At 71.6% G+C, this 110396-nt stretch carries 108 protein-coding genes and 1 pseudogene (1 of these 109 cut by a window edge); 46 read left to right on the forward strand and 63 right to left on the reverse strand.

Annotation, left to right across the window (positions count from 1 at the left end; all coding sequences use genetic code 11):
- Positions 1 to 96 precede the first annotated feature (96 nt).
- From guaB to ACESM1_RS06715, 3 genes are all read right to left on the reverse strand, one after another.
- A complete protein-coding gene (gene guaB, locus ACESM1_RS06705; protein WP_372618917.1) occupies positions 97 to 1602 on the reverse strand; it encodes an IMP dehydrogenase in 1506 nt (501 codons plus the stop codon).
- Positions 1603 to 1721: 119 nt separating this feature from the next.
- The gene (locus ACESM1_RS06710; protein WP_372618918.1) at positions 1722 to 3425 is read right to left on the reverse strand and encodes a gamma-glutamyltransferase family protein; all 1704 of its coding nucleotides are present in this window, start codon (positions 3423 to 3425) and stop codon (positions 1722 to 1724) included.
- A 13-nt stretch (positions 3426 to 3438) separates the two neighbouring features.
- Entirely contained in the window at positions 3439 to 4425 is a 987-nt protein-coding gene (locus tag ACESM1_RS06715; protein ID WP_372618919.1) for a Bug family tripartite tricarboxylate transporter substrate binding protein, read from the reverse strand.
- A gap of 194 nt (positions 4426 to 4619) precedes the next feature.
- Between ACESM1_RS06715 and ACESM1_RS06720 the strand changes: the two genes are divergently transcribed.
- Complete coding sequence (locus tag ACESM1_RS06720; RefSeq protein WP_372618920.1) at positions 4620 to 5975, forward strand: hypothetical protein; 1356 nt, start codon at positions 4620 to 4622, stop codon at positions 5973 to 5975.
- A gap of 60 nt (positions 5976 to 6035) precedes the next feature.
- On the opposite strand, the gene ACESM1_RS06725 is transcribed toward ACESM1_RS06720, so the two are convergent.
- From ACESM1_RS06725 to bamA, 9 genes are all read right to left on the reverse strand, one after another.
- Entirely contained in the window at positions 6036 to 6914 is an 879-nt protein-coding gene (locus ACESM1_RS06725; protein ID WP_372618921.1) for a DUF697 domain-containing protein, read from the reverse strand.
- A gap of 68 nt (positions 6915 to 6982) precedes the next feature.
- Positions 6983 to 8389 carry a YcjX family protein gene (locus ACESM1_RS06730; protein WP_372618922.1) on the reverse strand — a complete coding sequence of 469 codons (1407 nt, stop codon included), beginning with the start codon at positions 8387 to 8389 and terminating at the stop codon, positions 6983 to 6985.
- Positions 8390 to 8430: 41 nt separating this feature from the next.
- The gene (gene gloA / locus ACESM1_RS06735) at positions 8431 to 8826 is read right to left on the reverse strand and encodes a lactoylglutathione lyase (protein ID WP_372618923.1); all 396 of its coding nucleotides are present in this window, start codon (positions 8824 to 8826) and stop codon (positions 8431 to 8433) included.
- Positions 8823 to 9728, reverse strand: coding sequence for an LpxI family protein (locus tag ACESM1_RS06740; protein ID WP_372618924.1), 906 nt, complete (start codon positions 9726 to 9728; stop codon positions 8823 to 8825). The genes gloA and ACESM1_RS06740 overlap by 4 nt, the downstream gene beginning before the upstream one ends.
- Positions 9709 to 10560, reverse strand: coding sequence for an acyl-ACP--UDP-N-acetylglucosamine O-acyltransferase (gene lpxA / locus ACESM1_RS06745; protein WP_372618925.1), 852 nt, complete (start codon positions 10558 to 10560; stop codon positions 9709 to 9711). Before lpxA ends, ACESM1_RS06740 begins: the two co-directional genes overlap by 20 nt.
- 8 nt (positions 10561 to 10568) lie before the next feature.
- The gene (gene fabZ, locus ACESM1_RS06750; RefSeq protein WP_372618926.1) at positions 10569 to 11054 is read right to left on the reverse strand and encodes a 3-hydroxyacyl-ACP dehydratase FabZ; all 486 of its coding nucleotides are present in this window, start codon (positions 11052 to 11054) and stop codon (positions 10569 to 10571) included.
- A 28-nt stretch (positions 11055 to 11082) separates the two neighbouring features.
- Positions 11083 to 12111: a UDP-3-O-(3-hydroxymyristoyl)glucosamine N-acyltransferase gene (gene lpxD / locus ACESM1_RS06755; RefSeq protein ID WP_372618927.1), complete on the reverse strand. Its 1029-nt coding sequence runs from the start codon at positions 12109 to 12111 to the stop codon at positions 11083 to 11085.
- Positions 12112 to 12125: 14 nt separating this feature from the next.
- The gene (locus tag ACESM1_RS06760; protein ID WP_372618928.1) at positions 12126 to 12875 is read right to left on the reverse strand and encodes an OmpH family outer membrane protein; all 750 of its coding nucleotides are present in this window, start codon (positions 12873 to 12875) and stop codon (positions 12126 to 12128) included.
- Positions 12876 to 12898: 23 nt separating this feature from the next.
- Complete coding sequence (bamA, locus tag ACESM1_RS06765; protein WP_372618929.1) at positions 12899 to 15229, reverse strand: outer membrane protein assembly factor BamA; 2331 nt, start codon at positions 15227 to 15229, stop codon at positions 12899 to 12901.
- A 304-nt stretch (positions 15230 to 15533) separates the two neighbouring features.
- On the opposite strand from bamA, the gene ACESM1_RS06770 reads away from it, so the two are divergent.
- On the forward strand, positions 15534 to 16754 hold the full coding sequence (locus ACESM1_RS06770) for an MFS transporter (RefSeq protein WP_372618930.1): 1221 nt from the start codon (positions 15534 to 15536) through the stop codon (positions 16752 to 16754).
- A 25-nt stretch (positions 16755 to 16779) separates the two neighbouring features.
- Here ACESM1_RS06770 and ACESM1_RS06775 read toward each other — a convergent pair whose 3' ends face one another.
- Both ACESM1_RS06775 and ACESM1_RS06780 read right to left on the reverse strand, forming a co-directional pair.
- Positions 16780 to 18402: an ABC-F family ATP-binding cassette domain-containing protein gene (locus ACESM1_RS06775; RefSeq protein ID WP_372618931.1), complete on the reverse strand. Its 1623-nt coding sequence runs from the start codon at positions 18400 to 18402 to the stop codon at positions 16780 to 16782.
- A gap of 34 nt (positions 18403 to 18436) precedes the next feature.
- On the reverse strand, positions 18437 to 19996 hold the full coding sequence (locus ACESM1_RS06780) for a tetratricopeptide repeat protein (protein WP_372618932.1): 1560 nt from the start codon (positions 19994 to 19996) through the stop codon (positions 18437 to 18439).
- 126 nt (positions 19997 to 20122) lie between these two features.
- On the opposite strand from ACESM1_RS06780, the gene ACESM1_RS06785 reads away from it, so the two are divergent.
- The 6 genes from ACESM1_RS06785 to soxA are packed head-to-tail and all read left to right on the forward strand — an operon-like array spanning position 20123 to position 24768.
- Positions 20123 to 20584, forward strand: coding sequence for a (2Fe-2S)-binding protein (locus ACESM1_RS06785; RefSeq protein ID WP_372618933.1), 462 nt, complete (start codon positions 20123 to 20125; stop codon positions 20582 to 20584).
- A gap of 14 nt (positions 20585 to 20598) precedes the next feature.
- Positions 20599 to 22782 (forward strand): xanthine dehydrogenase family protein molybdopterin-binding subunit, encoded by a 2184-nt coding sequence (locus ACESM1_RS06790; RefSeq protein WP_372618934.1) that lies wholly within the window; start codon positions 20599 to 20601, stop codon positions 22780 to 22782.
- Positions 22783 to 22802: 20 nt separating this feature from the next.
- Positions 22803 to 23243: a sulfur oxidation c-type cytochrome SoxX gene (gene soxX / locus ACESM1_RS06795; protein WP_372618935.1), complete on the forward strand. Its 441-nt coding sequence runs from the start codon at positions 22803 to 22805 to the stop codon at positions 23241 to 23243.
- Between the two features lie 37 nt (positions 23244 to 23280).
- Positions 23281 to 23697, forward strand: coding sequence for a thiosulfate oxidation carrier protein SoxY (locus tag ACESM1_RS06800; protein ID WP_372618936.1), 417 nt, complete (start codon positions 23281 to 23283; stop codon positions 23695 to 23697).
- A 4-nt stretch (positions 23698 to 23701) separates the two neighbouring features.
- Positions 23702 to 24025, forward strand: coding sequence for a thiosulfate oxidation carrier complex protein SoxZ (locus ACESM1_RS06805; RefSeq protein ID WP_372618937.1), 324 nt, complete (start codon positions 23702 to 23704; stop codon positions 24023 to 24025).
- On the forward strand, positions 24022 to 24768 hold the full coding sequence (gene soxA, locus ACESM1_RS06810) for a sulfur oxidation c-type cytochrome SoxA (RefSeq protein WP_372618938.1): 747 nt from the start codon (positions 24022 to 24024) through the stop codon (positions 24766 to 24768). Before ACESM1_RS06805 ends, soxA begins: the two co-directional genes overlap by 4 nt.
- Positions 24769 to 24771: 3 nt before the next feature.
- Here the strand turns inward: soxA and ACESM1_RS06815 are convergent, their stop codons facing one another.
- The 3 genes from ACESM1_RS06815 to ACESM1_RS06825 all read right to left on the reverse strand — a co-directional run bounded on the left by ACESM1_RS06815 (position 24772) and on the right by ACESM1_RS06825 (position 27327).
- Complete coding sequence (locus ACESM1_RS06815) at positions 24772 to 26049, reverse strand: FCSD flavin-binding domain-containing protein (protein ID WP_372618939.1); 1278 nt, start codon at positions 26047 to 26049, stop codon at positions 24772 to 24774.
- Between the two features lie 3 nt (positions 26050 to 26052).
- Entirely contained in the window at positions 26053 to 26346 is a 294-nt protein-coding gene (locus tag ACESM1_RS06820; protein ID WP_372618940.1) for a c-type cytochrome, read from the reverse strand.
- A gap of 72 nt (positions 26347 to 26418) precedes the next feature.
- Complete coding sequence (locus tag ACESM1_RS06825; RefSeq protein WP_372618941.1) at positions 26419 to 27327, reverse strand: hypothetical protein; 909 nt, start codon at positions 27325 to 27327, stop codon at positions 26419 to 26421.
- 133 nt (positions 27328 to 27460) lie between these two features.
- On the opposite strand from ACESM1_RS06825, the gene ACESM1_RS06830 reads away from it, so the two are divergent.
- Complete coding sequence (locus tag ACESM1_RS06830) at positions 27461 to 28771, forward strand: MmgE/PrpD family protein (RefSeq protein ID WP_372618942.1); 1311 nt, start codon at positions 27461 to 27463, stop codon at positions 28769 to 28771.
- A 2-nt stretch (positions 28772 to 28773) separates the two neighbouring features.
- On the opposite strand, the gene ACESM1_RS06835 is transcribed toward ACESM1_RS06830, so the two are convergent.
- The gene (locus ACESM1_RS06835) at positions 28774 to 30111 is read right to left on the reverse strand and encodes a dihydroorotase (protein WP_372618943.1); all 1338 of its coding nucleotides are present in this window, start codon (positions 30109 to 30111) and stop codon (positions 28774 to 28776) included.
- A gap of 90 nt (positions 30112 to 30201) precedes the next feature.
- Here ACESM1_RS06835 and ACESM1_RS06840 point away from each other — a divergent pair, with 90 nt between their 5' ends.
- The gene (locus ACESM1_RS06840; protein ID WP_372618944.1) at positions 30202 to 31158 is read left to right on the forward strand and encodes an ornithine cyclodeaminase family protein; all 957 of its coding nucleotides are present in this window, start codon (positions 30202 to 30204) and stop codon (positions 31156 to 31158) included.
- A gap of 68 nt (positions 31159 to 31226) precedes the next feature.
- Here ACESM1_RS06840 and ACESM1_RS06845 read toward each other — a convergent pair whose 3' ends face one another.
- Entirely contained in the window at positions 31227 to 32162 is a 936-nt protein-coding gene (locus ACESM1_RS06845; RefSeq protein ID WP_372618945.1) for a sulfotransferase domain-containing protein, read from the reverse strand.
- A gap of 158 nt (positions 32163 to 32320) precedes the next feature.
- Between ACESM1_RS06845 and ACESM1_RS06850 the strand changes: the two genes are divergently transcribed.
- From ACESM1_RS06850 to ACESM1_RS06870, 5 genes are all read left to right on the forward strand, one after another.
- A complete protein-coding gene (locus tag ACESM1_RS06850; protein ID WP_372618946.1) occupies positions 32321 to 33289 on the forward strand; it encodes a Bug family tripartite tricarboxylate transporter substrate binding protein in 969 nt (322 codons plus the stop codon).
- 2 nt (positions 33290 to 33291) lie between these two features.
- The gene (locus ACESM1_RS06855; RefSeq protein WP_372618947.1) at positions 33292 to 33465 is read left to right on the forward strand and encodes a hypothetical protein; all 174 of its coding nucleotides are present in this window, start codon (positions 33292 to 33294) and stop codon (positions 33463 to 33465) included.
- A gap of 61 nt (positions 33466 to 33526) precedes the next feature.
- Positions 33527 to 34081, forward strand: a complete 555-nt coding sequence (gene dcd, locus ACESM1_RS06860) for a dCTP deaminase (RefSeq protein WP_372618948.1) — start codon at positions 33527 to 33529, stop codon at positions 34079 to 34081.
- Between the two features lie 4 nt (positions 34082 to 34085).
- Positions 34086 to 35348, forward strand: a complete 1263-nt coding sequence (murA, locus tag ACESM1_RS06865; protein WP_372618949.1) for a UDP-N-acetylglucosamine 1-carboxyvinyltransferase — start codon at positions 34086 to 34088, stop codon at positions 35346 to 35348.
- Positions 35349 to 35466: 118 nt separating this feature from the next.
- Positions 35467 to 36597, forward strand: coding sequence for an endonuclease/exonuclease/phosphatase family protein (locus ACESM1_RS06870; protein WP_372618950.1), 1131 nt, complete (start codon positions 35467 to 35469; stop codon positions 36595 to 36597).
- Between the two features lie 12 nt (positions 36598 to 36609).
- Here ACESM1_RS06870 and ACESM1_RS06875 read toward each other — a convergent pair whose 3' ends face one another.
- Together ACESM1_RS06875 and ACESM1_RS06880 are read right to left on the reverse strand one after the other, a co-directional pair.
- Positions 36610 to 37407: a short-chain dehydrogenase/reductase gene (locus tag ACESM1_RS06875; RefSeq protein ID WP_372618951.1), complete on the reverse strand. Its 798-nt coding sequence runs from the start codon at positions 37405 to 37407 to the stop codon at positions 36610 to 36612.
- 392 nt (positions 37408 to 37799) lie between these two features.
- On the reverse strand, positions 37800 to 39341 hold the full coding sequence (locus tag ACESM1_RS06880) for an acetolactate synthase large subunit (protein ID WP_372618952.1): 1542 nt from the start codon (positions 39339 to 39341) through the stop codon (positions 37800 to 37802).
- 198 nt (positions 39342 to 39539) lie between these two features.
- On the opposite strand from ACESM1_RS06880, the gene ACESM1_RS06885 reads away from it, so the two are divergent.
- Positions 39540 to 41822: a fused MFS/spermidine synthase gene (locus tag ACESM1_RS06885; protein ID WP_372618953.1), complete on the forward strand. Its 2283-nt coding sequence runs from the start codon at positions 39540 to 39542 to the stop codon at positions 41820 to 41822.
- Positions 41823 to 41932: 110 nt separating this feature from the next.
- Positions 41933 to 42394, forward strand: a complete 462-nt coding sequence (locus tag ACESM1_RS06890) for a hypothetical protein (RefSeq protein ID WP_372618954.1) — start codon at positions 41933 to 41935, stop codon at positions 42392 to 42394.
- 126 nt (positions 42395 to 42520) lie between these two features.
- Here the strand turns inward: ACESM1_RS06890 and ACESM1_RS06895 are convergent, their stop codons facing one another.
- Positions 42521 to 43672 (reverse strand): helix-turn-helix transcriptional regulator, encoded by a 1152-nt coding sequence (locus tag ACESM1_RS06895; protein ID WP_372618955.1) that lies wholly within the window; start codon positions 43670 to 43672, stop codon positions 42521 to 42523.
- Between the two features lie 148 nt (positions 43673 to 43820).
- Between ACESM1_RS06895 and fdhD the strand changes: the two genes are divergently transcribed.
- Genes fdhD through ACESM1_RS06910 form a run of 3 tightly spaced genes read left to right on the forward strand, consistent with a single transcriptional unit; the run spans position 43821 to position 45497 of the window.
- Positions 43821 to 44723, forward strand: a complete 903-nt coding sequence (fdhD, locus tag ACESM1_RS06900; protein ID WP_411278361.1) for a formate dehydrogenase accessory sulfurtransferase FdhD — start codon at positions 43821 to 43823, stop codon at positions 44721 to 44723.
- Entirely contained in the window at positions 44713 to 45375 is a 663-nt protein-coding gene (gene mobA, locus ACESM1_RS06905) for a molybdenum cofactor guanylyltransferase MobA (protein ID WP_372618957.1), read from the forward strand. Before fdhD ends, mobA begins: the two co-directional genes overlap by 11 nt.
- Positions 45372 to 45497 (forward strand): hypothetical protein, encoded by a 126-nt coding sequence (locus tag ACESM1_RS06910; RefSeq protein WP_372618958.1) that lies wholly within the window; start codon positions 45372 to 45374, stop codon positions 45495 to 45497. Before mobA ends, ACESM1_RS06910 begins: the two co-directional genes overlap by 4 nt.
- 116 nt (positions 45498 to 45613) lie before the next feature.
- On the opposite strand, the gene glp is transcribed toward ACESM1_RS06910, so the two are convergent.
- The 12 genes from glp to ACESM1_RS06970 all read right to left on the reverse strand — a co-directional run bounded on the left by glp (position 45614) and on the right by ACESM1_RS06970 (position 56598).
- Complete coding sequence (gene glp, locus ACESM1_RS06915) at positions 45614 to 46885, reverse strand: gephyrin-like molybdotransferase Glp (protein ID WP_372618959.1); 1272 nt, start codon at positions 46883 to 46885, stop codon at positions 45614 to 45616.
- A 9-nt stretch (positions 46886 to 46894) separates the two neighbouring features.
- Complete coding sequence (gene mobB, locus ACESM1_RS06920) at positions 46895 to 47419, reverse strand: molybdopterin-guanine dinucleotide biosynthesis protein B (RefSeq protein ID WP_411278362.1); 525 nt, start codon at positions 47417 to 47419, stop codon at positions 46895 to 46897.
- 49 nt (positions 47420 to 47468) lie between these two features.
- Positions 47469 to 48503: a formate dehydrogenase subunit gamma gene (locus tag ACESM1_RS06925; protein WP_372618960.1), complete on the reverse strand. Its 1035-nt coding sequence runs from the start codon at positions 48501 to 48503 to the stop codon at positions 47469 to 47471.
- A gap of 56 nt (positions 48504 to 48559) precedes the next feature.
- Positions 48560 to 49156, reverse strand: a complete 597-nt coding sequence (fdh3B, locus tag ACESM1_RS06930) for a formate dehydrogenase FDH3 subunit beta (protein ID WP_372618961.1) — start codon at positions 49154 to 49156, stop codon at positions 48560 to 48562.
- Positions 49157 to 49171: 15 nt separating this feature from the next.
- Complete coding sequence (locus tag ACESM1_RS06935) at positions 49172 to 52093, reverse strand: formate dehydrogenase subunit alpha (protein WP_372618962.1); 2922 nt, start codon at positions 52091 to 52093, stop codon at positions 49172 to 49174.
- 19 nt (positions 52094 to 52112) lie between these two features.
- Positions 52113 to 52334, reverse strand: coding sequence for a twin-arginine translocation signal domain-containing protein (locus ACESM1_RS06940; RefSeq protein WP_372618963.1), 222 nt, complete (start codon positions 52332 to 52334; stop codon positions 52113 to 52115).
- A gap of 31 nt (positions 52335 to 52365) precedes the next feature.
- Positions 52366 to 52962 carry a molecular chaperone gene (locus ACESM1_RS06945; protein ID WP_372618964.1) on the reverse strand — a complete coding sequence of 199 codons (597 nt, stop codon included), beginning with the start codon at positions 52960 to 52962 and terminating at the stop codon, positions 52366 to 52368.
- A gap of 132 nt (positions 52963 to 53094) precedes the next feature.
- On the reverse strand, positions 53095 to 53721 hold the full coding sequence (locus tag ACESM1_RS06950; protein WP_372618965.1) for a DUF3306 domain-containing protein: 627 nt from the start codon (positions 53719 to 53721) through the stop codon (positions 53095 to 53097).
- Positions 53718 to 54227: a DUF3305 domain-containing protein gene (locus ACESM1_RS06955; RefSeq protein ID WP_372618966.1), complete on the reverse strand. Its 510-nt coding sequence runs from the start codon at positions 54225 to 54227 to the stop codon at positions 53718 to 53720. The genes ACESM1_RS06950 and ACESM1_RS06955 overlap by 4 nt, the downstream gene beginning before the upstream one ends.
- Positions 54224 to 55294 carry a DUF6352 family protein gene (locus ACESM1_RS06960; protein ID WP_372618967.1) on the reverse strand — a complete coding sequence of 357 codons (1071 nt, stop codon included), beginning with the start codon at positions 55292 to 55294 and terminating at the stop codon, positions 54224 to 54226. Before ACESM1_RS06960 ends, ACESM1_RS06955 begins: the two co-directional genes overlap by 4 nt.
- Before the next feature lie 6 nt (positions 55295 to 55300).
- The gene (locus ACESM1_RS06965) at positions 55301 to 55870 is read right to left on the reverse strand and encodes a DUF6505 family protein (RefSeq protein ID WP_372618968.1); all 570 of its coding nucleotides are present in this window, start codon (positions 55868 to 55870) and stop codon (positions 55301 to 55303) included.
- Entirely contained in the window at positions 55867 to 56598 is a 732-nt protein-coding gene (locus ACESM1_RS06970; protein ID WP_372618969.1) for a biotin/lipoate--protein ligase family protein, read from the reverse strand. The genes ACESM1_RS06965 and ACESM1_RS06970 overlap by 4 nt, the downstream gene beginning before the upstream one ends.
- 110 nt (positions 56599 to 56708) lie before the next feature.
- On the opposite strand from ACESM1_RS06970, the gene ACESM1_RS06975 reads away from it, so the two are divergent.
- Positions 56709 to 58751, forward strand: coding sequence for a 4Fe-4S dicluster domain-containing protein (locus ACESM1_RS06975; RefSeq protein ID WP_372618970.1), 2043 nt, complete (start codon positions 56709 to 56711; stop codon positions 58749 to 58751).
- 15 nt (positions 58752 to 58766) lie between these two features.
- Here ACESM1_RS06975 and ACESM1_RS06980 read toward each other — a convergent pair whose 3' ends face one another.
- From ACESM1_RS06980 to rpsD, 3 genes are all read right to left on the reverse strand, one after another.
- On the reverse strand, positions 58767 to 59522 hold the full coding sequence (locus tag ACESM1_RS06980) for a DUF3750 domain-containing protein (protein ID WP_372618971.1): 756 nt from the start codon (positions 59520 to 59522) through the stop codon (positions 58767 to 58769).
- A 97-nt stretch (positions 59523 to 59619) separates the two neighbouring features.
- Positions 59620 to 60093 (reverse strand): DUF2269 family protein, encoded by a 474-nt coding sequence (locus ACESM1_RS06985; RefSeq protein WP_372618972.1) that lies wholly within the window; start codon positions 60091 to 60093, stop codon positions 59620 to 59622.
- Positions 60094 to 60224: 131 nt separating this feature from the next.
- Complete coding sequence (gene rpsD / locus ACESM1_RS06990) at positions 60225 to 60842, reverse strand: 30S ribosomal protein S4 (protein WP_372618973.1); 618 nt, start codon at positions 60840 to 60842, stop codon at positions 60225 to 60227.
- A gap of 168 nt (positions 60843 to 61010) precedes the next feature.
- Between rpsD and ACESM1_RS06995 the strand changes: the two genes are divergently transcribed.
- Positions 61011 to 61256, forward strand: coding sequence for a hypothetical protein (locus tag ACESM1_RS06995; protein ID WP_372618974.1), 246 nt, complete (start codon positions 61011 to 61013; stop codon positions 61254 to 61256).
- Here ACESM1_RS06995 and ACESM1_RS07000 read toward each other — a convergent pair.
- The 6 genes from ACESM1_RS07000 to gltX all read right to left on the reverse strand — a co-directional run bounded on the left by ACESM1_RS07000 (position 61243) and on the right by gltX (position 67224).
- Positions 61243 to 62217 (reverse strand): Bug family tripartite tricarboxylate transporter substrate binding protein, encoded by a 975-nt coding sequence (locus ACESM1_RS07000; protein ID WP_372618975.1) that lies wholly within the window; start codon positions 62215 to 62217, stop codon positions 61243 to 61245. The two genes, ACESM1_RS06995 and ACESM1_RS07000, sit on opposite strands and share 14 nt — an antisense overlap.
- A gap of 2 nt (positions 62218 to 62219) precedes the next feature.
- Entirely contained in the window at positions 62220 to 63083 is an 864-nt protein-coding gene (locus ACESM1_RS07005; RefSeq protein ID WP_372618976.1) for an alpha/beta fold hydrolase, read from the reverse strand.
- The gene (locus ACESM1_RS07010; RefSeq protein WP_372618977.1) at positions 63080 to 63907 is read right to left on the reverse strand and encodes an RNA methyltransferase; all 828 of its coding nucleotides are present in this window, start codon (positions 63905 to 63907) and stop codon (positions 63080 to 63082) included. Before ACESM1_RS07010 ends, ACESM1_RS07005 begins: the two co-directional genes overlap by 4 nt.
- Positions 63908 to 63917: 10 nt before the next feature.
- On the reverse strand, positions 63918 to 64136 hold the full coding sequence (locus tag ACESM1_RS07015; RefSeq protein ID WP_372618978.1) for a DUF305 domain-containing protein: 219 nt from the start codon (positions 64134 to 64136) through the stop codon (positions 63918 to 63920).
- 254 nt (positions 64137 to 64390) lie between these two features.
- Entirely contained in the window at positions 64391 to 65884 is a 1494-nt protein-coding gene (gene cysS, locus ACESM1_RS07020) for a cysteine--tRNA ligase (protein WP_372618979.1), read from the reverse strand.
- A 5-nt stretch (positions 65885 to 65889) separates the two neighbouring features.
- A complete protein-coding gene (gene gltX, locus ACESM1_RS07025) occupies positions 65890 to 67224 on the reverse strand; it encodes a glutamate--tRNA ligase (protein WP_372618980.1) in 1335 nt (444 codons plus the stop codon).
- A 141-nt stretch (positions 67225 to 67365) separates the two neighbouring features.
- On the opposite strand from gltX, the gene ACESM1_RS07030 reads away from it, so the two are divergent.
- Positions 67366 to 67746, forward strand: a complete 381-nt coding sequence (locus ACESM1_RS07030) for a hypothetical protein (protein ID WP_372618981.1) — start codon at positions 67366 to 67368, stop codon at positions 67744 to 67746.
- A gap of 19 nt (positions 67747 to 67765) precedes the next feature.
- Here ACESM1_RS07030 and ACESM1_RS07035 read toward each other — a convergent pair whose 3' ends face one another.
- The 8 genes from ACESM1_RS07035 to glmU form a co-directional block, all read right to left on the reverse strand.
- Positions 67766 to 68170, reverse strand: coding sequence for a hypothetical protein (locus ACESM1_RS07035; RefSeq protein WP_372618982.1), 405 nt, complete (start codon positions 68168 to 68170; stop codon positions 67766 to 67768).
- On the reverse strand, positions 68167 to 69483 hold the full coding sequence (locus tag ACESM1_RS07040) for a nitrilase-related carbon-nitrogen hydrolase (protein WP_372618983.1): 1317 nt from the start codon (positions 69481 to 69483) through the stop codon (positions 68167 to 68169). Before ACESM1_RS07040 ends, ACESM1_RS07035 begins: the two co-directional genes overlap by 4 nt.
- A gap of 34 nt (positions 69484 to 69517) precedes the next feature.
- The gene (locus tag ACESM1_RS07045) at positions 69518 to 70432 is read right to left on the reverse strand and encodes a DMT family transporter (RefSeq protein WP_372619091.1); all 915 of its coding nucleotides are present in this window, start codon (positions 70430 to 70432) and stop codon (positions 69518 to 69520) included.
- On the reverse strand, positions 70411 to 71589 hold the full coding sequence (locus ACESM1_RS07050) for a nicotinate phosphoribosyltransferase (protein WP_372618984.1): 1179 nt from the start codon (positions 71587 to 71589) through the stop codon (positions 70411 to 70413). The genes ACESM1_RS07045 and ACESM1_RS07050 overlap by 22 nt, the downstream gene beginning before the upstream one ends.
- Positions 71586 to 72965 carry a class II 3-deoxy-7-phosphoheptulonate synthase gene (locus ACESM1_RS07055; RefSeq protein WP_372618985.1) on the reverse strand — a complete coding sequence of 460 codons (1380 nt, stop codon included), beginning with the start codon at positions 72963 to 72965 and terminating at the stop codon, positions 71586 to 71588. Before ACESM1_RS07055 ends, ACESM1_RS07050 begins: the two co-directional genes overlap by 4 nt.
- Positions 72966 to 73044: 79 nt before the next feature.
- On the reverse strand, positions 73045 to 74421 hold the full coding sequence (gene gorA / locus ACESM1_RS07060; RefSeq protein ID WP_372618986.1) for a glutathione-disulfide reductase: 1377 nt from the start codon (positions 74419 to 74421) through the stop codon (positions 73045 to 73047).
- 125 nt (positions 74422 to 74546) lie between these two features.
- Positions 74547 to 76025 carry an NAD-dependent succinate-semialdehyde dehydrogenase gene (locus tag ACESM1_RS07065; protein WP_372618987.1) on the reverse strand — a complete coding sequence of 493 codons (1479 nt, stop codon included), beginning with the start codon at positions 76023 to 76025 and terminating at the stop codon, positions 74547 to 74549.
- A gap of 53 nt (positions 76026 to 76078) precedes the next feature.
- Positions 76079 to 77389, reverse strand: coding sequence for a bifunctional UDP-N-acetylglucosamine diphosphorylase/glucosamine-1-phosphate N-acetyltransferase GlmU (glmU, locus tag ACESM1_RS07070; RefSeq protein ID WP_372618988.1), 1311 nt, complete (start codon positions 77387 to 77389; stop codon positions 76079 to 76081).
- Positions 77390 to 77470: 81 nt separating this feature from the next.
- On the opposite strand from glmU, the gene gph reads away from it, so the two are divergent.
- Entirely contained in the window at positions 77471 to 78133 is a 663-nt protein-coding gene (gene gph / locus ACESM1_RS07075) for a phosphoglycolate phosphatase (protein ID WP_372618989.1), read from the forward strand.
- Between the two features lie 126 nt (positions 78134 to 78259).
- Here gph and ACESM1_RS07080 read toward each other — a convergent pair whose 3' ends face one another.
- Positions 78260 to 78385, reverse strand: coding sequence for a hypothetical protein (locus ACESM1_RS07080; protein ID WP_372618990.1), 126 nt, complete (start codon positions 78383 to 78385; stop codon positions 78260 to 78262).
- Between the two features lie 382 nt (positions 78386 to 78767).
- Between ACESM1_RS07080 and ACESM1_RS07085 the strand changes: the two genes are divergently transcribed.
- Complete coding sequence (locus ACESM1_RS07085; protein WP_372618991.1) at positions 78768 to 79463, forward strand: CBS domain-containing protein; 696 nt, start codon at positions 78768 to 78770, stop codon at positions 79461 to 79463.
- A 40-nt stretch (positions 79464 to 79503) separates the two neighbouring features.
- Here the strand turns inward: ACESM1_RS07085 and ACESM1_RS07090 are convergent, their stop codons facing one another.
- Positions 79504 to 80280, reverse strand: coding sequence for a DUF2182 domain-containing protein (locus ACESM1_RS07090; RefSeq protein ID WP_372618992.1), 777 nt, complete (start codon positions 80278 to 80280; stop codon positions 79504 to 79506).
- Between the two features lie 62 nt (positions 80281 to 80342).
- Positions 80343 to 80981 (reverse strand): DUF1326 domain-containing protein, encoded by a 639-nt coding sequence (locus ACESM1_RS07095; protein WP_372618993.1) that lies wholly within the window; start codon positions 80979 to 80981, stop codon positions 80343 to 80345.
- A gap of 287 nt (positions 80982 to 81268) precedes the next feature.
- On the opposite strand from ACESM1_RS07095, the gene ACESM1_RS07100 reads away from it, so the two are divergent.
- The 12 genes and pseudogenes from ACESM1_RS07100 to ACESM1_RS07155 all read left to right on the forward strand — a co-directional run.
- Positions 81269 to 82225, forward strand: a complete 957-nt coding sequence (locus ACESM1_RS07100; protein ID WP_372618994.1) for a tripartite tricarboxylate transporter substrate binding protein — start codon at positions 81269 to 81271, stop codon at positions 82223 to 82225.
- 171 nt (positions 82226 to 82396) lie between these two features.
- Complete coding sequence (locus ACESM1_RS07105) at positions 82397 to 83140, forward strand: NRDE family protein (protein ID WP_372618995.1); 744 nt, start codon at positions 82397 to 82399, stop codon at positions 83138 to 83140.
- Positions 83137 to 83619 carry an anti-virulence regulator CigR family protein gene (locus ACESM1_RS07110; protein ID WP_372618996.1) on the forward strand — a complete coding sequence of 161 codons (483 nt, stop codon included), beginning with the start codon at positions 83137 to 83139 and terminating at the stop codon, positions 83617 to 83619. The genes ACESM1_RS07105 and ACESM1_RS07110 overlap by 4 nt, the downstream gene beginning before the upstream one ends.
- Positions 83620 to 83782: 163 nt before the next feature.
- Entirely contained in the window at positions 83783 to 84547 is a 765-nt protein-coding gene (purC, locus tag ACESM1_RS07115; RefSeq protein WP_372618997.1) for a phosphoribosylaminoimidazolesuccinocarboxamide synthase, read from the forward strand.
- Positions 84544 to 84783 carry a phosphoribosylformylglycinamidine synthase subunit PurS gene (gene purS, locus ACESM1_RS07120; protein ID WP_372618998.1) on the forward strand — a complete coding sequence of 80 codons (240 nt, stop codon included), beginning with the start codon at positions 84544 to 84546 and terminating at the stop codon, positions 84781 to 84783. The genes purC and purS overlap by 4 nt, the downstream gene beginning before the upstream one ends.
- Positions 84784 to 84787: 4 nt before the next feature.
- Positions 84788 to 85021 carry a hypothetical protein gene (locus ACESM1_RS07125; protein ID WP_372618999.1) on the forward strand — a complete coding sequence of 78 codons (234 nt, stop codon included), beginning with the start codon at positions 84788 to 84790 and terminating at the stop codon, positions 85019 to 85021.
- Between the two features lies 1 nt (position 85022).
- Entirely contained in the window at positions 85023 to 85718 is a 696-nt protein-coding gene (gene purQ, locus ACESM1_RS07130; protein WP_372619000.1) for a phosphoribosylformylglycinamidine synthase subunit PurQ, read from the forward strand.
- Between the two features lie 112 nt (positions 85719 to 85830).
- On the forward strand, positions 85831 to 86457 hold the full coding sequence (locus tag ACESM1_RS07135) for a hypothetical protein (protein WP_372619001.1): 627 nt from the start codon (positions 85831 to 85833) through the stop codon (positions 86455 to 86457).
- Positions 86458 to 86551: 94 nt separating this feature from the next.
- Positions 86552 to 88765 carry a phosphoribosylformylglycinamidine synthase subunit PurL gene (purL, locus tag ACESM1_RS07140; protein WP_372619002.1) on the forward strand — a complete coding sequence of 738 codons (2214 nt, stop codon included), beginning with the start codon at positions 86552 to 86554 and terminating at the stop codon, positions 88763 to 88765.
- Between the two features lie 16 nt (positions 88766 to 88781).
- The gene (locus ACESM1_RS07145) at positions 88782 to 89015 is read left to right on the forward strand and encodes a BolA family protein (RefSeq protein WP_372619003.1); all 234 of its coding nucleotides are present in this window, start codon (positions 88782 to 88784) and stop codon (positions 89013 to 89015) included.
- A gap of 34 nt (positions 89016 to 89049) precedes the next feature.
- Positions 89050 to 89388, forward strand: a complete 339-nt coding sequence (gene grxD / locus ACESM1_RS07150; protein ID WP_372619004.1) for a Grx4 family monothiol glutaredoxin — start codon at positions 89050 to 89052, stop codon at positions 89386 to 89388.
- A gap of 95 nt (positions 89389 to 89483) precedes the next feature.
- Positions 89484 to 90017: pseudogene (locus ACESM1_RS07155) on the forward strand (glycosyltransferase family 2 protein); the annotation flags it as partial.
- A gap of 429 nt (positions 90018 to 90446) precedes the next feature.
- Here ACESM1_RS07155 and ACESM1_RS07160 read toward each other — a convergent pair.
- Positions 90447 to 91424, reverse strand: coding sequence for a calcium-binding protein (locus ACESM1_RS07160; RefSeq protein WP_372619005.1), 978 nt, complete (start codon positions 91422 to 91424; stop codon positions 90447 to 90449).
- Positions 91425 to 91563: 139 nt separating this feature from the next.
- Between ACESM1_RS07160 and ACESM1_RS07165 the strand changes: the two genes are divergently transcribed.
- The 3 genes from ACESM1_RS07165 to ACESM1_RS07175 are packed head-to-tail and all read left to right on the forward strand — an operon-like array spanning position 91564 to position 93904.
- Positions 91564 to 92208 carry a CDP-alcohol phosphatidyltransferase family protein gene (locus ACESM1_RS07165; RefSeq protein ID WP_372619006.1) on the forward strand — a complete coding sequence of 215 codons (645 nt, stop codon included), beginning with the start codon at positions 91564 to 91566 and terminating at the stop codon, positions 92206 to 92208.
- On the forward strand, positions 92205 to 93179 hold the full coding sequence (locus ACESM1_RS07170; RefSeq protein WP_372619007.1) for a phosphatidate cytidylyltransferase: 975 nt from the start codon (positions 92205 to 92207) through the stop codon (positions 93177 to 93179). The genes ACESM1_RS07165 and ACESM1_RS07170 overlap by 4 nt, the downstream gene beginning before the upstream one ends.
- A complete protein-coding gene (locus ACESM1_RS07175; protein ID WP_372619008.1) occupies positions 93179 to 93904 on the forward strand; it encodes a lysophospholipid acyltransferase family protein in 726 nt (241 codons plus the stop codon). Before ACESM1_RS07170 ends, ACESM1_RS07175 begins: the two co-directional genes overlap by 1 nt.
- On the opposite strand, the gene ACESM1_RS07180 is transcribed toward ACESM1_RS07175, so the two are convergent.
- Positions 93876 to 94706 carry a sulfite exporter TauE/SafE family protein gene (locus tag ACESM1_RS07180; protein ID WP_372619009.1) on the reverse strand — a complete coding sequence of 277 codons (831 nt, stop codon included), beginning with the start codon at positions 94704 to 94706 and terminating at the stop codon, positions 93876 to 93878. The genes ACESM1_RS07175 and ACESM1_RS07180 overlap by 29 nt on opposite strands.
- Before the next feature lie 78 nt (positions 94707 to 94784).
- On the opposite strand from ACESM1_RS07180, the gene ACESM1_RS07185 reads away from it, so the two are divergent.
- From ACESM1_RS07185 to ACESM1_RS07200, 4 genes are all read left to right on the forward strand, one after another.
- Positions 94785 to 95549: a sulfite exporter TauE/SafE family protein gene (locus tag ACESM1_RS07185; protein ID WP_372619010.1), complete on the forward strand. Its 765-nt coding sequence runs from the start codon at positions 94785 to 94787 to the stop codon at positions 95547 to 95549.
- A 56-nt stretch (positions 95550 to 95605) separates the two neighbouring features.
- Positions 95606 to 96307 carry an aspartate/glutamate racemase family protein gene (locus ACESM1_RS07190; protein ID WP_372619011.1) on the forward strand — a complete coding sequence of 234 codons (702 nt, stop codon included), beginning with the start codon at positions 95606 to 95608 and terminating at the stop codon, positions 96305 to 96307.
- Positions 96308 to 96416: 109 nt separating this feature from the next.
- Positions 96417 to 96989: a DedA family protein gene (locus tag ACESM1_RS07195; protein WP_372619012.1), complete on the forward strand. Its 573-nt coding sequence runs from the start codon at positions 96417 to 96419 to the stop codon at positions 96987 to 96989.
- Between the two features lie 99 nt (positions 96990 to 97088).
- Entirely contained in the window at positions 97089 to 98642 is a 1554-nt protein-coding gene (locus ACESM1_RS07200; protein ID WP_372619013.1) for an ABC transporter substrate-binding protein, read from the forward strand.
- Positions 98643 to 98671: 29 nt separating this feature from the next.
- Here the strand turns inward: ACESM1_RS07200 and ACESM1_RS07205 are convergent, their stop codons facing one another.
- A complete protein-coding gene (locus tag ACESM1_RS07205; RefSeq protein ID WP_372619014.1) occupies positions 98672 to 99409 on the reverse strand; it encodes a response regulator in 738 nt (245 codons plus the stop codon).
- Between the two features lie 134 nt (positions 99410 to 99543).
- Between ACESM1_RS07205 and ACESM1_RS07210 the strand changes: the two genes are divergently transcribed.
- On the forward strand, positions 99544 to 102672 hold the full coding sequence (locus ACESM1_RS07210; RefSeq protein ID WP_372619015.1) for a PAS-domain containing protein: 3129 nt from the start codon (positions 99544 to 99546) through the stop codon (positions 102670 to 102672).
- Between the two features lie 29 nt (positions 102673 to 102701).
- Here ACESM1_RS07210 and ACESM1_RS07215 read toward each other — a convergent pair whose 3' ends face one another.
- From ACESM1_RS07215 to ACESM1_RS07240, 6 genes are all read right to left on the reverse strand, one after another.
- Entirely contained in the window at positions 102702 to 102941 is a 240-nt protein-coding gene (locus ACESM1_RS07215; RefSeq protein WP_372619016.1) for a hypothetical protein, read from the reverse strand.
- Positions 102942 to 103085: 144 nt separating this feature from the next.
- The gene (locus tag ACESM1_RS07220) at positions 103086 to 104162 is read right to left on the reverse strand and encodes a tartrate dehydrogenase (RefSeq protein ID WP_372619017.1); all 1077 of its coding nucleotides are present in this window, start codon (positions 104160 to 104162) and stop codon (positions 103086 to 103088) included.
- Positions 104163 to 104373: 211 nt separating this feature from the next.
- Positions 104374 to 107271 (reverse strand): PAS domain-containing protein, encoded by a 2898-nt coding sequence (locus ACESM1_RS07225; protein WP_372619018.1) that lies wholly within the window; start codon positions 107269 to 107271, stop codon positions 104374 to 104376.
- 413 nt (positions 107272 to 107684) lie between these two features.
- A complete protein-coding gene (locus ACESM1_RS07230) occupies positions 107685 to 108194 on the reverse strand; it encodes a thermonuclease family protein (protein ID WP_372619019.1) in 510 nt (169 codons plus the stop codon).
- Positions 108191 to 109048, reverse strand: a complete 858-nt coding sequence (locus ACESM1_RS07235; RefSeq protein WP_372619020.1) for a sulfite oxidase heme-binding subunit YedZ — start codon at positions 109046 to 109048, stop codon at positions 108191 to 108193. Before ACESM1_RS07235 ends, ACESM1_RS07230 begins: the two co-directional genes overlap by 4 nt.
- A gap of 35 nt (positions 109049 to 109083) precedes the next feature.
- Positions 109084 to 109995 (reverse strand): mitochondrial fission ELM1 family protein, encoded by a 912-nt coding sequence (locus tag ACESM1_RS07240; protein WP_372619021.1) that lies wholly within the window; start codon positions 109993 to 109995, stop codon positions 109084 to 109086.
- 159 nt (positions 109996 to 110154) lie between these two features.
- Here ACESM1_RS07240 and ACESM1_RS07245 point away from each other — a divergent pair, with 159 nt between their 5' ends.
- Positions 110155 to 110396: the beginning of an orotate phosphoribosyltransferase gene (locus tag ACESM1_RS07245; RefSeq protein ID WP_372619022.1), read on the forward strand. Its footprint extends 481 nt past the window's final position; only the first 242 of its 723 coding nucleotides appear in the window; the start codon lies at positions 110155 to 110157; the stop codon falls past the right edge of the window.

Raw genomic sequence — 110396 nt, forward strand, 5'->3', positions numbered from 1 at the left:
AGTGTGCTCAGGGCCACTCCGGTCGGCTGTTCATGAGCCGGCGATTCACGCCCCGGCGCACCCGCCTTCGGCGTGCGCACCCCGGGCGATCGCGGCCTACCCCTCCATGCGGTAGTTCGGTGCTTCGCGCGTGACTGCCACGTCGTGCACATGGCTCTCGCGCAGGCCGGCATTGGTGATGCGACGGAAGCGGGCGCCGCGCTGCATGTCGGCGATGGTGGCGCTGCCGGTGTAGCCCATGGCGGCGCGCAGGCCGCCGACCATCTGGTGGATGACGCCGCTGACCGGCCCCTTGTAGCCGACCCTGCCCTCGACGCCCTCGGGCACCAGCTTGAGCTTGTCGGCGACCTCGGCCTGGAAGTAGCGGTCGGCCGAGCCGCGCGCCATGGCGCCGAGCGAGCCCATGCCGCGATAGGATTTGTACGACCGCCCCTGGTAGAGGAACACCTCGCCAGGTGCCTCGTCCGTGCCGGCGAAGACGCTGCCCATCATGACGCAATCGGCGCCGGCGGCGATCGCCTTGGCGACGTCGCCCGAGGACCGCACGCCGCCATCGGCGATGCAGGGCACGCCGCGCTCGCGGCAGGCGGCAGCACTTTCCATCACGGCGGTGAGCTGCGGCACGCCGACGCCGGCGACGATGCGCGTGGTGCAGATGGAACCCGGCCCGATGCCGACCTTCACCGAATCGGCGCCCGCCTCGATCAGCGCCAGCGCGCCTTCCGGCGTGGCGACGTTGCCGGCGACCACCTGCACGGAATTGGACAGCTTCTTGATCAGCTCGATCGCGCGCAGCACGCCGCCCGAATGGCCGTGCGCGGTGTCCACCACCACGACGTCCACCTCCGCCTCCACGAGCAGCGTGGCGCGACGCAGCCCGTCCTCGCCGACCCCGGTGGCCGCCGCCACGCGCAGCCGTCCCATCGCATCCTTCACCGCGTTGGGGTTGGCCTGCGCCTTGTCCATGTCCTTCACGGTGATCAGCCCGATGCAGCGATAGGCATCGTCCACCACCAGCAGCTTCTCGATGCGGTGCTTGTGCAGCAGCGCGCGCGCCTGGGCCGGCGTGACGTCGCCCTTCGCCGTGACCAGGTTTTCCCGCGTCATCAGCTCGTAGACGCGCAGGTTCGGGTCGGTGGCGAAGCGCACGTCGCGGTTGGTGACGATGCCGACCAGCCGCCCGCTGTCGCGCTCCACCACCGGGATGCCGCTGATGCGATGGCTTTCCTGCAGCGCCCGCACATCGGCCAGCGTCTGGTCGGGATGGATGGTGAGCGGGTTCACCACCATGCCGCTCTCGAACTTCTTGACCCGCCGCACCTGCGCCGCCTGGTCCTCGGGCGAGAGGTTCTTGTGCACCACGCCGATGCCGCCGGCCTGTGCCATGGCGATGGCCATCGGCGCTTCGGTCACCGTGTCCATTGCGGCGGCGACGAGGGGGATGTGCAGCGCGATGTCGCGCGTCAGCCGGGTGCGGGTGTCGGTGTCGGCCGGCAGCACGGTGGAGTAGGCGGGCACCAGCAGCACGTCGTCGAAGGCAAAGGCTTCTTCGAAACGTCCCCGCACGGGGGCGACGTCGGCGGGGCTGTCGGGGGGAGCCATGGCGGGAACCTCGTACGGGGCGCGACCTTGGCGGCCCGCCCTACACCCGATGCGCCTGCGCCGTCCAGCGCGACGGCGCGACACTGCCATGACGGGTGGGCGGGGGAGGCCCCGCCAGCCTAGATGGCGATGGCGTAGGCCGGCCTGCGGGGGTCGGCGGCGGCGCTGATCAGGCCGCTCGCCGGGTCGGTCCGCACCAGTTCCACGCAGCCGGCAACCTCGGTCCAGTCGGGCCAATCGGCGATCAGGTGGCCGCGCGCGGCGAGGTCCTGCCGGACCGCTTCCGGGATGCGTCCTTCCAGCGAAAGCCGGCCCGGGAAATAATCGTGCGGCGCGGAGGAGGCGGGGAAGGCATAGGTCGCGACCCGCGGCGCCTCCACCGCCTCCTGCGGCGACATGCCGAAATGCAGCAGGTTCAACAGCACCTGGAGCATCGCCTGCGGCTGCACGTCGTTGCCGGGCGTGCCGAAGGGCATGACGCCGCCATCGGCCAGCTCCATCAGCGCCGGCATCGGCGTCAGGCGCGGCCGCTTGCCCGGCGCGTAGCCGGCCGGATGCGCCGGATCCACCCGGTTCTGGGAGCCGCGGCCGGAGACCATCAGCCCCGTTCCCGGCACCAGCGGCCCGGTCCAGGAGCCGTCGGAGGGCGTAGCCGAAACCGCATTGCCCCAGCGGTCCACCACGCAGACATAGGAGGTGCCGGCCTCGACCGGCGGCTCCTTCTCGCGCGAGGGCGCATCGGGAAAGCCCGCGCCTGCGCCGATCAGCCGCGCCGGCATGCCGGGATGCGCACGTGCCGGATCGATCGCCGCGACCCGGCGGGCGAGATGCGCGGGAGAGAGCATCTCCGCCATCGGCACCTCGACGAAATCGGGGTCGCCGACATGGTATTCGCGATCCGCGAAGGCGCCCTTCAGGCATTCCACGATCAGATGGAGGTAGTCCGGCGAGTTGTGCGCCAACCCGTCGAGGCCGGCCTTCTCCAACAGCAGCAGCGCCTCGGCGAGCGTCGGTCCCTGGCACCAGGGACCGCAGGTAACCAGGCGATGGCCGCGCCACTCCACGCTCAGCGCCGGCAGCACCGGCGAGCGGTAGGCGGCCAGGTCATCCATGGTCAGGTAGCCGCCCTCGCGCGCCTGGAAGGCGGCGATCTCGCGAGCGATGTCGCCGCGGTAGAAGGCATCGTGCGCTGCCTGCAGCCCGGCCTCGCGCCCCCTGGAAGCGGCGGCGCGTTCCTGCTCGATCATATGGCGGAGCGACCTCGCCAGGTCGGACTGCACGAAGCGCTGCCCGACCGCCGGCGGCTTGCCACCCGGCAGGAAGATCGCCGCGTTGTAGTCCCAGCGGCGGTAGCCGGCTTCGTTCTTGGCGATGTTGCGTGCCAGCACGTCGTAGACGGCGAAGCCCTCCTCCGCGAAGCGCATGGCGAACTGCGCCACATCCCCGAAGCCCATCGTGCCGTGGCGGCGGAGCGCGGTGATCCAGGCGTCGGGCGCCGCGGGGACCACGCTGCGCAGCACGCCCGGCGGCATCCTCCCACCATGCCTCTCGCGGAACAGGTCGCGGGGGATCGAGCGCGGCCAGGGGCCGAGCCCGGCGATGGTCTCCACCGTGCCGTCGGCAAGCCGGATGATGATCGGCGCCACGCCGGCCACGCTGACGATGTCCGGATGCAATACGCCGAGCGCGATGCCCGCGGCGGCGGCGGCATCCACCGCATTGCCGCCGCCCTCCAGCACCGAGAAGCCGGCGGCCGCGGCCAGGTAGTGGCCGGCGGAGACGGCGTGGCGCGTGCCGCTGATGGTCGGGCGGGTGGTGGGCATCGCGACGGCGTCCCTATTCCATCCGCGCGCCGGAACGGCGGACGACCTCGCGCCAGCGGCCGATCTCGGAGGCCATGTAGTCGCGGAACTCGGCCGCGGTGGAGCTGCGCGGCCGCATCCCCACATTCGACATGGTCTGCTTGAAGGCGTCGCTCTGCGTCACCTGGCGGATGCTCTCGCTGATGCGCTGGACGATCTCGGGCGGAATGCCGACCGGCCCGGCGAAGCCCAGCCAGCCGGCTGCCTCGTAGGTGGGATAGCCGACCTCGGCGAAGGTCGGCGCGTCCGGCAGCAGCGGGTCGCGGGTCTGCCCGGTGGTGGCCAGCGCGCGCAGCCTGCCGTTGCGGATGGAGGCCATCAGCGCGTTGATCGTGTTGAAGGTCATGTCCACCTGGCCGGCGAGCGTGTCGGTGACCGCCGGCGGGCTGCCGCGATAGGGCACGTGGACGATCTCCACGCCGCTGACCTGCCGGAACAGCTCGCCCGCCATGTGGGTGGAGGTGCCGCTGCCCGCCGAGGCCCAGGTGAGCTGCCCCGGCCGCGCCTTCGCCGCCGCCACCACGTCGGCCACGCTGCGGAAGGGGGAATCGACCCGTACGGCGAGCGCGCAGTCGTTCGAAGCGGCGAGGCCGAGCGGCGTGAAGGAGGTCAGCGGATCATAGGGCACGTTGGGCAGCAGCGCCGGCGCGATGGCGAGCGAGGAGGAGTTGACCGACCCGATCGTGTAGCCGTCGGGTGTGGCCTTGGCGATCAGGTCGGTGCCGATCGTCCCGCCGGCGCCGAAGCGGTTCTCCACCACCACCGTGTGGCCCCAGAGGTCGGAGAGGCCCTGCGCCACCACCCGGCTGACCACGTCGAGCCCGGCGCCGGCCGCCACCGGCACGATCATCCGCACCGGCCGGTTCGGGTAGTCGGTCTGCGCCCGCGCGGCGCGGGGCAGAACCAGCAGCGCCGCCGCGGCGGCAAGAAGCTGACGCCGACCTGTCTGGACGAATGGCATCGCGGCTACTCCTGCGTCTCGATGGCTGGATCCAATGATGCCGCCCGAACCACCGCTGCGGTCAAGCCGGGGAAGCGCACCCACGATGCGGGCGCGGAAGGCTCGCAGGGTGGAATGACGCCTTCGTGGCGGAGAGAAGGGCGGGCCTGTGCGTTGCGAGGACGATCCGCAACAATTCGGAGTCGTCCCACGCCATGGCTTCCGGCCTGAATATCCGCTTTCCGAACGACCTGCCCCGCCTGGAAGACGATGCGCGCGACTGGCTGAACGAGCTGGACCGTGACGGCCGCACCGACTTCGGCGAGGCCGGCGGCAGCCTCGCCTCGCTGGAGGACCGGTTGCGGCCGAGCCTGGAGGAAGCGCGCAGCTGGTTCGATGACCGGCTTGGCGAAGGGGAAGCCGCCGCGGACAGCACCGTGTTCCGCACGGACGCCATTGAGGCCTTGCTGGAGCGCAGCGGTCTCGCCGGGCTTGGCGGCGAGCTCGACATCCGCAACCTCGATGATCTTGCGCGGCTCGCCGATCGCCTGCCGCCCGAACTGGCCGGGCCGGACGCCACCGGCGAGGTGCCGACCGGCAGCGCCGAGGTCCCGCGGGGGCTGGCCGCGCTCGGCGCCAGCCTCGCCGCCGCACCGCGCATCATCGAGGCGCTGGGCCCCACCGCGCAGACCCTGACCACGCGCGGCGAGACCTACACCGTGGTGGAGACCTACCGCGATCCCGCCTCCGGCTTTTCCGCGCTGCGGCTGCATCGCGACGGTGGCGCCGAGGTCTTCGCGGTGGACGGCCTGCAGGTTGGCTCGCGCGCCGACGAGGTGACGGCGGCGACGCTGGGGCGCCTGCAGCTGCGCTCCGAGGCCTTCGCCGAGATGGTGGCCGACGCCGCCGCGGTCGGACTGAACGGCGACGGGCCGGCGCTCATCGTCGGGCCGAGCCTCGGCGGCGCCATCGCCCAGGCGGCCGCCTATGAGACGGCGGAGGCGCTGCTGGCCGCGCCGCAGGGCTTCGACACCGGCGCGGTGCAGCTGGTCACCGTGGACCCGCTCGGCGGCCGCGACGCGACGGAATGGCTGAACGGCGGCACGCTCGATCCCGCGGCGCTGGAGCTGATCACGGCGCTGAACCTGCGGACGGAGGGCGACATCGTCTCGCGCATCGGCAGCCATATCGGCGCGACGCTGACCCTGCCCGCGTTCGACGAGGACGGCAACCGCGTGGAGCTCGCAGCCGGCGAGGCACATGCGAACGTGGTCTCGCTGCTGCAGGCGCTGGGCGACGACGCGCCCTTCGCGGCCGGCACGCGCGGGGCGCCGGAGGAGATCTCCGGCTTCGCCCGCGCCTCGGAGCTGGCCTCGGAGGCGCTGATCGCGGGCTGGGACGAGGCCGGCACGCCGGAGGCCCCGCCGCAGGCGCTGCAGGTCCCGGGCGAGGCGCGGCTCTCCGACGACCGGACGGTCTGGACGCTGGACGCGGACAGCGACGGGCTGGTGGACTTCACCGTGCAGCTCGCCGGGCCGCTCGATCCGGCGCGCGACGACGTGGTGTTGTAGGACTTCCGCCGATCCGGTTCAGACCTCGGGGCCCGGCGGCCCTGCGGTCATCGGATCGGGTCAGCGCGGCGGCAGGATGCGGCAGGCGCGTGAGGCGGCGCGGGAGAGCATCAGCATCCGCCGCGCCGCCACCGCGCCCTTGCCGGTTTCCCCGGCGATCTTCTCGAACAGCGGGTTGGTGACGAGCGCGCGCGTGGCGGCGTCGATCGCCACATCCGCCGCGGCCACCGCGCCCGCTTCGAACACCGCGCGGCGGAGCAGCGAGAGCGTGCCCGCGAGCCCCGGGCGCAGGCCATGAATGGCGGCGACCTCGCGCACGAGGCGGAAGCCGCGCCAGGCGAAGAACACCGCATCCAGCGCCGGCGATGGCACCACCGCCGTCGCCGCGAAGGCCTGCGCCGCGGCGCTGCGCCCAGCCGAGTTGGCGGCGCGGTCGAGCTCGGCCAGCGGCCCGGCTTCCAGCAGCCCGGTGAGCGAATCGAGATCGTTGGCGCCGCGCAGCGCCGGGATGGTCGGCGCCGCGGCGGGTGTGCGCGCCGCCCAGGCCAGCGTCGCGGTGCGCGCCTCGACATAGTCGCCGCGCGCGAAGGCCGCGCGCGCGCGGTCCACCACGGTGAGCGTCCAGAGGCCGCGCAATTCGCGCAGGAAGGCCCAGGCGATCAGTCCGTAGCCGGCGACCGCGACGGCCAGCGTCAACCAGCCGAGCCAGGCCGCACGCTCGAACTGGTCCGTGACGAAATTGGCGACGTCCAGCACGGAGAGCCCGAGCAGCAGCACCGCCACCCCGGCGGCGCCCAGCGACAGCGCCGACCAGCGCCGCGCCGGGCGCGGCGGCACGACGGGCGCGACCTCCTGCTCCCAGCCGAAGTCGAGCCGCGCTGCCGGCAGGCTGTCTTCCTCCGCCAGGATGCGTGGCCCACGGGGTGGATCCTGGGGCATCCGATTCAGACCTCCGGTGCTTGCGGCCTCCGGCTGCCGCGCCCTGCGGCCATCGGATGCCTCGCCACTCACAGCAGATCCCCGATCAACGCTGCCAAGAGGGCATCCAGCCCCAGATGGGGAATGCCGGAGGCGCCGTCACCATCCAAGCGCGGTGGCTGGAAGACCGGCATCTCGAAGAAGGGGTGGTCCCAGTAGCCGGGCTCCGGCCGGCGCATCGGCACCTCGCCGGGATAGACCCGCGCGACGCGCCCGGTATCCAGCCGCAGGCCGCGCACCGCGGCGACCGGCCGCCCTTCCAGCACCGCCACGTCGTCTTCCGTGCAGCGGATGGCGGCGATGGCGTGGACGGAGGTGGCGGCATCCAGCGGCCCGGCCGGATCGCGCCCCACCAGGTCGCCGAGCAGGCCGAGCAGCGCATCCCGCGTGCGCGAAGGCACGTGGTCCGCCTTGGTGGCGGCGAAGCCGACGCGGCGCACCCCTTGTCCCGTCAGCAGGTCGAACAGGCCGAGCCCCCCGCGCAGGCTGGCGGCGACCGCGGCCAGCGCCTCGGCGGTGTCGTCGAAGGCCTCCTCCCCCGCATGCAGCGCGCCGAGCGCATCCACCAGCACCGCCTGGCGGTGGAAGCGGCGGAAGAACGGGTCGAAGAAGGTGGCGCGCTGGTCGTCCAGATAGGCCTCGTGCCGGCGCGCCAGCAGCGCGGCGAGGTCGCCGGTCTCGGCATGCGGCAGCGGGAAGAACCACAGCAGCGGGGCCTCGCCGCGGGGGCCGGGGTTCAGCGCGCGGCCGGGCTGGAGGAAGCGAAAGCCGAGCTTGTCGCGGCAACTGCGCAGCGCATCGCGGTAGAGGGCAAAGCCCTGCCGCGCCAGGGCCTCCTCGGCCGGCGCGGTGGCGGGCAGCGCATCCACGAAGGCGAGGAAGGCGCCCGCCGCCTCCGCCCGCCGGCCGCGCCGCAGCCGCGCCAGGGTGGCGCGCGACCAGTCGCCATAGGATTGGTCGAGCATCGGCAGGTCCAGCAGCCACTCGCCGGGATAGTCCAGCAGTTCCAGCGTGACCTGCCGCGGGCCGGCGAACAGCGCCCGCGCCTGGCCGAGCATGGAGCGCGGGTCGAGCTCCAGCGCGATCTCCAGCGTCGAGAGATCCTCGGTGCGTTCCGGCCAGCGCGGCGGATCGGCGGCCAGCGCGCGCAGATGCGCCGAGGCATCGAAGCGTGGCGTGGCCTGCACCTCGGCGGGCACGATCCGCGCCGCCCGCAGCCGCCCGCCGGCCGCCGCTTCCAGCGCCGGAAGCGTGCGCGCGCCGCGCCCGGCGGCGAGCAGGTTGGCGACCAGAGAGGTCAGGAACACCGTCTTGCCGGCGCGCGAGAGGCCGGTGACGGCCAGCCGCACCCGCTCGCGCCCGATCAGCGCCCGTCCGAGGTCGCCGGCGCCGGCGAGCGCATCCTCGATCGGGGAGAGGAGGTTGAAGCTGGGCAAGGCGGGAGGGTGGGGGGAGACCCCTTGCCTCGGAGCTGCGCCTAGGCCCGCTCGATCAGCTCGATCTTGTAGCCGTCGGGATCCTCGACGAAGGCGATGACGGTGGTGCCGAACTTCACCGGCCCTGCTTCGCGCGTCACCTTGCCGCCGCCGGCGCGCACCGCCTCGCAGGCCGCCTTCACGTCCGGCACGCCGACCGCGAGGTGGCCGAACGCATTGCCGTGCTCGTATTTCTCCACGCCGTAATTGTAGGTCAGCTCGATCTCGCCGCCATTGTCCTTGTTGCCCTCGCCATAGCCGAGGAAGGCCAGCGTGTATTTCCCATCGGGCACGTCGCGCCGGCGCAGTTCCTTCATGCCGAGCAGCTTCGTGTAGAAGGCCACGCTGCGGTCGAGGTCGCCGACCCGGATCATCGTGTGCAGGAACTTGCCGCTCATCGCTCGCTCTCCTTCGGGGGTAGGAAATCCGCGGGGCGGATCGCGACGAGGAAGAGCCCCGCCGCATCGGCCGCCGCCACCGTCTCGTCGCGGTCCACCACCAGCGTGCCGGCCAGCCCGGATGGCCCGCCGCGCGCCTGGATGGCAATGCCGGCCAGCCCCGCCGCGGCCGCGCCGCGCGCCGTCTCCGGCCCGATCACCGGCAGGTCGGCGCGGACATCCTGCCGCGGCTTGACCAGCTTCACCAGCACGCCGCCACCGCCCTCACGCCGCAAGCCGGCGCAGCGCGCCAGCAGCGCATCGGTTCCCTCGATCGCCTCCAGCCCAAGCACCAGCCCCTGCTGCACGACACAGCACTGGCCCACATCGGCCGCACCCAGCGCGCGGGCCACCAGCACCCCGCGGGCGATGTCGGCGCGGTCGTCCTCGGTCGGCCCGCGGCGCGTCAGCACGCCCTCCGGCACCAGCAGCGCCTCCAGCACTTCCTGCGCGCCGAGCGGGCGGAAGCCCTCCTCGCGGACCAGGCGCAGCACGGCGGAAAGCAACCCGTCATCGCCACCGAAGATGGCGCGGCGGCCGAGCTTCGCCACCAGCCGCATTCCCTCCGCGTCGAAGCGGAAGGCGAGCAGCGAGGGGCGGGTGACCCGCCCGGCCAGCACCAGGTGGCGCACCCGCTGGCCGCGCAGCAGCGCGATCATCCGCCCGACCTGGCCGAGCGGCACCACCTCATGGCGATAGGCTGCGAAGTCCTGTGGCCGCGCGAATCCCTCGACCAGGATGCAGAAGAGGGGCCGCCCCGCCTTGGCCGCCGCATCGGCGATCCGCAGCGGCATCAGCCCGCTGCCGGCGACAAGACCAAGCGGCTCGGCCGCCTGCGCCATCTCAGCCGTCCAGCTCGTCATCCTCGCCGAGGCGGCCGAAGGGGCAGAGGCCGTGCCGGCCGCGGTCGCGGGCGAAGTCCAGGACCTCGGCGACATGCGGGTTGCCGGGATGCGCGGCGGCCACGGCCGCCACATGCTCCTCCGGCCGGCCGCCGCGGTAGAGGTCGTGCACCGCACGCGCCACCGTCATCACCTGCTCCTTGCTCAGGCCGAGCCGGCGCCGCATGGCGATGGTGTTCAGCCCGTGCAGCTTGGCGCGGTAGCCCTTGACGCGGCCGAAGGGCAGCACGTTGCGCTCCACGCCCGACATGCCGGCCACCAGCGCCATGCGGCCGATGCGCACGAATTGCTGCACCGCCGCGCCACCCTGGATGAAGGCGAAGTCGCCGATCTCGACATGGCCGGCGAGCATGATGTTGTTCACCAGGATCACGCCGTCGCCGATGCGGCAGTCATGGCCGATATGGACGACGCACATGATCAGGCAGTCGCTGCCCACCCGCGTCCAGCCGTCGCCGCCGACGCTGCCGCGGTGGATGGTCGCGTGCTCGCGCACCTGGGTGCGGGCGCCGATCGCCACGCCGGTCGGCTGGCCCTTGTATTTCAGGTCCTGCGGCGGCAGCCCGATAGTGGCAAAGGGGAAGACCTTCACGCCCGCGCCGAGCCGTACGCGGCCATCCAGCACGACGTGGGCGAGGAGTTCCACGCCCTCCTCCAGCACGCAATCGGGGCCGACCACGCAGCCTGGCCCGATGCGGCAGCCGGCGGCGATGCTGGCCCCGGGTGCCACGAAGGCGGCCGGGGAGACGATCGCGTCGGGGGAGATTCCGGCGCGCAATGCGGCTTGGTCCAAGGGCTGCTCTACTTGTCCAGGATCATCGCGGCGTAGGTCGCTTCGGCCACCACCTTGCCGTCCACCTTCGCCTCCGCGGCGAACTTCCAGATGTTGCCGCGCTGCTTCTCCTTGCGGACATGCACGCGCATCTGGTCGCCAGGCACCACCGGCTTGCGGAACTTGGCGCCGTCGACCGTCATGAAATAGACCAGCTTGCCCTGCGCCGAGGGGCCGAGCGTCTCGACCACCAGCACCGCCGCGGTCTGCGCCATGCTCTCGATGATCAGCACGCCGGGGAAGACGGGGTGCGCCGGGAAATGGCCCTGGAAGAAGTTCTCGTTGATCGAGACGTTCTTGATGCCGACGGCGGAGACATCGGGGACGAGGTCCACGACGCGGTCCACCAGCAGGAAGGGGAAGCGGTGCGGGATCGCCTGCATGATGCGGGCGATGTCATAGGCATTGGCGCTGCCCGTCTGCGTCGCCTCGGCGCTGCCAGGGTTGGCGTCCATGATCCTCCCTTCCGTCCCCGGTCGCGTATCAGCCACGGCCCGGCTTCTGGCCGAGCCGGCGCAGCGCCGCCATGGCGCGCAGGGTGTCCTTGGCGGGCCAGGCCGGGCTGCCGACCACGTCGGTGCCGGCCGGCACGTCGTTCATGACGCCCGCCTGCGCCCCGACGCGGACGCGGTCGCCGATGCTGGCATGCCCGGTCAGGCCCGACTGGCCGCCCATCTGCACCCCATTGCCCAGCGTCGCGGAGCCCGCGATGCCCACTTGCGCCACGATCACGCAACCGCGGCCGGTACGCACGTTGTGGCCGATCTGCACCAGGTTGTCGAGGCGCGTGCCGGCGCCGAGCACGGTATCGCCCTGGCTGCCGCGATCGACGCAGGAATTGGCGCCGACCTCCACGAAATCCTCGAGGATGACCCGGCCGAGCTGCGGCACCGTCTCGAACCGGCCCTCGGGCGTCACGGCGAAGCCGAAGCCTTCCTGGCCGATGCGGGCGCCGGGATGCACCACCACGAAGCGCGCGGCGATGCAGTGGCTGAGCGAGGCATGCGCGCCGATCCGGCAGCCCTCGCCGAGCACCACGCCCTCTCCCACCACCGCATGCGGGCCGATGACACAGCCAGGGCCGATCTCGGCACCGGCACCGATCACCGCCAGCGGCCCGACCTCGCAGCCCTCGCCGAGGCGGGCGCCGGGATCCACCACGGCACTGGGGTGGATGCCCGGGCGCGGCGGTGGTGCGGGGTGCAGCCGGGCGGCGATGCGGGCGAAACCGAGATAGGGCTGCCCGGTAACGATCGCCGCCACGCCTGCCGGCAGGCGCTCGGCGAAATCGGCGGCCAGCACCACGGCGGCGGCCCGCGTGGCGGCAAGCTGCCCGGCATAGCGCCGGTTGTCGAGGAAGGAGATCTCCGCCCCCCCGGCCGCGTCGAGCGGGCCGACACCGGCGATGCGCGTGGCGGGGTCGCCGCCGCGCAACTCCCCGCCTGCAATGGCGGCGGCCTCGGCCAGCGTCAGCGGCGAGCCGGCGGGATGGAAGCGCGGATCCGCAGCCACCGGGCGCGGCCGCCTCAGTTCCGGCGCGGTGCGGGCTGGGCAGGTGCCTGACGGGCGGGCGACGCACCCTGGCCCGCGGGCGCCTGCTGCGTGGCGGCTGCCGGTGGCGCCTCGCCCTCCGCCGGCAGGGTGACGCTGCGCAGCACGCGGTTCATCTGCGCCGAGACCTCCGCGGTAATGTCGAACCCGGCCTCGTTGTAGATGATCAGCGGCCGCGGCAGCACCAGGTTGACGCCGCGGCTGGCGGCCACCTGGCGGATGACGGCGCCGAGCGCCTGCTCGATCTGCTGCAGGCCCTGCTGGGCGGCGGCGTCGATCGCGCGGTTGCGGTCGCGGAAGATGCGCTGGGCGTCGGTGATGCGCTCCTGCAGGTCGCGCTCACGGGCGCGCAACTGCTCGGGCGGCAGGGTCGCGCGCGCGCCTGCCAGCGACTGCTGTTCCTCGCGCCAGCGGGCCTGCTCGGCCTGGAGATCCTCGTTCAGCTTGGCGCGGCGACGCTCGATCTCCTGGCGCACCTGGCTGAAGGCGGCGGAGAGGCGCTGCACCTCCGGGATGTCCACGATGCCGATCACCGGTGCCGGCGGGCGCTGGCCCGCCTGCTGCTGCGCCTGCTGCGGACGTTGCGCCGGCCGTGCCGGCTGGCCCTGTGGCCGCTGCTGGCCCGGGACGAACCATTCCTGGCCCTGCTGCTGCGCGATGGCCGGCAGCGGAGCCAGCGGCGCGGCAAGGAGGAGAAGGCCCGGCAGGGAGTGGCGCAGACGCATCGCGGTGGTGTTCCCGAACAAGGTCAGAAGCGTGTCCCGAAGCCGAAGCGGAGGACCTGGGTCTCGTCGTAGGGTTCCTTCACCAAGGCCTGCGCGAGATCGATGTTGATCAGCCCGACCGGCGTCCGCCAGGAGATGCCGACGCCTGCGCCAACGCGGGGCGAGGCATCGTCCTGCACGCCCGGCCCGGTCAGCGGCGTGCCGGATAGCGAGCCGATATCCACGAAGGCGCGGCCGAGCAGGCCGATCTCCTGCGGCAGCGGTAGCGGGAAGCGGAACTCGGTGGTCTGTGTCCAGATGGTGCGCCCACCCAGCGGGTCGTTGGTGGCGCTGGCGGTGTCGCGCGGGCCGGCGCCGGCCAGGGCGAAGCCGCGCAGGTTGTCGCCACCGAGGAAGAAGCGGTCGATGATCCGTTCGTCGCGCCCGCCCCAGGGGTTGAGCCAGCCCACCCCGGCCTGCAGCACCAGCACGTAGTCGCGGTCGCCGAAGATGCGCTCCAGCGGGATGTAGCCGGCGACGTCGGCACGCAGGCGCAGATAGGCCACGTCGCCGCCGAGGCCCGCCACATCCGAGCCGAGCCGCAGGATGTAGCCCTGGCGCGGCTCGATCCGGCTGTCCCGGACGTCATAGGCGATGGTCTGGCCGAGCTGCGAGAGCAGCGTCTCGCCGGACTGCTCGCGGATGAAGCGGCTGGCCGTCGGCTCCACGTCGAAGACGTTTCGCTGGACCAGGCTGTAGGACCAGGACTGCCGCACCCGCTCGTTGAATTCGTAGCCGGCGCGCAGCACCGTGCCGTAGCGGCGCTCGCGATAGGAGGCGACGTTGATCAGGTCGCGCTGCAGGTAGAACAGGTCGAAGCCGGCCGAGAGGTTGCGGTCGAGGAAGGCCGGATCGGTTACCGAGAAGTCGATCTGGCTGCGCCGCTGCGCCAGCAGCGTCTGCAGCCTGGCGTCGATGCCGCTGCCGAGGAAGTTGCGCTCGCGGATCCCGAAATCGGCCAGCAGGCCCGCATCGGTCGAGAAGCCGCCGCCGAGCGAGACCTCGCCGGTCGGACGCTCGGTGATGCTGGTGTTGAGGATCACCCGGTCGGGACGCGAGCCGGGCACCACCTGCACGTCCACATTGCCGAAATAGCCGAGGTCGCGGATGCGCTGGCGCGAGCGGCGGACCTGCGCCGGGTTCAGCGGATCGCCTTCCGCCAGGCGGAACTCGCGCCGGATCACGCGATCGGCCGTGCGGGTGTTGCCGGTGATGTCGATGCGCTCGACATAGAGGCGGTTGCCTTCCGTCACCTCGAAGGTGACGTCCACGGTCTCCGCCTCGCGGTTGCGGGTGACGCGCGGGCGAACCTCCACGAAGGGCACACCGGCCAGCCCGACGCTGTCGGAGAGCGCCTCCACGGCGCGCTCCACCGCATCGCCGTCGTAGCGGTCGCCTTCCGAGAAGGGGACCTCCCGCCGCAGCGCCTCGGTGTCCACGCCGCGCAGGGTGGAGGTGATCTCCACATTGCCGATGCTGTAGCGCGGGCCCTCGTTGACGGTGAAGGTGACGAAGAAGCTGCTCTGGTCGGGGGCGAGCTCGGCGGTGGCGCCGGTCACCTGCACATCGGCAAAACCCTGGCGCAGGTAGAAGCGGCGCAGCAACTCGCGGTCGAAGGCCAGCCGCTCCGGGTCGTAGACGTCGGCGCTGGAGAGGAGATTGTACCAAGCCTGTTCGCGCGTGGCGATCACGTCGCGCAGGCGCGAATCGGAGAAGGCGGTGTTGCCGACGAAGTTGACCCGGCTGACCAATGCGGCCGGACCTTCGGCGATCTCGAACACCACGTCCACGCGGTTCTGGTCGAGCTCGATGACCTTCGGCTCCACCGTGGCGGCAAAGCGGCCGCGGCGGGCATAGAGATCAAGGATCCGCTGGCGGTCCGCCTGCGCCTGCTGCGGCGTGAACACCGCACGGGGGCGCAGCGTGACCTCGGCGGCGAGCACCTCGTCGCTGGCCTTGCTGTTGCCCTCGAAAGCCACGCGGTTGACGATCGGGTTCTCCTGGACCGCCACCCGAAGCACGTCGCCCTGGCGGGCGATCCGCACGTCGCGGAACAGTCCGGTGGCGAACAGGGTCCGCAGGCTGCGGTCCAGCCGGTCCGCGTTGAACGGGTCCCCGGGCTGGAGGAGCATGTAGGAGCGGATCGTATCCGCCTCGATCCGCTGGTTCCCGGTGACCTCGATCGCCCGCACCACCCCGGACTGAGCCGGCGCGGCGGCGGGCGCGCGTGGACGCTGCTGCGCCTCCGCCGGGAGGGTCAGGACGATCGGGACGAGCGCGCTCGCGGCGAGCAGCAGGAGCCGGGTGGCAGCCAAGGCGGACTTCCCTGGGGCGTGATGAGCGTTCATCTCCTAGCGGAAGCGACCCCGCCTCGCCACCCCGCCCCGGCTTCAAGCCGCGTTTCAGCGCGCTTCAGCCGCATCGGAGGGCTGCGACTCGGCGCCTCGCGGCCGGTGTCCGGTCCGCGACTCCGCGAACCGGGACCAGCCATGCGCCATCCGCGGCACCCGGCCGCCGCGCCGCCATCGCGCATCCGGCCGAAGCCGCTATCCTGTAATGCTGCCGCGGGCGGCGGGCGTCATGGGGGCACGCCCCGGCCGCGGCCGCCGAAAGGAAAGCATGCGCATCGGCCCGGCATCCGACCCGCGATGGAACACGCTGCTGCTCGCGCTCGGCGCGATGTCGCTGCAGCAGACCTTCGCCGCGCTCGGGCGGAACTTCCCCTATGTCATCGCGCCGGCGATCCTGGACGACCTGCGGCTCGATGCCGCCTGGGTCGGGGTCTATGTTGCGATCGCGGCCTTCGGTTCGTTGCTGTTCCAGCTGGGCTGCGGCAGCTTCATCGTGCGCTACGGCGCACTGCGCACCAGCCAGGCCGCGCTGGCGATGGTGGCGATTGGCCTGGCCGCGGCGGCCGGCGGCCCGCTGGTGCTCTTCGCCCTCTCGGCGCTGATCGGCGGCGGCGGCGCGGCGGTGTCCACGCCGGCAAGCTCGCACCTGCTCGGCCGCTATTCGCCGCCGCGCTACCTGCCGCTGATCTTCTCGATCAAGCAGACAGCGGTGCCGGCCGGCCTGCTGCTCGCCGGCGTGCTGGCGCCGCAGCTGACCGAATGGCTCGGCTGGCGCGGGGCGGTGCTGGCGACGGCGGCCGCCTGCCTCGGTTTCGCGGTCGCGCTGCAGCCGATGCGCCGGGAATTCGACTCCGACCGGGTGCCGAGCCGGAGCTTCCGCTTCTCCGATTTCCACCGCACCCTCGCCGCCGTGACGGCCACGCGCGAGCTGCGGCACCTGTCTTTCGCCTGCGCCGCCTTCAACGGCTTGCAGACCGTCTTCATCGCCTACTTCGTCACCTACCTGACGACGCTGGGCTACGGCCTGGCGGCGGCCGGGCTGCTGTTCTCGGCGGCCACGCTAATCGCCGTGCCGGGGCGCATCCTGTGGGGCTGGCTCGGCAGCGTCCGTTCGACGCCGCGGCAACTGCTCGGATGGCTCGCGCTGGGGATGGCCGCGAGTTCCACCCTGCTTGGCCTCTCCGGCGGGGACTGGCCGATCGCGATCACCGCCATCGCCGCGGTCGGGCTGAGCCTGACGGCGCTGTCCTGGCACGGCGTGCTGCTGGCCGAGGCGGCGCGGCTGGCGCCCGAAGGCATGCGCGGCAGCGCGACCGGCGGCGTGCTCTCCTTCGGCCAGGTGGGCGCGCTGGCCCTTCCGCTGGTCTATGGCGCGGTGCTCGGGCTGACCGGCAGCTATGGCATGGGCTTCGTGCTGTGCGGCCTGCCGGCGGTGGCGGTGGGCGTGACGCTGCTGCGCCGCGGCAAGCCGCCGGCCCCGTCCGTCTGAACCCGCTGTCCGGGCCTATGCGGCCTCAGCTCCGCAGCCCGGGCGCCTCCTGCCCGGTGCGCGCAACGTAGTCCGTGTAGCCGCCGTCGTACTGGTGAAGTCCCTCGGGCGTCAGCTCCAGCACGCGGTTGGACAGCGCCGCGAGGAAATGGCGGTCATGCGAGACGAACAGCATCGTTCCCTCGTATTGCGACAGGGCCGCGATCAGCATCTCCTTCGTCGCCATGTCCAGGTGGTTCGTGGGCTCGTCCAGCACCAGGAAGTTCGGCGGGTCGTAGAGCATCTTTGCCATCACCAGCCGCGCCTTCTCGCCGCCCGACAGCACGCGGCAGCTCTTCTCCACATCGTCGCCGGGGAAGCCGAAGCAGCCCGCCAGCGCGCGCAGCGAGCCCTGCCCCGCGCGGGGGAACGCATCCTCCAGCGCCTGGAACACGCTGCGCTCGCCGTCGAGCAGCTCCATCGCGTGCTGCGCGAAGTAGCCGAGCTTCACCCCGCCGCCGAGCGTCACCGTGCCCGCATCCGGCTGCGTGGAGCCGGTGACCAGCTTCAGCAGGGTGGACTTGCCCGCGCCGTTGATCCCCATCACGCAGCAGCGCTCCCGCCGGCGCACCAGCAGGTCGAGCCCGTCATAGATCACCTTGCTGCCGTAGCGCTTGTGCACGCCGCGCAGCTTCGCCACGTCCTCGCCCGAGCGCGGCGCGGGCAGGAACTCGAAGCTGACGGACTGCCGCCGCCGCGGCGGCTCCACGCGGTCGATCTTCTCGAGCTTCTTCACCCGGCTCTGCACCTGCGCCGCGTGGGAGGCGCGCGCCTTGAAGCGCTCGATGAAGTTGATCTCCTTGGCGAGCATCGCCTGCTGGCGCTCGAACTGCGCCTGCTGCTGCTTCTCGGCCAGCGCGCGCTGCTGTTCGTAGAATTCGTAGTCGCCCGAATAGGTAGTCAGCGCGCCGCCATCGATCTCGATCACCTTGCGCACGATGCGGTTCATGAAGGCGCGGTCGTGCGAGGTCATCAGCAGCGCGCCGTCGTAGCCGGTCAGGAAGCTCTCCAGCCAGATCAGGCTTTCCAGGTCGAGGTGGTTGCTCGGCTCGTCCAGCAGCATCACGTCCGGGCGCATCAGCAGGATGCGGGCCAGCGCCACGCGCATCTTCCAGCCGCCCGACAGTGCGCCGACATCGCCGTCCATCATCTCCTGCTCGAAGCCGAGGCCGGCCAGCACCTCGCGGGCGCTGCTCTCCAGCGCATAGCCGCCGAGGGCCTCGAAGCGCGCCTGCACCTCACCGAAGCGCTCGATGATGGCGTCGAGCTCGTCCGCCTGGTCGGGGTCCGCCATGGCGGCCTCCAGCGCCCGCAGCTCGGCCGCCACGGCGCTGACATCGCCGGCGCCGTCCATCACCTCGGCCACCGCGCTGCGGCCGGACATCTCGCCGACATCCTGGCTGAAGAAGCCGATGCTGACGCCGCGATCCACCAGCACCTGGCCCTCGTCGGGCGGTTCCTGCCCGGTGATCATGCGGAACAGCGTCGTCTTGCCGGCCCCGTTCGGACCGACCAGGCCGATCTTCTCGCCCCTCTGGAGCGCGGCGGAGGCCTCGATGAACAGGATCTGTCGGCCGTTCTGCTTGCCGATGTTGTGTAGGCGGATCATGCGTCTGGGGAGCTTGGGACTGTTGCGGCCGCGCTTATGGCACGCGACGCGCCGGCGACCGAGTGGGGGCGGCCTCGAGATAGATCGCCTCCAGCTCGCGGCAGAGTCGCGCAGGGTCGGCGGCGGGGCTGGCGGCAAGCAGCTGCCGCTGGCGGGCGCGGCGCTCGGCCAGAGCCTCCGGCGCGGCGGCGAGACGAACGGCGAGCGCCACGAGCGCCGCCTCGTCACTGGCCACGAACTCGCCGAAACCGGCCGCCATGAGGATGGAGCGGCTGGTCCGGCCGGCCCAGCGGTCGCCGATGGTGGTCAGCACCGGCACGCCCTGCCATAGCGCCTCCACCGTCGTGGTGCCGCCGTTGTACGGGAAGGTGTCGAGCGCGATGTCGATCTCGTCGTAGGTGCGCAGGAACTCGTCATGCGCCGCGCTGCCGAGCAGCGTGAGCCGGTCGGCGCCGATCCCGAGCGGGGCGAAGCGCGCGCGAAGCGCATCGCGGTTCGATGCGTGGTCGAGCGCGCGGTTGCGCAGCAGCAGGCGCGAACCCGGGCAGGCGCGCAGCACCGCCGACCAGGTGGCAAGCGTGCCGGGCGTCAGCTTGTAGGGCGAGTTGAGGCTGCCGAACGTGACATGCCGGTTCCGCAGGCAGGGCGGCGGCGCGACCGGCGGGGTCGGGTAGAACATGTCGAAGGCGAGATAGCTGTGGCTCACGCGGCGGACCGGTTCGGTGCAGAAGCGCTCCTCGCCGGGCGGGATGGCCCAGCGGTCGCCGATGAGCGCATCGAGATGCGGGAAGCCGGTGGTGCCATACATGCCGTTCCAGGCAATCTGCACCGGCGCCGCACGATGCAGCAGCAGCGGCAGCCGCGACGGGTGGCTGTAGCCGTTCAGGTCGACCAGGATGTCGATCCCGGCCTCCCGGATGTGGCCGGCGAGTGCGGCGTTGGAGACGCCGGTGACCTCCCAGATGCGATCCTCGGCGTGGTCGCGGTAGCCGGCCTCGCCGCTCGGCAGGGCGCCGTCCACGATCAGGTTGAGCTCGAAGCGGTCCCGGTCATGGGCGTTCAGCACGCCCATGTACATCTTCATCCAGTTCCGCTGCCCGAAGAAGGCGCCGTAATAGGCCAGTCGGACCTTGCCCTGCCGCGGCGGGGGCGCCGGTGGCCGGGCGGGAATGGCGGCGGCCTCGGCCTCCGCCCAGCGGCGGCGGATCGCCAGGATCGAGGCGTTGTCGAGCTCGGGATCGCCCGGCGCCATGATGGCGTGGTTGCGCAGCGCCGCCGTGCGGACCTCGGCGTCACCTTCGCGGATCGCCCGGTCGTTCTCGCGCATGGCCTCGGAGACCTCGCCGAGGGCGAACAAGGCGCGCGCCAGGTTCACCCGCAGCCAGGCATGTTCGGGCGCGAGCGAGAGCGCATGGCGGACCGCCGCGATCGCCTCGCCGTAATCGAACAGCGCCGCCGCCGCCTGGCCCAGGCCGGCCCAGGCCTCGAACCGCCCGGGGTCGCGCGCCAGGGCGGCGCGGAAGGCGGCGCCGGCCGCTTCGGGTTGCCCGGCATCGAGCAGGCGGCGCGCCTCGGCGAGGCTGGTTTCGGCCATGCGGTGATCCCTGTTCGGTGAGGGCGAAAAAGCGCAGGTGACAACCACCTTGCCGTGCATGTAATCCAACGCCCATGATCACCCGCCGATACGACGCGGAGCGGGACGGGCAGGAGACCGAAGGCTATGGTGAAGCTCAACGTCAACGGGAAGGTGGTGGAGGTTGATGCCACCCCGGACACGCCGCTGCTCTGGGCGCTGCGCGACCATGCCGGGCTGACGGGCACGAAATACGGCTGCGGCATCGCCGCCTGCGGCGCCTGCACGGTCCATATCGACGGGCAGGCCATCCGCTCCTGCATCACGCCGCTCTCGGCGCTCGACGACTCGCAGAAGATCGTGACGATCGAGGGCCTGTCGCCGGACGGCAACCACCCGGTCCAGGTCGCCTGGCGCGAGATGGACGTGCCGCAATGCGGCTTCTGCCAGTCCGGCATGATCATGGCCGCGGCCGCGCTGCTGGCGCAGACGCCGCGCCCGACCGACGAGGACATCAACGCGGCGATGACCAACATCTGCCGCTGCGGCACCTACAATCGCGTCCGCGCGGGCATCCACCAGGCCGCCCGCGGCGGCATCACCGGCTGAAGGAGGCGCGCATCATGGCTCCGCTCGACAATGTTGCGTCGTCCCGCCGCGGCCTGCTGAAGGGCGCCGCCGCCGGCGCCGTGCTGTTCGGCTTCCATCTGCCGCCGAAGGAGGCGCTCGGCCAGGCCGCGCCCAATGGACAGGTGCCGGAAGTCAATGCCTGGGTGGTGATCCACCCGGATGACCGCGTGGTGCTGCGCATGGCCCGCTCGGAGATGGGACAGGGCACGCGCACGGGCCTCGCGCAGATGATCGCCGAGGAGCTGCATTGCGACTGGTCGAAGGTCGGCACCGAATACGTCACCCCCGGCGAGAGCCTGCGCCGCAACCGGGTTTGGGGCGCGTTCCTGACCGCCGGCAGCCAGGGCATCCGGCAGAGCCAGGATTATGTCCGGAAGGGCGGCGCCGCCGCGCGCATCATGCTGATCCAGGCCGCCGCCAACCGCTGGGGCGTGCCGGCGGCGGAGTGCAGCGCGAAGGACAGCGTCGTCACGCACGGGCCATCCGGCCGCACGCTGCGCTACGGCGAGGTCGCGGCCGAGGCCGCGCGCCTGACGCCGCCGGTGGAGGTGCCGCTGAAGGACCCGCGCGAGTGGACGGTGATCGGCACCTCCAGGCCGCGGCTCGATACGGCGGACAAGACCACCGGCAAGCTGGTCTACGGCTCCGACCTGCGCATGCCGGGGATGCTGGTGGCGGTGCCGCGGCGCTGCCCGGTGTTCGGCGGCAAGGTGCGCTCCATCGATCGTGCCTCGGCCGCCGCGATGCCGGGCGTGCGGCATGTGCTGCAGGTCGGCGACGGCGCGGTGGCGGTGGTGGCCGACACCTTCTGGCAGGCCAAGACCGCGCTCGACGCGCTGAAGGTCGAGTGGGACGTGGGCGAGAACGGCAATGTCTCCTCGGCCACCATCGATGCGCGGCTGACCGAGGGGCTGGATGCGGCAGAAGCCTTCGTCGGCAACCAGAACGGCGATGCGCGCGCGGCGATCGCCGGCGCGGCGCGGAAGATCGAGGCGGTCTATTCCTACCCCTTCCTCAATCACGCCCCGATGGAGCCGATGAACGCGACGGTGGTCTGGACGCCGACGCGCTGCGACGTCTGGTGCCCGACGCAGAATGGCGAGGCCGCTCTGGCCGCCGCCGCGCAGGCCGCCGGCCTGCCGCAGACGGCGTGCGACATCCATCGCGTGGACCTCGGCGGCGGCTTCGGCCGGCGCACCACGCATGACTGGCTGATCGACGCCGTCATGATCGCGAAGCAGGTGCCGGGCGTGCCCATCAAGACGATGTGGACGCGCGAGGAGGACATGGTGCAGGGGCGCTACCACCCCGTCACCAAGGCCAAGCTCACCGCCGGCATCGACGCCAACGGCGAGATCACCGGCCTGCACATGCGCATCTCCGGCCAGTCCATCCTGGCCTATGTCTTCCCGAATGCGCTGCAGGCCGGACGCGATCCGGTGGTGTTCCAGGGGCTCAACCCGACCGGCAACGACAGCCGCATCGGCTACACCTTCCCGAACCTGCTGATCGACCATGCGATGCGCAACACGCATGTGCCGCCGCATTTCTGGCGCGGCGTGAACCACAACCAGAACGCCGTGTACCTCGAATGCTTCCTGGACGAGATCGCGCATGCGACGAACCAGGATCCGCTGGCGCTGCGCCGCAAGCTGATGGCGAACCACCCGAAGCACCTGGCGGTGCTGAACGCCGTGGCCGAGCGCATCGGCTGGGGCACCCCGCCGCCGGCCGGCGTGCATCGCGGCATCGCGCAGCAGATGGGCTTCGGCAGCTATGTCGCCGCCGCGGCCGAGGTTTCGGTGAACGACCGGGGCGAGTTGCGGATGCACCGCATCGTGGCGGCGACGGATTGCGGCCACGCCGTCAACCCGCGGCAGATCGAGATGCAGGTGGAGGGATCCTTCGTCTATGGCCTCTCCGCCCTGCTCTATGGCGAGTGCACGGTGAAGGACGGCGCGATCGAGCAGACCAACTTCGACACCTACAACGTGCTGCGCATGGACGAGATGCCGAAGGTGGAAACCATTGTCATGCCCTCCGGTGACTTCTGGGGCGGCGTGGGCGAGCCGACCATCATGGTCGCGGCGCCTGCGGTGCTGAACGCGATCTTCGCGGCGACGGGCAAGCGCATCCGCTCGGTGCCGCTGAAGAACCAGGATCTGCGTCGCGCCTAGACGCGCAGGGCCTTGGGCACTTGAGAGCGGGGCGTCTCGTCGCGCTGATCCTGCTCGCCGCCGCGCCGCCGGCGATGGGGAGGGTTGCCCCTTTCGTGGTGACGGGCGACGCCATCCCGGCGCCGCTCGACGGCATGGCGGGCGATGCGGCGCGCGGCGCGGCGGTGGTGAGGAACCGGGAGACGGCGAATTGCCTGATCTGCCATTCCATCCCCGATCCGCGCGAGCGCTTCATGGGCGATATCGGCCCGCCGCTTGCCGGCGTCGGCGCGCGGCTCACCCGCGGGCAGATCCGGCTGCGGCTGGTGGACCCGACGCTGGTCAACCCTGCCGCTGTGATGCCCGCCTATCACCGTGTGGCGGGGCTGGTGCGGGTGGATGAACGCTATCGCGGCCAGCCGGTGCTGACCGCGCAGGAGATCGAGGACGTGGTGGCGTATCTCGCCACGCTGAGGGACTGAGACCATGCGCCCGCTGCCCCGACGAACCATGCTCGCAATGCCCGTCGCGCTCGCCGCGACACGCGCCGGTGCACAATCCGCACCCGAGGAAAGCTTCGAGGCAGCGGAGCGCGCGATCCTCGCCGGCCGCACCCCGATCGCCGGCGGCATCGAGATCGACATGCCGCCGCTGTCGGAGAATGGCAACTCGGTGGACCTCTCCATCAGGGTGGAGAGCCCGATGACGACGGAGGACCACATCGCCGACATCCACATCCTGTCCGAACGGAACCCGTTCCCGCGCGTCGCGCGCTTCACCCTCTCGCCGCGCGCCGGACGGGCGGAGGTGGCGACCCGCATCCGGCTGGCCACCACGCAGACCATCCTGGTGCTGGCCGAGACAAGCAAGGGCCAGGTGTACCGCGCCGGGCGCGAGGTGATCGTCATCCTCGGCGCCTGCGTCGAGGGAGGCTGACGCGATGGCCGAGATCCTCGCCCGCATCACCCTGCCGGAGAGCGCGAAGCGCGGCGAGATCGTGCCGGTCCGCGTCATCGTGCGCCATCCGATGGAGCGCGCGGTGGACGCGCCGGGCCTGCGGCCGGTGCCGCGGAAGATCCTGCACACGCTGCGCGTCACCTATGCCGGCGCGGAGGTGTTCCGCATGGCAATGTCGCCCGGCATCGCCGCCAACCCCTATGTCGAGTTCACCACCATCGCCGTCGAAACCGGCGACCTGGTGTTCGAATGGGAAGAGGATGGCGGCGCCGTGTACCGGCGTGAGGCGCGCCTGGTGGTGACGTGAGCCTGCGCGCGGCGGCGCCGGCCCTGCTCGGCTGCGTCGTCGCGGCACTTGCCGGCGCGGGGGAAATCCGGCCGTCGCACGACTATCTCTCGCCGGAGTTGCGCGCGCAGCAGGCGGATCCCTCGCGCCATCCCGGCTGGCTGTGGGTGGATGAGGGCGAGGCGCTGTGGCGGCGGGGCGAGCGGAGCTGCCAGTCCTGCCATGGCGACATCGCCTCCATGGCCGGCGTCGCGACGCGGTATCCGGCGGTGGCAGCGGATGGCGCGCTGCTGAATCTCGAAGGCCGCATCGAGCGCTGCCGCACACAGCAACAGTCGCTTCCCGCCTTCGGCTACGAGAGCGACGCGTTGCTCTCACTGACTGCCGCCATCGCGCTGCGTTCGCGCGGCATGCCGATGTCTGTCGCGGTGGAAGGGCCGGCGGCGCCGTTCCTGGAGGAAGGCCGGCGCCTTTACGAGACGCGGCAGGGCCAGCTCAACATCGCCTGCACGCAGTGCCACGATGACAATGCCGGGCGGCGGCTGCGCGGCGACGTGATCTCCAACGGGCTCGGCACCGGCTATCCGGCGTACCGGCTGGAGTGGAACGCGGTGGGCTCGCTGCATCGGCGCCTGCGCGCGTGCCAGCTTGGCGTCCGGGCGACGCAGTTCGAGCTTGGCGCCCCGGAATACCTGGCGCTGGAACTGTTCCTGGCGGACCGTGCGCGCGGCCTGCCGGTGGAAGCGCCCGGCCTGCGTCGCTGAGCGCTACGAGAACATGTCCCGCGTGATGCTCTCGTACCAGGCGTCCGCATAGCGCGCTTCCAGCCGCCGCTGCTCCGGCAGGTCGCCGCGCGGCGAGGTGCCGCCGGCGTCGCGATCCTCCTCCACCGCGGTTCCGTCGGCGTTCGGGCGGAAGATGCCGACGATGGAGATGCCGTACTCGGCGCCGACATGCGAGTAGCAGGTGTTGAAATACACCGCCTCCGGCGGTGGTGCGCCACGCAACGCGGCAAGCGCGCTCGCCACCGCCTGCTTCGCGGTGCTGTTGGCGATGAAGCCCGATTTCGGCATCGGGCCGGGCTGGTTCGCATCGCCGATCACATGGATGCCGGGCGCCGTCCGTGCCTCGAAGGTGCGGTAGTCCACAGGCACCCAGCCGGTGCGGTCGGTGAGGCCCGCCTCGATCGCGATGGCGGCGGCGGATTGCGGCGGGATCACGTTGGCGACGTCCGCGCGGTGCCGGGTGCCGAGTTCCGTCTCCAGCATCCGGGTGCGAGCGTCCACCCGCACCACCCGCCCATCCACGTTGCCGGGCACCCATTCGATCATGCCGCCATAGAGCGCGCGCCAGGCGTCCTGGAACAGCGCCTGCTTGCTGAACCGCTCTTTCGCGTCCAGCGCCAGGATCTTGGCGCGCGGCTTATGGCGCTTGAGGTACTGCGCGATCATGCTGATGCGCTCGTAGGGCCCGGGCGGGCAGCGGAACGGGTTGGGCGGGATCGCCAGCGCCACCACGCCGCCATCCGGCATCGCCGCGATCTGGCGGCGCAGCAGCGTGATCTGCGCACCGTCGCCGGCGATCCAGGCATGCGGCATCGCCTCGGCCGCCGCTTCGTCGTAGCCGGCGATGGCGTTCCAGCGCAGCGCCACGCCGGGCGAGAGGATCAGCCGGTCATAGCCGAGCGTCGTGCCGCCGCCGAGGCGCACGCTGCGCGCCACCGGGTCGATGCCCACCGCGCGATCCTGCACAATCCGCACGCCACGCGCGGCCAGGCCCTCATAGCCATGGGTGATCGCGGCCATGTCGCGCAGCCCGCCGAGCACCAGGTTGCCGTAGGGGCAGGTGATGAAGCGCGGCTGCGGCTCGATCAGCGTGACGGCGACATCCGGCGCGCTCAGCCGCGCGAAGCGCGCCGCGGAGGCGCCACCGAAGCCGCCGCCAACCACCACCAGCCTCGCCTGCCCCTGGGCGCGGGACACCGCCGGCGCCCCGAGCAGCGCGGCGGCCGCGACGAGCGCGCTGCGGCGCGAATGCGCGACCATGGCTCAGCGCTGACCGGCGAAATGCGCGGCCATGGCGGCGAGTTCCGCCTCGCTGTAGCCGCGCGCGATGCGGTCCATGATGGTGGCCGGCCGCTCACCCGCCCGGAAGGCGTGCAGCAGCGCGCGCAACTCGCCGGCATCGCGCCCGGCGAGTGCGGGCACCGCACCTGCCCCGGCGCCCTCGGGCCCGTGGCAGCCGAGGCAGCCCTGTGCGGCGAGCGGCGCCGGACCGGCCGCGAGAACCTGCGGCGAGGCAAGCCCGAGCAGAACGGCGGCGAGCGGCAGGCGCAGCTTCATGGCGCATCCTCGTCAGCGTCGCGGAGGAGTCTACGTCAACACGCCGGGCATGTGCCAGCGCCACGCTCCGCCTCAGGCAAGGCAGCGCAGCGCTGCGACCTCGCGCTTCGCCAGCCGGATGAAGGTGCCCTCGTCGAAGCGGAAGCTGCCGATGAAGTGGAACATCTTCACGCCCTCGCGCGGGCCGCCGGTGTGGAAGCTGGTATAGGCCGGGAAGGGCAGCGTCACCGCGCCGGCCGTGTTGGCGACCGCGAAGTTGGAGGCGCATTGCTCGGTGCCCCAGACACGCCAGCGCTCGCGGCCCATCATCGCCTCCATGTCGCGGTGGAAGCCCTCGATGGCGCGGCGCGAGAAGCCACGCGGCGCGAAGCCGGCAAGCCCGGCGGAGCCGCGCACGTAGCGCAGCCCCTCCCACCCCGGCAGGCGGTCCAGCAGGCGCTCGGTCTGCGCGCCGACATGGTCGTCCTCGACGCTCCGGGCGAACGCCGCGGCCTCGCCGGCGCTGCAGATCTTCACGTAGTCGGCCATGGTGAAGGCGGTGCCGGTCTCCACGCAGCGGACCAGTTCGCCGATGTCCTCGCCGGTCGGCATCACGTCGCAGTCGATCTGCACCACGTATTCGCCGCGGTCGGTGCGGTCGAGGATGTGGAGCAGCCGTTCCCAGCAGCCGCCGCGCTGGCAGTCGCCGACATCGATCTCCTCGATGACCTGCAGCTCGATGCCTGGGAAGTGGCGGGTCAGCGATCCGGCCTGCTCGGGCGGTGCGTTGCGCGCGACGATGGCGACGATGTGCCCGGCGCTGCCGAGACGGCGGTAGAAGGCCTTCATCGCCACCAGGTACATCAGCGTGTCGCGCGCGCCGACCATGCTGACGATGGTGCAGCTTCCGGGCCGCACCGGCATCGGCGCCGTCCCGTGGATGCCCCGGATGGCGCTGTTGAACCGCCAGTAGCCCCATTTCTGCCTGGCATTCCAGAACATCAGATCCCCTTGGGCGCCGATCCGCCGGCCGCTGTTCCTGCCCGAGGCGGCCTGCCGCAAGCTTGCCGCCGCCCGCCTCCGCTGGCCAGTGCGCCGCGCTTGGCGCGCGCCCGTCGATGGATCATGACGGCGCATGACCGCGCAACCTGCCATCCTCGACGATGTGATCGCCTGGGCCTGGGACGGCCCGCCCGAGGGCAGCGCGGCGGCCGCGCAGGCGCGGCTGCTGCTGCTCGACAGCCTTGGCTGCGCCTTGGCCGGGCTGGCGCAGTCCCGCCCCGCCGGATTCGGCGGCGCGCTGGCCGGCTGGATGCCGGGGACGGTGCGGCTGCCTGGCGTCCCGGCCTCCCTCGCGCCCGGCGCCGCGGCGTCGCTGCTCGCCACCGCCATGTGCTGGGACGAGGCGAATGACGGGCTGGCCCGTGCGCATGGGCGGCCCGGGCTGCCCGTGGCGCCGCTGGCGCTGGTCTCGCTCGCCACCCGCTCGGCGCGCCTCGGGGAGGCGGTGGCGGCCTATGCGCTCGGCTATGAGGTGGCGGCGCGGGCGGGCGAGCTCTGGCGCATCAAGCCCGGGATGCATGTGGATGGCAGCTGGCATTGCCTCGGCGCGGCGGCGGCGGCGGCGAGGCTTGCGGGGATGGATCGGCCGGCGGCGGCGCGGGCGGTGCGGCTGGTGGCCTGCCAGGTGCCGTTCAGCCTCTACGCGCCGATCGCGGCGGGGATGGATGGGCGGAACCTCTACCCCGCCCAGGCGGTGCTGCTCGGCGTCGCCGCCGCCGCCGCTGCCGCCGCCGGGATGGATGCTCCGGCGGAGGGGCTGGAGCTCGGCCGGCGGATTGCGCTCGGCGCGACGGCACCTGGCAGCCGAGCGCCCGCCGGCGAATGGCTGCTGGCGGAGGGCTATGTGAAGCCCTTCGCCGGCGTGCGCCACGCCCATTACGGCGCCGCCGCCGCGCTGGCGCTGCGACCCGCGGTCGCCGCCCGGCTCGAAGCGGTGCGCGGCATCCGGCTGGAGACCTATGGCGAGGCGATCACCTACGCCGGCAACCGCGCGCCGGCGACCGCCATCAAGGCGCAGTTCAGCCTGTCCTGGGGCGTCGCCGCCGCGCTCGTGCAAGGTGATCTCGGCCCCGCCGCCTATGCCGCCGCCGCGCTTGCCGATCCGCTGCTGCGCCGGCTGGAGGCGATGGTCGAGCTGCACGAGGACCCGGCGATGACCACCGCCGGCCGCCGCGCCGCGCGCATCACGCTCGACATGGGCGGTGAGACGCTGACCCATGCGGTCGTGGGCGTCGCCGGCGATCCGGGCCGGCCGATGGCCGGCGAGGAAGTCCGCGCGAAGTTCCACCGCCTCGCCGGCCCGCTGCTCGGCGAGGCCGCCGCAAGCGTCGCCACGGCGATGCTCGAGGGCAACGCGCTGGCAACCCCGGCGCCGTTCGGCTGAAGCTACGCCCGCGACACCACCTGCCCGCGCGGCCGGCCAGGCACCGCGCCATCGCGCATCACGCAGGCGCCGCGCAGGAAGGTCGCCACCGGCCAGCCCACCACGACGCGCCCGGCGAAGGGCGTACGGCCGGCGCGGCTGAGCTGGTCTGCGTCGCGGATCTCCCCCCGCCGCGCCGGGTCCACCAGCACCAGGTCGGCATCCGCCCCCGGCTCCAGCCCGCCCTTGCGCGGCCAGAGGCCGAAGCGCCGCGCCGGCGCCGCGCTGCACAGCCGCACCAGCTCGCCCCAGCCGAGCCGCCCCTCCGCCACCGCGCCCAGCATCAGCGGCAGCATCGTCTGCACGCCGGGGAAGCCGCCGGGTGCGGCCCAGATGTCAGCGATGCCGGCCTGCTTTTCCGCGATGGCGTGCGGCGCGTGGTCGGTGGCCACCATGTCGAGCACGCCGCCCCGCGCCGCCTCCCACAAGGCAGCGCGATCGGCCTCGCCGCGCAGCGGCGGCAGGATCTTGGCGAAGGGGCCCTGGCGGCGGATCTCCGTCTCGTCGAGCAGCAGGTAATGCGGCGTGGTCTCGGCGGTGACGTCGAGGCCCCTCGCCCGCGCCGCCTGCACCAGCACGAGCGAGTCGCGGCAGCTGATCTGCCGCAGATGCACCGCCGCTCCGGTCACCGCCGCCGCGGCCAGCGCGCGCGCCGTGCCGGTCGCCTCGCTGAGCGGCGGGCGGGAGCGGTAGAAATCGAGCGGATCGCCGCCCGGCCTGCGGAGGCGCGCCTCGGCGGCGGCGATCACCGCGTCGTCGGCCGGGGTGACGCCCACCACGAGTCCGGCGGCGCGGGCGGCCAGCAGCACCTCGGCCAGCACCGCGCTGTCCTCCAGCAGCAGGGCGGGCGGCGCGTCGCCGAGGAACACCTCCAGCGAGACGGCGCCCGCCGCGGCCAGCGCCGCGACATGCTCGGGCGCGACCGCCAGCGCCTGCAGGCCGACATCCACATGCGCGCGTCCCGCGACGAGCGCGGCCTTGGCGCGGAGATCCTCCGCCGTCAGTGTCGGCGGCAGGTCGGTCGGCATGACCAGCGCGGTGGTCACGCCGCCGGCCGCCGCCGCCGCGCTGCCGCTAGCGAAATCCTCCTTGTGGGTCAGGCCGGGGTCGCGGAAGTGGACATGTGCATCCACCAGCCCGGGCAGCACCACCAGCCCCGTCGCATCCACCACCTCCGCCGCCGCCGGCCGCAGCCCGGGTGCGAGCCAGGCGACGACGCGCCCATTGGCGAGGCCGAGCCCCATCTCGCGCAGGCCCGCCTCGGTCGCGATGCGGCCGCCGAGCACCACCGTGTCGAACATGCGCCCTCCATATTCCCGCGGCCAGGCCCGCCTTGACGGCCCCGCGGTGCCCCAGGGTAATGGATCCATGGATGTGATCCGACCCCCGGCATGAAGCTTCTGTCGGAAGCCGAGCTGCGCCGCGTGCTGAGCCCGGCGCTGGCCGTGGCGAGCAGCGAGCGCGCCTTCATCGCCCTCTCCCGCGGCGAGATCGCGGTGCCGGTGCGCTCCGAGATTCTGCGCCCGGATGGCGAGGGCGTGGTCTTCGCCATGCCGGGCTACCTGCCGGGCCGGGTCTTCGGCGTGAAGGTGATCGCGACGCGCGGCGCGGCGAGCGCCGCGATGGTGCTGCTGTTCGACGCGGAAAGCCTGGCGCCGCTCGGCCTGCTCTCGGCGGATTTCCTCACGGACTGGCGCACCGCCGGCGGCATCGCGGCCGCGACCCGGCTGCTGGCGCGGCCGGAGGCCCGCCTGCACGTGGTGTTCGGCGCCGGGCGCCTCGCCGGTCCCTGCGCGCGGCTGGTCGCCACGGTGCGGCCCATCGCACGCACGCTGATCGTCGGGCGCGACCCCACGCGCGCCCGGGCGCTGGCGGCCGCGTTGCGGGCCGGGGGGCTGGACGCCGAAGCCGCCGCCGACCCCGGCGTGGTGGCGGAGGCCGACATCGTCACCACCGTCACCAGTGCGACGACACCGGTCTTCCCCGGCGCGGCGCTGCGGCCAGGGGCGCATGTGAACCTCGGCGGCGCCTTCCGGCCGGACACGCGCGAATCCGATGACGAGCTGGCGCGGCGCGGCCTGTTCTGGTGCGACAGCCGGGCCGCCTGCCTCGCCCGCGCCGGCGACCTGGTGATGCCGCTGGCGAGTGGCGTGCTCGACCCCGCGCGCATCCTCGGCGAGATCGGCGCGGCGCTGGCGGGCGACCTGCGCGGACGTGCGGATGCCGCCGAGATCACCGTCTTCAAGTCGCTCGGCAACGCCGCGCAGGATATCTGCCTGGCGGAAGACGCGCTCGCCCTGCCCGGCCTCGCCGCGCCGGAGTTCGATCCGCGCGGCGAGGCGGGCTGAGGCGGCCCGATGACTGCAGGGCCGTCAGGCCCGGAGGCCTGAAGCGGCCCGCCGACACGCAGGGCTGCTCAGGCCGCCCGCGCCAGCGCCAAGCCCGGCGCCGCATGGCCCTGCGCCAGCCAGCGGGCACACTCCTCGCCGAGCTTCGCATGGGCAATCTGCTCGTAGCGATGGTTGTCCTGCGCGGTCAGCACGTCGCGCCAGCGGCCATTGGTGCCCTTGTGCACGAAGGTGCCGGCGCCACCATCCCACAGTGCGCCGCCGAGCGGCACGCTCTTCGTGCCATGCGCCTTCATCCACTCGAAGCTGCAATGCCGCAGGATCGCCGGGAAGCGGGCCTCGTCGATGGGGATGTCGAGGAAGGCGGCGATGCGGCGGATCTGCCCGGGCAGGTCGGCCTTCAGCTCCGCGTAGTGGAGCAGCAGCATGTTCGGCAGGGCGCGGATCTCCCACCAGCTGCGGATGTTCTCCCAGAACGGCCAGAGCGGGTAGCCGTCGCCTTCCAGCCATTCCAGGAAATACTGCCGCACATCCGCCGACGGGCGTGGGCAGGCCGGGCCGACGCGGCCGGGCGTGTCGTTCAGCAGCTCGTAGAGCATGTCGTTGGCGTGGAAGAAGTGGTTGTGCAGGCTCCACGCCACGTCACGGCCGTCACGCGCGATGTAGATGTACTTCGCCTTCGGCGAGTAGACCAGCGCGTCCACCGGCAGGTGGGTCTTGATGAAACGGCGATGCGTCTGCGCCTCCACGGCCGGCAGCTTCACCTCGGCGGACGGGACGCGGAGATCGAGCCAGGGCGACATCTCCGCCACCTCCAGCTCCTCGGCGCCGCCGAAGATCAGCTGCGCGATGATCTGCTGCGTCCAGGTGGTGCCCGACTTCGCGTAGGTGCCGATGACGATGTCGTCGTCGCGGAACGCGAAGCGGTTCCAGATGGTGCTGTCCATGTGGTGGTTGTGGATCTCGCGCGTCTTGATCGGCCAGCCGGCCTCGTCGGTGTGCATGGCTTTCCTTCCCTCCGCCGCGGCCGCCATCGGTCGCCGGCGCGGCGAGTGGATAGACCCGGGAGATTGCGCCGCTATGTCGCTGCGGGTTTCGTGTGTGACGGCACCTGCCGTGCTATAGGCGGCCCTCCGTCCGGAACAACGAAGCGAGAAGACCGATGCTGCACCGCCGCACCCTGCTGACCCTGCCCGCCGCCGCAGCGCTCGCCACGCCCGGCCTCGCCCGCGCGCAGGGCGCCTGGCCGACGCGCCCGGTGCGGATGGTGGTGCCCTTCCCGCCCGGCGGCACCACCGACTTCATCGCCCGCCTGGTCGGCACCCGGCTCGGCACCGTGCTCGGCCAGACCTTCGTGATCGAGAACCGGGCCGGCGCCGGCGGCACCGTCGGCTCCGACCACGTTGCGAAGAGCCCGCCGGATGGCTACGCCTTCGTCGTCTCCAACATCGCCGCCCATGGCGTCGGGCCGAGCGTCTATCCGACCATGCCGTACGACAGCGTGCGGGACTTCACCCATGTCGCGCTGATGGCGGAGATCCCCTCGGTGCTGGCGGTGAACGTCAACAGCCCGATCCGCACGCTGGCCGATTTCATCGCCGCGGCGAAGGCGCGTCCCGGCCAGATCACCGTCGCCTCGCCGGGCAACGGCACCTCGAGCCACGCCAAGCAGGAAATCCTGAAGCGCTCGGCGGGGATCGACACCATCCACGTGCCCTATCGCGGCAGCGGCCCGATGATGAACGACGTCAGCGCCGGCCAAGTGGATGCGATGATCACCACGCTGGTCGAGGCCGGCCGCAACGAGCGTTTCCGCCTGCTCGCCGTCACCGCCGCGCAGCGTGTGCAGGGTTGGCCGAACGTGCCGACCTTCCCCGAGCTCGGCCATCCGGATCTCGTCGCCTCCACCTGGTTCGGCCTGTCGGGCCCCGCCGGCCTGCCGGAGCCGATCGTGACGAAGCTGAATGCCGAGGTGCTGGCCACCCTCGCCCATCCGGAGATCGCGCCGCGCCTAGTGGAGACCGGCTCCACCCCGCGCCGGATGAGCGCGGCCGAATACACCGCCTTCATCGCCAGCGAGGTGCAGCGCTGGGCGGAGGTGGTGCGGGCGGCCGGGATCCGGCTGGGGTAGCCATGGAGGAGAAGCCCGACCGCAAGCGCGATACCCCACCCCCGCCGCGGCCCGCCGAGGCCGCGCGCGCGGAGCGGGAGGCGCGGCTGGCGGCCGCGCTGCGCGCCAACCTGCGCAAGCGGAAGGCGCAGGCGCGCGCCAGGCAGGCACCAACCCGGAACGAGCCGAAGCCCTGATGGACGGCCCGGCCCCCTTCCGGTAACCCGCGGTCGCACGCGCTGCCCGAGGTTCCAAGCCATGCCCATCATGCCCGACCACTGGATCCGCCGCATGGCGACGGAGCACGGCATGATCGAGCCCTTCGTCGAGAACCAGCGGCGGGAGGGCGTGATCTCCTACGGCCTGTCCTCCTACGGCTACGACGCCAGGCTGGCCGACGAATTCAAGATCTTCACCAACGTGGACAACGCGCTGGTGGACCCGAAGGCGTTCAGCGACCAGAGCTTCGTCACCCGCAAGGGCGAGACCTGCATCATCCCGCCCAATTCCTTCCTGCTCTGCCACACGGTCGAGTATTTCCGCATCCCGCGCGACGTGCTGGTGATCTGCCTCGGCAAGTCCACCTATGCGCGCTGCGGCCTGATCGTGAACGTCACCCCGCTGGAGCCGGAATGGGAAGGCCAGGTGACCATCGAGATCAGCAACACCACGCCGCTGCCGGCCCGTATCTACGCCAATGAGGGCATCTGCCAGTTCCTGTTCCTGCAGGGTGCGGGCGAGCCGGAAGTGAGCTACGCCGACCGCAAGGGCAAGTACATGCGCCAGCGCGGCGTCGCGCTGCCGAAGCTCTGACGCCATGGACCGCATCGTCATCCGCGGCGGCCGGCCGCTCAACGGCACCATCCCGATCAGCGGCGCGAAAAACGCGGCGCTGCCGCTGATGACCGCCGCGCTGCTCTCCGACGGGCCGCTGGTGCTGGAGAACGCGCCGGACCTCGCCGACATCGCCACCATGCGCGCGCTGCTGGAACAGCACGGGCTTTCGGTGGAGCACGACAAGGCGACGCGGCGCCTGACGCTTTCGGGTGCCGCGACCAGCCTGGAGGCGCCCTACGACATCGTCCGCAAGATGCGCGCGAGCGTGCTGGTGATGGGGCCGCTCGTCGCCCGCTTCGGCGAGGCGCGGGTCAGCCTGCCCGGCGGCTGCGCCATCGGCACGCGGCCGGTGGACCTGCACATCAAGGGGCTGGAGCAGATGGGCGCTGTCTTCGACCTCGAAGGCGGCTACATGCATGCCAAGGCGCCGCCCGGCGGGCTGCGCGGCGCGCGCATCATCTTCCCGCAGGTGAGCGTCGGCGCCACCGAGAACCTGCTGATGGCCGCGACGCTGGCCGATGGCGTGACCGAGCTGGTGAATGCCGCGCAGGAGCCGGAGATCGGCGACCTGGCCATGTGCCTGATGCGCATGGGCGCGCGCATCGAGGGCATCGGCACCGCGAAACTCACCGTGGAGGGCGTGAAGCGCCTTGGCGGCGCGACGCATCCGGTGATCCCGGACCGCATCGAGGCCGGCACCTTCGCCTGCGCCGCGGCGATCACCGGCGGCAGCGTGAAGCTGGAAGGCGCGCGGCTGGTCGATCTCGGCGCGGTGGCACGCGTGCTGCGCGATGCCGGCGTGGACGTGGCGGAGCGGCATGACGGGCTGCAGGTGACGCGGCTCAACGGGTTGCACGGCACCGATGTGATGACCGAGCCCTTCCCCGGCTTCGCCACCGACATGCAGGCGCAGTTCATGGCGCTGATGTGCGTGGCCGATGGTGCCGCGATGATCACCGAGACGATCTTCGAGAACCGCTTCATGCACGTGCCGGAGCTGATGCGCATGGGCGCGCGCATCAAGTATCACGGCCAGAGCGCCATCGTGCGCGGCGTGCCGAAACTCTCGGGCGCGCCGGTGATGGCGACCGACCTGCGCGCTTCCGTCTCGCTGATCCTGGCGGGGCTGGCGGCGCAGGGCGAGACCATCGTCAACCGTGTCTACCACCTCGACCGCGGCTATGAGGCGGTGGAGCGGAAGCTGGCGGCTGTGGGCGCGCAGATCGAGAGAGTAGGCGGGTAGGCGCCCGGCCGGTCGGGGGGCAACCGCGCCCGGCATCGCGTGTTCCGTCCGTGCATGGTTCCGTGGGCAGTCGTCGTCCGCGGCGATGACGGAGGCGCGAATGGCCGGAGCGAACCCCATGAACCCTTGGCTGTACTGGGGCCGTATCGTGCTGTACGCGGCTGCAGCTGCGGGCGTCGTGGTCACGGTCCTGCCGGAGCTCGACACCAACGCGTGGTGGGTCAGGCTGCTCGACTTCCCGCGCATGCAGTTCCTGATCAGCCTGGCTGTACTGCTCGTCCTGCTACTCGCGCTGCCCGGGCGCTTCCGGGTTGGAAGCCTCGTCGCCTCGCTCGCGGCCCTGGTCTGCATGACCTGGCAGGCCGTCGTGCTGTTCCCCTATTCCTCCCTGGAGCGTCCGGAGATGCTGGCAGCCGCGCCGGGCTGCCCGGAGGCCAACCGTCTGCGGATCGTGGCCGTCAACGTGCAGATGACAAACGAGAACGCCGAGCGGCTCTTCGCCATGCTGCGGGAGGCCGATCCGCACCTGATCCTGCTGCAGGAGACCGATGCCTGGTGGGACGAGCGCCTGCAGGCATTGGAGGACCGCTGGCCGTACAGCGCCGAGCACATCACGCAGAACTACTTCGGGATGCACATCCTGTCGCAGTACCCGCTGATCGACTCCGAGGTGCATTTCCTGACGAACTCGCGCAACCCGTCCATCTTCACCAGCGTCGAACTGCCCGCCGGCCAGGCCATCCGCTTCTACGGCGTGCACCCGCGGCCGCCCCTGCCGGGACAGAGTTCGGCGGAGCGTGACGGCCAGTTGCTCGCCGCCGCCCTTGCGATCCGGCAGGACGCGGCGCCGTCGGTGATGGCGGGCGACTTCAACGCGGTGCCTTGGGAAGACGTCATGCAGCAGACGGAGCGCGTGGCGGGGCTCCTGGCACCGCGAATCGGCCGCGGCTGGGTGCCGACCTACCGTACCGATTCTGTGGTCGTGACCTGGCCGCTGGACCACATTCTCGCTGGCCCGCACTTCACGCTGCACGGGCTGGAAACGCTGCCGAATTTCGGCTCGGACCACTATCCGATCGCCGCAGGGTTCTGCTTCGCCCCGGAGGGCCCCAGCGTGCAGGCCGCGCGGCAGATCGAGCCAGGTGACATCGCTGCCGCGCGGCTGGCAGTCTCGGTGGCGCAGGGCGAGGCTGCGCAATCGCCGGAGCCGGCCGAGGGAAGCCAGACGCCGCAGCCCGGCCGGAGTTGACCCGCGCCCGGGTTAGCCGCGGAACATCGCCCCGCCATCCACGTCCACCACCGTGCCGTTCACGTAGCCGCCGCGCGGCGAGCAGAGGAAGGCGGCGAGGTCGGCGATCTCGCGCGGCTCGATGGCACGGCCGAAGGGCAGGCCGGTCAACGTCTCGGCCCAGCGTGCCTCGTCGCCGAACTGGGTCTTCGCGTTGGTGCGCGCCAGCGTCATCATGCGATCGGTGCGCGTCGCGGCGGGATTGATGCCGAACACGCGCACGCCACTTGCCACCGCCGCGCCGCCAAGCGCGGAGGTGAAGGCGATCAGCGCCGCATTCGCGGTGCAGCCGGCGATGTAGCCCATGCGCGGCGTGCGCCCGGCCATGCCGATGATGTTGCAGATCACGCCGGCCTTCCGCGCCTCCATCCCCGGCATGTAGAGCTGGCACATGTGGATGTAGCCGAGCAGCTTCAGGTCCCAGGCCTGCCGCCAGCGCGGCATCGGGATATCCATGAGCTTCCCGCCCGGGATGGCGCCGGCGTTGTTCACCAGGATGTCGGGCTCGGGATGCGCGGCGTGCAGGCGCTCCCGGCCCTCATCGGTGGCCAGGTCGGCGGCGAAGGTCTGCACGTTGACCTGCGCCTTGGCGCGCAGCCCATCCGCGGCGGCGGCAAGCTTCTCCGCATCACGCGAGACCAGGATCAGGTCGCAGCCGGCCTCGGCGAAGGATTCGGCGCAGGCAAGGCCGATGCCTTTCGACCCGCCGGTGATGAGGACGCGCTTGCCGGTCAGGGCGAAATCGAAAGCTGCCGATCTGAGCGGCGACACAGCCTGATCTTCCCGCATACCAGGCGACGCAGCCGTGCCAAACGCGCTGGCGGCAATCCGGCGTGCTTCGCGCATTACCGCTTCAGGATCGCCGATGTACTGCTGCCAGATTTGCTTCTCGAGCTGACCTCCAGCAGACAAACCCTTCCCCGGGTACTCAGGATCGATGGCCGCGAAGTTTGCGAGCTTCATCGCGACGCCGTTCGGATTTCTGAATCTGTCTCCAGTTCGAATGCCTGTAAGCTGGCCCAGGCGATTCAATAGTGCAGACAACTCGATGACATCAACATGCTCTGCCGGTGGCAGATGCCCGCGGTGCCGGACATAGAGCTCCAGCGCGAGTAGCAGTTCCTCCCGCGTCCATGCGGGGTTCGCCGGTGGCGAAGCCATGATCAGATCTCCAGCTCGATCAGGAACGGGCCGTCCCGGTCGAAGCTCTGCTGCATCAGGTCGCCGCAGCCCTCCAGCGTCGTGGTCTTCGCCGCCTCCACGCCCATGCCGTTCGCCAGCTTCACCCAGTCGAGGTCCGGGTTGCCGAGGTCCAGCATGTCCATCGCCGTGCGCCCCGGATTGGCGCCGACGCCCTGGTACTCGCCCAGCAGGATCGCGTATTTGCGGTTGGAGAGCACCACCGTCGTCACCGGCAGCTTCTCGCGCGCCTGCGTCCACAGCCCCTGCAGGGTGTACATCCCCGACCCGTCCGCCTGCAGGTTCACCACCCGCCTGCCGCCGGCGCCGATCGCCGCGCCGGTGGCCAGCGGGATGCCGCAGCCGATCGCGCCGCCGGTGATCTGCAACCAATCGTGTGGTGGAGCGCAATGCGTCTCCTTGAAGAAGCCGCGTCCGAAGGAGACCGATTCGTCGGCCACCACCGCGTCCTCCGGCATCAGCGCGGCAAGGGTGCGCGCCAAGCCTTCCGGCGTCGGCGCGCCGCGCGCGACCTCGGGCCGCGGGCCGGCATCCGGCAGCGCCACCGGCGGCGCGCCGAGCTCCTCCGCCAGCGCGGTCAGCGCCTGGATCGGGTCGGCCTCGTAGCGCGTCAGCAGCAGGATGTCGGCATCCTCCCGGTGATGGCGGGAGGGTTTGCCGGGATAGGCGAAGAAGCCGACGGGCGCCTTGCTGTTGACCAGGATGAGGGTGCGGTAGGGCTTCAGCGCCTCGATCGCCAGATCCGCCGGATACGGCACGCGCTCCAGCGGCAGGCGGCCGCGGCCGCGTTCGGTGCGGCCGTTCGACATCTCGGCGAGCACCTTGGCGCCCGTCGCCTGCGCGATGCGCCAGGCCAGCGCCTGCGCCTCCGCGGTCAGGGCCAGGCCGCCCAGCAGGATCAGCACGTCCTTCCGCTCGCGCAGCGCGCGGGCGGCGGTGTGGATCGCGTGCGGATCGGCCTGCGGCGCGGCGGGCACCGGCAGCGGCGCGGCGGGGCCACCCGGCGCCTCGTCCCAGCAGGTGTCGGACGGCAGGATGAGGGTGGCGATCTGCCCGGGCGAGGTGCGTGCCGCCTGCACCGCCACCGCGGCGTCGCGCGCCACATCCTCGGCGCGCTGCGCCGTGCGCGTCCAGGCCGAGACGCCGCGGGCCCAGCCCTCGGTGTCGGCGGTCAGCTGCGCATCCAGCGGCCGATGGTAGGTCGCCTGGTCGCCGACGCAGTTGACGATACCGGCCCGCGCGCGGCGGGCGTTGTGCAGGTTGGCGAGCCCGTTCGCCAGGCCCGGCCCGCAATGCAGCAGCGTCGCCGCCGGCTTGCGCGCCATGCGCCAGTAGCCATCGGCCATGCCGGTGACGACGTTCTCCTGCAGCCCGAGCACGCAGCGCATGCCGGGGATGCGGTCCAGCGCTGCGACGAAGTGCATCTCGCTGGTGCCAGGATTGGCGAAACACACATCCACGCCGGAGCCGAGCAGGGTGTGGACCAGACTTTCCGCGCCGTTCACGCGATCACTCCCGGAGGTCGAAGGGGCCCTGAAGCTGCGCGGCGACGCGATCCACCGCAAGGCCCCCCCTGGCCGGAACGAAGTCGCAAGCGTCCGGTCCCGCCCTTTACGCTGGGTCATCTGCCGGTAATCCTGCGCCCGAGGCAGGGCGGGCTGCTGCGCGAGCGGGCATGCGGGCCTGACAACGGGGGGATGGCCATGCCGCGGCTTGCCGTCGCGTTCTTCTGTTCGGGCTTCGCGGCCCTGCTGTGCCAGATCGTCTGGCAGCGCATGCTCGGCATCTTCGCCGGCTCCGACACCGTCTCCGCCGCGCTGGTGGTGGGCGCCTTCCTGGCCGGGCTCGGGCTCGGCTCCATCCTCGGCGCCAAGGTCGCGGACCGGCTGTCGCCGTATCGGGCGCTGGTGGGATTCGCGCTTGCCGAGGCGGGAGTCGCGGGTTTCGCGCTGGTCTCCAAGTTCTTCCTCTATGACTTCCTCGCCACCGACCTGGCCGGGGTGGTGGATGACCCGGTGGCAATCTTTGCCCTCTGCTTCGCCGGGCTGGTGCTGCCGACGACGCTGATGGGGGCCTCGCTGCCGCTGCTGGCGCGCGCCATCGCCACCAGCCTGGACACCGTGGCGGAGCGGATCGGCAGCCTCTACGGCCTGAACACGCTGGGCGCCGGGCTCGGGGCGCTGCTCGGCGGCTGGCTGCTGGTCGGCAATCTCGGCTTCGTCGGCGCGCTGGTGCTGGCCGCAGGCCTCGACCTGCTGGCGGCGGCACTCGCGCTGACCTTGCTGCCCTCGCTGCGCGGCACCGACGTGCCGAGGCCGGCCGCTGCCGCGCCCGCCGCCGCCTCCGGAGAGCCCTTCGGCAGCCTGAAGCTCTGGTGCCTCCTGGTTTTCCTCTCCGGCTATGTGATCGTCGCGCTGGAGATCGTCTGGGTGCGGCTGATGGGGCAGGTCGGGCAGTACCACGCCTACCTCTTCCCCACCGTGCTCGGCATCTTCCTGCTGGCCGACGGATTCGGCATGGCGGTGGCTGCTCGGATGGTGCGCCGGATGAAGGACCCGCGCCCCGCCTTCTTCATGACCCAGGCCGGCGGCTTCCTGCTCGGCGTGGTGCTGATCCTGGCCCTCTGGTGGGCGCTGCCGTACTGGCCGATCAGCGAGTTCGTCTCGGCCGACGTCCAGCGCCTGCGCGGCGACGGCCTGCTGACGACCGTGATCCTGACGCTGCTCGTGGTCGCCCCCCCCTCCTTCCTGATCGGCATGACCTTCCCCTTCGTGCAGCGGGCCGTGCAGCAGGATCTGGCGAGCGTCGGCGCGCGGGTCGGCTGGGTGCAGCTCGCGAACATCCTGGGCAATGCCGCGGGGTCGATCGGCACCGGGCTGGTCACCTTTCACCTGCTCGGCACGGCGGGCACGCTGCAGCTGCTGGCGGCGCTGTCGCTGCTGCTGATCCTGGGCTGGCTGTGGAAGGCCGGCTGGCGCCGCAAGCCGGAGCTGGCGCTCGCCGTCGGCTGCGGGCTGGCGCTCGTGGTGGTGCCGGGCAATGCGGCGCTGTGGTCGCGCCTGCACGCCGAGCAGCCCGGGCACCGCGTGGCGTGGGCCGAGGACCGTTCCGGTGTCGCCTTCTTCCGTGACGATTCGCCCGATCCGGACCAGCCGCACGGCCCATTCTTCATCCAGGGCTTCGCGCAGGGCACCATCCCCTTCCTGCCGATCCACCTGTTCCTCGGCGCCGTCGGCCCGCTGATCCACCCGATGCCGGAGCGTATCCTGGCGATCGGCATCGGCTCGGGCGGCACCCCTTGGGCGGCCGGGGTCTCCCCCGCCACGCGGGAGATCCGCGCCATCGAGCTGGTCGGGCCGGTGATCACCGCGCATGAGATGCTGGCGGAGCGGCACCCCGACGGCCCGATCGCCGAGATGTTCCGCAACCCGCGCTGGCAGCTGGAATACGGCGATGGCCGGCGCGCGCTCTCGACGGGCGAGGAGCGCTACGACGTGATCCAGGCGGATGCGATCCTGCCCGAGGGCTCGCATTCCGGCCTGCTCTATTCGCAGGAGTTCCTGCAGGCCGTGCGGCGCCGGCTGGCGCCCGGCGGGATCTACGTGCAATGGGGGCCGACGCAGCGTTCGGTGGAGACCTTCGCCGCCGTCTTCCCCCATGCGCTGCTGCTGCGGCCCGGTTCGGTGTTGATCGGCTCCGACCGGCCGATCCCGTATGATCCGGCGGCACTGGCGCGGCGCTTCGCGGATCCGGCGGTGGTTTCGCACCTGGCGCGCGGCAATCCCGGCTATCGCGACTACGCCGAGATGTTCGCGCGCAGGCCGCTGGCCTGGTGGCCCGAGACGCCGCGCGACGAGCCGCCGCTCACGGACGTCTTCCCGCGCGACGAGTTCTACCTGAACAACCCGGTGCAGAGCACGCAGGAGATGACCGGCCCCACCCACCCGGCGGCGCAAGCGGCGCGTGCGACGCCGGACCCACGGTAAGGCGGGATCGGGGCCTCGCTGCGCACACGGCCTGACGCCGCCGTGACCGCGGCAGTGGCGCACCTCACGCTCGCGCGATAAGCTTCCGGCGCGGAGCGTGGGAAGCGGGGATGTGGAAGGTCCTGGCGGGGGGCGTCATCTGCGGGATCGTCGGCGTGCTGGTGTTCCGGCAGGGCCTGACGACGGTGATGTTCCACCACTTCGACCTGCTGCAATGGCTGCTGCCCGCCGCGTTGCGGCCGGTCGCCACGGGGTATGTTCTCAGCCTGACGGGCCCGTTCGGGACGCCGCAGCTGATCCATCTGTGCTTCTGGGGCGCCGTCTGGGGCCTCGTGCTCGTCGGCCTGCTCCGGCTCGGCAACCTGCCGGACCTGTTGACGGGCTTCCTGCTGGGCGCCGTGGTCTGCACCTATGTGGGCTTCACGCTCGAGGTCGGCACGCGCGGCATGCCGTTCTGGACCGGCGGCTACATGCCGGCTTGGATCAGCGTGGCACTGATCAACGGCGCCTGGGGATGGGGCTCGGCCGGACTGATGCGCGCGGCCGGGTTGGTGGTGCGGCGGCGGCGATAGCCCGCGATCGCCCTGAGTGTGTACGCCGCAGGCGGGCACGCCAGGGCGTGAATCGCCGGCTCGAAAGGGCTAGACCCGAGTTGCCCGGACACAGCCCGGGCAACTCGGGTCTAGCCGTCGTCGGCGCTACCCCGGCAGTCGGGCGAGCAGCGCCGCGAGTTCGGCCTGGCGCCGGCACCCGGTCTTGCGGCGGATGGCAGCGAGCTGCGTCCGCACCGTCTCGCGCGAGACGCCGCGCCGTTTCGCATGCTGTTCCGCCGAATGGCCGGCCGCCAGCGCACCGGCCAGCGAGGCCTCGGCCGGGGTCAGGCCGAACAGTCGCGCCAGCAGCGCCGGAGCGGGCGCCGAGCGGCGCTCCCCATCGGTGACCAGCAGCATCGCGCCACGGAAGCCGGTCGGCACCTCCGCCGTCTCGATCCGCAGCACGGGCAGGGCACGCACCATCCAGGGCGTGCGGCCCGAGGGGCGAGGAAGCGCAAGGCTGCCCGCGCTCGGCAGCAGGCCGAGTTGCCCCGCCGCCGCCGCCAGCGCCGCCGTCAGCGCCCTTGCCAGCGCCAGCCGCGTGCCGGGATCGGGCACGTCCAGCCCCTCGGTGCCGAGGCGAAGCCCATCCTCCTGCGCTGCCATCCGGCGCAGCGCGGCGTTCGCGAAGGCAAGGCGCCGCGCCTCGTCCACCAGGGCGATCCCGTCCGGCAGCGCGTCCAGGCCGGCGCGCAGCGCGTATTGCGGCGCCTCCTCCGGCATGGCCAGACGAGACCCGGCGGCGAAGACGCGGCGGAGATGCGGGAACAAGGCGTCGAGCACGGCCCGCTCTGCCCGGCCGAAGGGCTGCTCCCGCTCGCGGCGGTGGAAGAACACCCCACCGATGCTGCTGCCTTCCTCCACCAGCGGCACGCCGAGCGCGTGGAAGGCCGCGTCGTTCGGACGGCCCCACTCGTTCCAGATCCGGCTGCGCCGCAGCGCCTCCGGCGGCACGACTGTCGAGATGTCATGCACGCCCGCCGGCAGGCGCATGCCCTTCTGCGCCCAGGGGTCGTGGCGCACCCAGTAGCGCCCGTATTCCTCCAGCCCGGCACCGGCGACGCCACCCTCGCCGGTCGAGACGCTGCCCACCGGACGACCGTCTCGATATCGCACTTTATGCACCGCGAAGGCCGAGGCACCGATCCGCCCCGCCACCGCGGACAGGGCCGGCAACAGGCTGGCGCCGTCCAGCATGGACTCGTAGAGACCGAGCGCGAGTTCCGAGATGTCCGGCTGCACAGGAGATCGTTTCAAAAACTATGTGCTATCGGTTGCATATCACCGTGCAAGGCCTACGCTGACAAGCCTGTGAGTTGAAAAAGAACTCCCGTTCTCACCCGCATGGGTGAGACGCTCCCGGCTTGCCCCTTGGCCTGCGGCGCACCACCCTTTGCGCATGGACATGCCCCTGCTCCGGGTCCAGCCGGATCCGACCGATCCCCGCCTGACCCGCCGTGTCACCGGACTCGACCACACCGGCGCGCCGCTGGAAACGTCGGTGACGGTGGAGCGCCCGCTGACCCTCTACCTCAACGGGCAGGAGATCGTGACGATGATGACGATCCTCGATCGCCCGGAGGACCTGGCCCTTGGCTACCTGCTGAACCAGGGGATGCTGCGGCGCGACGATGCGGTCGGCGCCGTGGACTACGACGAGGATCTCGGCGTCGTGGTGGTGCGCACCGAACGCCAGACCGATTTCGAGCAGAAGCTGAAGAAGAAGACGCTGACCTCCGGCTGCGCCCAGGGCACCGCCTTCGGCGACCTGATGGAGGATTTTTCCTCCGTCCGGCTGGCGCCGGATGCACAGTTGCGGACCAGCTGGCTCTACCGCCTGCTGCACCGGATCAACACGCTGCCGAGCCTCTATCTCGAGGCCGGGGCGATCCATGGCTGCGCGCTGTGCCGGGAGGACCAGCCGGTCGTCTACATGGAGGATGTCGGCCGCCACAATGCGGTGGACAAGATCGCCGGGTGGATGTTCCGCGAGGCGGAAGCGCCGGAAGACAAGATCTTCTACACCACCGGCCGGCTCACCTCGGAGATGGTGATCAAGACGGTGCGGATGGGCATCCCCATCCTGATCAGCCGCTCCGGCTTCACCGCCTGGGGGGTGGAACTGGCACGGGAAGCCAACCTGACCCTGGTCGGCCGCTGCAAGGGCAAGCGATTCGTGGCGCTGGCCGGCGAGCAGCGGATCGTCTTCGACGCCGACCCGGCCTATGTGCCCGAGGAGAGCGCGAAGCACTGGCGCAAGAACAGCGCCGAGGCCCAGAGCCAGGACGCAGGCGCCGATGCGCAGTGACACGCTGGCCGTCGTCCTGGCCGGTGGCCTGGCGCGGCGCATGGGTGGCGGCGACAAGCCGCTGCGGACCATCGGCGGCCGCCCGCTGCTGGACCATCTGCTCGACCGGCTACGCCCGCAGGTGCCGGCCATCATCCTGAACGCCAATGGCGATCCGGCGCGCTTCGCCGTCCACGGGCTTCCCGTGGTCCCGGACACGCTGCCCGACCATCCCGGCCCGCTCGCCGGCATCCTCGCCGCGCTGGACCATGCGGCGGCGGCGTATCCCGGCCTGCCCTGGGTGGCCTCCGTTACCGGCGATGCGCCCTTCATCCCGCCCGACCTGGTCGCCCGGCTGCATGCGGCGCGCGTGGCAGCCGATGCGCAACTCGCCTGCGCCCGCTCCGACGGACAGGCGCATCCGCCGATCGGCCTCTGGCCGGTGGCCCTGCGCGAGGAGCTGCGCGCTGCACTGCTCGCCGGCGAGCGCAAGATAGACCGCTGGACGGCGCGCTTCGGCTGTGCCCACGCCGATTGGCCGGCGGCGCCGTACGATCCCTTCTTCAACGCCAATGCGCCCGAGGACCTCGCCGAGGCGGAGCGCATCTTGCAGGCGGTTGGCGGCGAACCTACCAATGAAGCGCAACTGGTTCAGGGGAGGCAGCCAGCGTGAAATCCGTCCTGATCGGGTCTGCCGTCGCGATCATCATCGCGCTCGGCGCCTATGTCGTGCTCGACGGCAGCATCCAGCGCACGGCCGAGCAGCGCCACACCACCGAGGGCGTGCGCCTCTGATCCTGCGATGACGCTGCGCCGCATCCCGGTCGTGGATGCGGGCGCCGCTTCCAACAGCGGTCGCCCCCCCAAAGCGTCGAAGCCGGCGTGATGGGGCGCCGGTCCGTCGCGGCAGGTCAGAACACCGCCCGGAAGGGCAGCACCGGCACCCGGTCGCCAGGCGCCACCTGGGTGATCTCCTCGCCGAGTTCCGCGAAGGCATCCGACCGGGTCAGCGAGGTCAGTAGCCCTGCCCCTTCCCGCGGGTACTTCCGCGCCAGCGGCAGGTCGCCCCTGAAGGTCAGCGACACCCTCACATACTCCCGCCGCCCCGCCTTCTTGCGATAGGCGAAGTCGGCCGTTGCCGCGAAGCGCGGCAGCGTCTCGGCGTCGGCGCCGGCCAACCGCAGGACCAGCGGCCGCGCCAGGTGCAGGAAGGTGACCACCGCGGCCACCGGATTGCCCGGCAGACCCACCGCCGGCGTCCCGCCGCCGACCGCGTCGGCCTTGGCGCGGATCACCCCCATCGCTGCCGGCCGCCCCGGCTTGATCGCCAGCCGCCAGAAAACCAGCCGCCCGCCTTCCTCGATCGCCGCCTTCACATGATCGGCCTCGCCGGTCGAGACGCCGCCCGAGGTCAGCAGCAGGTCATGCGCGCCCGCCGCTTCCCGTAGCGCCTGCGCGGTGGCCTCGCGGTCATCCGGCAGGATGCCGAGATCCACCGCCTCCGCCGGCAGGCCGGCCAGCAGCGCCATCAGGGTGAAGCGGTTGGAATCATAGGTCTGCGCGGGCCCGAGTGCTGTGCCGGGCTCGGCCAACTCGTCGCCGGTGGAAAAGACGCCGACGCGCACCAGCCGCCGCACTGGCAGCTCGGTGATCCCGAGCGCGGCCGCAAGGCCGATATCGGGTGGCATCAGCCGCCGCCCGCTGGCGAGCGCCACGGCATGCTCGGCCAGGTCCTCGCCCGCAGGGCGGCAATTCGCGCCGTGCTTGAGGCCGGGCGGCAGGATGACTGCGCCGGCTTCCTCCCGCGTATCCTCCTGCATCATCACGGTATCGGCGCCCGCGGGCATCGCCGCGCCGGTGAAGATGCGCATTGCCGTGCCGGGCGCCACCGCCTCTGGCTGCGCGCCGGCCTGCAGCCGGCCGGCGATGGGCAGGCGCGTCTCGCCCTCAGGCGCCAGATCGACGTGACGGAAGGCGTAGCCGTCCACCGCCGCGTTGAAGAAGGGCGGCAGCGGCAGCGGCGCGCACAGATCCTCGGCCAGCACGCGGCCGAGGGCGGCGCGCAGCGTGACGCGCTCCGTGCCTTCCAGCACCGGCACGCGTTCGGCAATCAGCGCGGCCGCCTGCTCCACCGCGAGCAGCTTGCCGCCGAAGGCGAAGCAATCGTCGCTGAGCTGGGCCATGCGCTCCCCTTACCCGCGCGCCAGGAAGTCCTCCAGCGGCGCGGCATGCGCAAGCACCAGATCGGCGATCGCGGCGATGTCGTCCAGATGCGCATGCGGCAGCCGGTCGCCGGGCGGCGCGATGTCGGCGGCGATCGCGGCGATGTGGGGATCCTCCGGATGGATCCAGGGCTTGCCGTTGGCGCCGCGATGCACTTCGAGCTTGGGATGCGCGTCGCGCTTGAAGCCCTCGACGATCACCAGGTCAACAGGGTCGAGCCGGCGAAGCAACTCGGCGAGTTTCGGCTCCGGCGCGCCGCGCAACTCGCTCATCAGCGCCCAGCGATGCGCGCTGGCCACCAGCACCTGGCGCGCGCCGGCGGAGCGGTGGGCGTAGCTGTCCTTGCCCGGCTGGTCGATGTCGAAGGCATGGTGCGCGTGCTTGAGCGTGGAGACGCTGGCGCCGCGCGCCGCAAGCTCCGGGATCAGCCGCGTCATCAGCGTGGTCTTGCCGGCGCCGCTCCAGCCAGCCAATCCGATCAGGCGCACGTGCATTCCTGGTTCATGGTGTCCCCTCCCCCGCAAGCGGAGGAGGGAGAAGCGTTCAATCCGCGCCGGCCGCCTTCGCAGCCGCCGGACCGGCAACAGTCTCGCGCGCCTTCTTCATCTCGTCCTCGACCCAGAGCGAGTGATGCTCCTTGGCCCAGTTCACGTCCACCTGGCCGGAGCCCATGGCATCGAAGGCGCCCTCCATGCCGAGGGACCCGATGTAGATGTGGCCGATCATCGCCGCAATCATCAGCACCGAGACGACGCCGTGCACGATGTGCGCCAGCTGCTGCCCGGCGATGTCGGTCGCCCAGAAGGGGAAGATCAGAACATAGCCGGAGACGGCCACCAGCGTGCCGCCGATCACGGTGATCCAGAACACCAGCTTCTGCCCGCCGTTGAAACGCCCGGCTGGCGGATGCCCGCGGCCCAGCAGCCCGCCGCCCGCCGTGAACCAGGCGACATCCTTCCCGTTCGGAAGATTGTCCCTCACCCAGAGCAGGAACAGCAGCACCACGCCGAGCGTGAAGGGGAAGGACAGGTAGTTGTGCGCGTATTTCCCCCACAGCGTGACGGTGGCGAAGGCCTCCGGCCCCAGCAGCGGCAGCAGCAGGTAGCGGCCGAAGGTGAGATTGAGCCCCGACAGCGCCAGCACGATGAAGGAGGAAGCCGTCATCCAATGCGCCGTGCGCTCCAGCATGTTGAAGCGCTGGATGGTGCGGCCGGACTTGCCGGAGTCGATCCGGATGCGCCCGCGCGTGGCGTAGTAAAGCACCACGATGCCGAGCATGCCGAGCACCGCGATGCCGCCCACCCAGGCAAGGGTGATGTTGTGGAAGTCGCGCCAGTCGCGCCCGGCGGGCTGGATCAGGCTGGAGGCCTGCGCATCCGGTATGGAGCCGCGGCCGGCGATGCGCCCGCCGGTCAGCGCCCGCTGCAGCTCGAGCTCGTCGGCGCTCAGATTGGGCGCGACGGGGTTGGTGGGCGTCCCCACCACCGGTCCGCCGAGCTGCGCCAGGGCAGGGCCGGCGAGCGGCGCGCCAAGCAGCCCGAATGCCAGCGCCAGCGCGGGAAGGATGCGTGCGATCATCTGCGTGTTCCCCGAGGCTTCGCCGCGGGCTTTCGCCCGCCGCCGCCCGTAGTCGTTCAGACGCTGAGCGTCTCCCTGTAGGCGGTGCGCCAGCCCCAGGCGCCGGCGCCGTAGCCGCGCTTCTGCACCCGCTCCCGGTAGATGGTGGCGATCATCTCGCCATCGCCGGCCAGCAGCGCCTTGGTGGAGCACATCTCAGCGCAGATGGGCAGCTTGCCCTCCGCCAGCCGGTTGGCGCCGTACTGCACGTATTCCGCCGAGACATTGTCGGCCTGCGGCCCGCCGGCGCAGTAGGTGCACTTGTCCATCTTGCCGCGGCTGCCGAAATTGCCGACGCGCGGATACTGCGGCGCGCCGAAGGGGCAGGCGTAGAAGCAATAGCCGCACCCGATGCAGGTGTCCTTGTCGTGCAGCACCACCGCGTCCGCCGTGGTGTAGAAGCACGAGGTCGGGCACACCGCCGCGCAGGGCGCGTCGGTGCAGTGCATGCACGCCATGGAGATGCTGCGCTCGCCCGGCTTGCCGTCGTTGATGGTCACCACCCGGCGCCGGTTGATGCCCCAGGGCACCTCGTGCTCGTTCTTGCAGGCGGTGACGCAGGCGTTGCACTCGATGCAACGGTCGCTGTCGCACAGGAACTTCATGCGGGCCATGGTCTGCGCCCCCCCTTACGCCGCGCTGATCTGGCAGAGGGTGACCTTCGTTTCCTGCATGAAGGTCACCGGATCGTAGCCGTAGGTGGTGATCGCGTTCACGCTCTCGCCGAGCACGATCGGATCGGTTCCCTGCGGATACCTGGCTCGCTGGTCGGTTCCCATGAACCAGCCGGCGAAGTGGAAGGGCATGAAGGCGACGCCGGGCCCGACGCGCTCCGTCACCAGCGCCTTCACGCGGGCGCGGCTGTTGTTCTCCGGGCCACTCACCATCACCCACTGGCCGTCGCGGATGTTCCGCGCGGCGGCATCCGCCGGGTTGATCTCAACGAACATGTCCTGCTGCAACTCGGCGAGCCACTTGTTGGACCGCGTCTCCTCGCCGCCGCCCTCGTATTCCACCAGGCGGCCGGAGGTGAGGATGATCGGGAAGTTCGGCGCCACCTCGCGCGAGCGGTTCTGCACCGTCACGCCCAGATGCGGCAGGCGGAAGCCGCGGCGGTCCGGCAGCGTCGGGTACTGCGCCAGCAGGTCCACCCGCGGCGTGTAGATCGGCTCGCGGTGCACCGGCACCGGATCGGGCAGGTTCCATGCCACGGCGCGCGCCTTGCCGTTGCCGTAGGGCACGCAGCCATACTCCATCGCCACGCGCTGGATGCCGAAGGAGAGATCGGTGGCCCAGCTGAAAGTGCCGCCATTGCCCTCGATCCAGGCCTTCTCCTCGGCGGTCAGCTCGTCGTACCAGCCGAGACGCTTGAGCACCGCGGTGGTGAACTCCGGATAGCCGTCGCGGATCTCCGAGCCTTCCGACCAGCTGCCCTCGGCGAGCAGGGTCACGCCGTTGCGCTCCACCCCGAAGCGCGGGCGGAAGGTGCCGCCGCCGTCCTTCACATGCAGGTTGGTGTTGTAGAGGATGTGGCTGCCAGGATGCTTCCACTCCGGCTTGCCCCAGCACGGCCACGGCAGGCCGTAGAAGTCGCCCGCCACCGGCGTGCCCTCGCGGCCGCGCAGCGTCACCAGGTCGAACTTGTCCTGGTGCTCCATGTGCAGCTTCAACCGCTCCGGCGACTGCCCGGTGTAGCCGGTGCTGAGCGACCCACGGTTGATCTCCCGCAGGATGCTCTCCGCGGTCGGGGCGTCGTCCCTGATCTCGTACGGCTTGAACATCTCCTCGCGGAAGCGGACCGGCATGTTCCGGTTCTCCGCCGCGGCGTCGAGCGCGCCGGCAAGCCGGTACATCGCCTCGTAGTCGGTCTTGGATTCGAAGATCGGCGCGACGACCCGATGCCCCCACTGCAGCGAACGGTTGGAGGCGGTGCGGCTGCCGTCGCATTCGAACTGCGTGCAGATCGGCAGAAGGTAGGTGTTCTCCCGCCGGTCGGCGAGCACGGCGAAGGTGGTCGGGTGCGGGTCGGCGACGACCAGCAGGTCCAGCGCCTCCAGGCCCTTCACCGCTTCCGGCATGCGGGTGACGGTGTTGCCGCCATGGCCGAACACAACCATCGCCTTCAGCCGGTCGCGCTGCTGGATCTGGTCCTTCGGCAGCGTCACGGCGTCGAAGTAGCGCGTGGTCGGAATGCCCGGCGCACCCATCATCTGCTTGCTGTCGAAGCGTTCGACCATGCTGTCGTAGGAGACGCCCCACACCCGCGACCAGTGCCGCCAGGCGCCCTCCTCCAGGCCGTAATAGGCAGGCAGGGTGCCGACATCGAGGCCGAAATCCGTCGCGCCCTGCACGTTGCAATGGCCGCGGAAGATGTTCGCGCCGGTGCCGTCGGCGCCGACATTGCCGGTGGCCAGCAGCAGGATCGAGAAGGCGCGGACATTCGCCGTGCCCACCGTCTTCTGCGTCGCGCCCATGCACCAGATCAGCGTCGCCGGCTTCTCCTTCGCGAAGGCCTCGGCGACGGCCCGCAGCTGCGCGCCCGGCACGCCGGTGACGCGCTCCACCTCCGCCGGCGTCCACTTCGCCACCTCGGCGCGGATCTCGTCCATGCCGTAGACCCGCTGGCGGATGAACTCCTTGTCCTCCCAGCCATTGGCGAAGATGTGGTGCAGCATCCCCCAGATGACCGGGATGTCGGTGCCCGGCCGGATCCGCACGTACTCGGTCGCATGCGCCGCAGTGCGGGTGTAGCGCGGGTCGATGACGATCATCTTCGCCCGGTTGCGCTCCTTGCCCGAAAGCAGGTGCTGCAGGCTGACCGGATGCGCCTCCGCCGGGTTGCCCCCCATGATGATCATGGTCTTGGAGTTGCGGATGTCGTTGTAGGAGTTCGTCATCGCGCCGTAGCCCCAGGTGTTCGCAACACCTGCAACCGTCGTCGAGTGACAGATGCGCGCCTGGTGGTCCACGTTGTTCGTGCCCCAGAAGGCGGCGAACTTCCGGTAGAGATACGAGCCTTCGTTCGAGAACTTCGCGCTGCCCAGCCAGAACACGCTGTCCGGCCCGCTCTCGGCGCGCACCGCCATCAGCTTGTCGGCGATCTCGTTCAGCGCCACGTCCCAGGACACGCGCTGCCACTGCCCGCCGACCATCTTCATCGGATACTTCAGGCGACGATCGCCATGCACCAGCTCGCGCACCGCCGCGCCCTTGGCGCAATGCGTACCGCGGTTGATCGGCGATTCCCAGGTCGGCTCCTGGCCGACCCAGACGCCGTTCTGCACCTCCGCGGTGACGGTGCAGCCCACCGAGCAATGGGTGCAGATGTTCTTGATCCGCTGCACCGGCTGGGCGTGGTTGATCACCCCCGTCGCCGCGCCTGCGGCCCGCGCGCGGGAGGGCGCGACGGCCCCGAGCGCCGCGAGCCCGGCCCCGGCGAAGCCCGCCTGGCGGAGGAAGCTGCGGCGGTCCAGGCCGCCGGAGGACAGCCCCTGATACGAGGCCGCCAGCCGCTGCCTCGCAGCCCTGCCTTCGGAGCGCTTGATCAGCATCTGCGCTGTCTCCCGGTGCCTATTCGTAGCCGTTGGTGCGGTAGAAGGCCTGCACATGCGCGCTGTCGGCCTTGTAGCGGGCGGCGATGCGGGTGCCTTCGTTCTCCTTGCGGGCCTCGGCGGCCGGCACGCTGTCGGCACGCTGGGCAAGGGCGGGCGCTGCCGCCACCGCCGCGGTGCCCAGGCCGAGCGCCTTCAGGAACCCGCGGCGCACCGCCTTCTCCTCCCCGGTCGCACTCATCGCTCAGCACTCCCCATGATTCGCATCGTGTTCAGCCCGGCAGATCCGCTGCCGCGGCCTCGATCTCCATGGCGGTGCGGCCGAGCCGCCCCACCGCGCGGTAGAAGGTGGCAGCCTCCGCCGCTTCGAGGTCCGCGAAGAGGCGCGCCGCCCAGGGACGGATGTGGCGTGTGAAGAACGGCGCGGCCTCCGCGGGATCGGCCGCGAAGGCACCGGCGATCAGGCCGGCATAGGTTTCGCAGAGGAACGCGATGTGGTCCTCCGGCTCGGCCACGCCCTCCGCGCGCTCGATCCCGAGTCGGGCGAGGTCGCCGCGTAGCTCGGCCAGCGGCCGCTCGTGCAGGAAGCCGGTCAGGTAGTAGGAGGCGAAGGGCAGCAGCTCGCCGCGGCCAACACCGATGAAGAGGTTGAAATACTCGCGATCCGCCGCCTCCGGCGTGGTGGCCGCCGCCGCTGCGCCGAGCGCGGCATAGGCTTCGCCCAGCTCGCCCGCGCCACCACGCAGCAGCTTCAGCCGCGCCAGCAGCGGCGCGTCCGGCGCCCCGCCCATGAGACGCCCGAGAAGCGCGAACAGCCGCGCGCGCTCAGCGTCCATCGGGTCGTTGGAATGCGTTTCCGTACCTGTCATCCCGGCATCGATCCGAACCAGCCGTCGCACTCCCCGCGCGATGGCGGCGGCCCGTATACTACATCACCGCACAACCAACCCCAGCCATCGGCTTTTCGCAAGAGGCTTGACGGACGCGGCGAGCAAGCCGGGTCACACGGGCAGAGCGCCGCCATGTCGGCGTGGGGCCGGAACTGGGTGGGCTTCCACGGCCGGCGGGTCGGCCGCTGCGAGCACATGCGGCGGCTCCGGCAGCGGCAGGTCCGGCGGCACCGGCTCGGTGGTGTCCGGCGCCGGATCGGGCGCGGCTTCCACCGGCTCGTCGCGCTGCCCGATCGCCTGGGCGAGCAGCTCCTTCACGTCCCCCGCGAGCGCATCGGCGAAGCCCAAGGGCAGGCCGCCCGGCGCGTTGAAATCCCACTGGTACTCGACCGGCCCAATGTAGTCGCGGATCGCCGGATCCAGGCTCCACATCCGCCGCAGCGCGGCATCGCGCAGCAGCGGCGGCACGCCCGGGCGCAGGAACAGCGAGAAATCGCTCTCCGCGGTCAGGTCATCGATGGCCGGCAGGCTGGCGAGGTCGATTTCGGGCAGGTTCGGGATCGGGCAGGCCGCGCGGGAGACCTGCCGCTCCGCCGGAGGATGGGCAGCGGCGAGCGGGTCCGGCCCGTCCGGCTGCGCGCCCTCGGCCTGCTCGGGTGGCAGTACCGGCTCCTCCGCCGCGCCGCGCTTGCGGCGGGACCAGCGGGAGAGGAAGCCTTCCGCGTCCTCGGCCGTCATTCGCCCTCCCCCCGGCCCGGGCCGCGGCGCGCCAGCGCCTCGGGGTCGGCGCGGTCGCGGCGGCGCTTGTGGAACTCGCGCTCCTTGTGGTGGCGCGCGACGAAGGCTGCGGTCTCGGCACGCAGGCCGGACGGCATGGGCAGGGCTTCCAGCAGGTCGTCGCCGGCATCGGCATAGAGATGCGCCTCGCCCGGATCCACCGTGACGGCCTGAAGCACGAAGCCCGCGGCGGTCTCGGCGCGGCGCAGCGCCACCCAGACCAGCGGCTGCCCGGCTTCGAGGTTGTGCTTGTAGTTGGAGGTGTCGGTCGGGTGCAGCGCGACCTCCGCCGTGCCGGCGAAGAACAGGGCGCGTCCCGCCTCCTCGCGCAGCAGGGTCCAGGGCGGGGCGGGCGGCGCCTGTTCCAGCACCTCCACCACGCGCCAGACATGCTCGGCCCATCGGGTAACACCTGGCCGGCGCTCGGCGAGCACGCCGACGGGGATCAGGACCGACTCCGGATTCACGCCGCGGCCTCCCGCGGCAGCAGCGGCAGCCCGGCAACCAGGTTCTGCGGCTTCATGCGCAGCTTCTGCGCCGCGTCCATCGCGATGGCGAGGTACACCGGCTTCCCCGCCACCTTCGGCAACACGCGCGCGCCATCGGCGAACTCCAGCACGCCGAGCCAGAGGATGCGCGCCAGACGCTCCTGCCTGACCTTCCTGCCGTGCCACAGATCGTTGGCGATCGCCGTCGCCTCGGCATCCAGGCCGACATGCCAGGTCCAGTTGTGGTCCTCGATCACCGGCACGGGCCGGATCGCCACCGTCTCGCCGAACAGATGGGCGATGAGCCGCTCCAGCGCGCGGGCGATGCCGTGCTGACCCTCCCGTCCTTCGGCGATGTCGAGCGCGAAGTCATGCGCATCGGAGCGTGCGAAATAGGCGGGCGCATTGGCCTCGTTCAGCACGTCGATCTCGATCTCGCGCGGCGGCGCGCCGGCTTCGACCAGCAGCTGGCCGAGCGGGCCGAAATCGCCGGAGGCAGCCTTCATCTCCAGCACCTCCTCATCCGCCAGCAGGGTGGAGCCCTGGTGGATGCCGGCGCGCTGCGGGCGGAACAGGCACTCGGCGGCGCGCAGCACGAAGGGATTTTCCTCTGTTTCCATCGCCGATCTCACCACGAGATGGGTCAGCATCTGCAGGAAGATCGGCGGGATGCCGGCGACGCCCTCGCGATAGAGCGCCAGCCAGGCGGCCTCCAGGCTCGGTTGCGCCGCGACGCGGTCGCGGAAGGTGAGGAAGACCTGCCAGTTCTCCCGCGCATCCGGATCGGCCAGGGCGGCCAGCTCGGCGGGCGGCACGGTGCGCATCGTCTCTTCCAGCAGCGCGGCGTGCAGCGCGCGCTCGGCGTCGCAAGCTTCCTCGGGCGGCACCAGCTCGGGCCGGGCGCAGAAGGCGCGCCAGAGGTCGGGCGTGCCATGGATGCGCCCCGCCTCGTCGCGGTCGCAGAGATGGTGCCCGCTGGCCACCCAGAAATCGCCGGGCACCAGGCCCGGGGGCGGCGCGGGAGGGTGGTGATGCGGAACCTGCATGCGCGCCTACCTGCCCCCCAAACGCGTCAGGTCGGGGGTCTCGACGACTTCCTCCTCACCCTCCACCACCGCGATCCCGAAGACCGGGAGAGCATTGAAGCTGGTGTGCGGCGTGTCGCGCAGGTGCAGGGTGCGGAAGCGCTCGCGCAGTTCGCCCGCCTCCCCGCTGCGGGTCAGCGCCAGGACCGTGCCGGTCGGGTGATCGCAGAGGCTTTCGGCAAAGGCGATCTCCTCCTCCGCCGCAGCGCGCGCGGCCGCCTCGTCCGGCGCGCCGTGGCGGGTGCGGAGATGCGCAGCCAAAGCGGCCAGCGCCGCCTCGCGCTGTTCCGCCGTCGCCTCCGCAACCTCGACCAGGGTGGACCAGCCGAAGCTGGACAGGCCGAGGAAGCCGCCGCGGAAGGCCTGGCGGCGCTTGCCGGGCATGGTGGCCGGGTCCTCCTCCCAGAACTCGAAGCCGCCGGGCACCGCCCACTCGCCGGGTTCGGCGGCACAGTCGAAGATCAGCGTATCGGAGAGATCGAGCCTGAGGGTGCGCGGCAACTTCACGCCGGAAGCGGGGAGCGTGTGCGTGCTCATCCGCGCAGCGCCTCGACCAGCCCGAGGCGCTGGCGCACGCCCGCGCGTTCCAGCACCAGGTCGCCGCTCGCGGGATCCAGGCCGCGCCTGAAGCCTTCGCTGCCCGCCTCGTTTTCCAGCCGGGCGAGGAAGCGTTCGGCCAGCCGCCGGAAGCCGCCCGTCGGCCCGCCGTGCTGCCATTCCGCCAGCCCGGCCATCAGATGGCGCGCCCAGGCGGCGGTGAGCTCGGCGGCCGAGACCTCCTCCGCATCCCAGCCTTCCTCGGTCAGCGCGGTCTGGTCCACGCCGTGGCCGGGATCCCAGCCCCGCGGAAAGCCGACCCGGGCCTCGACGCCGACTACGATCCAGTCCGGCACCGCATCTTCCGCGCAATCCTCGGGCCAGGTGATCCGCGCCTCCCCGACCTGCCCGCCATTGACCAGCACCGCCGCGGGCCAGCGGAAGGTCAGCGGCACCTCGGGCGGGCCGAAGGCGGCGAGAGCATCGGCCAGCGCCGAGGCGGCGGCGAACAGTGCCGGGCGGGCGACGGCGAGCGGCTGCTCCGGCTCCAGCACCACTGCGGCCTCGATCCGCGCGGCGGAGCGTACCCAGGCCAGCGTCCCCGCCCCGTGCTGCGGCGCAAGAGCGACGGCACGCGTCATCGCGTCGCCCGCCTCGCGCAGCGGCACGACGGGGGTGAAGACCGATGGCAGTTCCGGCAGGCCGGTGGCGGACAGGCTCGGTGACACGACCCGACAAAATCCTCCCGATCCCTCGCAAGCGGGCGCGCCGGCGGATATATGCCCCCGCAATCCCTGAGCCTAGGGGTCGGGGAAGTTTCGGGGACGCCGGGGCCGGGATGCGCACCACCACCTTCGTCTGCAGCTGCGAGGACACCATGCCGCTCGACGGCCGCGCCATCGCGCGCGGCTGCGCCACGGCGCCGGGGTCGGAGCTGCGCAGCGCCGAGCAGCTCTGCCAGGCCCAGCTCGACCGCTTCCTTGCCGCGCTGGCCGAGGGCGGGGCGGTCACCGTGGCCTGCACCGCCCAGGCCCCGCTGTTCCGGCAGGAGGCGGAGGCCGCCGGCTTCGCCGCCCCCCTCAGCTTCGTCAACATCCGCGAGACCGCCGGCTGGTCCGACGAGGCGAAAGCCGCCGGCCCGAAGATGGCGGCGCTGATCGCCGCGGCCGAGGTGCCGATGCCGGCGACCCCGCTGGTGCCGCTGGCGAGCCAGGGCGTGACGCTGGTGCTCGGCCGCGACGCCGTGGCGCTGGAGGCGGCGCGGAAGCTCGCCGCGACGCTCGACATCACCGTGCTGCTGACCGGGGCGGAGGAGGTGCCGCCGCTGCGCACGACCGAATTCCCCGTCGCCCGCGGTCGCGCCCGCGGTGCCACGGGCTGGCTCGGCAATTTCGAGGTGGTGGTGGATGGCTATGCGATGCCCCGCCCCTCCTCGCGCGCCGCCTATGCATGGGGGCCGGCGAAGGACGGCGCGAAGAGCCGTTGCGACGTGATCCTGGACCTCACCGGCGGCGCGGCGCTGTTCCCGACGCGTGAGCTGCGGCAGGGCTACCTGCGCGCCGACCCGGCGGACGCTGCCGCGGTGGAGCGCGCCATTGCGGCGTCACGCGAACTGGTCGGCGAATTCGACAAGCCGCGCTTCGTGACCTTCGACGCCGCGCTCTGCGCCCATTCGCGCAACCGCAGGACCGGCTGCACGCGCTGTCTCGATCTCTGCCCGACCGGTGCGATCACGCCGGGGAAGGATGCCGTCCAGATCTCCGCCGAGATCTGCGCCGGCTGCGGCGCCTGCGCGGCGGTCTGCCCGACAGGCGCGGCCAGCTACGCGCTGCCGACCGCGGAGGCGATGCTGAAGCGGCTGCGCACGCTGCTGCTCACCTATCGCGAGGCGGGTGGGGAGGCGCCGCTGCTGCTGGTTCATGACGAGCACGGCGAGGCCATGATCGAGGCGCTGTCCCGCCAGGGCGAGGGCCTGCCCGCCCGCGTGCTGCCGCTGCGCGTCAACGAGGTGTCGTCGCTCGATCTCGGCCTGCTGCTGAGCGCCTTCGCCTGGGGCGCCGCGCAGGTCCGGCTCCTGCTGAAGGGCCGGCGCGCGCATGGCACGGAGGGCGTGTTCCGGAACCTCGACTACGTGCGGCATGTGCTGGACGGCCTCGGCGTGCCCGACCACGGCGCGCCGCGCGCCGCCGCTATCGAGACCGACGATCCCTTCTCCCTCGGCGAGGCGCTGCGTGCGGTACCGCGCCGCGGCCTGCCCTTCCCGCCCTCCACGCATCTGGCACTCGGTGCCTCGCGGGAGATCCTGCGCCAGGCCGCGCGCGCGCTGGCCGAGGGCGCCGGCAAGCGTGGCGGCGAGATCGCGATGCCGGCGCTGGCGCCGTTCGGCGAGGCGCGGGTGGAGGTCGGCGGCTGCACGCTCTGCGTCGCCTGCACCAGCGTCTGCCCGACCGGCGCCTTCAGCGCCAACCCGGAGACGCCGCAGCTGCGGTTCCTGGAGGATGCCTGCGTGCAATGCGGCCTCTGCGCCGTGACCTGCCCGGAGAAGGTCATCACCCTGGTCCCGCGGCTGAACCTCGCGCCGGATGCCGCGCAGATCCGGGTGGTGAAGGAGGAGGAGCCGTTCTGCTGCGAGCGCTGCGCCAGGCCCTTCGGCGTGAAGAGCCAGATCGAGGCGGTGATGCGGAAGCTCACCGGCGTGAAGCACTGGATGTTCGCCGATCCCGCGCGCCTGCGCGTGCTGCGCCTCTGCGAGGCGTGCCGCGTGTTCGAAGCGACGGAAAGCGCACTCGACCCCTATGTCGGCCCGGCCCGGCCCGTGGCGAAGACCACCGAGGACTGGCTGCGCGAGGCAGAGCGGGCGAAGCGGGTGAAAGAAGACTAGGTCCGGCGCTGGCCGTCAGGCCGGATCCGCGCTTGGCAGGCCCAGGCGGCCGAGCCCCGGCAGCTTGATCGCGGGCCGGCGAATGTCGAAGCCGGCGACGGCGCCGAGGATGTTGACCTCGATCCCCTCGACCCAGCCGATCGTCAGGCCGGCATAGCCACCGAGCGTGAGGCGCAGGCCGGAGCCGGAGGCCGTGCGGCGGATCCAGCGGCCGTCGTACGGGAAATCCTTGCCGATCGCGGTGGGCGGCAAGGTGACCTCGACCTCCGGCACGGCGTCCAGCACGGCAGCGACGAAGGTGTTCGAGTTCGGCCCCGGCCAGGCGCGGTAGTGGCCACGCTCGCGCCAGGTATAGGCCTCGATGGCCGCCTGCATGCGCGGGATCAGGGCCGCGGCAGCTTCGTCATCCGCGGCGAAGATCACCTCCGGATGGCGCCCGAACCAGCGGCCATCGGGCTCGAAGCCGTTGACGCGGATCGGCGCGCCCCAGGCGGTGTAGTCGTAGCGGGTGTAGGCGGTCGCGCCCTCGGGCTTCAGGACGATCCAGCTGTGGACGGCGAAGATGCCGCGCCAGCGAACCGTGGGCGCCGCAAAGACCCTGACCACCGCGGCCCGGTGCTCGGCGGCCGGCGGCAGGTGGCCGACGCTGGAGCGATCCGCACTCCACCAGTCCCGGCCGATACCGGTGTATTGGTGCAGCACGGCGGAGAGGCTGAGTGGGAACAGATAGAGCAGCGTGAACAGGAACAGCGGCAGGTTGGGGCGCATCATGGGTCTGCGGGATGTTTGTTCCCGGCGCGATCTCCGCAACCCGGATTCGGCTTCAAGCGCCACAGGCCTGACGCGAGGGCCTCGGCGCTCCGGCCACTCACCATCCCTTGCGGACCATCATCCAACTCGCCGCGACCAGGGGGATGGTGGCGACCAGGCCCCACAGGATCCATAGCCGGCCGAGGCGCCAGTAGGCGTCCGGGATCGGCGCGCCCCTGGCGAAGGCACGCGCCATTCGCGCCTGCCGGACCTGGATCGGCACCAGGAGGAACAGCCAGATCAGCCCGGCGATGACGAACATGATCTCGGACCAGACGATCCAGTCATCGCGCAGCACATCCATGCCGGCGACCCAGGCGGCGCCATAGCCGCCGACCACGAGCAGGACGATGCCCCAGAAGGTGAAGAACCAGTCGGTGATGGTCACCAGCCGCTGGGCGAAGGCGATGACCACCGGGTCCCGCGTTCCGTCGGCATAGAGCTTCCAGATCGAGGTCACGGTGACGTTGCCGACGAGCAGAACGACGCCGAGGATATGGAGCAGCTTCAGCGCGTCGTAGGTCATCGGCATCGCTGCGCCGTGCCTCCCTTTTCACCACCCGACAGGCGTTGGGGGAGGATGCGAGAGGGATACCGTGAGGGGGGTGGCTCGCCCGCCCGAGTGTTCGGGAGGAGAGAGTGTTCCCCTCTCCTCCGTCAACCTCAGCGCGAGTAGAACTCGACCACCAGGTTCGGCTCCATCTGCACGGGATAGGGCACGTCGGAAAGCTTGGGCGCACGCAGCATGCGGCCGCGCATGGCGCGGTGGTCCACCTCGATATACTCGGGGACGTCGCGCTCGCCGGACTGCGCGGCATCGAGCAGCGCCGTCATCTGCTTCGACTTCTCCTTCACCTCGATAACGTCGGTGTCCTTGACGAGGTAGGAGGGGATGTTCAGACGCTTGCCGTTCACCGTGACATGGCCGTGGTTGACGAACTGCCGCGCCGCGAAGGGTGTGACCGCCAGCTTCATGCGGTACACGACGGTGTCCAACCGGCGCTCCAGCAGCTCGATCAGATTCTCGGAGGTGTCGCCCTTCCGGCGGACGGCTTCCTCGTAATACTTGCGGAACTGCTTCTCGCCGATGTTGCCGTAGTAGCCCTTGAGCTTCTGCTTGGCCATCAGCTGCACGCCGAAGTCGGTCGGCTTCTGCTTGCGGCGCTGGCCGTGCTGGCCGGGGCCGTATTCGCGCTTGGCGACGGGGGACTTGGCACGGCCCCAAAGGTTCACGCCAAGGCGGCGATTGATCTTGTACTTGGATTCAGCGCGCTTGGTCATGCGGCTCTCTGCCGGGCCTCTCGGCCTCGGTCCTTCTTCGATGGGCGCTGAAGCACCCTGGTTGTCCCGGTAGTCCCGAAGGCCCTGGGGCCGAAGGGCGGGCGCAAGGGATCACCCCTTGTCCGCGTTCCCGGAAGGAGGTGGGGCTATAGGCGGCCGGGCGGCGACTTGTCAAACCGCGATCCGCTCGCCTACTGCCGCGCCATGATCACGCGCGAAGAGATCCTTGTCCTCGGCCTGACGGCCGGGGTCGTCGGAAGCCTGGTCGGCGGACTGATGCTCGGCATCGGGCTCGGCCTGGTGATCGGCGGGCAGCATCTGGGCTGGCTGCTGGTGCTGCCCGCCGCGCCGGTTGCGGGGATGCTCGGCTACCTGCTCGCGCGCAAGCTGGCGAAGCGCCTCACTCCACCCTGATCCCGGCGGTCGCGATCAGGCGGCGCTTGTACTCGAAGTCCTCGCGCAGGAAGGCGGCCGTCGCCTCCGGCGTGCGGACATGCACGGTGTAGCCCGAGGTCAGCAGGTGGCGGTCGCGCACGCTCGGCTGCTGCATCGCCGCGGCCAGCGCCGCGTGCAGCTGCGAAAGCAGCTCGGGCGGCGTCCCGGCGGGGGCGAAGGCGCCGAACCAGGTGCGCGGGTCGATCTCGGGGTAGCCGGCCTCGATCAGAGTCGGCACCTGCGTCAGCGCCTCGAAGCGCGTCGGCTTGCCGACCGCGAGCGCCTTCAGCGTCCCGGCTTCGATGTGCCTGGCGCCGGAGGCGATGCCGGCCAGCGTCATCTGCACCTCGCCTGCCAAGGTCGCCATCACCGCCGGCGTCAGGCCGCGATAGGGCACATGCACCATCTCGATCTTCTCGCGCGCCATCAGCGCGGCGAAGGCGAGGTGCGGCTGGCTGGCATTGCCGTAGGAGCCGAAGTTGAACCGCCCCGGCGCGGCGCGCGCCGCCGCCACCAGCTCCGCCAGCGTTCCGGCGCCGACCGAGGGATGCACCAGCACCATCTGGTGCACATCCACCAGGTGGCTGAGCGGTGCCAGGTCACGCATCGGGTCGTGGGGCATGCCGCGGATCAGGTGCGGGTTGGAGGTGATGGAGTTGTCCGCGGTGATCAGCAGCGTGTGTCCATCCGGTGCCGCCTTCGCCACGATGTCCACGCCCGGCACGGTGGAGCCACCAGGCCGGTTGTCCACCACCACCGGCTGGCCCCACGCGGCCTGCAGCCGGTCGGCCAGTGCGCGCGCCAGCGCATCGAGCCCGCCGCCCGGCGGGAACGGCACGACGATGCGCACCTGGCGCGTCGGGAAGGCGCTGCCCTGCGCCCGCGCGATGGCGGGCATGACGAGGGCGGCGGCAAGCAGCGAACGGCGGGCGAGGCGCATGGTCAGCTCCGGAAGAAATGCGACCGCAGCAATTCCACGGTTTGCGCCGGCGCTTCAAGCTCCGGCAGGTGGCCGACGCCGGCCGGCGAGGCGAAGCGCGCGCCCGGAATGGCCTCGGCGATCACGCGGCCGACCGTCTCCGGCGGGTTCACCTGGTCGTCGGCGCCGGTGATGGCGAGCGTCGGGCAGGAGATGTGCGGCGCGAAATCCGTCACGACATCCACCCCGTCGGTGCAGCGCGCCGCCTGCATCAGCCCGCGCGGATGCGTCGCCGCGACGACATGGCGCACCATCGCCAGCACTTCGGGCGATGCATCGGGCGAGACCAGCTTTTCGGAGCGCGTGCGCGCCAGCGCGACGCCGCCCTGCGCGACGGAAGCCTCGCGCATCGCCAGCATCTGCGCGCGCCCTTCCGTGCCCTTCCAGCGCTGGCCGCGCGAGGTGCCCATCAGTGCCAGCCTGGCAACGCGCGCCGGATGCCGTGCCGCCATGCAGGCGCCGAGCATCGAGCCGAAGGACGAGCCGGCGATGCAGACCTTCCCCTCCACGCCGAGCGCATCGAGCAATGCGAGTGCGGCCGCGACATAATCCTCGGGCGCCGGCGCCTCACTGCGGAAATTGTCGGAGAGGAAATAGCCCGGCGCATTCCACGCGATCACCCGCGCCTGCTGCGACAGCGCCGCCAGCGTGAAGCGCCACCCCATGGAATTGGCGCCGATGCCGTGCAGGCAGAAAACCGTCTGCGTCCCCTCCCCCGCTTCCATGTAGGACATGCGCGGGCCTTCCAGGCCGAGCGCGGCGGCATCCACCTCCACGAAGCGGGGATCGGGCAGCGGCGGAACCGGCGTGCCATCCGGATGGATCATGTCTTGTCCTCCCAGGGCGGATCGGGCGTGTCGCCGGCGAAGCGGCCGCGCACCATGCGGCCGCGCGCGAGTTCCGTCACCACGCCATGCAGCGTGCGCAATTCCTGTTCGGTGACTTCGCCGCGCTCGAACCAGTGGCGCAGGTTGCGCACCATGCCCGGGCGCTTCGGCGGGTTGTGCAGGAAGCCGGCCGCGTCGAGCTCGGCGATGAGCCGATCGAGGAAGTTCTCGAGCTCCGCCTTCGTCGCAATGCGCGTCTCGTGCGTCTGCAGCTGGCGCGGCGGCGTGCGCTCCGCCTGCATCCACCATTCATAGGCGAGGATCATCACCGCCTGGGCGAGGTTGAGCGAGTTGTGCTGCGGGTTCAGCGGGTAGCGCACCAGCGTGTCGCAATGCGCCAGGTCGTCGGCTTCGAGCCCCGCGCGCTCCGGGCCGAACAGCACGGCCAGGCGCAGGCCGCGGCCGTTGATCTCGCGGAAATCCTCCGCGGCGGCACGCGCGTCGCGCATCGGGATCACTACATGACGCGGGCGCGGGCAGGTGCCGAAGACGCGGTGGCAATCGGCGACCGCGGTGCGGATATCGGGAAAGAGCTGCGCCTGATCGAGGATCGCATCGGCGCCGGAGGCCGCAGCATAGGCGTTGGGCTGCGGCCAGCCATCGCGCGGTGCGACGATGCGCAGATGGAACAGGCCGCCATTGGCCATGGCGCGCGCCGCGGTGCCGATGTTCGCCGCCATCTGCGGGCGGACCAGCACGACGATGGGTGATTCGCCGGGCGGTGGCGTGAGCGGCGCGCCCCCTTCCCCACGGCCGCCGGTCATGGAACTGGCGTCATTGCGACGCGGTGCGGGCGAGGAAGGCGCGAAGCTGCGCGATCTCGGCCTCCTGCGTGCGGATGACGTCCTCGGCGAGCTTCCTGATCTCCGCATCGCGGCCGTGGCGCAGCGCAACGTGCACCATGTCGATGGCGCCCTGGTGGTGCGGGATCATCGCGGCGGCAAAGTCGCGATCGGCATCGCCGGTGAACTGCACGGCCATCTCGCGATGCATGCGCTCATTAATCGCGCGGTATTCGCGCGTGCTGGCGGGTTCGGCCGCGGCGGCCGGGGCGTGGTGGCCGGCATGCTAGGCGGAAGCGGGCACGGCGACGGTCAGGGCGAGCAGGGCGGCGAGGGCGAGGCGGGTCATGACGGATTCTCCGGAGGATGGGCCGGAGCTTGTGTGAAAGCTTCCCATGGAGGGAAGGCAAGCGGCCAGGTGCCCGTCCCGCTCCCTCCCCCGCAATGCGGGGGGAGGGAGTTCGGTCACGCCCGCCGCCATGTCGTCCCCTGTGGTCCGTCCTCCAGCAGGATGCCCTGGTCCGCAAGCTCCTTGCGGATGCGGTCGGCCTCGGCCCAGTTCTTCGCCTTCCGGGCGGCGAGGCGGGCGGCGATGGCGGACTGTATTGCAGCCTCGGCTTCCGCATCGGCTTCGTGCACGCCATCCGAACGCGCGACGAACATACGCGCGGGCTGGCCAGTAACAGCAACGTATCCCGTCCCTGCCTCAAGCCGATATCCAGGCTTCCCCTGCAGCCAGCTGTTCGGGTCATACCTGAGCACACCCAGCATGTCCGCGGCTGCCAGGATTCTGCCCTTCAAATGGGGCAGTGCGTCTACATCCTGCACCTCTAGCGCCTTGTTCGCGCCCGACACCAGATAGTGCAGCGACGCCAGCGCCAGCGGCGTGTTGAGGTCGTCCGCCAGCGCCTGCTCGAAGGGCGGCTGCTCGACCGCATGCGGCTCGTCGCCGCGCTCCGCCGCCACATCCGCCATCTTCGACAGCGCACGATAGAAGCGATCCAGCTCCTTTCGCGCTTCCTGCAACCCCGCCTCGGTGTAGTCCAGCGCCTGCCGGTAATGCGTCTTCAGCAGCAGCAGCCGAAACGCCTCACCCGCCCAGGGCCCGAGCGCCAGGATATCCTGCACGGTGCGGAAATTGCCGAGCGACTTCGACATCTTCTCGCCGTCCACGAGCAGCATGCCGTTGTGCATCCAGTAGCGCGCGAAGTGCGAACCGGGAAACGCGCAGACGCTCTGCGCCACCTCGTTCTCGTGGTGCGGGAACAGCAGGTCCTGCCCGCCGCCATGGATGTCGAACTCCTCGCCGAGATGCTTCCACGACATCGCGCTGCATTCGATGTGCCAGCCGGGCCGGCCGCGGCCCCAGGGGCTGTCCCAGCCGGGCTGCTCGGCCGTGCTCGGCTTCCACAGCACGAAGTCGCCGGGATCGCGCTTGTACGGCGCAACCTCCACCCGCGCGCCGGCGAGCAACTCGTCCGGCGAGCGGCCGGAGAGCCTGCCGTACTCGGCGAAGGACGAAACGGCGAACAGCACATGCCCCTGCGCCTCATAGGCATGGCCGTTGGCGATCAGCCGCTCGATCAGCGCGACCATTTCAGGAATCGTGGCGGTCGCGCGCGGCTCGACATCCGGCGGCAGCACGCCGAGCGCCGCCATGTCGCGATGGAAATCCGCGGTGGTCCGCGCGGTCAGCGCCTCGATCCCCTCGCCGCTTTCGCGTGCGCGGTCGATGATCTTGTCCTCGACATCGGTGATGTTGCGCGCATAGGTGACGCGCGGATACAGCCGGCGCAGCAGCCGCACCAGCACGTCGAACACCACGTTCGGCCGCGCATTGCCGAGATGCGCCAGGTCATAGACCGTCGGGCCGCAGACATAGATCCGCACATGGTCGGGATCGAGCGGGACGAAACGCTCCTTGCGGCGCGTCGCGCTGTTGTGGATATGCAGGTCCATGTCGTTCAGCCGGTTGCCGCCTGGCGCAGGCGCCGCAAGGCCCGCGCGCGGCCGATCAGGGGAAGGAATGTCTTGAGGTCCGGCCCGTGCTCCTCGCCGGTCAGGGCGCGGCGCAACGGCATGTAGAGCGCCTTGCCCTTTCGACCGGTGGCACTCGCCACGCTGGCCGTCCAGGCCGGCCAGGTGGCCTCGTCCCACGGCTCCTCGGGCAGGGCTTCCGCGGCGATGCGCAGCAGCTCGGCATCGGCGGGATCGCCGATCGGCACGATCTCGCCCGCCACCACGTCCCACCAGTCCCGCGCCTCGCGGAACAGGTCGAGGTTGCCGCGGATCGCGTTCCAGAAGGGCTCCGTCGCGCCATCCGGCAGGCGGTCCCGCACGGCGTCGAAGGCCAGGCCGTGCAGCCATTTCCGGTTCAGCGCGAGCAGCTGCCTCATGTCGAAGCGCGCCGCGCTCTTCGAGACCTTTCCCAGGTCGTAGGAGGCGGCGAGCTCCGCCGGCATCCCGGGGACCGGATCGGCGCTCGATCCGAGCGCGGCGAGGTAGCCGGCCAGCGCCGCCGGCTCCACGCCGTCGCGGCGCAGCTGGCGCAGGCCGACGCTGCCGGTGCGCTTCGAGAGCGGGCCGCCATCGGCATCGGTCAGCAGCGGCAGGTGCGCGAAGCGCATCTTCCGTGGATCGCCGCCCAGCGCGCCGAGAATGTCGAGCTGGATGCCGGTGTTGGTGACATGATCCTCGCCGCGGACGATGTCCGTGATCCCGGTCTCAAGGTCGTCCACCACCGAGGTGAAGGTGTAGAGGAAGCTGCCATCGGCGCGGATCAGCACCGGGTCCGACAAGCTGGTGAGCTTCACCGAACGGCGCCCCAGCACGCCATCCTGCCACTCCGCCGCAACGCCCGAGAGCAGGAAGCGCCAGTGCGGCTGCTTGCCGTTGGCCAGGGCGCGGTCGAGCTGCTCCTTCGTCATCCTCAGCGCCGCGCGGTCGTAGAGCGGCGGCTTGCCCTGGCGGGTGCGCTGCTCGCGCTTGAAGGCGAGTTCCTCCTCGGTCTCCAGGCAGGGGTAGAGGCGGCCGGCTGCCTTCAACGTCTCGGCAGCCGCGGCGTAGCGGTCCAGCCGGTCGGACTGCGCGATGCGCTCGTCCCAGTCGAGGCCGAGCCAGCGCAGGTCCTCCTCGATGGCCTGGGCGTATTCGGGCTTGGATCGCTCGGTGTCGGTGTCGTCCAGGCGCAGCAGGAAGCGCCCGCCCCGGTGCCGGGCCAGGCACCAGTTGGCGAGGGCGATGCGGGCATTGCCGACATGCAGCAGCCCGGTGGGCGAGGGCGCGAAACGAACCTTCATCGCCGCCACAGGAACGCCAGAAGCCCGGCGAAGGCAAGGCGCCCGGTGGGGGGCGCGGCAGGGGGCGGCCATCATCTCGGCGCAATCCCGCCGTTCGATGCGTATATGGAATCGGGTCGGAACCCGAAGGAGCAGGCCAGGATGAGGACCACCGCACTCCGCACGCTGCTGGTGGCCGGCACGGTGCTGGCCGGCGCGCTCGCGGCGCCGGCGGCCGAGGCCGGCGGGCGCGACCGCGGCCACGGCTGGGGCCACGGACATCACCGCCACTGGGCGCCGCCGCCCCCGCGCGTCTACCACCATCACCACCGCGGCTGGAATGGCGCCCCGCTGCTGGGGGCGATCATCGGGCTTGGCGCGGGCGTAGCCATCGGCTCGGCGCTCGCGGCGCCGCCACCGCCGCCCGTCTACGACGCGCCCCCGCCGCCGGTCTATTACCAGCCGCCGCCGGTGGTCTATCAGCCGCCGCCCGTGATGTACCAGCCGGGCATGGGATACGCGCCGGCAAAATCGGTGTGGTGAGGCGCGGGAGGAGGGGAGGCTATTCCTCCTCCTCTTCGTCGTCCTCCTCGCGCCGCGGGTCGAGGACGCGCCAGTTGCGTTCCTCGGGATCGGGGGCGCGGGCCTCGGCGAAGGCATGCAGTTCGGTGGCGCTCTTCCAGGCGTCGTCGCCGGCGCCGACGACCTCGGCGTCCTCGCCATAGGCGAACCAGGCTTCCAGGACCGCTTCGGCGCCCATGCCGCGGGCGCGGCAGCGGTCCAGGCTGTCGCGCACATAGCGGCGGGCGAAGGCGTTGGCGTGGGCGATGCTGCGGAAGCCGCGCACCACCTCCACCGGCTCCGAGCCATTGGCGCCCGAGAGGTCCAGGATGCGCACCGCCAGCCCGGAAGGCGCCGAAAGCGCCTCCGAGAAGATCGGGTCCTGCCCGTCGTCGCTGCCGCTCATCGCTCGGGGTCCGTCATGCCTGGGGTGGAAGGGAAATGCTCGATCAACGGCCCCGGCACCACCATGCCCGCAGGGCCGCGCGCGCCGGCCGGGCGCCCAGCGTTGCGCCAACGGGCGAGCGCGACAGCCGTTGCAGCGTCGAGGCCGGCGAGCGGGGCATGGCCCTCCGCCAGCGCGTCGCCGACCGGCAATGCACCGAGGCGCCGGGACAGGCTGGCCAGCGCCAATCGCCGGACCTCGGCAACGGGCGCCACGGCCTCGGGGCCGAGCATCGCGGCAAAGCCCGCCAGCGCCGGCGCGAGCGGCGTCATGTCGCAGCCGATGCCGAGCAGGCTGGCGCAGGCCTCGGCCGCCGCGATCCGCGCCGCCGGCCAATCCGGCGCCGGCAGCACCACCGCGCGGACATGCCGGGGGCCCAGCGCATCCACCGCCAGCGCGGCGGCGAGCGCCTCGCCAAGCCCGCCCGACAGCGGGACCAGCGCGGCCGAAAGTCCGCGCCCGGCCACCGCATCGGCAAGGCCGAGCATCATCGCCCGCCAGCGCGCCTCCAGCGGATCGAGCGGCGGGGCAAGTAGCTGGGCCAGGCAGGACAGGCCCTCCGCGTCGCGTGCCCATTCGGTGACGTGCAACTCAGATTCGAACTGCGGCAGTTGCGCCGCCAGGCCGCGATCGGGGTTCAGCACGAAGCCGCCGCCATCGAACACCGCCTCCCCCTGCCCGCCCACGCGGTTGCAGTAGGCGAAGCCGAGCCCCGTCTCCACCACCCGCGCGACCGCCAGGTCCACCCGCCTAGCCGCGGCGCCGGGCACGAAGGGTGCGGCGTCCACCGCGACCAGCAGTTCGGCCCCGGTCTCCGACAGCGTCTCGGCCACCGCCGGCCCATGCCAGTCGGCGCCGATCATCAAGCCGAGCCGCACCCCGCGGATATTGACCGGCCCGGGTGCGGGGCCAGGATCGAACGGCTCGCCGCGCGCCACCTCATGCCGGGCGCGGTGGGCCGCGATGCGGCCGGCATCGAGCAGGAAGACGGCGTCGTGACGCTTTCCCTGCTCCACGCGGGGGGCGCCAACCAGCAACGCCGGGCCGCCCTCGGCGGTGGTGGCGGCCAAGGCCGCCACCGCTTCCTGCGCCGCCGTGTCGAAGCCCGCATCGCCCGCGGCCTGGCCGGCCAGCGAGAGCGCCGGCGTCACGACGATGTCCGCGCCGAGGGCAGCCGCCTCCGCCCACGCCGCACGCAGCCGCGCAGCATTGCCGACGAGGTCGCCGGGGCGCGCGTTGAACTGGGCAAGCGCGATGTGCAGGCGTTCCGTCATGGCGCGCGCAAGCTGCTTCGGCGGTCGCCCGCGGTCAACGCGCCGCCCGGCCGAGGACGCCGAGGATCATCCCCACGGAGACCAGCGCCACGCCCGCGATCCCCACCGCCCCCAGCGCCTCGCCGAGCAGCGGCCAGGCGAGCAGCGCGCCCATCGCCGGCGTCAGGGAGGTGACGGTGGTGGTGCGCGTCGGTCCGATCGCGGCGACAGCGCGGGTGAACAGGAAGGCCGAAAGCACCGTCGCCATGGTCCCCTGGAAGAGGGAATGAAAGGCGATGACGCCGGCCGGCACGGCGTCGAGGTTGCTCGGCAGGAAGGCCCACCAGACCGGCAGGTAGAGTGGCGCGGGGATCAGCGCCATGGCGATGGTCGCGTCCATCGCCGGGATGCGCCAGCGCCGCGCCAGCACGGCGTAGCTCGACCAGGAGAGGGCAGCGCAAAGGAACAGCAGGTCGCCCCGCCATGCACCGGGATGGCTGCCGAAGGTGTCGAGTGCCAGAAGGGCGATGCCGAAGGCGACCACCCCGAGCGAGAGCAGTCGGCGCCGCGTCCAGGCCTCGTGCAGCAGCGGAACGGCCAGCGCGGCGGTCATGAAGGGCAGCATGCCCGGCATCAGCACGCCGCCATGAGCCGCCGGGGCGAAGGCGAAGCCGTTGAAGGCGAACATCGGGAAGCCGAAGCTCGCGAAGGCGCCGATCGCCGCCACCTGGCGCAGCTTCAGCCGCGGCAGGCCGAAGATCGCCACCAGCGGCAGCGCGACCAGGAAGGAGCAGGTGAAGCGCAGCGCGCCCATGTCCCAGGGCGTCAGCGCCTGCTGCGCCGAGAGGCGGGAGAACACCAGGAAGCCGGTCCAGACGAACAGCACCGCGACGGCGCAGGCGTAGCCCAGCCTGCGCTCCCGCGCGGCGTCCGGGGCGGCGGGCTGGCTCAGCTGCCCGCGCCGCGCCAGCGCCCGCCGTTGCGGCGCAGCAGGAACTCGCGGCCGACCTTCACGCGCTGCTGGCCATCATACTCGACGATGTCGGCGGTGGCGTAGGTCTCGTACCACGCATCGGGGATGAAGCTGCCGGTGCCGACCACGTCGATCGGCGCCTTCGCCTCCGCCATCACGCCGCATTTGCGCACGCCGAAGCCGGAGGAGGCGACGATGCGCACCTTGGGGAAGCCCGCCTCGTCCAGCACCTCGCGCATGCGCCAGATGGCGGCGGCGGACACGCCGGTGCCGACCAGGTGGCGCAACTCCGATTCCGAGCGGTAGCGGCGCACCGCCTGCGGCGCGTGGCGTTCCAGCACGGCGTAGGACTCCGCCGGGTCGAGCCCTTCCAGGAAGCGCCCGCCATGGGTGTCGAGCCGCAGCGCCAGCCGCCCGGCCGCGGCGAGATCGGGGAACCGGCGGCAGACCTCCAGCCCATCCGTCACCTCGCGGCCGAAATAGTCGGTCAGTACGGTCAGGTCGGCGTCCGGGAAGGTCTCGTGGAACATCTCGGCGGCGCGGACAGTGGAGCCGGCATAGCCGATCAGCGCATGCGGCATGGTGCCGCGACCTTTCCCCGGGCCGAACCAGTGGGCGGTGGCGTCATTGGCGTTGCCGATGAAGCCCTTGGCGCCTTCCCGCCGCGCCGCCGCGCTGCCGACCGAGGCGGCGTAGGCCATCATCTCCTGCATCTCGGCGCCGGCGCAGTGCCGCGCCTCCATGGCGAGGAAGGGCACGCCCGGCAGCTCGCAGCACATCTGGTAGGCGTTGTGCGCGGCAACGCAGGCCGCACCGAGCTTCTGCAGCACGATGGTCTCGAGATCCACCAGTTGCACGAAGCGGCCGGAGAGATAGAGGATGGGGTCGCCGGCGCCGACCCAGGCGCCTTCCTCATGCATCAGCTCGATGTCGAAGGCGGTGCCGCGTGTCTCCGCCACGCGCCGCAGCCAGTCCACGGCGAGGCGGGGCGCGGAGATGACCGGCCGGCGGAGGAACACCGCGTAGGTCACGCGGCAGTCGCCGAAGCGCGCCACGATCGCCTTGGTGCGGTTGAAGTAGCTGTCGGTGCGGGCGGCGATGGATGCGTCGTCCACCGCCTCCGCACGGCGGCCCGCCGTGGCGGGATCGCTCACTGTGCCGCCTGGGCCGGCACGACGCTGCCCGGCCGGCGCGCCTTCAGCTCCTCCGCGATCAGGAAGGCGAGTTCCAGAGACTGCTCGGCGTTCAGCCGCGGGTCGCAGAAGGTCGCGTAGTTGCCGGCCAGGTCGGCCTCCGTCAGGCGATGCGCGCCACCGAGGCATTCGGTCACGTTCTGCCCCGTCATCTCGACATGCACGCCGCCGGGGATGGTGCCCTCTGCCGCATGGCAGTCGAAGAAGCCGCGCACCTCCTGCAGGATCGCGTCGAAGCTGCGGGTCTTGTAGGCGCCGGCCTTCACGCCGTTGCCGTGCATCGGATCGCACAGCCAGACCACGTTGCGTCCCGCCTTCTTCACCGCGCGCAACAGGGCGGGAAGCTTCGCCTCGACCTTGTCCGCACCCATGCGGGAGATCAGCGTCAGCCGCCCCTTCTCGTTGGCGGGATTGAGGATCTCCGTCAGGCGCACCAGCTCGTCCGGCTCCATGCTCGGCCCGACCTTCATGCCGATCGGGTTGGCGACGCCGCGCATGAACTCGACATGCGCGCCATCCGGCTGGCGGGTGCGGTCGCCGATCCAGAGGAAATGCGCCGAACACGCATACCACTTGCCCGGATGCGTCGAGGGCTGGCGGGTCATCGCTTCCTCGAAGGGAAGCAGCAGGGATTCGTGGGAGGTGTAGAATTCCGTCTCCCGCACCTGCGGCAGGTCGGACATGCCACACGCGCCCATGAAGCGCAGCGTCTCGTCGATGCGCTGGGCCAGGTCCTCGTATCGGCCAGCCAGCGGGCTGCGCTTGGCGAAGTCGAGGTTCCAGCGATGCACCTCGTGCAGGTCCGCGTAGCCACCCGTCGAGAAGGCGCGCAGCAGGTTCAGCGTGGCGGCCGATTGCAGATAGGCGAACTCCATCCGGCCGGGATCGGGGATCCGCGCCTCGGCGGTGAAGTCGGGGCCGTTGATGATGTCGCCGCGGTAGGAGGGCAGCGTGGTGCCCTCCATCGTCTCGGTGTCGCTGCTGCGCGGCTTGGCGAACTGGCCCGCCATGCGGCCGAGCTTCACCACCGGCAGCGAGGCGCCGAAGGTGAGGACGACCGCCATCTGCAGCAGGACGCGGAAGGTGTCGCGGATGGTGTCGGCGTGGAATTCGGCGAAGCTCTCCGCGCAATCGCCGCCCTGCAGCACGAATGTGCTGCCGTCCCCGGCCTGAGCGAGCTTCGCCTTCAGCCGGTCCGCCTCACCTGCAAAAACCAGCGGTGGAAATCGGCCGACCTTCTCTTCCATGGCCCGCAGGCGGGCCTGGTCAGGATAATCGGGGACCTGGCGGATCGGCATGGCCCGCCAGGAAGCCGGACTCCACGCGCGCGATGGCATCGTTTCCTCGTCGCTCCACTCCAAGTGGGGCACCATAGCGGCCGCGGCGGTTTCGGCAAACCGCCCCGAAGTCGTAGGCCTATTCGGCCGCCGCCTGCACCCCCGCCTCCCGCGCGCGGGTCCGCAGGGTGACGAACTCCTCGGCGGCGGTGGGGTGGATGCCGATGGTACGGTCGAAATCCTGCTTGGTGGCGCCCATCGTTACCGCGATGCCGATGCCCTGCATGATCTCCGCCGCATCCTCGCCCAGCATATGGGCGCCGAGGATCTTCTGGCTCGCCTGGTCCACCACCAGCTTCATCACGGTCTTCCGCCCCTCGCGCTTGCTGATGGTGTGGCGCATCGGGGTGAAGCGGGTGAGGTAGATGTCCACCGGCCCGCGCGCCGCGGCATCGGCCTCGCTGAGGCCGACCGTGCCGATCGGCGGCGAGGTGAAGACGGCCGAGGGCACATTCTCGTAGCTGGCCCTGCGCGGGCGGTTGCCGAACAGCGTGTCGGCCAGCGCATGCCCGACGGCCGTGGCCATGGGCGTGAGGTTCACCCGATCGATCACGTCGCCGATGGCGTAGATGTGCGGCTGGCTGGTGGCGTGCTCGTCATCCACCACGATGGCGCCGTTGGCCGCAGTCTTCACGCCGGCGGCTTCCAGGCCAAGCCCCTTGGTGTAGGGCAGGCGGCCGGTGCAGAAGAACACCGCATCCACCTCCCGGACGAAGTTGGTCGAGAGGCCGAGCAGCAACTCGTCGTCGGCGCGGGTGATGCGGGTGGGCGAGACGTCGGAGTTCAGCCGGATCCCCTGCGCGGTCAGCGCCTCGGCCAGCGCGGCCCGGATATCGTCGTCGAAGCCCCGCAGCGGCAGGGAGGCGCGATAGACCAGGTCAACCTCCGCGCCCAGGCCGCGCAGCAGGCAGGCGAACTCCACCGCGATGTAGCCGGAGCCGAGCACCGCAACGCGCTTCGGCAGCGCGCCCAGGGTGAACAGGTCGTCGGAGATCAGGCCGAGCCCGGCGCCCGGGATGTCGAGCCGCTGCGGCTGGCCGCCGGTGGCGATGACGATCTTTTCCGCCGTGACACGCTTGCCGCCGACCTCGACGGTGTGCGCGTCGAGGAGGGTGGCGCGGGCGTCGAAGGTGGTGGCGCCGGCGCCCTTCAGCAGCTTGTCGTAGATGGCGGAGAGGCGTGCGACTTCCGTGTCACGGGCGGCGGCGAGCTTCCGCCAGTCATGGCCGTTGTTCGTGATGTCCCAGCCGAAGGCGGCGGCGTCCTCGGCCCACATGCCGTATTCGGCGGCGTTGACCATGATCTTCTTCGGCACGCAGCCGACATTGACGCAGGTGCCGCCCCAGAAGCGTTCCTCGGCCACGCCGACGCGCGCGCCGTGCGAGGCCGCGATGCGCGCGCAACGCACGCCGGCGGAGCCGCCGCCGATGACGAAGAGGTCGAAGTCGTAGCTCATCCTGGCCTCTCTGTTCGGCGGGCCTGCGGCCCCTACCCCAACCCTCTCCCGCTACGCGGGAGAGGGAATGCGCCGTCAAACCCTCACCCGCAATGCGGGGCAGGGTGGCTGCGCCGCGCGACGTCTCAGTTCCCGATCCCGCCCAGGGCCAGATACTTGATCTCGAGATAGTCCTCGATCCCGTACTTGCTGCCCTCGCGCCCGAGGCCGCTTTCCTTGACGCCGCCGAAGGGTGCGACCTCGGTCGAGATGATGCCCTCGTTGATGCCGATGATGCCGCTCTCCAGCGCCTCGGCCACGCGGAAGATGCGGCCGATGTCGCGGGCGTAGAAATAGGCGGCAAGGCCGAACTCGCTGTCATTGGCCATCGCCACCGCCTCCTCCTCGGTCTTGAAGCGGATGAGGGGCGCAACGGGGCCGAAGGTCTCCTCGCGGAAGACCAGCGCCGACTTCGGGACATTCACCAGCACCGTCGGCTCGAAGAAATTGCCGCCCTGCGCGTGGCGCTTGCCGCCGGTCAGCACCGCGCCGCCCTTCGAGACGGCATCGGCGATGTGCTCCTCCACCTTCGCCACCGCGTCGGCGTTGATCAGCGGGCCCTGCGTGACGCCGGGCTCCATGCCGTTGCCGACCTTCAGTGCCTCGACCGCGGACTTCAGCTTACCCGCGAAGGCGTCGTACACGCCGTCCTGCACGAAGATGCGGTTGGCGCAGACGCAGGTCTGGCCGGTATTGCGGTACTTGCTCGCCATCGCGCCCTGCACGGCGGCATCCAGGTCCGCGTCGTCGAAGACGATGAAGGGTGCATTGCCGCCGAGTTCCATCGAGGTCTTCTTGATCGTCGTCGCGCATTGCGCCAGCAGCTTGCGACCGACCTCGGTGGAGCCGGTGAAGGAGAACTTCCGGACGTGCGGGTTGGAGGTGAGCTCGCCGCCCGTCTCGCCGCTCGGCCCGGTGATGATGTTGCACACGCCCGCCGGCATGCCCGCACGCTCCGCCAGCACGCCGATCGCCAGCGCGCTGAACGGTGTCTGGGAGGCCGGGCGGATCACGCCGGTGCAGCCCGCGGCCCAGCCGGGACCGGCCTTGCGGGTGATCATCGCGGCGGGGAAGTTCCAGGGCGTGATGGCGGCGAAGACGCCGATCGGCTCCTTCAGCACCAGGATGCGGCGGCCCTTGGCGTTCTGCGGGATGGTGTCGCCATAGACGCGCTTCCCTTCCTCGGCGAACCACTCGATGAAGCTGGCGGCATAGGCGATCTCGCCCTTGCTCTCGGCGAGCGGCTTGCCCTGCTCGGCGGTCATGATGGCGGCGAGGTCGTCGGTGTTCGCCAGCATCAGGTCGTTGAGCCTGCGCAGGATCGCCGCGCGCTCCTTGGCGAGCATCGCGCGCCAGCCGGCGAAGGCGGCCTGCGCCGCCTCGATGGCGCGGCGCGTCTCGGCGGCGGACATGGCGGGGACGTTGCCGATCACCTCGCCCGTGGCGGGGTTGCGCACCGGGGTGGTCTTCCCGCTTTCGGCCTGCACCCAGCTCCCGCCGATCAGGTTGGCCTGCCGGAACAGATCGGGATCCTTGAGGGGCAGCTTCGCGGTCACGTCGAGCATGGCGGCTTTCCTTCCCTTCGGTCGCCGGAAGATAGGACGGCGGCCCGCCCCTGTCAGCCGCGCCCCTTCTTCCCCTTGAACCCCCGCCCCGCCTTGTTGACCTGCCGCCCCCGCGCCACCGCCAGGGCATCGGCGGGCACATCCTCCGTGATCACGCTGCCGGCACCGACCAGCGCCCGCGCGCCCACCGACACGGGGGCAACCAGCGCGGTATCCGAGCCGATGAAGGCGCCCTCCCCGATCACCGTGCGGTGCTTGTTCACGCCGTCGTAATTGCAGGTGATGGTGCCCGCGCCGATGTTCGCGCCCGCGCCGATGTCGGCATCGCCGAGATAGCTGAGGTGGTTGGCCTTCGCCCCCTCCCCCAGCACCGCCGCCTTCAGTTCCACGAAATTGCCGACATGCGCGCCGCGCTCGACCACCGTGCCGGGGCGAAGCCGCGCGAAGGGGCCGATGATCGCGCCGCGCTTCACCACGCAGCCTTCGAGATGGCTGAAGGCGCGGATCTCGACGCCGTCCTCCACCGCGACGCCAGGCCCGAACACCACGTTGGGGCCGACCGTCACGTCCTGCCCGAGCGCGGTATCGTGGCTGAACACCACGCTCTCCGGCTGGATCAGCGTCGCCCCGCCTTCCATCGCCGCTCGGCGCAGGCGGCGCTGCATCTCGGCCTCGGCCTCGGCGAGCTCCACGCGGGAGTTGATGCCGCGCAGCTCCGCCTCCGGCGCCTCCACCGCGGCCACCCGCACGCCCTCCGCGACGGCGAATGCGACGATGTCGGTCAGGTAGTATTCGCGCTTGGCATTGTCGTTCCTCACCAGGCGCAGCCAACGGAACAGGTCGGCCGCCCTCGCGCAGACCACGCCGGCATTGCACAGCGTGACGGCGCGCTCGGCCTCCGTCGCGTCCGCCCATTCCACGACACGGGTCACGCCGCCCGAGCCATCGGTCAGCACACGGCCATATTTCGCCGGATCGGCGGGCCGCATCGCCAGCAGCGCCAGCCCCGCGCCATCCCGCGCCGCCCGCAGGCGCCGCATCGTCTCGGCGGTGATCAACGCGTTGTCGGCATAGAGCACGGCCGCATCGCCCGCGAAGCCTTCCAGCAGCGGCGCCGCCTGCAGCGCGGCGTGCCCCGTGCCGAGGCGCTCCGCCTGCACCACCGTGGGGTGCGGCGCGGCGGCGCGTTCCAGCGCCGGCATGTCCGGCCCTACCACCACCACGGCGCGGTCGAACACCTCCCCGGCCGCGGCCAGCAGCTGGTTCAGCATCGGCCGCCCGGCGAGCGGGTGCAGCGCCTTGGGAAGCGCCGAGCGCATGCGCGTGCCGAGCCCGGCGGCGAGGAGAATGGCGGCGGCGGTCATGGCCTCCGCGTAACGCCACGCGCGATCTCCGGCAAGCGCGCTCTCTTGCCCGCCCGGCCCGCCCGGCCTATCCGCGCCGACATGACAAGACTGGCCGTATTCGACCTCGACGGGACGCTGGTGGACAGCGCCCCCGACCTGCACGCCGCGCTGGACCGCCTGATGGCCGGCCGCCAGCTGCCCGGCTTCGGCCGCGCCGAGGTGGTCGGCATGATCGGCGATGGGGCGAGGGTGCTGGTGGAACGCGCGCTGGCCGCCCGGGGCCAACCCTTCGACCAGGCCGCGCTAGACGCCTTCCTGGCGGATTACACCGCGAATGCCGCCGTCGAGACGCGGCCCTTCCCCGGCGTGGCGGAGGCACTGGACCAGTTGCAGCAGGCCGGCTGGCGGCTCGCCGTCTGCACCAACAAGCCGGCCGGGGCCGCGCGCGGGTTGCTCGGCGCGCTCGGCCTGCTGGAGCGGCTGGCGGCCCTCGGCGGCGGCGACAGCTTCCCGGTGCGCAAGCCGCACCCTGGCCACCTGCTGGCGACCATCGCCGCGGCGGGCGGGGTGCCGGCGACCTCGGTGATGGTCGGCGATCACCGCAACGACGTGGAGGCCGCGCGCGGCGCAGGCATTCCCTGCGTCTTCGTCGGCTGGGGCTATGGCCCGCTGGCGATGGCCGATGGCGCGGCAATCGCCACCTGGCCGGCCTCGCTGCCGGCGGAGCTCGACGCGGCGCTTGCCAACGACCGCACCCGCTGAGCTTCGGCCAGGGTATGCAGTCCTGGGGTGTCCTGGCGTGCCCCCCTTGTGAGCGGGAGCGCCTCTGCCCGCACTTGGGCACAGCGTAGCGCTACACCGCGGGAATAATCATCTGGCGGACCGGCCTCATCCAATGGCGCCACCCGCCAGGGCATGGCCGACGCCGCCGCGGATGTGCTCGGCAAGCACCTCCCGCGCTGTCGCGGCACTGCGCGGCAACGCGCTCTCGCGCAGCGCCGGGTGCTCGCGCATTGCGATGTCGCCGCGGAAACCGAGTGCCAGGTTCGCAGATAGCGGTCGAACACCGCTGATCAGCGCGATCCGCTGAGCGCGGTCAGGCTCGCGGCGCTAACGCGGCGCGCCGGGTCATGCCGTGACGCGAGGCCAGAAGATGAGCCCCGCCCGCGACGCCTTCTCGTCTGGGCTCGCCGGCGCGCCGAGAGCGTGCTGGCCCCGCTTGCTGGTGGCATGCTCATCGCCTGCGCCGTGCAGATTTTCATGCGATCGATGATGAATGGCCCGCTGGGCTGGACGACCGAAGTTCTGTGGTTCGCAGGGTGCTCGCTCTGCCATCCAGGCTTGTTGATCGCACTGCTTCCCGCAATGCTGCGTTGAGCGCGGGGAGGACCAGGTGATGGCGGCTCTGCGTGCGCGCGACGTGATGACGACGGGGGGAGTCACGGTGGCTCCGGAGACGCCCGTGGCGGCGGTGGCCCGGATGTTCGCCGACCGCGGCCTGTCGGCCGCCACGGTGACGGACGCCAGCGGAACTCTGCTCGGCATCGTCACTGAATCCGACCTGATACGTCGGCTGGCGGACGAGGACGACCAGCCATCCGGCTGGCTCGCGCGCCTGTTCGACGGTCCGTTCTCCAGGGCCGAGCGATACGCTCGCAGTCACGGCGTCTACGCGAGCGAGCTGATGACGACGCCGGTGGTCACCGTCGGTCCGGAAGAAGGCGTCGCTCACGTCGCCCGACTGATGGAGGAACACCACATCCGCCGCATTCCCGTGGCCGAGGACGGGCGCCTGCTCGGCCTCATCAGCCGATCCGACCTTGTGCGGGCGCTGGTGGCGCAGCAGCCAACGCCGGCCGGCGAGCTTTCCGACGACGAGATCCATCGCGGCGTGATTGCCGCGATGCGACGGGCTTCCTGGGCCGACACGGTGCACGCGGCAGTCCACGTGCAGGACGGCGTCGTCGAGTTCTACGGCTACAGCCCCTCGGAGACGGTCAGCCGCGCACTGCGCGTGCTGGCGGAGAACGTGCCGGGGGTGAAGGGCGTGGTTGACCGTACCCGGCACCGGTTCAGCGGAGACCCGAGCTGACGGAAGCGCCGGCAGCGCAGCCAGGCGCAGAATTGGGTGTTCACACTGCGACCGCTACGAGCCCGACCACCCCCCAGCCGATCAACCCGGCACCCAGCACCCAGCTAACCACCTGCCCCGCAGGCATGAGCTTCTCGGCCAGCACGAGCAGCGCCAACCCGGCGATCCAGGCGAGGTTCATCACGCCGCCCACGAACAGCAGGAGCATCATCGCCCAGCAGCAACCCAGGCAATACGCGCCGTGGCGGACGCCCATGGCGAAGGCACCGCTCGCGCCGCCGCGCCAGTGAGCAGCGAGAAACTCCAGTGGCGAGCGGCAGTGCCGCAGGCAGGCCCGCTTCAGCGGCGTGAATTGGTAGATCCCCGCCGCGATGAACAGAAGGCTCGCGGCGGTGGCCGTCCTCACGGACATTGCGGGCGTCAGCACGCCTGCCTGTTCAAGCGCCCATTGGGCAGCCGTGGCGACGATCGCGAAGCCGCCCCAGACCGCGGCATAGGCGACCGCGAAGAGCAGCGCGCGGCGTCCACCTCGCTCCGGATCCCTGCGGCGTGACACCGTGCCGTGGAGGAGGATCATCGGCGCTGCGCTCGGAAGCATCATCGCGAGCATCATGAGGACCCACATCACCACCATCAGGGCGGCATGGCCGGGCGACCAGGCCACCGGCATGGTCATGCCCGCCATCGCCGATCCCATGTCCATCCCTGCGCCGAGCAGCAGATAGCCCCACGCCAGAACGACCACCGTCACGAGCGTCAGCACCGTCGCGCGGCGATCGCGGCGCAGCACCGCGTCGAGTGTCCCGGCCTGGCCCATGTCGATGCCCCAGGAGGATTGCTTCGGATGCCCGGGCGGCGTGATGCCGCCCCGGTGCTGCGTCAGGCCGCGACGCCCATCGGGGTGTGCTCGACGCGCGCGAGCGAGCTGTGGCCCTCCGGCACGGAGAACCTGATGCCGGCGGTGCTCTCGATGCGGGCGCTCCCGATCTCGGCCTTGATGTGCTCGAAACCGTCCGGCATCACCACCTGGATGCGATGCGGAGCGCCGCTCACCGGGTTGCGGATCGGCTGGGTCTCGGTTTCCAGCACACCGGGGATCGAGACCCGTGCGGTGCGCTCGTCCATGTCGAACTCCACCTCGATCGGCGCGAAGACGGGGTCGAGCACCTTCGTCACGATCAGGCTGACGATGTGGAACAGGGTGCCCTCGTCGGAGTGCTTGCCCGACATGATCTGGAACAGCGCATCGCGCTGCTCCGGCGTGGCGCGCTCGTCGATGATCGGCTGAATGGTGCCGTTGCCCTCATGCAGTGCGCCGGGGAAGTCCACCGTCACGAAGAAGCTAAGCCCATCGAGGCGCACCTCGCCGAAATGGCCGTGCTCGATGCGCATGCCGAGCATGCCCTTGCACCAGCCCTGTGTCGGTCGGGCGTTGAAGTCGCATGGGCAGCCGAACGCGCAGTTGCAGTTCTTGATCCAATCGCCCTGGAGACGCCAATCGGTGCGATTCTGCTGCATGGTGGTTTGCCTCCGTTGGTCCGGGTTGCGAGCTGGCCGTCGCGGGCACGGAGAAGCAATGCGGTGGTCCGCTCCAGCCTGTGGCTGCAAAGGGGGCGCACGAATCCCAAGCTACGCCGATGAGCGCCCTGCCGCATGCAGAAAGCGAGACTGGTATCGTCGATTTGAGGCGGGGGCGACGAGGCGATGACGCGGCGTACGCATCCGCGCCCGACTGCTTCGGCAGCTTCGCAGGTTCGGCCGAAGCGGAACGGTGGTAGGCTTTGTTGAACGGAGGGATCCAAGTCATGCGAACGATGAGGCGTGTCATCCTGGCGGCGCTGCTTGCGCTGCCCTGTGCGGCGGTCGCGCAGGACTATCCAACGCGGCCGGTGACGGTGATCGTCGGCTACCCGCCCGGCGGCAACACGGACCTCATGGCCCGCGCGCTGCAACCCGAGCTCTCCCGTGCGCTCGGCCAGACGGTCGTGGTGCAGAATCGCGGCGGTGCGGCCGGGACGCTTGGCGCGGCGGAGGCAGCCCGCGCACGGCCTGACGGGTACACCCTGCTGTTCTCGCCGAACAACCCGCTGACCGCGCAGCCGCATCAGATGGCGCTCCCCTACTCGCTGGACAGCTTCCGCTTCATCTGCCTGGTCTACGACAATCCCCAGGTCATCGTGGCTGGCCGCAACGCGCCGTTCCAGGACTTCGCCGGCATGGTCCGCCACGGCCGCAGCGGGAAGGAGGCGCTGATCTTCGGCTCGCCCGGCCAGGGCAGCACGCAGCACATCCTGACCGCCGCGCTGCTTTCGCGCCTCGGCATAGAGGGCCTGCACGTGCCCTTCACCGGCGCCGGTCCGATGGCCCAGGCGGCGCTCGCAGGGCACATCCAGGTGTTCGTCGAGAGCGCCTCCATCCCTGCCTCGACCGGCCTGCCGGTGCTCGGCGCGATGGCGCGGGAGCGGATGGCGGGCCTGGCGGAGGTGCCGACCTTGACCGAACTGGGCCAGCCGCTCGTCGGCAGCAGCCATGGCGGCTTGCTGGCCCCCGCGGGGATCGCGGACACGGTTGCCGCGGCGCTGGAGCGGGCCTGCACCACGGCGGCAACCTCGGAGAGCTTCCGCACGGTGGCGCAGCGGCTGAATGCGGTGCCGCTGCATCTGCCCGGCGAGGCGTTCCGCGCCCGCTTCACCGAGGAGAGCGAGCTGAACCGGACCGTGCTGCGCGAGCTCGGGCTGGCGAGGACGGAAGGGACGCGATGAGGCGGGAACACGCGCGTTCGCGGGCCGTCACCGGACCTGCGGGATAACCGGTCGCGCGGCACGCGAGCGCGAATCCGGAAAGACCCCGGAGGAGGGCACGCCGTTGCGGTCGGCATGGGTGGTGCTGGCACGGGGGCTGCGGGCCACTGCGCCGGCTGGCAGTATCAGCTTGTGTGCACCGTCGTGATCCTGCGGCGGCCGGGGCATTCCTGGCCGCTGCTGCTGGCCGCCAACCGTGACGAGCGGCTCGACCGCGCCTGGGACGCGCCGGCAGCGCATTGGCCGGACCGCCCCGGCGTGGTCGGCGGCCGCGACGGCACCGCCGGGGGCACCTGGATGGCGATGCGTGGCGGCCTGGTGGCCGCGGTGCTGAACCGCCCGGGCAGCCTCGGCCCGGCGCCCGGCAAGCGCTCCCGCGGGGAATTGCCGCTGCTGGCGCTGTCGGCCGAGGGCGGGAAGGCCGCCGCCGCGCGAATCGCCGCGCTCGATGCCGGTGCCTGGCGGCCGTTCAACATGCTCATCGCCGATGCGCGCACGGCCTTCTTCCTGCGCGGCCTCGGCGAGGGCCGGCCACAGAGGGTGGCGCTGCCCGAGGGGGTCACCATGGTCACGGCGCATGAGCCGAACGACCCGACGAGCCCGCGAATCGCCCGGCATCTGCCCCGCTTCCGCGCCGCCACCCCGCCCGACCCCGACCAGGAGGCCTGGACCGCGTGGGAGACGCTGCTCGCCGACCGCGGCTTCGGCGCCGAGGGCGTCGCCGGCGCGCTGAACGTGCCGCCGGTGCAGGGTTTCGGCACGGTCTGCTCCAGCCTGGTTGCACTCGGCGCCGCCGGCGCGCAACGCTGGCGCTTCAGCCCCGGCCCGCCTGCGCCGGGCGGCTTCTTCGAGATCGCCCTGGATGAGCCCGCATGACCCCTGCCCGCCGTACCGCCCTGCTCACCGCGCTCGCCCTGCTGCCGCTGCCGGCTTTCGCGCAGCCGGAGGGCCGCGGCGGCGGGCAGGGGCGCGGCGGCGGCGGCGGTCAAGGCAACCGGGACAACCACGGCAATCGCGGGAATCAGGGCAATAGAGGGAACCAGGGCAACCGGAGCGATCAGGGCCGGCGGGGCGGGAGCCTCGACTCCGCCGATCTCGGCATCGTCCGCTCCTGGCTCGGGGCGAATCCGGGCTACAGCGTCCAGCCCCTGCCGCCCGGGATGCGCAACCGGCTGGCCCAGGGCAAGCCATTGCCGCCGGGGATCGCCCGCCGCACGGTGCCGCCCGGCCTGCTCGGCCTGCTGCCGCACCGGCCGGGCTACGACTACGTGATGGTGGGCGCCAGCCTGGTGCTGGTCAGCGTCGCAACCGGGGCGGTGGCAAGCATCCTGACCGACGCCCTGCTGCGCCGCTAGGCGCGCATGGGCCCCTCCCGCCCCCGGCGTGGCGGAGGGGGGACGGGCCTGCTATAGCCGCTGCGGCTTCCCGGGGCGCGCGCCCCGCGGCCTTGCGCGCCCGCATGGCCCTCCTGGGTCCTCCTCGGCCCGGGCGCGCGGCAGAGACAGGAGTTTCCACACCATGGCGCGCCGCCGGCAGGTCTATGAGGGCAAGGCAAAGATCCTCTTCGAGGGTCCGGAACCGGGCACCCTGGTGCAGTATTTCAAGGACGACGCCACTGCCTTCAACGCGAAGAAGAAGGGCACGATCACCGGCAAGGGCGTGCTCAACAACCGGATCAGCGAATACCTGATGACGCGGCTGTCCGAGATCGGCGTGCCGAACCACTTCATCCGCCGCCTCAACATGCGCGAGCAGCTGATCCGCGAGGTGGAGATCATCCCGCTGGAAGTGGTGGTGCGCAACGTCGCCGCCGGCAGCCTCTCCACCCGGCTGGGCATCCAGGAAGGCACGCGGCTGCCGCGCTCGATCATCGAGTTCTACTACAAGAACGATGCACTCAACGACCCGATGGTGTCGGAAGAGCACATCACCTGCTTCGGCTGGGCCACCACGCAGGACATCGACGACATCGTCTCGCTCACGCTGAGGGTGAACGATTTCCTCTCCGGCCTGTTCCTCGGCGTCGGCATCACGCTGGTGGATTTCAAGCTGGAATTCGGCCGGCTCTGGGAGAACGAGGAGATGCGCATCGTCCTCGCCGACGAGATCAGCCCCGACAATTGCCGCCTTTGGGACGCCAAGACCGGCGAGAAGATGGACAAGGACCGCTTCCGCCGCGACCTCGGCAAGGTCGAGGAAGGCTACCAGGAGGTGGCGCGGCGCCTCGGCATCCTGCCGGAAGCGGGCGTGCGCGACATGAAGGGACCGGAGACCGTCCAGTGAAGGCGAGAGTCTATGTGATGCCCAAGGCGGGCGTGCTCGACCCGCAAGGCAAGGCGATCGGCCACGCACTCGAGGGCCTCGGCTTCGCCGGGATCGGCGAGGTGCGCGCGGGCAAGGTGATCGAGCTGGAGCTGGCGGAATCCGATCCCGCCAAGGCGAAGGCGGCCGCCGAGGAGATGGCGCGGCGCCTGCTCGCCAACACGGTGATCGAGAGCTTCCGGGTCGAGGTGCTCTAGCCCCGTGGTCAAGGCCTCGGTCCTCATCGTCGTGGTGCTGACGGTGCTGATCGCCATGGGCCTGCGCTGGCGCGAGCAGCGCCTGCCGCAGGTGGCGGCGCAGCAGAAGCGGCTCGGGCTGATCGGGCGCGGCAAGAAGGGGCTGGACCGCTGGGTGACCGCGGCGGCGCTGGCAGTTGTGGTGACTCTGGTGGTGCTCGGCGGGCTGCATTGGCTGCGGGTTTGGATGGAAAGCTGACATGAAGGCTGTTGTTGTCGTCTTCCCCGGCACCAACCGCGAGCGCGACATGGCGATCGCGCTGGAACGCGCCACCGGCCAGCGGCCCACGCTGCTGTTCCACCGCGAGACGGCGCTGCCCGCGGGCACCGACCTGGTCGTGCTGCCGGGTGGCTTCTCCTATGGCGACTATCTCCGCTGCGGCGCCATGGCCGCGCAGTCGCCGATCATGCGCGAGGTCGCGGAGTTCGCGGGCAAGGGCGGCCATGTGCTCGGCGTCTGCAACGGCTTCCAGATCCTCTGCGAGGCCGGGCTGCTGCCTGGCGCGCTGCTGCGCAACGCATCGCTGCGCTTCCTCTCGATGGATTGCCACATGCGCGTGGAGCGCGCCGGCACGCCCTATACCGCGCATTGGCAGCAGGGCGCCGTGTTCCGCGCGCCGATGGCGCATGGTGACGGCAATTTCTTCTGTGACGACGAGACGCATCGGCGGCTGGTCGGCGAGAACCTGGTCGCCTTCCGCTACTGCACGCCGGACGGCCAGGTGACCGAAGCCGCCAACCGCAACGGCGCGCGCGACAACATCGCCGGAATCCTCGCGCCGAACCTTCGGGTGCTCGGCGTCATGCCGCATCCGGAGGATCTGGTGGACCCGTTGATGGGCGGCACGGACGGGCTGCCGATGTTCACCTCCCTCGTGGACACCCTCGCCGCCTGACCCCGGGCTGCGCGACACGCTTGCCGCCGCGCCGCCTCTCCGGCACTCTCTCGCCCAGCGGTTGAGGTTGCGCGCTGCACCTCGCCGGCCTGTGCGCGACAGGGGGAAGCAGGTGCCGATCGTCACGCGATACGTCTCCGAACGGGAATACGTCTTCTCGCCCAACGTGCTCGGCTTCCCGAGCATCCAGGGCTGCCATGCGGTGGTTTATGTCACCGATGGCGGTCTGTTCGGCTTCCACAATGCCGGCGGCGAGATGCCGGACAAATACGGGCCGCGGGCCGCCGCCTTCGCCGCCTTCGTCGCCGGTCACCCGAGCGGCGGCGCGCCGGGCCGGGCGATCTACTGCGCCTGCTATGCGACGCCGCGCAATTCGGGTTCCGGCAATTTCAGCGTCCGTGCCTATCCGCAACCGCGCAAGGAGGCCTGGACCGCCGAGGCGGCCGCCTTCGCCGCCGCCGTCGGTTTCACCAACGGGCCGATCTACGGCTTCGATTTCGGGCAGAGCGACCATACCGGGCTGTCCGCCTATTCCGAATTCGCCCGCACCGGCGCCACCTGCGTGATTCAGGTGAAGCCCTGGAGCGAGGCCGACAAGACCACCGCCGTCAACACCGACCATGTCAACATCCAGTATCTCAGCGGCAACGGCCCTGGTCTGACCAACCAGACGCGCACGACCATCACCGCCGTCAACCCGGCCGGGCTGAAGACGGTCTATCCGGAACGGCTGCGCTGACTGCCGGCCCGGCATGGCGCGGCGCCATGCCGGGGTCTGGCCTGCGCGGTCCGGGCTTCCCAACTGAAGCGCGCCCCGCCATGAGCCTGCCCTGATGAACGCCCCCACGCCCCTCGACCCCGCCCGCGCGAAGCAGCTCTCGGCCGAGTTCGGCCTGAAGCCCGATGAATACGAGCGCGTGCTGTCCATCCTCGGCCGCACGCCGGCCCTCACCGAGCTCGGCATCTTCTCGGTGATGTGGTCGGAGCACTGCTCCTACAAATCCTCCCGCGTCTGGCTGCGCACCCTGCCGACCAAGGCCCCCTGGGTGATCCACGGGCCGGGCGAGAATGCCGGCGTGATCGACATCGGCGACGGGCTTGCCGCCATTTTCAAGATGGAGAGCCACAACCACCCCTCCTTCATCGAGCCCTACCAGGGGGCGGCCACCGGCGTCGGCGGCATCCTGCGCGACGTCTTCACCATGGGCGCTCGGCCGATCGCCAACCTGAATGCGTTGCGCTTCGGCAACCCGGACGCGCCGCGCATGAAGCGGATCGTGGACGGCGTGGTGCGCGGCATCGGCGGCTACGGCAATTGCGTCGGCGTGCCCACCGTGGGCGGCGAGGTGAACTTCCACCCGGCCTACAACGGCAACCCGCTGGTCAATGCGATGACGGTCGGCATCGCGCCGGCCGACCGCATCTTCCTCAGTGCCGCGGCCGGCATCGGCAACCCCGTGGTCTATGTCGGATCGAAGACCGGGCGCGACGGCATCCACGGCGCCACGATGGCCTCCGCGGAGTTCAGCGCGGACGCCGAGGAGAAGCGCCCGACCGTGCAGATCGGCGATCCCTTCGTCGAGAAGCTGCTGATCGAGGCCTGCCTCGAGCTGATGGCCACCGACATGATCGTCGCCATCCAGGACATGGGCGCGGCCGGCCTGACCAGCAGCAGCGTCGAGATGGCGGGCAAGGGCGGCGTCGGGATCGAGCTGGTGCTGGACAATGTCCCCCAGCGCGAAACCGGCATGACCGCCTATGAGATGATGCTGTCGGAAAGCCAGGAGCGGATGCTGATGATCCTCAAGCCCGGCCGCGAGGCCGAGGCAGAGGCGATCTTCCGCAAATGGGAGCTGGATTTTGCGGTGATCGGCCACCTGACCGACACCGGCCGCATCGTCATCCGCCACAAGGGCCAGCTGGAGGCCGATATCCCGCTCGCCCCCCTCGAATCGGAAGCCCCGCTCTATAGCCGCCCGACCGCGGAGACGCCGAAGCAGAAGGTGCTCGCGGCGCAGGACATCGCGGACCCGGTCGGCATCACTGCGGCGCTGGAGAAGCTGGTCGGCAGCCTCGACCTCTGTTCGCGTCGCTGGATCTGGGACCAGTACGACAGCACCGTGGGCGGCCAGACCGTGCAGCGCCCGGGCGGCGCCGACGCCGCGGTGGTCAAGCTGGAGGGGCTGAAGCGCGGCCTCGCCATCACCACGGACTGCACGCCCCGCTACTGCCTGGCCGACCCCGAGGAAGGCGCCAGGCAGGCCGTCGCCGAGGCCTGGCGGAACCTGACCGCCGTGGGCGCGCGGCCGCTCGCCATCACCGACAACATGAATTTCGGCAACCCCGAGAAGCCGGAGATCATGGGCCAGTTCGCCGCCGCCGTCCGCGGCATGGCATCCGCCTGCGCCGCCCTCGACTTCCCGGTCGTGAGCGGCAACGTCTCGCTCTACAACGAGACCAACGGCACCGCGATCCTGCCCACCCCGGCCATCGGCGGCGTCGGCGTGCTGGAGGATGCGGCGCAGGCCGTGGGCCTCGCGCTGCGGCCCGGCCTCGACCTGGTGCTGATCGGAGAGACCCGGGGATGGCTCGGCCAGTCCCTCTGGCTGCGCGAGGTCGCGGGGCGGGAGGACGGCGCGCCACCGCCGGTGGATTTGCCCGCCGAGCGCCGCAACGGCGACTTCGTGCGCGGGCTGATCCTCGGCGGCGGCGTCGCCGCCTGCCATGACTGCGCCGATGGCGGCCTGCTGGTCGCGCTGGCCGAGATGGCGATGGCCGGCGACACCGGCGCCAGCCTCGACCCCGCCCCCGCCGGCATCCCCGCCCATGCCTTCTGGTTCGGCGAGGACCAGGGACGCTACGTGCTGGCGGTGGCCGACGCCGCGCCGGTCCTGGCCGCGGCCGCGGCCGCCGGGGTGCCGGCCGCGCGGATCGGCCGAAGCGGCGGCGGGGACTTGGTTCCGGGCCCCGGTTCCTCCATATCGGTGGCGGGATTGCGGGCCGTCCATGAGCAGACGCTTCCCGCGCTTATGGAGGGTGTGGGTTGATGAGGAGTCCGGTCTGATGGCCATGAACGCCGCCGAGATCGAGGCGCTGATCAAGTCCGCCCTGCCCGACGCCCAGGTCACCATCGAGGACCTGGCCGGCGACGGCGACCACTATGCCGCGACCGTGATCTCCTCCGCCTTCAAGGGGCTCTCGCGGGTGAAGCAGCACCAGCTGGTCTATGCCGCATTGCAGGGCCGCATGGGCGGCGCGCTGCATGCGCTGGCCTTGCAGACCTCCGCGCCCGACTGACCCGAACGCAACCCATCCAGGGATACCAGGACAGATGAGCGACCCCGCACACGGCCGCATCCAGGCCGAGATCACCGAGAACCCCGTGGTGCTCTTCATGAAGGGCACGCCGGTGTTTCCGCAATGCGGCTTCTCCGCGCGCGTCGTGCAGATCCTCAGCCACATGGGCGTGCCCTTCAAGGGCGTGAACGTGCTGGAGGACATGGAGCTGCGCGAAGGCATCAAGAGCTTCACCAACTGGCCGACCATCCCGCAGCTCTACGTGAAGGGCGAGTTCGTCGGCGGCTGCGACATCGTCACCGAGATGTTCCAGTCCGGCGAGTTGCAGTCGGTCCTCGAGGAGAAGGGCGTCTCGCCGAAGGCGACCGCCTGAGCTGTCTCGCCCAGGGCGAGCGCTTGGCCTGACACCCATGCGACTGTCGCGGGCTTGATTTGGAGGGCCGGCCGGGCCGCCGCACCTTGCGGCCCGTGCCAGCCCCTTCCGTTTCCATCGTCACCCCCGCCTTCGACGTCGCCGCCTTCATCGGTGACGCCGTGGCCTCCGCGCGCGCCCAGCAGCACCCGGGGTGGGAGATGGTGGTGGTGGACGACGGCTCGCGCGACGGCACCGCCGCCGCCGCCGAGGCCGCCGCGTCCGGCGATCCACGCATCCGCATCCTCCGCCAGGCCAACGCCGGCGTCTCCGCCGCGCGAAACGCCGGCATCGCGGCCGCACGCGGCGCGGCGCTGTTGTTCCTCGATGCCGATGACTGGCTCGCCCCCGATGCGCTGCCCCGCCTCGCCGCGGCGCTGAAGGCGCAACCCGACGCGGCGGCCGCCTATGGCCCCTGGGCGGCGATGGCGGAACGGGCCCGCCCCGGCGACGCGCCGCTGCGGATCAAGTCCGGCCCCTTCCCCGAGGGCGACATCCTCGACTGCCTGCTGGTGCGGAACCTGCTGGTCAATGGCGGCCACCTGCTGGTGCGCCGCGCCGCCTTCGAGGCAGCCGGCGGCTTCCACCCGGAGATCCGCTATGGCGAGGACTGGGAATGCTGGATCCGCCTGGCACTCCGCGGCGCCTTCGCCCGCGTGGAAGGCGAGGCCCCGCTGCTCTTCGTGCGGGAGCGCGCCGGCAGCGCCTTCCGCCGGATGGCGCGCGACCCCGCCTCCTTCGCACCGGCGATGGCGGCGATCTGGGGCAACCCTGCGCTCGCCGCCCGCCTCGGCCCGCGATTCGCCGCGATGAAGGCGCGCGCCGAGGCGGAGAATGCCTGGGTGGTCGGCAAGGAACTCATCCGCCACGGCGCCCAGGCCGAGGGGCTGGCGCGGCTGCGCGCCTCGCTGGCCGCGGCGCCGGGGCCGAAGCGCGCCGCGCTCCTTGCCGCGGCGCATCTCCTGCCGGTTCTGCCGCCGCGCCTGCACGGGCCGTTCCGGCGCTATCCCGCCTGAACGCTACGGCAGCAGCCACCAATCGCCGGTCAGCGTCGCGGCCTCCACGCCCGCGAGCACCGCCACGGTGTGCTGCACCGGCACCTCGCTGCGCTCATAGGTCCAGGAGGAGGGCCCGCTCATCACCGGCACCCAATGCGTCTCGATCCGCACCAGCGTATCGGCGCCCTCCTGGATGGCCAGGATGCGCTCGGGCTGCAGCTCGCGGCGGATCTCCAGCACGTCGCCGGCGACGGCATCGAAATCGGCGATGATCGCCAGCGACGCCTCGGGCAGCGTCGCCCGCGTCTGCCCGACCACGAAGCGGTCGGCGCCCGCCCCGCCCTCGAGCCGGTCCGCGCCCTCCGACCGGCCGCCCTGCAGCGTGTCGGCCCCGGCGCCGCCGCGCAGCAGGTCGTCCCCATCCGCGCCGTCGAGCCAATTGTCGCCCACACCGCCGCTCAGCGCGTCGCCGAACCGGCTCCCGAGGAGATTCGCGATGCCGAACAGCCGGTCGCCCTCCGCATGGCCGAAGCGCCCGATGCCGGTCGCCAGGTCCACCATCACCTTTGCATGCGAGGTCTCGTAGACCGCCCAGTCCCGGCCGGACGGCGCATCGCGGCCCATGCCGCCGATCAGGATATCGGCGCCGAGCCCGCCCTCCAGCAGGTCGTCGCCGGCCGAGCCGTACAGCGTGTCGTTGCCCGGCCCGCCGAACAGCCGGTCGTCGCCGCTGCCGCCGGAGGCGATGTCGTGCCCAACGCCGCAGAAGATCACGTCATTGCCGCGCTGGCCGTCGACGGTGTCGTTGCCGTCGCGCGAATCGTGGATCCGCAGGCCGCCATATATCGTGTCCGCGCCATCGCCGCCGAGCAGGCGGTCATGCGGCAGGCTGCGGTCGGGCTGGCCGACGTCGTTCCCATCGCCCCGGAGCAGGTCGTCACCCGGCGTGCCGGCCTTGAACTGGCCGAGCGGCGGCAGTGGCAGCATCCTCGTCCCCATGCCGTGCTGCCCGGCAGCGGAGCACAGGGCGGCGCCACCTTCCCGTCTTGAAGTGTCGCACCCCGCACCCGGCGCGAAACCGAGCGAAACGACTGAAACGCAGATCCGTGCCATCCTTGCTTCGTCAAGCGAGGAGAGCATGGCGGAGAGCGGCGACAGGCGCCCGATCGCGGCGCGCAACCTGGGCATCACCCAGCGGATGGCAGGCTGGCTGGTGCAGCGCGGCGCCTCGGCCAACGGCATCTCCTTGGCCGGCATGGCGGCTGGCATCGTGGCCGGGCTCTGCCTGGCGGCGACCTGGGAGTGGACGGAGGCGCGGCGCGCGCTCTGGCTGCTCGCGGCGCTGCTGATCCAGCTCCGGCTGCTGGCGAACCTGCTGGACGGCATGGTGGCGATCGGGCGTGGCATCGCCTCGCCGGTCGGCGAACTGTTCAACGAGGTGCCGGACCGCGTCTCCGACACCGCCATCCTGTTCGGCCTCGGGCTGGCTGCCGGCGAGCCGGCGCTGGGGCTGGCAGCGGCGCTGGCGGCGATGGCGACCGCTTATGTCCGCGCCGTGGGCAAGGCGGCCGGCGCGCCGAGCGATTTCCGCGGGCCGATGGCCAAGCAGCACCGCATGGCGCTCGTCACCTTTGTCGCGCTGTGGCGCGGCCTGCTGCCGGATGGCTGGGCGACCGACCTGGTGGTGCTGGCGCTCTATGCGATCCTGACGCTGTCGCTGGTGACCGCACTCCGGCGGCTGGCCGGCGCGCATCGCCACCTCCGCGGGAGCACCGCGCGATGAGCGTCGCCTTCGCCCATCCCGTCACCGTCTGGATCGTCTCGGCCACCGTCGCCGTGGTCGCGGCGGCCGCGGCCGCGATCTTCTGGCTCTCCGCCACCGGGCGCGTGCGGCCGGACCTGCGGAAGGAATTGTGGCTGCGGCTCGGCTCCTGGTGCGTGCTGCTGCCGCTGATGCTCGGCCCGGTGCTGGCCGGGCGGGAATGGACCATCGGCGCCGTCACCATCCTCGGCCTGCTCTGCTACCGCGAATACGCCCGCGCCACCGGGCTGTTCCGCGAGCGGCTGCTCTCGGCCGTGGTCGTGCTCGGCATCGTCGCGGTGAACTTCGCCGCGCTCGATCACTGGTACGGCTTCTTCGTCGCGCTGTTCCCGCTGACCGTCTGCGTGCTGGCGGTCGCTTCCATCCCGCTCGACCGGCCGCAGGGCTACGTCCAGCGCGTCGGCCTGGCGGTGTTCGGCTACGTGCTGTTCGGCGCCGGGCTCGCGCATCTCGGCTACATGGCGAACGACGCGAACTACCGCCCGCTGGTGTTGTTGCTGCTGACCGCCGTGGCGCTGAACGACGTCGCCGCCTTCACCTGCGGCAAGCTGATCGGCGGGCGCAAGCTGCTGCCGGCGACCAGCCCGAACAAGACGCTCTCCGGCGCGCTCGGCGCGGTGGTGGTGACGGCGAGCGTCGTCGCGCTGCTCGGCGCGGCGATGTTCGGCAACACGCCGATGGGCGCGCTGCATTGGCTGGTGCTGTTCGGCGTGCTGGTCAGCGTTGCGGGGCAGTCCGGCGACCTGATGCTGTCCTCGATCAAGCGCGACATCGGCATCAAGGACATGGGCGTGGTGCTGCCCGGGCATGGCGGCATCCTGGACCGCTTCAACAGCCTGCTGCTGGTTGCGCCCGCGGTATTCCACCTCGTGCACTACTTCGTCGGCGTCGGCGCGGGGCAGCCGGTGCGTGTGATCACGGGCGGCGGCTGATGGAATGGAAGCTTCGCCCGGCCCGCGATCTCGGCCTCGCGCCGGCGGACCGCCTGCGCAGCCTGATGCGCGAGCGCGGGCTGGTCGGCATGGCGCTGAACGCCGCCTGGCGCCGCCTGCTGTGCACCTACCTGCTTGTCTTCCACCGCCTTGAGGTGGAAGGGCGCGAAAACCTGCCTCCGCCCCCTTTCGTGCTGATCGCCAACCACACGAGCCACCTGGACGCGCTGACCCTCGCCGCCGCGCTCCGCGGCGAGGCGGCGCGGCAGGCGCATGCGCTGGCCGCCGGCGAGGTGTTCTTCGGCACCGGCGCCGGCGCCGCCTTCGCGGCCTATGCGATCAACGCCCTGCCGATCTGGCGCGGCCGCACCCGGCGCGGCGACCTCACCACGCTGCGCGAAAGGCTGGTGGAGGACCGCCTCGTCTACATCCTGTTCCCTGAGGGCACGCGGAGCCGCAACGGCGGCATGGGTGCCTTTCAGCCGGGCCTCGCCACGCTGGTCGCCGGCACCGGCGTGCCCGTGGTGCCCTGCTGGCTGGACGGCGCGCATGCCGCCTGGCCGCCGCAGCGGCGCTGGCCGCGGCCGGGAAAGCTGCGCCTGCGCATCGGCGCGCCGCTCGCCGTCTCGGCCTTCGCGGCCGATGCCGCCGGGCGTCAGGCGATGACCGAGGCCTGCCGCGTGGCGGTTCTCGGACTCAGCTCAGCAGGCTCCAGAACATCCTGACCACGGTGAGGCCGAGGAACACCGCGAAGGCGCGCTTCAGCACCAGCGGCGGGATGGTATGCGCCAGCCGCACCCCGAGGGGCGCCGCGAGCAGGCTGCTCGGAACGATCAGCGCGAAGCCGATTAGGTTCACATAGCCGAGGCTCAGCGGCGGCAGCAGCGTGTTGCCCCAGCCGCCATAGATGAAGCCGATCGTCGCCGGGATCGAGATGATCACCCCGAAGGCGCTCGCGGTGGCCACGGCGCTGCGGATCGGCGCGCCGAACATGGACAGGATCGGCACGCCCACCGTGCCGCCGCCGATCCCCATCATCGCGCTGACGCCGCCGATGAAGGTGCCGATCGAATGCCGCCGCCTGCCGGTCGGGAAGCTGTCGCGCAGCCGCCAGTCCACTCCCGTGAAGGCCATGTTGGCCGCCACCGCCGCGGCGATCACCGCGAACACCGCCGTATGCGCATCCCCCCGCACCACGACGCCGAGCAGCGTGCCCAGCAGCACGCCGACGCAGATCGAGGGCACCAGGCTGCGCAACAGCGCCACATCCATGGTGCCCCTGGCGAAGTGCTTGCGCGCCGACTGGATCGAGGTGGGGATGATGGTGGCGAGGCTGGTGCCGACCGCCAGCTTCATCTGTACCGACTCCGGAATCCCGAACAGCGGAAAGATGCTGAACAGCACCGGCACGATGACGATGCCCCCGCCCACGCCCAGCAGCCCCGCCAGCAGGCCGGAGACCAGTCCGGTCGCGGCCATCGCCGCCGCCAGCCCGGCCAGCCACAGCGGGTCGTACATGTGTTCCATTGGTCGCGTTGCTTCCTGGCATGTCGCGAAAGGACAGGGGGCGTGCCATAACGCCCGCCCCTCAGGACGTCACCCCGCGTGCCGATCATCACTGACCCGCTTTTCTGGGCTTTGGCCATCCCCGCGGTGTTGCTGACCGGCATCAGCAAGGGCGGCTTCGCCTCGGGCGCCGGCAATTCCATCGTTCCGCTGATGGCGCTCGTCATCCCCGCGCCGCAGGCGGCGGGCATCGCCCTGCCGCTGCTCTGCGCAATGGACATCTCCGGCCTGCGCGCCTGGTGGGGGAAATGGAGCCGGCGGGAATTGCGGGTGATCCTGCCCGGCGGCCTGGTCGGGCTGGCGCTCGGCACCGCGGCCTTCGGGCTGATGAGCGATCGCCAGGTGAAGCTGATGGTCGGGGTGATCGCGCTCGCCTTCCTCGCCCGCAGCCTGTGGCAGGCCCGCCCCGGCCGGGAGGTGCCGCGCCCCGCCGCACCGAGCTGGCTGCGCGGCGGCTTCTGGTCCGCGCTGTCCGGCTTCACCTCCACCATCGCCCATGCCGGCGGGCCGCCGCTGGCGATCTATCTCTATCCGCTGCGGCTGGAGCGCGCGGCGCTGGTGGCGACCAGCGTGGTATTCTTCGGGGTGATGAACTACGTGAAGCTCGTCCCCTATTTCTTCCTCGGCCAGTTGTCAGCGGGCAACCTGCTGACCAGTCTGATCCTGCTGCCGCTGGCGCCGCTCGGCGTGCGGATGGGCGTGTGGCTCTCGGGGCGGATGAGCGACCGCGTGTTCTACCGCCTGATCTACGCCATGCTCGCGGTGACCGGCAGCAAGCTGGTGTGGGACGGGTTGGGGCTATGACGCAGGCATCCGATGGTCGCAGGGCGGAGGCGCCGAGTACCGGAGAGCTGAATCGGATGCGCGAACATCGCATGCTCGGCGTTCTCGGCGGGATGGGCCCGCTGGCCTCGGCGGAGTTCATGCGGCGCCTGACGCTGCTGACGCCGGCCGAGCGGGACCAGGACCACATCCCCGCCGTGCTGTGGTCCGACCCGCGCGTGCCCGACCGCACAGCGGCGCGCATCGCCGGCGGCGAGGACCCGCTCCCCGCCCTGCTGCGCGGCATACGCGGCCTGGAGGCAGCCGGCGCCGGCGCCATCGCCATTCCCTGCAACACCGCGCATGGCTGGTTCGAGGGGATGCAGGCGGCCACCAGACTGCCCATCCTGCACATCGTCGATGCCGCCGCCGACGAGCTGGCCCGCCTCGGGGTGCCGCGCGGCACCATCGGCGTGATGGGCACCGCCGGCACGCTGGCGATGCGGCTCTACCAGGTGCGGCTGGCCTCGCGCGGCTATGAGTGCCTGGTGCCGACCGAGGCGGAGATGGCGGAACTCGTCACGCCCGCCATCGCCGAGGTGAAGCGCAACCGCATCCGGGACTCCTACGCCCCGCTCGCCGAGGCGGCGCGGCACCTCACGGCGCGCGGCGCGCGGGCGGTGGTGCTGGGCTGCACCGAGATCCCGCTCGGCATCGCCGCCGGCCCGGCCCTGCCCTTCCCGGTCTGCGACACCATCGACGCGCTCGCCCGCGCGGCGATCGGCTGGGCGCGAGCCTGACGCCGATACCGCGGCGCGGCGCGCGGCATAACACATCTCCGGTCAAATTATCGCTTTGTTGGCGCAGCATCGGCGTCATAGATGCCCGGAAGTCCGGGAGGCATCACGGGTGGCGGAGTTCTGGGCGGAGTGGGGCGCGGTCGCCTATCTGGCGGCCGCTGCATGGGCGTTCTTCGAGGGCGAGACCTTCGTTCTGGTCGCCGCCGCGGCCGGCGCCGCGACGGGCCTGGTGGATCCGTGGATCCTGATGGTGTCGGTCTGGCTCGGCTCCTTCGCAGGCGACCAGACCTGGTTCACCCTCGGCCGCCGCTTCGGCCCCGCCGCGCTGCAGCGCTTCCCCCGTGCGGAAGCGAAGATGGCGCGCGCCTCGGTCCTGCTGGAGCGCTATGGCGCGCTCTTCGTGCTGAGCTTCCGCTTCCTCTACGGCATCCGCAACATCGCTTCCGCGGCCTGCGGCATCGCCGGGATGGAGCACCGGCGCTTCGCCGTGTTGAACTTCATCGCCGCGGGGCTCTGGGCCGGCAGCTTCGTCGCGGCGGGCTGGTTCCTTGGCGCGCTGCTCGGGCCGGAGCGGCTGTTCTGGTGCCTCGCCGGTGCGGCGGCGGCGGTGGTCGCGTTCATCATCGGCCGGCGCATCCTGCGCGGCCGGCATGCAGAGCCGTTGCCGCTGCCTGCCGAATAGGCGCGGCAAGGCAGTTGGAGGGGGGGCGCGGCAGACGAACCGGGTTGCCCCCGCGGTGCGGCGCGCGCCATCCTTCGGCTTCGCCAGGAGCAAGCCGCCATGCGCCTCGCCGCCCTCGCCGCCAGCCTCGTGCTGCTTGCCGCCCCTGTCGCGGCGCAGGAGCTTCGCATCGGGATCGAGCTGTTCCCCAACAGCCTGGATCCGCACTGGCACAATTTCGGCGGCAACAAGGCCTTCGCGCCGCATCTCTACGAGCCCCTCGTGGCGCTCGACACGCGGCAGCGGCCGGTCGCGGCGCTGGCGACCTCCTGGGCCGCGGAGACGCCGACCTCCTGGCGCATCATCCTCCGCGAGGGCGTGCGCTTCCACGATGGCGCGGCGCTGACCGCGCAGGACGTCGCCTTCACGCTGCGCCGCGCCGCCGCGGTGCCGGGCAGCCCCTCCTCCTTCGCGGTCTATCTCCGCCAGATCACCGCCGTGGAGACACCGGATGCGCGCACCGTGATCCTGCGCACTGCGACACCCTTCCCGCTGATGCCGGTCTATCTGAGCCAGGTGCCGGTGATCTCGGCGACGCGGCCGGACGTCACCACGGCGGACTACGATTCCGGCCGCGCCGCGATCGGCACCGGGCCGTACCGCCTGGCCGGCTGGCAGCGCGGGGAGCGTATCGATCTGGCACGCAACGAGGGCTATTGGGGCGCGGCCGAGCCCTGGGCGCGTGTCACGTTGCGCGGCATCACGCAGCCCGCCTCGCGCGTCGCCGGATTGCTGGCCGGCGACCTCGACCTGATCGATGCCGCGCCGCCGCAAGACCTGCCGCGCCTCACCGCCGATCCGCGAGTGCGCGTCTCCTCCGTGGTGGCGCCGGCCGTGGCGGGCTTTCACCTCGACATGACCGAGCGTGTCCCGCCCGGCATCCGCGCCGCCGACGGCCAGCCGCTGCCGCGCAACCCGCTGACCGATCTCCGCGTGCGCCAGGCGCTCAGCATGGCGATCAACCGCGAGGCCATCGTGGAGCGCGTGATGGGCGGGCAGGCGCGGGTGGCCAGCCAGTTCATGCCGCCAGGGGCCTATGGTCATGCCGCCGCCCTGACGCCCACGCCCTTCGAGCCCGACCGCGCCCGCGCGCTGCTGGCCGAGGCCGGCTTCCCGCAGGGCTTCCAGCTCACCATCCATTGTCAGAACAACCGCTTCGTCAACGACGCGCAGATCTGCCAGGCGGTGGCGCAGATGTTCACCCGGATCGGTGTGCGCACCAGCGTCGATGCGATGCCGCACACCACCCATGTCGCACGCAGCCGCGCCCGCGAGTTCAGCTTCTGGACCGGGCTGTGGAACGTCGAGACCGGCGAGCCGACTTCGCCGCTGGTGACGCTGATCGGCACGGTGGATGAGGCGCGCGGCCGCGGCCAGTTCAACCGGGGCCGCTACTCCAACCCCGCCTTCGACGCGCTGCTCGACCGGGCGCTGGCGGAACTCGACGACGCGAAGCGCGAAGCCCTGCTGGCCGAGGCGACCACCATGGCCTTCCGCGACGTGGCCCTGGTCCCGGTGCACCACCAGATGCATCTCTGGGCGCATCGCGCGGCTGTCCGCCACACGCAGCGACTGGACGGCTACACGCGGGCGATGGACATCCGGCCGAACTGAGGGGCGAACCGAGCGGGCAAGCTGGCGCCCTACCCCGCCTCGGGGTCGAACAGGTAGCCCACCCCCCGCACGGTCCGCAGCGCCATCGGCCGTGCCGGATGCCGCTCCACCTTGCGCCGCAGCCGCATGATCCGCAGGTCTATCGCCCGATCGAAGGCCTCGGGCTCCTCCTCGCCGGAGGTCCGCTCCAGCAGCCAGTCGCGGTGCAGCGCACGGTTCGGGTTCTCGACGAACAGCTTCAGCAGGCTGAATTCGCTCTCGGTCAGCTGGTCGTCGCGGCCTTCCGCGTTGCGCAGCACGCCGGTCTGCATGTCCAGCACCGCCGCGCCGATCCGCACCCGATGCGGCGGCAGCGACTCCGGCGCCGCCACGGCAGGCCGCCCCTCGGCGCCGACCCGGCGCATCACCGCCCGCAGCCGCGCCAGCAATTCGCGCGGCTCGAACGGCTTGGTGACGTAGTCGTCCGCCCCGGATTCGAGGCCCACCACGCGGTCCACCAGGTCGCTCGCCGCCGTCAGCATGATGATGCCGACCGTGGGCGAGAGCCCGCGGAGCCAGCGCGCCAGCGAGAAGCCATCCTCGCCGCCGGGCAGGCCGATATCCACCAGCACCGCATCCGGCATGCCCCGGCCGATCGCGGCGCGGCAGGCGGCGCCGTCCTCCACCCCCTCGACCGTGAAGCCCTGGTTGGACAGGTAGGCGCAGACCGTCTCCCGCTGGAACGGGTCGTCCTCCACCACCAGGAGGGAGATCGTCGCCTCGGCCATGCCCGTGATCCCTTGTATCGCGCCAAGGTTGCAAAGCCGCACCGGCACGTCAAAGGGGAGGCGCGAAACAAACGAAACAGAACTGCGCCCCACGCGACACACCGCCGAGACGCTGGACGGTGCACAGTGCCGCCATGCTGCCCTCGTCCGCCCCCGGCCACACCGCCGAGGCACTCGCCACCCTCCGGGAGGAGGCGCTGGCGCATCTGGCAGGCCCCTTCGCGCTGTTCGACGCCGATGGCCGCCTGGTCTCCGCCAACCCCCGCCTCGCCCAGCTGCTGCCGCAGGGCGACCCGGCCCTCGGCCCCGACGGCGGCCTGGACGCGGTGCTGGCAGCGATTGGTCGCCGCAGTGCCTCGGCCAACCCCTTCTCCTACCTCGATCCGCCCGAGGATCCGGCCTTCTGGCTGCCTGCCGCCGGTACCCTGGAACGCCAGCGCGACTGGCGCACCGCCGAAGGGCTGTGGTTCCGCATCCAGCTTCGCCGCATGCCGCATGGCTGGCTGCTGAGCGCCAGCGAGATCACCGACTTCAAGCGGCAGGAGACCGACCTCGCGGCCTCCCGGCAGCAGCTGCAGACGGTGCTGGACCACATGACCGACGGCGTCCTGATGTGGGACGACGCGATGCGGATCGTCTTCGCCAACAACGGCGCCAGCCGCGTCGGCGAATTCCCCGAGGGCACGCTGCATCCGGGCGCGAGCGTGATCGAGCTGATCCGCATGCGCGAGCGCCGCGGCGACTACGGCCCGCCGCCGGAGACCGAGGCGGAGCTGGAGGCGCGCGTGGCGGCGCGCGCCGCGCTGCTCAACCGGCCGGGCGGCGCCTCCTACATCCGTGCCACCAAGGCCGGCACCTGGGTCGAGGTCACCACCATCCCGCTGGCGCAGGGCGGCACGGTGCTCACCTATCGCGACGTCACCGCCTACAAGCGGCAGGAGGCCGAGCTGACGGCGGCACGCGAGCAGCTGCAGACCGTGCTCGACCACATGACCGATGGCGTCGTCATGTGGGACGCCGATTTCACCGTGCTGTTCTTCAACAAGGAGACGCTGCGCGTCGGCGAGTTCCCGCCCGAGATGGCGTATCCCGGCGTGAATGTGCTCGACATCATGCGGCTGCAGGACCAGCGCGGCGAGTTCGGCCCGCCGCCGAAGGACGCGGTGGAGCTGGAGGCCCGCGTGCGCCAGCGCGCCGCGCTTCTCGCCCGGCCGGGCGGCGTCTCCTACATCCGGCAGACGCCGTCGGGCACCTGGCTCGAGGTGAAGTCCATCCCGGTCGCGACCGGCGGCGCGGTGCTGATGTACCGCGACATCACCGAGCTGAAGCAGCGCGAGCACGAGCTTGCGGCGGCACGGGAGACGCAGCAGCTCATCCTCGACCACATGACGGATGGCGTGGTGCTGCTGGACCACGAGCTGCGCCTGAAGCTCGCGAACCGCGCCGCGGCTGCCTACAACGACGTGCCGCCGGAGCTCGCCGCGCCTGGGGCCTCGGCACTGGATGCCATGCGCTACCGCGCCCGCCGCGGCGATTTCGGCCCGCCCCCCGACGACCCCGACGTGTTCGAGGCGCTGGCGCAGAGCCGCCTCACCCTCGCGCGCAACCCGGGCGCCCCGCCCGAACTCCGGCAGGCGGCGAATGGCGATTGGGTGGAGGCCTCGGCCGTCGCCACCAAGGATGGCGGCGTGCTGGTGATCTACCGCAACGTCACGCGCCTCAAGGCGCGCGAGGACGAGCTGAAGGAGGCGCGCGACGCGGCCGAGGCGGCGAACCGCGCCAAATCCGCCTTCCTCGCCACCATGAGCCACGAGATCCGCACGCCCATGAACGGCGTGCTCGGCATGATCGAGGTGCTGGAACGCACGCCCCCCGGCCCCGAGCAGGCACGCTGCGTGGCGGTGATCCGCGAGAGCGCGGGACAGCTGCTGCGCATCATCGACGACCTGCTCGACTTCTCGAAGATCGAGGCCGGGCGGCTGGAGCTCGAGGCGCTGCCCTTCTCGCTGCGCGGCCTGGTGGAGGGCGCGGTGGATACGCTCGCCGTGCAGGCACGGGCCAAGGGGCTGCAGCTCTTCGCCGATCCGCAGGGCGCCGGGCCGGACCTGGTCGCGGGCGATCCGGTACGGGTGCGCCAGATCCTGTTCAACCTGGTCGGCAACGCCATCAAGTTCACGCAATCGGGCTTCGTGCGCATCCGCGCCACCACCGAGGCCAGCCCCGATGGCGCGGTGGAAGCGCGGCTGGCGGTGGAGGATAGCGGCGTCGGCATGAGCGCGGCGCAGCTCGCCCGGCTGTTCCAGCCCTTCGCCCAGGCCGACAGCTCCACCACGCGGCGCTATGGCGGCACCGGGCTCGGGCTTTCGATCGTGCGCCGGCTGGCGCGGCTGATGGGCGGCGACGTGGTGGTGGAAAGCGAGCCCGGCCGCGGCAGCCGCTTCACCGTGACGCTGCGCCTCGGCGCCGCCGCCTCAGCGCCAGTGGCGGAGGCACCGTCGGTGCCCGCCCCGCGTAGCGGCCCGGCGCCGCGGCTGCTGGTGGTGGACGACCACCCGGTGAACCGCGAGGTGCTGGCACGCCAGCTGGAGCTGCTCGGCTGCGAGGCCGACATGGCCGAGGATGGCGAGCAGGCGCTGGCGCTGTGGCGCGTCGGGCGGCATCCGCTGGCGCTGGTGGACCTGCACATGCCGGTGATGGATGGGCTCGACCTGGCGCGCGCCATCCGCCGGGAGGAGGCCGCCGCGCCGGGCCGGCCGCGCACCGTGCTGATCGCGGTCACCGCCAATGCGCTGAAGGGGGAGGATGAGCGCTGCTTCGCCGCCGGCATGGACGCCTTCCTGCCGAAGCCGCTGGCGCTGGAGCAGCTCGCCCGCGCGCTCGGCCGCCACCTGCCGCAAGGAACCGCCGCGCCGGCGGCCACGGACGAGCCCGGGCTGACGACGCTGTGGGACCCGGATGCGCTGCGCCAGCTGTTCGGCAGCGACGAGGCGCGGCTGGGAAAGCTGATCGCCACCTTCCGGGAGGGCGTTAAGCGCGATGGCGAGGCGGTGCTCGGCGCGCTGGCGAAGGGTGACCTGGATGGGGCGGCGGCGGCGGCGCACCGGCTGAAGGGCGCGGCGCGGATGGCCGGTGCGCGGCGGCTGGCGGAGCTGGTGGCCGAACTCGAAAGCGCCGCGAAACAGGGCGAGATGGAGGCGGCGCGGCGTGCGGCGGCGGCCTTGCCGGCGCTCTCGGAACGGACCCTGGCGGCCGCCGGCGGCTGATCAGCCGCCCCGCGGGTCAGTTGGCGGGGTCAGTCGCAGGCGCAGCCCTCGGTGGGCGTGGCGGCGCCACGGATGACGTGGTGGTCTATCCACTCCGCGACCAGCCGCCGTGCCTCGGTCATCGAGGCCTCCGGGTGATGGATGCGGTACAGAGTGGTGCAGGCGGTGAAGGCGGCCATGTCGTGGCTGCCGCCCTCGCGCAGCTCGCGATAGGCGGTGACCACGGCGCGCTCGCAGCGGCGGGCGATGTGGCTGAAGTCGCGGCCCATCGGACCTCCCGGTTGCCTTCCTCGATCGGCTCGGACGCCACCGCCCGGCCCTCCAGTTGAGATTCGTTCTCAACTGAATGGCCGTTTATACGACGCATCCCACCCGGCTTTCAAGTGAAGCCGAAGCGATGCCCGCCCTTCGCCTCAGCCCCGCGCGACGGCCTCGGCCAGTGCCTTGCCGACATCGATCGTGCCCGCATTGCCGCCCATGTCGCGGGTACGCGGGCCGCCCTCGGCGAGCAGCGCCTCGATCGCGTGCACGATGGCGTCGGCGGCCGCCTTCTCGCCGAGATGCTCGAGCATCATGGCGCCCGACCAGATCTGGCCGATCGGGTTGCAGATCCACTTGCCCGCGATATCGGGCGCCGAGCCGTGCACCGGCTCGAACATGCTCGGGTGCTTCTTCTCCGGGTTGATGTTGGCCGAGGGTGCGATGCCGATGCTGCCCGCCACCGCCGGCCCGAGATCGGAGAGGATGTCGCCGAACAGGTTGGAGCCGACCACCACGTCGAACCAGTCCGGATGCTGCACGAAATGCGCGCAGAGGATGTCGATGTGGAACTGGTCGGTGGTCACGCCCGGATAGGCCTTCGACATCTCGGCAAAGCGCTCGTCCCAATACGGCATGGTGAAGGTGATGCCGTTGGACTTGGTGGCGGAGGTCAGCTTCCGCCGCGGCCGGGTCATGGCCAGCTCGAATGCGTATTTCAGCACACGGTCCACGCCGGTGCGGGTGAAGACGGCGTCCTGGGTGACGAATTCGCGATCGGTGCCGGCGAACATCCGGCCGCCGGAGGAGGAGTATTCGCCCTCGGTATTCTCGCGCACCACGTAGAAATCGATGTCCTCCGGCGTGCGGTCCGCCAGCGGCGTGCGCGCCCCCGGCAGCAGCCGGCAGGGGCGGAGGTTCACATACTGGTCGAACACCCGCCGGATCGGGATCAAGAGGCCCCAGAGCGAGACATGGTCCGCCACGCCGGGCCAGCCCACGGCGCCGAGGAAGATCGAATCCGAGTCGCGCAGGCGATCCAGCCCGTCATCGGGCATCATCTTACCGGTCTTCGTGTAGGTCTCGCAGGACCAGTCGTAATGGGTGAGCTGCAGGTCGAAGCCGAAGCGGCGCGCGGCGGCGTCCAGCACGCGCAGGCCCTCGGGCACCGTCTCCTTGCCGATCCCGTCGCCGGGGATCACGGCGATGCGGTGTGTCCTCGCTCCGGCCATGCCGGTGTCCTCCTTGCCTCGGTGTCCTGCCGCCGCCCGGCGGGGCGGGGACGGCCGGCGCGGCGCCTTGCGACGACCGGCCGGCTCTCGGACAGGCGCGGAAGCTGCCGGGCGGCGGCGCGGCCCGCACGGGGGGCGGGTCCGGCGGCCCCGGCCCCAGGGCCGCGCCGCAGAAGCCCGACGGCGGCGTGCACACCCAGGGTGACGCAGGCTAGGCCGGCTCGGCCCGCTGCAGCGTCCCGAGGGCGGCGGCGACCTCGGCACCGGTCGCCGGCTTGTGCAGCAGCGCGAATTCGCCGCCACCTGCATCCGGCGCCAGGGCCGCCGCGCTTCCCTCCGTGTGCCCGGTCAGCAGCACGCAGGCCAACGCGGCGTATCTTCGGCGCACTGCCTGGATCAGGGACAGGCCGTCCAGGCCGGGCATGCTGAGGTCCGCCACCAGCGCATCCACCCGCTCGCCGGCATCCAGCAGCGCCAGGGCCTCGGCCCCTCCCGGCGCCACGCACACGCCGTGCCCGGCCGCCGTCAACTCGTCCGCGAGGGTCTCGCGCACCAGGCGATCATCGTCCACGACCAGGATGCGGAGCCGGCGTTCCGGCCCCGGCGCGGCCGTCAGCCCGCCCTCTGCAGGCGCAGGCGCGGCGGAGCCGGGCGCGCGCCTGCTCGCCCCGGGCAGCCACAGCGTGACGGTGGTGCCCTTCCCCGGCGCGCTCTCGATGAGGAAGGCCCCCCCAAGCTGCGCGGCGAGGCCCTTGGCCATCGGCAGGCCGAGCCCGGTGCCCTGCCCCTCGGGCTTGGTGGTGAAGAAGGGATCGGCAGCGCGGGCGAGCGTCGCGGCACCCATCCCCGTACCATCGTCCCGCACCGAGAGCCGAAGGTACTCGCCCGGCTCCAGCCCCGCCGGCACGCCGGCGCCGCGCCGCGTGACCCGCTCGGCCGCGGCCGAGAGGATGAGGACCCCGCCCCGGGGCATGGCGTCGCGCGCATTGGTGGCGAGATTGATCAGCGCCGTCTGCAGCTGTTCGCGTTCGGCGAGCAGCGGCGGCAGCCCGGGCAGGGCCTCCACGCGGATCTCGATCCCCGCCCCAAGCGTCGGCCCCAGGATTTCCTTGAGCCCTTGCAGCAGCTCCGCCACGTCCAGCGGCGTGGCGCGCGCCTCGGTCCGCCGGGCGAAGCCGAGCAGCCGGCCGGTGATGGCGGCACCCCGCTCCACCGCCTCGGCCAGCATGCGGGTGCGATGGCGCACCCGCGCAGGGTCCCCCGCCTCTCGCCGGAGCATGGCCGCGGCACCGGAGACCGCCTGCAGCACGTTGTTGAAGTCATGCGCGATGCCGCCCGCGAGCGAGCCGAGCGCCTGGAGTTTCTGGCCCTGGCGCAGCTCGGCCTCCAGCCGGCGACGGTCGGTCACGTCCTGCACGATGCCGACCAACCGCCGGGGACGGAGGGTCGCCGGATCCCGCTCCGTCACGGTGCCGTGGCACCAGTCCCAGCCCCAGCTTCCGTCGGGGCGGCGGAGGCGGGTCTCGACCGCCCAGCCATCGGCGGCGCCCCTGACGACGTCGGACCACGCCTGCTCGAAGGCGGCGCGGTCCTCCGGATGGATGATGGCCGCCAGAGCCGCCCATTCCGGACCGTCGAGGGCGAACCAGGTGGCGGCGGGCAGCACACCGCCCGTGACCTCCACGGCCCGGGCGTCGAACCACGCCCGGTCGCGCCGGAAATCGATCTCGTAGGTGCCGAGGCCGGCGCCTTCGGTGGCGGCGCGCAGGCGCTGCTCGGCATCGCGCATGGCCTCTTCAGCCGCCATCTCCGCCGTGACGTCGCGGGCCAGGCTGGTCAGGCGCAGCAGGCGCCCATCCGGGCCGAACTGTCCGGCGCCCTGGTCCTGCAGCCAGACCACGCCACCATCAGGCCGGATATAACGGAAGCGCACCTGGTAGCGGGGCTGGGCCGGCGTGCTACCGGCCAGCGCGACCCGCACGCGTTCGCGATCGTCCGGGTGAACGGCGGCGAAGAAGCCCTCGCGCGTGTCCGTCACAGCCTCGGTTTCTGCCTGACCCAGGATCTCGCCGGCATTGGGCGAGCGGACCACGCGCCCCGCAGCCGGGTCGAACTCGAACGCAAGGACGCGCCCGACCCGGAGCGCCTCCTGCAGCCGGCGTGCGCTGTCGGCAAGCTCGGCGGTGCGCGCCGCCACGCGCTGCTCCAGCTGGTCGTTCGCCGCGGCGAGGCGGCGGCTGCCCTGGCGGACGGCAAAGGCAAGCCCGATCAGCATGAAGGTCGCCGGCAGGCCGATCGCAAGCTGGTAGGCCACGGCGCGGCGCCACGCCGCGACAACGGCCGCGAGCGGGCGTCCGGCCATGCCGTAGACAGGCCAGCCTTCGATGAGGCGTGCCGCGACGAGGTAGTCCTGGCCATCCACCGCCGACCGGGCCTGGATGCTCACGGCGGCAGCCCGGTTGCCGAGGGGGCGGAGCAGGCCATCGCCCAGCCGGACCGGGACCGTCATGGCGGGGCTGCGCGCGAGCACCTCGCCATCGGTGCGCACCAGCCCGGCGATGTCGGTGTCGTCCTGTGTCAGGTCGCGCAGCCCGTGGGCGAGCTGATCGGGGAAGATGGACAGGTTCACCAGCCCCTCGAAGGTGCCGGGCGGGTCGCCGTTGCCTGTCCGCTCGCGGCGGCGGCTGACGGCGAAGAACAGCGCGCCATCGAGCCGGCCGACATGCAGGCGGCTGACATGGATCTCTGGCGGGTCCGCCGCCGAAAGGGCCAGGAAGAAGTCCCGATCCGCCCCGGGCGTTCCTTCGCGCGGCACGGGGTAGACATTGGCGCTGACCAGCACGGCCCCGTGGCGGTCGATGACAAAGCCAGCCTCGGTGTGCGGGATCTCCCGCGCGAGCTGTTCGAGCTCGGCGTGCAGCTCGGCCTCCCTGCCGCGGATCTCGCCATCAGAGAGGCCCCGGAGAATCACGTTCATGCGCCCGGCGGCGACCGCGTGCAGGGCCAGCACGCGTTCCCCGTACTGCGCGACGGCGACGGCAGAGCGCTCGACCTCCACCTGGGCCTGGTCCCAGGTCTCCCGCCAGGTGAGCCAGGCGCCGAACGCCATCAGCAGGACCGGCAGAACGGTGCAGAGGATCAGCAGCTGATTCGCGCGACGTCCGGTCGGGGCGGCATCTCGCAGCCGTTGCAGCCGGCCCGTCCGGCTTGCGCCATGGCCCGCGCGATGGCGATCGTCGTTGGCGCCGCCCGGCCTGGGCGGACTCAGACCCGAAAACAAGGAAACACCCCCGGGTACCGCAGACTGATCAGGTCCTTTCCAACCGAAGGCCAAGCCCGGCCTCCCGACGAACATGCGCAACCGCGCATAGCAGGGTCGGGCAACCCTCCATTCGCAATTCGGAAGAAGTCGCGAACACGTGAAGTTACGCGCAACTGTTTGTTGAGACTCGATTCGCTCGTAGGATAGGAATTAGCCAGAAACGACTGTGCCGTCTGCCGCGAAGGGTTGCATGGTGACACTTACCGCTGGTTGCGTCTCCGCCATTCCTCCGGGGCCTCGAAGCGGCCGCCCCAGAGGCCACGGCCCTCCCACCGGGCGCGGAGTTCCTGCGGCAGGTAGCGCCAGGAGTAGCGCGTATAGGCGACGGCCAGCCCCTCGCGCACCAGCCAGGCGCCGATGTCCTGGTCGCCCGCATGGCATCGGCCGAGCACGCGGCCGAAGCGGTCGCGGCCCTGCGAGACGCAACGCACCATGCGGCCGTCCAGGAACAGCCGCAGCGATACGGTCACGTCGCGCCCGCAGGGCCAGCGGAGGCCTTCGCGCTCGCAGGGCTGATTGGATTCCGGGGCATCCACGCCATGCAGCCGGACCCGCTCGCCGCGCAGCACGAGCGTGTCGCCATCCACCACTTGGGCGGGGCCGGACAGGTCCGGCTGCCCAGGCTCGCCGCGGATCAGGGCAAGGCCCGCGCCGAGCGCAGCCAGGGCCAGCAGGACGAGGGCGCGCCAGCGCCGCAGCGTCCGCCTCATCGTCGCACCCATCGCCGGCGCAGCAGCGGCAGCAGCGCCGCCGCCAGCGCCGCCAGCAGCACTGCCTGCGCCGGCCGGAGCCCGGCCGCGGTGCCGAGGTTGGCGGCGAGGATGCGCCCGGCCGGCAGGCTGGTCGTGGCCGCATACCAGGCGAACTCGACCAGCGCAGCGCCGAGCGCGGCCACCGCGGCCAGGCCGAGCAGCGCCGGCGGATGCGCGCGCCGGCGCCCGGGGAGCAGGCGCCAGAGCATCAGCCAGAGATAGCAGCCGGCGAGCAGCACCGCCGCATCGGCCCGCGCGCGGGATTGCAGGAAGGCGTGCAGCACCGCACCCGCCGCCAGCAGATAGACCCAGCGATGCAGCCGCCCCCAACGCCGCCCGAGCCGCGCCTGCCAGCCATCCGTCGATGTCCAGCCCAGCACGGCCAGCCCCGCCAGCACGGCGAAGCCGAGCGTCAGGTAGAGGCGCGTGGCGATCTCCAACGCGACCGCCAGCAGGTCCCAGGCGAGATGCCCGGCATAGAGCACGAGGTGCAGCAGCGCATAGGCGAGCGCGGCGAGGCCGACCATGCGCCGCAGCGTCGCCGCCTTCGGCCAGTCGGCGATGAAGCGCAGCGGCGTGACGGCGAGGCTGATCAGCAGGATATGCGCTGCGTGGCTGCCGGCCTCCCGCGTCGCCGCCTTCCAGGGCTCGGCGCCCATGCCGCCGGTGGCGAGCAGTGCCAGCAGCACCGCGCCCGGCGCGGCGAGGGCGACCAGGAGCGAAAGGCGCAGTGGCGAGAAGCGGCCGAAGCGGTCGAGCCACGGCCAGGGGCCGGGCGGGCGGAAGGGCACGGCGGGGCGGCGATCACGCATGCCGTCCCTTCGCCGCGGCAGCGCCGGGGTTTCGCTCAAGCGACGAGCCCCCGCGCACGGATCTCGCCGGCGATGCGCGCCGTCTCGTCGAGCGGCGCACGGGCGAAGGGCGCCGGCGCACGGTCGAGCGGGCGGGCCTGGCCTGCGGCGTAGAGGCTCTCGTGCAGCGCCCGGTGCCGGCGGCCCTCGTCGCCCGTCGGCGCGATGAAGATCGGCGCGGCGGTGACCAGCACCTCCGACAGCATGGAGACGGAATCGCCGGTGACGACCAGCGCGTCGGCCCAGGCCATGAAGCCGAGCAGCGGATTCGCCCCCTCCCCGCCCCAGCGATGCAGCCGGTGCGGCACGGCATCGAGCGCCCAGGCCAGCGCCTCGGTGGCGGCGCTGCCCGTGCGGCGGCTGGCGGTGGCGAGCACGCTGCCGGCGAAGCCCGCCACGCGGGCGCCGAGCGCAGCGGCGGCGGCAGGTGCCATCCCCTCGCCCCGCACCGGCCCGCCGACCAGCAGCGCGATGCGCGGCGGCGGCAGCGCGGCCAGCGCCGCCCATTCCGCGCGCGCGTCGGCAAGGCGCGCCGGGGAGATGCGGTGGGCGGCGCCGAGGATGGGCAGGACGTTCGGCGCCTCGGGGGGCCGATCGTGGCGGCCGATCACGAGCAGGTCGAGGCCGCCAGCCGGCCAGGCGCGCATGCAGTGGACGGTGCGAACCCCGCGCCCGGCCAGCCAGCGCGCCACCGGCGCGGAGCGGCGGCCGGCGGAGATGGCGAGTTGCGGCCAGGGCGGGGCAAATCCGGCGCGCGCCCCGGGCGCGAGACCGGCAAGGCTCGGCAGCGGCAGCGGCAGGCGGGCAAGCGTGCTCCAATCCAGGGCCAGCGTCCGGAAGGGCAGTTCCAACCGCTCCGCGATGCCGAGGGCCTGGGCGGCGGTGCCGGCGCGGGGATCGGCCAGCACCCAGACGGGGGGTGTCCGGCCGTCCGACTCACGCCTCTGGTGCTCGGTCCCTGCGGACCCTGCGCCCTGTGGCGACCGGGGGGCGCTCATGGACGCGCCGCGGCGGTGGGGTTACGAACGCTGGTCACTTCGATCCCCTGCCGACAGGACACCGCCCCGATGGCCGTCACCCACGCCTCCGACTGGGACCGCGACGCCGCGCTGACCACCGCCCGCATCCTGCTGGAGATCAAGGCGGTGAATTTCCGGCCGGAGGAACCCTACACCTTCACCAGCGGCTGGAAGTCGCCGGTCTACATAGACTGCCGCAAGATCATCTCCTTCCCCCGCGCGCGCAACCGCATCTGCGACCTGGGCGTGGAGAAGATCGGCCGCCACGTCGGCTATGAGACGATCGAGGC

It is taken from the genome of Falsiroseomonas sp. (genome assembly GCF_041690465.1).
GTDB lineage: Bacteria > Pseudomonadota > Alphaproteobacteria > Acetobacterales > Acetobacteraceae > Falsiroseomonas.

Excerpts from the sequence above, each read along its gene's own strand:
- guaB (WP_372618917.1), bottom strand. The coding sequence starts at position 1,602 with ATGGCTCCCCCCGACAGCCCCGCCGACGTCGCCCCCGTGCGGGGACGT.
- ACESM1_RS06710 (WP_372618918.1), bottom strand. The coding sequence starts at position 3,425 with ATGCCCACCACCCGCCCGACCATCAGCGGCACGCGCCACGCCGTCTCC.
- ACESM1_RS06715 (WP_372618919.1), bottom strand. The coding sequence starts at position 4,425 with ATGCCATTCGTCCAGACAGGTCGGCGTCAGCTTCTTGCCGCCGCGGCG.
- ACESM1_RS06720 (WP_372618920.1), top strand. The coding sequence starts at position 4,620 with ATGGCTTCCGGCCTGAATATCCGCTTTCCGAACGACCTGCCCCGCCTG.
- ACESM1_RS06725 (WP_372618921.1), bottom strand. The coding sequence starts at position 6,914 with ATGCCCCAGGATCCACCCCGTGGGCCACGCATCCTGGCGGAGGAAGAC.
- gloA (WP_372618923.1), bottom strand. The coding sequence starts at position 8,826 with ATGAGCGGCAAGTTCCTGCACACGATGATCCGGGTCGGCGACCTCGAC.
- ACESM1_RS06740 (WP_372618924.1), bottom strand. The coding sequence starts at position 9,728 with ATGACGAGCTGGACGGCTGAGATGGCGCAGGCGGCCGAGCCGCTTGGT.
- fabZ (WP_372618926.1), bottom strand. The coding sequence starts at position 11,054 with ATGGACGCCAACCCTGGCAGCGCCGAGGCGACGCAGACGGGCAGCGCC.
- ACESM1_RS06760 (WP_372618928.1), bottom strand. The coding sequence starts at position 12,875 with ATGCGTCTGCGCCACTCCCTGCCGGGCCTTCTCCTCCTTGCCGCGCCG.
- ACESM1_RS06770 (WP_372618930.1), top strand. The coding sequence starts at position 15,534 with ATGCGCATCGGCCCGGCATCCGACCCGCGATGGAACACGCTGCTGCTC.
- ACESM1_RS06775 (WP_372618931.1), bottom strand. The coding sequence starts at position 18,402 with ATGATCCGCCTACACAACATCGGCAAGCAGAACGGCCGACAGATCCTG.
- ACESM1_RS06780 (WP_372618932.1), bottom strand. The coding sequence starts at position 19,996 with ATGGCCGAAACCAGCCTCGCCGAGGCGCGCCGCCTGCTCGATGCCGGG.
- ACESM1_RS06785 (WP_372618933.1), top strand. The coding sequence starts at position 20,123 with ATGGTGAAGCTCAACGTCAACGGGAAGGTGGTGGAGGTTGATGCCACC.
- ACESM1_RS06790 (WP_372618934.1), top strand. The coding sequence starts at position 20,599 with ATGGCTCCGCTCGACAATGTTGCGTCGTCCCGCCGCGGCCTGCTGAAG.
- ACESM1_RS06800 (WP_372618936.1), top strand. The coding sequence starts at position 23,281 with ATGCCCGTCGCGCTCGCCGCGACACGCGCCGGTGCACAATCCGCACCC.
- ACESM1_RS06805 (WP_372618937.1), top strand. The coding sequence starts at position 23,702 with ATGGCCGAGATCCTCGCCCGCATCACCCTGCCGGAGAGCGCGAAGCGC.
- ACESM1_RS06815 (WP_372618939.1), bottom strand. The coding sequence starts at position 26,049 with ATGGTCGCGCATTCGCGCCGCAGCGCGCTCGTCGCGGCCGCCGCGCTG.
- ACESM1_RS06820 (WP_372618940.1), bottom strand. The coding sequence starts at position 26,346 with ATGAAGCTGCGCCTGCCGCTCGCCGCCGTTCTGCTCGGGCTTGCCTCG.
- ACESM1_RS06825 (WP_372618941.1), bottom strand. The coding sequence starts at position 27,327 with ATGTTCTGGAATGCCAGGCAGAAATGGGGCTACTGGCGGTTCAACAGC.
- ACESM1_RS06830 (WP_372618942.1), top strand. The coding sequence starts at position 27,461 with ATGACCGCGCAACCTGCCATCCTCGACGATGTGATCGCCTGGGCCTGG.
- ACESM1_RS06835 (WP_372618943.1), bottom strand. The coding sequence starts at position 30,111 with ATGTTCGACACGGTGGTGCTCGGCGGCCGCATCGCGACCGAGGCGGGC.
- ACESM1_RS06840 (WP_372618944.1), top strand. The coding sequence starts at position 30,202 with ATGAAGCTTCTGTCGGAAGCCGAGCTGCGCCGCGTGCTGAGCCCGGCG.
- ACESM1_RS06845 (WP_372618945.1), bottom strand. The coding sequence starts at position 32,162 with ATGCACACCGACGAGGCCGGCTGGCCGATCAAGACGCGCGAGATCCAC.
- ACESM1_RS06850 (WP_372618946.1), top strand. The coding sequence starts at position 32,321 with ATGCTGCACCGCCGCACCCTGCTGACCCTGCCCGCCGCCGCAGCGCTC.
- ACESM1_RS06855 (WP_372618947.1), top strand. The coding sequence starts at position 33,292 with ATGGAGGAGAAGCCCGACCGCAAGCGCGATACCCCACCCCCGCCGCGG.
- dcd (WP_372618948.1), top strand. The coding sequence starts at position 33,527 with ATGCCCATCATGCCCGACCACTGGATCCGCCGCATGGCGACGGAGCAC.
- murA (WP_372618949.1), top strand. The coding sequence starts at position 34,086 with ATGGACCGCATCGTCATCCGCGGCGGCCGGCCGCTCAACGGCACCATC.
- ACESM1_RS06870 (WP_372618950.1), top strand. The coding sequence starts at position 35,467 with ATGAACCCTTGGCTGTACTGGGGCCGTATCGTGCTGTACGCGGCTGCA.
- ACESM1_RS06885 (WP_372618953.1), top strand. The coding sequence starts at position 39,540 with ATGCCGCGGCTTGCCGTCGCGTTCTTCTGTTCGGGCTTCGCGGCCCTG.
- ACESM1_RS06890 (WP_372618954.1), top strand. The coding sequence starts at position 41,933 with ATGTGGAAGGTCCTGGCGGGGGGCGTCATCTGCGGGATCGTCGGCGTG.
- fdhD (WP_411278361.1), top strand. The coding sequence starts at position 43,821 with ATGCCCCTGCTCCGGGTCCAGCCGGATCCGACCGATCCCCGCCTGACC.
- mobA (WP_372618957.1), top strand. The coding sequence starts at position 44,713 with ATGCGCAGTGACACGCTGGCCGTCGTCCTGGCCGGTGGCCTGGCGCGG.
- glp (WP_372618959.1), bottom strand. The coding sequence starts at position 46,885 with ATGGCCCAGCTCAGCGACGATTGCTTCGCCTTCGGCGGCAAGCTGCTC.
- mobB (WP_411278362.1), bottom strand. The coding sequence starts at position 47,419 with ATGCACGTGCGCCTGATCGGATTGGCTGGCTGGAGCGGCGCCGGCAAG.
- ACESM1_RS06925 (WP_372618960.1), bottom strand. The coding sequence starts at position 48,503 with ATGATCGCACGCATCCTTCCCGCGCTGGCGCTGGCATTCGGGCTGCTT.
- fdh3B (WP_372618961.1), bottom strand. The coding sequence starts at position 49,156 with ATGGCCCGCATGAAGTTCCTGTGCGACAGCGACCGTTGCATCGAGTGC.
- ACESM1_RS06935 (WP_372618962.1), bottom strand. The coding sequence starts at position 52,093 with ATGCTGATCAAGCGCTCCGAAGGCAGGGCTGCGAGGCAGCGGCTGGCG.
- ACESM1_RS06940 (WP_372618963.1), bottom strand. The coding sequence starts at position 52,334 with ATGAGTGCGACCGGGGAGGAGAAGGCGGTGCGCCGCGGGTTCCTGAAG.
- ACESM1_RS06945 (WP_372618964.1), bottom strand. The coding sequence starts at position 52,962 with ATGACAGGTACGGAAACGCATTCCAACGACCCGATGGACGCTGAGCGC.
- ACESM1_RS06950 (WP_372618965.1), bottom strand. The coding sequence starts at position 53,721 with ATGACGGCCGAGGACGCGGAAGGCTTCCTCTCCCGCTGGTCCCGCCGC.
- ACESM1_RS06960 (WP_372618967.1), bottom strand. The coding sequence starts at position 55,294 with ATGCAGGTTCCGCATCACCACCCTCCCGCGCCGCCCCCGGGCCTGGTG.
- ACESM1_RS06965 (WP_372618968.1), bottom strand. The coding sequence starts at position 55,870 with ATGAGCACGCACACGCTCCCCGCTTCCGGCGTGAAGTTGCCGCGCACC.
- ACESM1_RS06975 (WP_372618970.1), top strand. The coding sequence starts at position 56,709 with ATGCGCACCACCACCTTCGTCTGCAGCTGCGAGGACACCATGCCGCTC.
- ACESM1_RS06980 (WP_372618971.1), bottom strand. The coding sequence starts at position 59,522 with ATGATGCGCCCCAACCTGCCGCTGTTCCTGTTCACGCTGCTCTATCTG.
- ACESM1_RS06985 (WP_372618972.1), bottom strand. The coding sequence starts at position 60,093 with ATGCCGATGACCTACGACGCGCTGAAGCTGCTCCATATCCTCGGCGTC.
- rpsD (WP_372618973.1), bottom strand. The coding sequence starts at position 60,842 with ATGACCAAGCGCGCTGAATCCAAGTACAAGATCAATCGCCGCCTTGGC.
- ACESM1_RS07000 (WP_372618975.1), bottom strand. The coding sequence starts at position 62,217 with ATGCGCCTCGCCCGCCGTTCGCTGCTTGCCGCCGCCCTCGTCATGCCC.
- ACESM1_RS07005 (WP_372618976.1), bottom strand. The coding sequence starts at position 63,083 with ATGATCCATCCGGATGGCACGCCGGTTCCGCCGCTGCCCGATCCCCGC.
- ACESM1_RS07010 (WP_372618977.1), bottom strand. The coding sequence starts at position 63,907 with ATGACCGGCGGCCGTGGGGAAGGGGGCGCGCCGCTCACGCCACCGCCC.
- ACESM1_RS07015 (WP_372618978.1), bottom strand. The coding sequence starts at position 64,136 with ATGCATCGCGAGATGGCCGTGCAGTTCACCGGCGATGCCGATCGCGAC.
- cysS (WP_372618979.1), bottom strand. The coding sequence starts at position 65,884 with ATGGACCTGCATATCCACAACAGCGCGACGCGCCGCAAGGAGCGTTTC.
- gltX (WP_372618980.1), bottom strand. The coding sequence starts at position 67,224 with ATGAAGGTTCGTTTCGCGCCCTCGCCCACCGGGCTGCTGCATGTCGGC.
- ACESM1_RS07030 (WP_372618981.1), top strand. The coding sequence starts at position 67,366 with ATGAGGACCACCGCACTCCGCACGCTGCTGGTGGCCGGCACGGTGCTG.
- ACESM1_RS07035 (WP_372618982.1), bottom strand. The coding sequence starts at position 68,170 with ATGAGCGGCAGCGACGACGGGCAGGACCCGATCTTCTCGGAGGCGCTT.
- ACESM1_RS07040 (WP_372618983.1), bottom strand. The coding sequence starts at position 69,483 with ATGACGGAACGCCTGCACATCGCGCTTGCCCAGTTCAACGCGCGCCCC.
- ACESM1_RS07055 (WP_372618985.1), bottom strand. The coding sequence starts at position 72,965 with ATGCCATCGCGCGCGTGGAGTCCGGCTTCCTGGCGGGCCATGCCGATC.
- gorA (WP_372618986.1), bottom strand. The coding sequence starts at position 74,421 with ATGAGCTACGACTTCGACCTCTTCGTCATCGGCGGCGGCTCCGCCGGC.
- ACESM1_RS07065 (WP_372618987.1), bottom strand. The coding sequence starts at position 76,025 with ATGCTCGACGTGACCGCGAAGCTGCCCCTCAAGGATCCCGATCTGTTC.
- glmU (WP_372618988.1), bottom strand. The coding sequence starts at position 77,389 with ATGACCGCCGCCGCCATTCTCCTCGCCGCCGGGCTCGGCACGCGCATG.
- gph (WP_372618989.1), top strand. The coding sequence starts at position 77,471 with ATGACAAGACTGGCCGTATTCGACCTCGACGGGACGCTGGTGGACAGC.
- ACESM1_RS07080 (WP_372618990.1), bottom strand. The coding sequence starts at position 78,385 with ATGCGCGAGCACCCGGCGCTGCGCGAGAGCGCGTTGCCGCGCAGTGCC.
- ACESM1_RS07085 (WP_372618991.1), top strand. The coding sequence starts at position 78,768 with ATGGCGGCTCTGCGTGCGCGCGACGTGATGACGACGGGGGGAGTCACG.
- ACESM1_RS07090 (WP_372618992.1), bottom strand. The coding sequence starts at position 80,280 with ATGGGCCAGGCCGGGACACTCGACGCGGTGCTGCGCCGCGATCGCCGC.
- ACESM1_RS07095 (WP_372618993.1), bottom strand. The coding sequence starts at position 80,981 with ATGCAGCAGAATCGCACCGATTGGCGTCTCCAGGGCGATTGGATCAAG.
- ACESM1_RS07100 (WP_372618994.1), top strand. The coding sequence starts at position 81,269 with ATGCGAACGATGAGGCGTGTCATCCTGGCGGCGCTGCTTGCGCTGCCC.
- ACESM1_RS07110 (WP_372618996.1), top strand. The coding sequence starts at position 83,137 with ATGACCCCTGCCCGCCGTACCGCCCTGCTCACCGCGCTCGCCCTGCTG.
- purC (WP_372618997.1), top strand. The coding sequence starts at position 83,783 with ATGGCGCGCCGCCGGCAGGTCTATGAGGGCAAGGCAAAGATCCTCTTC.
- purQ (WP_372619000.1), top strand. The coding sequence starts at position 85,023 with ATGAAGGCTGTTGTTGTCGTCTTCCCCGGCACCAACCGCGAGCGCGAC.
- purL (WP_372619002.1), top strand. The coding sequence starts at position 86,552 with ATGAACGCCCCCACGCCCCTCGACCCCGCCCGCGCGAAGCAGCTCTCG.
- ACESM1_RS07145 (WP_372619003.1), top strand. The coding sequence starts at position 88,782 with ATGGCCATGAACGCCGCCGAGATCGAGGCGCTGATCAAGTCCGCCCTG.
- grxD (WP_372619004.1), top strand. The coding sequence starts at position 89,050 with ATGAGCGACCCCGCACACGGCCGCATCCAGGCCGAGATCACCGAGAAC.
- ACESM1_RS07160 (WP_372619005.1), bottom strand. The coding sequence starts at position 91,424 with ATGGGGACGAGGATGCTGCCACTGCCGCCGCTCGGCCAGTTCAAGGCC.
- ACESM1_RS07165 (WP_372619006.1), top strand. The coding sequence starts at position 91,564 with ATGGCGGAGAGCGGCGACAGGCGCCCGATCGCGGCGCGCAACCTGGGC.
- ACESM1_RS07170 (WP_372619007.1), top strand. The coding sequence starts at position 92,205 with ATGAGCGTCGCCTTCGCCCATCCCGTCACCGTCTGGATCGTCTCGGCC.
- ACESM1_RS07175 (WP_372619008.1), top strand. The coding sequence starts at position 93,179 with ATGGAATGGAAGCTTCGCCCGGCCCGCGATCTCGGCCTCGCGCCGGCG.
- ACESM1_RS07180 (WP_372619009.1), bottom strand. The coding sequence starts at position 94,706 with ATGGAACACATGTACGACCCGCTGTGGCTGGCCGGGCTGGCGGCGGCG.
- ACESM1_RS07190 (WP_372619011.1), top strand. The coding sequence starts at position 95,606 with ATGCGCGAACATCGCATGCTCGGCGTTCTCGGCGGGATGGGCCCGCTG.
- ACESM1_RS07200 (WP_372619013.1), top strand. The coding sequence starts at position 97,089 with ATGCGCCTCGCCGCCCTCGCCGCCAGCCTCGTGCTGCTTGCCGCCCCT.
- ACESM1_RS07205 (WP_372619014.1), bottom strand. The coding sequence starts at position 99,409 with ATGGCCGAGGCGACGATCTCCCTCCTGGTGGTGGAGGACGACCCGTTC.
- ACESM1_RS07210 (WP_372619015.1), top strand. The coding sequence starts at position 99,544 with ATGCTGCCCTCGTCCGCCCCCGGCCACACCGCCGAGGCACTCGCCACC.
- ACESM1_RS07215 (WP_372619016.1), bottom strand. The coding sequence starts at position 102,941 with ATGGGCCGCGACTTCAGCCACATCGCCCGCCGCTGCGAGCGCGCCGTG.
- ACESM1_RS07220 (WP_372619017.1), bottom strand. The coding sequence starts at position 104,162 with ATGGCCGGAGCGAGGACACACCGCATCGCCGTGATCCCCGGCGACGGG.
- ACESM1_RS07225 (WP_372619018.1), bottom strand. The coding sequence starts at position 107,271 with ATGGCGTTCGGCGCCTGGCTCACCTGGCGGGAGACCTGGGACCAGGCC.
- ACESM1_RS07230 (WP_372619019.1), bottom strand. The coding sequence starts at position 108,194 with ATGAGGCGGACGCTGCGGCGCTGGCGCGCCCTCGTCCTGCTGGCCCTG.
- ACESM1_RS07235 (WP_372619020.1), bottom strand. The coding sequence starts at position 109,048 with ATGCGTGATCGCCGCCCCGCCGTGCCCTTCCGCCCGCCCGGCCCCTGG.